The 83,422-nt window shown below is 67.9% G+C and carries 49 protein-coding genes and 1 tRNA gene; 30 read left to right on the forward strand and 20 right to left on the reverse strand.

All coding sequences use genetic code 11. From position 1 onward, the window contains the following. Positions 1 to 210: RraA family protein (locus tag HOV91_RS14685; RefSeq protein WP_498072314.1), on the forward strand; the 210-nt coding region annotated here is incomplete at its 5' end. Between the two features lie 54 nt (positions 211 to 264). Here the strand turns inward: HOV91_RS14685 and HOV91_RS14690 are convergent. Continuing rightward, on the reverse strand, positions 265 to 483 hold the full coding sequence (locus HOV91_RS14690) for an RNA-binding S4 domain-containing protein (protein WP_174185940.1): 219 nt from the start codon (positions 481 to 483) through the stop codon (positions 265 to 267). A gap of 303 nt (positions 484 to 786) precedes the next feature. Between HOV91_RS14690 and lysX the strand changes: the two genes are divergently transcribed. Further along, complete coding sequence (lysX, locus tag HOV91_RS14695; RefSeq protein ID WP_174185941.1) at positions 787 to 4,110, forward strand: bifunctional lysylphosphatidylglycerol synthetase/lysine--tRNA ligase LysX; 3,324 nt, start codon at positions 787 to 789, stop codon at positions 4,108 to 4,110. Between the two features lie 99 nt (positions 4,111 to 4,209). Further along, positions 4,210 to 4,419 carry a hypothetical protein gene (locus tag HOV91_RS14700; RefSeq protein ID WP_043717604.1) on the forward strand — a complete coding sequence of 70 codons (210 nt, stop codon included), beginning with the start codon at positions 4,210 to 4,212 and terminating at the stop codon, positions 4,417 to 4,419. A gap of 174 nt (positions 4,420 to 4,593) precedes the next feature. Here HOV91_RS14700 and HOV91_RS14705 read toward each other — a convergent pair whose 3' ends face one another. Beyond that, positions 4,594 to 5,172 (reverse strand): Uma2 family endonuclease, encoded by a 579-nt coding sequence (locus tag HOV91_RS14705; RefSeq protein ID WP_174185942.1) that lies wholly within the window; start codon positions 5,170 to 5,172, stop codon positions 4,594 to 4,596. A gap of 87 nt (positions 5,173 to 5,259) precedes the next feature. On the opposite strand from HOV91_RS14705, the gene HOV91_RS14710 reads away from it, so the two are divergent. Beyond that, positions 5,260 to 5,874, forward strand: coding sequence for a histidine phosphatase family protein (locus HOV91_RS14710; RefSeq protein ID WP_174185943.1), 615 nt, complete (start codon positions 5,260 to 5,262; stop codon positions 5,872 to 5,874). Positions 5,875 to 5,986: 112 nt separating this feature from the next. Continuing rightward, positions 5,987 to 6,298, forward strand: a complete 312-nt coding sequence (locus HOV91_RS14715; RefSeq protein ID WP_174185944.1) for a hypothetical protein — start codon at positions 5,987 to 5,989, stop codon at positions 6,296 to 6,298. 69 nt (positions 6,299 to 6,367) lie between these two features. Here HOV91_RS14715 and HOV91_RS14720 read toward each other — a convergent pair whose 3' ends face one another. The 4 genes from HOV91_RS14720 to HOV91_RS14735 form a co-directional block, all read right to left on the reverse strand. Further along, positions 6,368 to 7,267 (reverse strand): cutinase family protein, encoded by a 900-nt coding sequence (locus HOV91_RS14720; RefSeq protein ID WP_174185984.1) that lies wholly within the window; start codon positions 7,265 to 7,267, stop codon positions 6,368 to 6,370. Positions 7,268 to 7,598: 331 nt separating this feature from the next. After that, entirely contained in the window at positions 7,599 to 9,068 is a 1,470-nt protein-coding gene (locus HOV91_RS14725; protein ID WP_174185945.1) for a glutamate synthase subunit beta, read from the reverse strand. Next, positions 9,061 to 13,713, reverse strand: a complete 4,653-nt coding sequence (gene gltB, locus HOV91_RS14730; protein ID WP_174185946.1) for a glutamate synthase large subunit — start codon at positions 13,711 to 13,713, stop codon at positions 9,061 to 9,063. Before gltB ends, HOV91_RS14725 begins: the two co-directional genes overlap by 8 nt. A gap of 742 nt (positions 13,714 to 14,455) precedes the next feature. Then, entirely contained in the window at positions 14,456 to 15,031 is a 576-nt protein-coding gene (locus tag HOV91_RS14735; protein WP_174185947.1) for a chorismate mutase, read from the reverse strand. 225 nt (positions 15,032 to 15,256) lie between these two features. Here HOV91_RS14735 and HOV91_RS14740 point away from each other — a divergent pair, with 225 nt between their 5' ends. Together HOV91_RS14740 and HOV91_RS14745 are read left to right on the forward strand one after the other, a co-directional pair. Further along, positions 15,257 to 16,942, forward strand: coding sequence for a DUF4407 domain-containing protein (locus tag HOV91_RS14740; protein WP_174185948.1), 1,686 nt, complete (start codon positions 15,257 to 15,259; stop codon positions 16,940 to 16,942). A 108-nt stretch (positions 16,943 to 17,050) separates the two neighbouring features. Continuing rightward, positions 17,051 to 18,601, forward strand: coding sequence for an adenylate/guanylate cyclase domain-containing protein (locus HOV91_RS14745; RefSeq protein ID WP_174185949.1), 1,551 nt, complete (start codon positions 17,051 to 17,053; stop codon positions 18,599 to 18,601). Positions 18,602 to 18,660: 59 nt separating this feature from the next. Here HOV91_RS14745 and HOV91_RS14750 read toward each other — a convergent pair whose 3' ends face one another. Continuing rightward, the gene (locus HOV91_RS14750) at positions 18,661 to 20,199 is read right to left on the reverse strand and encodes an MFS transporter (protein WP_174185950.1); all 1,539 of its coding nucleotides are present in this window, start codon (positions 20,197 to 20,199) and stop codon (positions 18,661 to 18,663) included. Between the two features lie 87 nt (positions 20,200 to 20,286). Between HOV91_RS14750 and HOV91_RS14755 the strand changes: the two genes are divergently transcribed. The 6 genes from HOV91_RS14755 (at position 20,287) to add (ending at position 26,180) form a co-directional block, all read left to right on the forward strand. Then, positions 20,287 to 20,826 (forward strand): TetR/AcrR family transcriptional regulator, encoded by a 540-nt coding sequence (locus HOV91_RS14755; protein ID WP_174185951.1) that lies wholly within the window; start codon positions 20,287 to 20,289, stop codon positions 20,824 to 20,826. A 16-nt stretch (positions 20,827 to 20,842) separates the two neighbouring features. Further along, positions 20,843 to 21,715, forward strand: coding sequence for a hypothetical protein (locus HOV91_RS14760; protein WP_312884617.1), 873 nt, complete (start codon positions 20,843 to 20,845; stop codon positions 21,713 to 21,715). Continuing rightward, positions 21,712 to 22,791 (forward strand): DUF4129 domain-containing protein, encoded by a 1,080-nt coding sequence (locus HOV91_RS14765; RefSeq protein ID WP_174185952.1) that lies wholly within the window; start codon positions 21,712 to 21,714, stop codon positions 22,789 to 22,791. The genes HOV91_RS14760 and HOV91_RS14765 overlap by 4 nt, the downstream gene beginning before the upstream one ends. Before the next feature lie 67 nt (positions 22,792 to 22,858). Then, positions 22,859 to 23,836, forward strand: a complete 978-nt coding sequence (locus HOV91_RS14770) for an AAA family ATPase (RefSeq protein ID WP_174185953.1) — start codon at positions 22,859 to 22,861, stop codon at positions 23,834 to 23,836. A gap of 3 nt (positions 23,837 to 23,839) precedes the next feature. Further along, positions 23,840 to 25,135 (forward strand): DUF58 domain-containing protein, encoded by a 1,296-nt coding sequence (locus HOV91_RS14775; protein ID WP_174185954.1) that lies wholly within the window; start codon positions 23,840 to 23,842, stop codon positions 25,133 to 25,135. Positions 25,136 to 25,160: 25 nt separating this feature from the next. Next, entirely contained in the window at positions 25,161 to 26,180 is a 1,020-nt protein-coding gene (gene add, locus HOV91_RS14780) for an adenosine deaminase (RefSeq protein ID WP_174185955.1), read from the forward strand. Here the strand turns inward: add and HOV91_RS14785 are convergent. Then, positions 26,159 to 26,965: an RDD family protein gene (locus HOV91_RS14785; RefSeq protein ID WP_174185956.1), complete on the reverse strand. Its 807-nt coding sequence runs from the start codon at positions 26,963 to 26,965 to the stop codon at positions 26,159 to 26,161. The genes add and HOV91_RS14785 overlap by 22 nt on opposite strands. Before the next feature lie 43 nt (positions 26,966 to 27,008). Between HOV91_RS14785 and HOV91_RS14790 the strand changes: the two genes are divergently transcribed. Then, a complete protein-coding gene (locus HOV91_RS14790) occupies positions 27,009 to 28,025 on the forward strand; it encodes a stage II sporulation protein M (RefSeq protein ID WP_174185957.1) in 1,017 nt (338 codons plus the stop codon). An 809-nt stretch (positions 28,026 to 28,834) separates the two neighbouring features. On the opposite strand, the gene HOV91_RS14795 is transcribed toward HOV91_RS14790, so the two are convergent. After that, entirely contained in the window at positions 28,835 to 30,244 is a 1,410-nt protein-coding gene (locus HOV91_RS14795) for a hypothetical protein (RefSeq protein WP_174185958.1), read from the reverse strand. Positions 30,245 to 30,352: 108 nt separating this feature from the next. On the opposite strand from HOV91_RS14795, the gene HOV91_RS14800 reads away from it, so the two are divergent. Beyond that, positions 30,353 to 30,991, forward strand: coding sequence for a class I SAM-dependent methyltransferase (locus tag HOV91_RS14800; RefSeq protein WP_174185959.1), 639 nt, complete (start codon positions 30,353 to 30,355; stop codon positions 30,989 to 30,991). On the opposite strand, the gene HOV91_RS14805 is transcribed toward HOV91_RS14800, so the two are convergent. The 4 genes from HOV91_RS14805 to HOV91_RS14820 are packed head-to-tail and all read right to left on the reverse strand — an operon-like array spanning position 30,992 to position 35,247. Next, positions 30,992 to 31,759, reverse strand: a complete 768-nt coding sequence (locus HOV91_RS14805) for an SDR family NAD(P)-dependent oxidoreductase (RefSeq protein WP_174185960.1) — start codon at positions 31,757 to 31,759, stop codon at positions 30,992 to 30,994. It abuts the gene before it with no gap. A gap of 31 nt (positions 31,760 to 31,790) precedes the next feature. After that, positions 31,791 to 32,765, reverse strand: coding sequence for a Rossmann-fold NAD(P)-binding domain-containing protein (locus tag HOV91_RS14810; protein ID WP_174185961.1), 975 nt, complete (start codon positions 32,763 to 32,765; stop codon positions 31,791 to 31,793). Beyond that, the gene (locus tag HOV91_RS14815) at positions 32,762 to 34,201 is read right to left on the reverse strand and encodes a pyridoxal phosphate-dependent aminotransferase (protein WP_174185962.1); all 1,440 of its coding nucleotides are present in this window, start codon (positions 34,199 to 34,201) and stop codon (positions 32,762 to 32,764) included. The genes HOV91_RS14810 and HOV91_RS14815 overlap by 4 nt, the downstream gene beginning before the upstream one ends. Then, on the reverse strand, positions 34,198 to 35,247 hold the full coding sequence (locus HOV91_RS14820; protein WP_174185963.1) for a helix-turn-helix transcriptional regulator: 1,050 nt from the start codon (positions 35,245 to 35,247) through the stop codon (positions 34,198 to 34,200). The genes HOV91_RS14815 and HOV91_RS14820 overlap by 4 nt, the downstream gene beginning before the upstream one ends. Before the next feature lie 658 nt (positions 35,248 to 35,905). On the opposite strand from HOV91_RS14820, the gene HOV91_RS14825 reads away from it, so the two are divergent. The 5 genes from HOV91_RS14825 to HOV91_RS14845 all read left to right on the forward strand — a co-directional run bounded on the left by HOV91_RS14825 (position 35,906) and on the right by HOV91_RS14845 (position 65,607). Next, on the forward strand, positions 35,906 to 36,238 hold the full coding sequence (locus HOV91_RS14825) for a hypothetical protein (RefSeq protein ID WP_174185964.1): 333 nt from the start codon (positions 35,906 to 35,908) through the stop codon (positions 36,236 to 36,238). Between the two features lie 197 nt (positions 36,239 to 36,435). Beyond that, positions 36,436 to 37,044, forward strand: coding sequence for a hypothetical protein (locus HOV91_RS14830; protein ID WP_174185965.1), 609 nt, complete (start codon positions 36,436 to 36,438; stop codon positions 37,042 to 37,044). A gap of 121 nt (positions 37,045 to 37,165) precedes the next feature. Continuing rightward, on the forward strand, positions 37,166 to 38,863 hold the full coding sequence (locus tag HOV91_RS14835) for a hypothetical protein (RefSeq protein WP_174185966.1): 1,698 nt from the start codon (positions 37,166 to 37,168) through the stop codon (positions 38,861 to 38,863). Next, positions 38,863 to 64,128 (forward strand): alpha/beta fold hydrolase, encoded by a 25,266-nt coding sequence (locus HOV91_RS14840; protein ID WP_174185967.1) that lies wholly within the window; start codon positions 38,863 to 38,865, stop codon positions 64,126 to 64,128. The genes HOV91_RS14835 and HOV91_RS14840 overlap by 1 nt, the downstream gene beginning before the upstream one ends. A gap of 93 nt (positions 64,129 to 64,221) precedes the next feature. After that, a complete protein-coding gene (locus HOV91_RS14845; protein WP_174185968.1) occupies positions 64,222 to 65,607 on the forward strand; it encodes a hypothetical protein in 1,386 nt (461 codons plus the stop codon). Between the two features lie 99 nt (positions 65,608 to 65,706). Here the strand turns inward: HOV91_RS14845 and HOV91_RS14850 are convergent. Beyond that, a tRNA-Leu gene (locus tag HOV91_RS14850) sits at positions 65,707 to 65,789 on the reverse strand. Between the two features lie 225 nt (positions 65,790 to 66,014). Here HOV91_RS14850 and HOV91_RS14855 point away from each other — a divergent pair. The 8 genes from HOV91_RS14855 to HOV91_RS14890 all read left to right on the forward strand — a co-directional run bounded on the left by HOV91_RS14855 (position 66,015) and on the right by HOV91_RS14890 (position 76,477). Further along, positions 66,015 to 67,409 carry an FHA domain-containing protein gene (locus tag HOV91_RS14855; RefSeq protein WP_174185969.1) on the forward strand — a complete coding sequence of 465 codons (1,395 nt, stop codon included), beginning with the start codon at positions 66,015 to 66,017 and terminating at the stop codon, positions 67,407 to 67,409. A 196-nt stretch (positions 67,410 to 67,605) separates the two neighbouring features. Next, complete coding sequence (locus tag HOV91_RS14860; RefSeq protein ID WP_014980860.1) at positions 67,606 to 68,073, forward strand: FHA domain-containing protein FhaB/FipA; 468 nt, start codon at positions 67,606 to 67,608, stop codon at positions 68,071 to 68,073. Continuing rightward, complete coding sequence (locus HOV91_RS14865; protein WP_174185970.1) at positions 68,070 to 69,563, forward strand: PP2C family protein-serine/threonine phosphatase; 1,494 nt, start codon at positions 68,070 to 68,072, stop codon at positions 69,561 to 69,563. The genes HOV91_RS14860 and HOV91_RS14865 overlap by 4 nt, the downstream gene beginning before the upstream one ends. Then, positions 69,563 to 71,047 (forward strand): FtsW/RodA/SpoVE family cell cycle protein, encoded by a 1,485-nt coding sequence (locus tag HOV91_RS14870; RefSeq protein WP_174185971.1) that lies wholly within the window; start codon positions 69,563 to 69,565, stop codon positions 71,045 to 71,047. Before HOV91_RS14865 ends, HOV91_RS14870 begins: the two co-directional genes overlap by 1 nt. Then, positions 71,044 to 72,510 (forward strand): peptidoglycan D,D-transpeptidase FtsI family protein, encoded by a 1,467-nt coding sequence (locus HOV91_RS14875; RefSeq protein ID WP_174185972.1) that lies wholly within the window; start codon positions 71,044 to 71,046, stop codon positions 72,508 to 72,510. Before HOV91_RS14870 ends, HOV91_RS14875 begins: the two co-directional genes overlap by 4 nt. Positions 72,511 to 72,547: 37 nt before the next feature. Beyond that, positions 72,548 to 74,062 (forward strand): protein kinase domain-containing protein, encoded by a 1,515-nt coding sequence (locus tag HOV91_RS14880; protein ID WP_174185973.1) that lies wholly within the window; start codon positions 72,548 to 72,550, stop codon positions 74,060 to 74,062. Beyond that, a complete protein-coding gene (gene pknB / locus HOV91_RS14885; RefSeq protein WP_174185974.1) occupies positions 74,059 to 75,960 on the forward strand; it encodes a Stk1 family PASTA domain-containing Ser/Thr kinase in 1,902 nt (633 codons plus the stop codon). The genes HOV91_RS14880 and pknB overlap by 4 nt, the downstream gene beginning before the upstream one ends. Before the next feature lie 97 nt (positions 75,961 to 76,057). Further along, positions 76,058 to 76,477 carry a CBS domain-containing protein gene (locus tag HOV91_RS14890; protein WP_174185975.1) on the forward strand — a complete coding sequence of 140 codons (420 nt, stop codon included), beginning with the start codon at positions 76,058 to 76,060 and terminating at the stop codon, positions 76,475 to 76,477. 261 nt (positions 76,478 to 76,738) lie between these two features. On the opposite strand, the gene HOV91_RS14895 is transcribed toward HOV91_RS14890, so the two are convergent. Together HOV91_RS14895 and HOV91_RS14900 are read right to left on the reverse strand one after the other, a co-directional pair. Beyond that, positions 76,739 to 77,419 (reverse strand): RibD family protein, encoded by a 681-nt coding sequence (locus tag HOV91_RS14895; protein WP_174185976.1) that lies wholly within the window; start codon positions 77,417 to 77,419, stop codon positions 76,739 to 76,741. Further along, complete coding sequence (locus tag HOV91_RS14900) at positions 77,416 to 78,060, reverse strand: aminodeoxychorismate/anthranilate synthase component II (protein ID WP_174185977.1); 645 nt, start codon at positions 78,058 to 78,060, stop codon at positions 77,416 to 77,418. The genes HOV91_RS14895 and HOV91_RS14900 overlap by 4 nt, the downstream gene beginning before the upstream one ends. Positions 78,061 to 78,156: 96 nt before the next feature. On the opposite strand from HOV91_RS14900, the gene crgA reads away from it, so the two are divergent. Beyond that, a complete protein-coding gene (gene crgA, locus HOV91_RS14905) occupies positions 78,157 to 78,420 on the forward strand; it encodes a cell division protein CrgA (protein ID WP_174185978.1) in 264 nt (87 codons plus the stop codon). 89 nt (positions 78,421 to 78,509) lie between these two features. After that, entirely contained in the window at positions 78,510 to 78,995 is a 486-nt protein-coding gene (locus tag HOV91_RS14910; protein WP_174185979.1) for a PH domain-containing protein, read from the forward strand. A 61-nt stretch (positions 78,996 to 79,056) separates the two neighbouring features. Here HOV91_RS14910 and HOV91_RS14915 read toward each other — a convergent pair whose 3' ends face one another. The 4 genes from HOV91_RS14915 to HOV91_RS14930 all read right to left on the reverse strand — a co-directional run bounded on the left by HOV91_RS14915 (position 79,057) and on the right by HOV91_RS14930 (position 82,642). After that, the gene (locus HOV91_RS14915) at positions 79,057 to 79,929 is read right to left on the reverse strand and encodes a rhomboid family intramembrane serine protease (protein WP_174185980.1); all 873 of its coding nucleotides are present in this window, start codon (positions 79,927 to 79,929) and stop codon (positions 79,057 to 79,059) included. Between the two features lie 4 nt (positions 79,930 to 79,933). Further along, a complete protein-coding gene (locus HOV91_RS14920) occupies positions 79,934 to 80,461 on the reverse strand; it encodes a peptidylprolyl isomerase (protein ID WP_043717504.1) in 528 nt (175 codons plus the stop codon). A gap of 334 nt (positions 80,462 to 80,795) precedes the next feature. Further along, positions 80,796 to 81,644: an ABC transporter permease gene (locus HOV91_RS14925; RefSeq protein WP_174185982.1), complete on the reverse strand. Its 849-nt coding sequence runs from the start codon at positions 81,642 to 81,644 to the stop codon at positions 80,796 to 80,798. Then, the gene (locus tag HOV91_RS14930; RefSeq protein WP_174185983.1) at positions 81,641 to 82,642 is read right to left on the reverse strand and encodes an ATP-binding cassette domain-containing protein; all 1,002 of its coding nucleotides are present in this window, start codon (positions 82,640 to 82,642) and stop codon (positions 81,641 to 81,643) included. Before HOV91_RS14930 ends, HOV91_RS14925 begins: the two co-directional genes overlap by 4 nt. Positions 82,643 to 83,422 lie beyond the last annotated feature (780 nt).

Consider the following 83,422-nt stretch of genomic DNA (forward strand, 5'->3'; position numbering starts at 1 on the left):
GGCGTGGTCGTCAACGGCGCGGTCCGTGACTCCGCCATCTTGCGCACCCTGGACATCGGCATCAAGGCGCTGGGTACCAATCCGCGCAAGAGCACCCAGACCGGCAGCGGCGACCGCGACGTGCCGGTGGAGTTCGGCGGGGTCACTTTCGTGCCCGGCGACATGCTCTACAGCGACCACGACGGCATCGTCGTCCGCGCCGAGGACTGAGCCCGTTCGGCGGCGGGCCCGGAACGTTTCGGCCGCCGCCTGCTCGGGGGTGGGTCAGGCGGACACGATGACCTTGTGACCGGCCAGGGCGACCACGTCACCGACGTGCAGTTGTCGTCCGCGCCGCAGCTCGACTTCGTCGTTCACCCGCACCAACCCGGCGGCGATCACCGTTTTCGCCTCCGAACCGGATTCGATCAGGTTGGCCAGCTTCAGAAACTGGCCGAGCCGAATAACGTCCTCATCGATCGGTACTTCGACTGGTTCCGACATGAGATAAATACTTACAGCCCCATCCGAACTCGCCGAACACCACCCCGTGCCACCAGCGATCATCGAGCAACGCGAACTGACCTTCTGCCATCGCGCGGAAATCCGTTTCGTCCGCGGCGCACATCGAATTCCCGCCGCCGCCGTCGGCCTCTCGGCCCAGGTCAGCGCAGAATCACGAAAGTACGCCTTCGGCTCCACCCGCCGACGAACCCGCCGTGCGGAACTCCCGGCCGGACAAACACCGCACAAACACGCGCACCGCAGGCTTGGCAAATCCGACACACCTACGTACACACTGGTTCCGTGACCTCCACGCAAGCCCAGCAACATCGAGACACCGCACCACCCGCGGATAAACCGACTCCGCCGGTTCCCCACCGGGGTCACGGACGGCTTTCGGAAGTGCCGCATATCGCGGGATCGGTGCTCGGTGTATTCGCGGTGCTGTGCTTCCTCTGGAGCCTTTCGCCCGGACTGCGTTTCCTGACCCACGTACCGCGCCGCTATATCGACACCTATTACTTCGACGCGCCGGACACGAACCTGATGTGGGCACTGGTCGTCGGCCTGACGGCGGGCGCGATCGCCAGCCGGAAGCGAATCGCCTGGTGGTTGCTGATCGGCTATCTCGCGATCTACGCCGTGGTCAACGGCGTCACCTTCGCCGAGCGGGGCAGTATCCACGCGCTGGTGGCCATGGTGCTGCATCTGGCCGCGATCGGCGTGCTCATCGCGGCATGGCCCGAGTTCTACACCAGGGTGCGCCGCGGCGCGGGGTGGAAAGCGCTCGGTGTGCTGGCCGGTGGTCTGGCGATCGGCGCGCTGGTCGGCTGGGGACTGGTGGAACTGTTCCCAGGCAGCCTGCCGCACGGCGTGCAGCGACCGGCCTGGGCGGTCTACCGGGTGACCGCGGCGGTGCTGGCGGACAACGAGCACTTCGACGGGCATCCGCCGCCGCTGGTCAATTTCCTGCTCGGTCTGTTCGGCGCGGTCGCGCTCTTGGCCGCGGTGGTCGTTCTGCTGCGCTCGCAGCGGGCGGCGAACGCCATGACCGGGACCGACGAGTCGGCGATCCGCGGATTGCTGGAGCGCTCGGACGTGGAGGACTCGCTCGGCTACTTCGCCACCCGCCGGGACAAGGCGGTGGTGTTCGCGCCCAGCGGCAAGGCCGCGGTGACGTATCGGGTGGAGCTGGGTGTCAGTCTGGCCAGCGGTGACCCGATCGGTATCCGGGAGGCATGGCCGCAGGCGATCGATGCCTGGCTGCGGCAGGCCGACCGGTTCGGCTGGGCGCCCGCGGTGATGGGCGCGAGCGAGCTCGGTGCGACGGCCTACCGGCGCGCGGGCCTGTCCGCGCTGCGCCTCGGCGACGAAGCCATCCTGGACACCAGGAACTTCTCGCTGGCGGGGCCGGAGATGAAACCGGTGCGCCAGGCCGCCAATCGGCTGCGCAAGCACGGGGTCACGGTCCGCATTCGCAGGCACCGCGATATCCCCGCCGAAGAGTTCACCCGGATCATCGCCCGCGCCGACACCTGGCGCGACACCGAGACCGAGCGCGGGTTCTCCATGGCGCTGGGCCGATTGGGCGATGCGCTGGACGGGGACTGCGTGCTGGTCGAAGCGGTCAACCCGCAGGGCCGGGTGCTCGGCATGCTGTCGCTGGTCCCGTGGGGGCGCACCGGCGTCTCGCTGGAGCTGATGCGCCGCGATCCCGGCGGTCCCAACGGCGTGATGGAGCTGATGATCTCTCAGCTCGCGCTGAACTCCGAGCTGTACGGCATCACCAAGGTGTCGTTGAACTTCGCCGTGTTCCGTTCGGTATTCGAGGAGGGCGGCCGGATCGGGGCCGGTCCCGTGCTGCGTTTGTGGCGCGGCGTGCTGCTGTTCTTCTCGCGCTGGTGGCAGCTCGAGGCGCTGTATCGCTCGAACGTGAAGTACCAACCGCACTGGGCGCCCCGGTTCTTCCTGTTCGAGGAGCGCAGGCAGTTGCCGCGCGTCGCGGTGGCCAGCGCGCTGGCGGAAGGCTTTCTGCCGCGGATCGGCAAGGAGCCGGGCACCGCGACGCACACCGGCGTGCACACCGCCGTGCCCGCGACCGTGGCGGGCCTGCACGCCGACGGCAGCCCGCCCGACATCATCGAGATCGAAGGCGAGCAGCAACTGCCGCGCCGACCCGAGCAGGTGCGCGTGCGTATGGACAAACTGGCGCGCCTCGCCGACTCCGGCATCGATCCCTACCCGGTCGCCTATCCGCCGACGCATACCGTCGCCGACGCGCGGCGTTCCCCGCGCGGCACCACGGTCCGGGTCTGCGGCCGGCTGCTGCGCATCCGCGACTACGGCGGGGTGATCTTCGCGGTGGTCCGCGACTGGACCGACGACATCCAGCTGGTCATCGATCGCGACCGGGTCGGCGCGCAGCGCAGCGCCGAGTTCGGCGAGTTCTTCGATCTCGGCGACCTGATCGAGGTGAGCGGACAGATCGGCGCCAGCAGGCGTGGTGAGCTCTCGCTGCTCGCGGCGGACTGGCGGATGCTCGGCAAGTGCCTGCACCCGCTGCCGGACAAGTGGAAAGGGCTGGCCGACCCCGAGGCCAGGGTGCGGCAGCGCTACGTCGACATGGCGATCAACCCGGAGGCTCGCGAGGTGCTGGCCAAGCGCAGCGCGGTGGTGCGCTCGCTGCGGGACTCGCTGAACTCCCTGGGTTATCTCGAGGTCGAGACGCCGATCCTGCAACAGGTGCACGGTGGCGCCAACGCGACGCCGTTCGTCACCCATATCAACGCCTACGACCTCGACCTGTACCTGCGGATCGCGCCGGAGCTGTACCTGAAGCGGCTGTGTGTCGGCGGGATGGAGAAGGTGTTCGAGATCGGGCGGACCTTCCGCAACGAGGGCGTCGACTTCAGCCACAACCCCGAGTTCACCATTCTCGAGGCATACGAGGCGCACAGCGACTACGAGCGCATGATGCACACCTGCCGCAGGCTGATCCAGAACGCCGCGATCGCGGCCAACGGCGCGATGGTGGCGTTGCGGCCCAACGGAAACGGGTCGTTCGACGAGGTGGACATCTCCGGCGAGTGGCGGGTGCGGACGGTGCACGGCGCGGTGTCGGAGGCGGTCGGCGCGGAGATCACCCCGGAGACCGGCGTCGAGGAGCTGCGCGAACTGTGCGAGAAGGCCGAGGTGCCTTACCAGCACGGCTGGGACGCGGGCCAGGTGGTGCTGGAGATGTACGAGCACCTGGTCGAGTCCCGCACCGAGGAGCCGACGTTCTACATCGACTTCCCGACCTCGGTGTCGCCGCTGACCAGGCAGCATCGCAGAATTCCCGGCGTGACCGAGCGCTGGGACCTGGTCGCCTGGGGTGTCGAACTCGGCACGGCCTACAGCGAACTCACCGACCCGGTGGAGCAGCGGCGCCGACTCACCGAGCAGTCGTTGCTCGCGGCCAACGGCGACCCGGAGGCGATGGAACTCGACGAGGACTTCCTGCAGGCGCTCGAGCACGCGATGCCGCCTACGGGCGGACTCGGAATGGGTGTGGACCGGATCGTCATGCTGATCACTGGGCGCAGCATTCGCGAGACTTTGCCGTTCCCTTTGGTGAAACCCCGCTGACCGGGCCTTCGAACGGAACAGTTCTCATCGAGCTAATCGGACGGCTACCCTTGGAGATTCGGCTCCGGGAGGAGGCCGATACACCTTAAGGGGTTGGTTATGTACCTTGACCTGCTGACGAACGCGAGCCTGCTGGACCACACCGTGTGGGCCAGCCCGGACACCTGGAACTCCGCGCTCGACTTGGCCGCCAAGAAGAAGAAGAGCAGCAAGGGCGGGTTGATCATCGGCGCGATCTGCTGCCTGCTGGTGGTCGCCCTGATCATCGGCGGCATCTACCTGCTGACCAAGCGCAAGAAGAGCCAGTAGCGGCGGACGTCGACGGCCCGTTCACATGCCGCGAACCGGGCCGTCGTTTCCCGTTGTATACAGCGCCGTGCGAGCCGGAAAAGGGAAGCCGACGCGCCCGGCCGCGGCCGAGCGATCCGCCGAGTTTTCGCGGTTCCGCCGAAGTACTCGACCGATCGAGCCGAGCGACCGGATCTAAAGCCGATCGATCTCGGTGAGGTCGATGTCTATATCGAACGGCACGGTCAGCTTCAGGCGATCGTGATGAATCCCGGTGAGCGCGTAAGCGTTCGTCGCCGGGTCCAGTTCGTAGACGTAGACAACCGGGCGGCCGTCTACGTTCTCGACCCGCCAGAAGTGAGCGATGCCCGCGCGGGCGTACAGCTGCGGTTTGCGCTCCCGATCACGCGTACGCGATTCGGCGGATACCACCTCGGCTGCCAAGACGACGTCCTCGGCCTGGTACGTCGTCAGCCCAGGGCCGCCGACGCTTTCGGCGTGGATCACGATGATGTCCGGTTCCGGGCGCTGATCCCGCCCGAGAGTCACGGTCATCTCCCGTCTCACCCGCCATTGCGACGGAGCGAGGCGGCGAAGAGCGGAGTCGAGCAGCGTGATGACCAGCATATGGAACTGCGCCTGCGGACTCACGAAGACAAGACTCCCGTCGATCAGCTCGGTGTGCGGGGGAAGGTCGGGCAGGCGATCGAGATCCTCGGCGACGAACCCGCCCGGCGGCGGGCGCAGCCACTGCGGAAACGGCTCGACGGTCATGCTCCGAGTATGTCACCTCGAGTGTGCCGGTCGTAGCTCCATGGGGCCGGATCGGACAGGTCAGGACCATGCGGCAGAGTAGGGCGGGTGCAGTTGATTCTCGTTCGCCATGCTCAGCCGGTCCGGGTGCTCAGCTCGGCCGGGCCCGCCGATCCGGAGTTGGCCCCGGTGGGGTTGGAGCAAGCCGAGCGGGTGCCCGCGGCGCTCGGTCATCATCGGGTTTCCCGGGTGGTGAGCAGCCCGCAGCGACGGGCCCGGGAAACGGCGGCGCCGACCGCCGCGAAGCTCGGCCTCGGCGTCGAGATCGTCGACGATCTCGCCGAATACGACCGCGATCTGCCCGCTTACATCCCGATCGAGGATGCCAAGGTCGAGTTCCGCGACGCCTATGACCGGATCAAGGCGGGGCATCTCCCGGTACAGATCGACGGCGAGTCGTTCAAAGCCAGGGTGCACGCCGCCGTCGCCGATATCGTCGCGGCCACCGATCCGGCCGACACGGTGGTGGCGTTCGCGCACGGCGGTGTGGTCAACGTGCTGTTGCAAGAGGTACTCGGCTTGGAGCGGCCACTGACCTTTCCCATCGACTACTGCTCGATCACCCGAATCCTGTTCTCCCGCACCGGACGGCGTACCGCTGCCACGGTCAACGAGAACGGCCACGTCTGGGACCTGTTGCCGCGCAATATCGGTACGCGCTGAGATTCACAGCCGATTGCCAGGAGCGTCGCACCGCTGTCCCAGTGACGGAATCTTCGATGGGACCGGTGGGCCACTGCGAACAGTGGCTCACGGTTCGAGAGAAAGGAATTCCGTGTCGCTCTCCAAAACCGTCACGCCGCTGCGGCGTCTCACCCGGGTGGCCGTGGCCGGGGCGTTGATCGCCGTCCCGCTCGCTGCCCTCGTGGCGACCGCGTCCGCCGAGACCCCCGCCGATCAGGCGGAGGTCCAGGTGGTGGACGCACCGCAGCAGGGTGCCGACATCAACGAACGGCCCCGTCATTTCGAACGCCACCACGAACGGCATGACGGCCCGGGCCGTGGGCCGGACGACCGCCCGTGGCGAGATGGCCCGCAGCAGCAGTTCAAGTTCAAGCATGTCCTGCCGCCGACCGGCTCCAGCTAGCCGTTCCGCCACAACGAAAAGGCCCACCTCCGATTATTCGGAGGTGGGCCTCTTGGCTTGGGCGGTGGCTCAGGCCATGCCCGCGATCCAGTTGTGCATCCAGGAGATGGCGGTCTGGCCGCCGCCCACCGGGTAGCTGCCGTACAGGGTGTGCGCCTGCGACTTGTAGAAGCGCTCCAGGTCCTTGGCCCGCTGCTGGTTGGCGGAGTCGGTCAGCTGCGCCTGCAAGACCGGAACGCCGCCGGAGGTCATCAGGTCGCCGATGATGTTGCCCGCCTCGATCTGGTAGCGCCACATGTTGGCGGGGTTGGCGTCCGACGCCTGGGCGAGGAACCCGGCGAACCGCGTGACGAAGTCGTCGGTCGCCGTCGCGCAGTAGAGGTCGTCGAGCGCGCAGATGGTGCGGGTGCGGTCGCTGACCCAGCCGAAGCCGCCGACCCGGGGGCCGCCCGCGCCCGCGCCGGGAGCGGCCGGGCCGATCTGGATGTCGGTGGGCGACCGGCGGGGATCGGAGATCAGGCCGACACCGGAGATCCGATCGGCAGGTACGACACTGAGACCGGTGCCGATCTCGGCGGCGAGGTCGCCCGCGGCGTCCGCGCCCTGGCTGTAGCCGATCAGCGCGATCTTGGTCGCGCCGCACTGCTGCGCCATGCTCGCGATCAAGCCGCGCGCGTTGTCGACGGCCTCCTTCTTGGAGTTGCCGTAAACCTCGCCCTCCCAGGGGAAGGCGGTCGCGGCATAGGTCACATAGTCCACTTCCGCGGAAGCGGGCAGGCCCCGGGTGACGCCGGCGAGCATGCCGGGCTGCGGGGTTTTGTCCCGGCCGGTTTCCCAAGTGCCCGGGATCGCCACCACGTACAGGCTTGGGCATCCGGGAGCGGCGTTCGCCGACCCACTACCGAAAACCAAGCCGGACATCACGGTCGCGGATGCGCCCAGAGCCGCGACGACCTTCTTCCACTGCATACCGCTCCAAACCTCGCCCTCGTCGAACTTCCCGCCGAGTTGCCGCGTCAATGCTGAACTCATCGGATGTCGTTCCAGTGCACGCCGGGTGAACAAAAGTCGCCCGACCGGTATGACGTGCACTCGACAACCGCAGCCCAAGATCAGCAGCACGCCGGAGATCACAATAGAGCCACGAACGCCGCAATGCCATTCGAACGCCGTAGTGTGTCGGATTCCCGTTGCCGCACCCGCTGATCTGTGGTCCGGAGAGCCCATCGATCGCGAAGAAGGCGCCTGTGGACGAGTTGTCCACAGGCGCCTTCGTTTCCGCTCCGGTAAGAGAGGGGATCTAGCGCTGAGCCACCATGGTGGGCGTGATCGGCGCCGGAAGCGCGGTCTCGCCTTCCAGGTACCGGTCGACGCCCGCGGCCGCGGCGCGGCCCTCGGCGATGGCCCAGACGATGAGCGATTGGCCGCGGCCCATGTCACCCGCGACGAAGACGCCGGGGACGTTGGTCGCCCAGTTCTTGTCGCGCTGCACGTTGCCGCGCTGGTCGTAACCGACGCCGAGATCGGTGAGCAGGCCGGGCTTCTCGGGACCGACGAAGCCCATGGCCAGCAGCACCAAGTCGGCTTCGAGGGTGAAGTCGGTGCCCTCGACCTTCTCGAAGCGGCCGTTGACCATCTTGACCTCGTGCGCGTCCAGGCCGGTCACCTTGCCGTCCGCGCCGACGAAGCGCTCGGTGTTCACCGAGAACACCCGTTCGCCGCCCTCCTCGTGCGCCGAGGAAACCCGGTACATCAGTGGGTAGGTCGGCCACGGGGTCGAGTCGGCCCGCTCTTCGGGCGGACGCGGCATGATCTCGAACTGGTGCACGCTGGCCGCGCCCTGCCGGTGCGAGGTGCCCAAGCAGTCCGCGCCGGTGTCGCCACCGCCGATGATGACGACCTTCTTGCCCTTGGCGTGGATGGGCGGCAGCCCCTCCTCGTCGGTGACGTCGTCGCCGTGCTGCACCCGGTTGGCCCAGGGCAGGAACTCCATCGCCTGGTGGATGCCGTCCAGGTCGCGACCCGGGATGGGCAGGTCACGCGCCAGGGTGGCGCCACCGGCGAGCACGATCGCGTCGAACTGCTCGCGCAACTGCTCGGCCGTGATGTCGACGCCCACGTTCACGCCGGTCTTGAAGATGGTGCCTTCGGCCTCCATCTGCGCCAGGCGGCGGTCGATGAAGCGCTTCTCCATCTTGAATTCCGGGATGCCGTAGCGCAGCAGGCCGCCGATGCGGTCGGCCCGCTCGAACACGGTCACGGTGTGCCCGGCGCGGGTCAGCTGCTGCGCCGCGGCCAGGCCGGCCGGGCCGGAGCCCACGACGGCGATCTTCTTGCCGGTGAGGCGGGTCGGGTAGACCGGGGTCACCCAGCCCTCGTCGAAGGCGTTCTCGATGATCTCGACCTCGACCTGCTTGATCGTGACCGGATCCTGGTTGATGCCGAGCACGCAGGACGCCTCGCACGGCGCGGGGCACAACCGGCCGGTGAACTCCGGGAAGTTGTTGGTCGCGTGCAGCCGGTCGATGCCTTCCCGCCAGCGGTCCTTGTAGACCAGGTCGTTCCACTCGGGAATCAGGTTCCCCAGCGGACAGCCGTTGTGGCAGAACGGGATACCGCAGTCCATGCACCGGCTGGCCTGGGTGCGCAAGGTCTCGTGGGAGAAGTTCTCCTCGTAGACCTCTTTCCAGTCCATCAGGCGCAGCGGCACCGGCCGCCGCTTGGGCAGTTCCCGTGCGGTGTGCTTCAGAAAACCCTGGGGGTCAGCCACGTGCGGCCTCCATAATCGCCTCGTCCACGTCCTTGCCGCTCTTCTCAGCTTCGGAGATGGCGAGCAAAACCTTCTTGTATTCGCGCGGCATGACCTTCACGAAGTGGTTCACCTGCTGCGACCAATCGCTCAGGATGCGATCGGCGACCGGGGAACCCGTCTGGTCACGGTGCTGGGTGATGATGTCGTGCAGCCAGGTGAAGTCGTCACCGGCCAGCTGCTCGACGGCGTCGGCCTGTTCGGGGTTGAGCCGCGAGGCGAAGGTGCCGTTCGGGTCGAAGACGAACGCCACACCGCCGGACATACCGGCGCCGAAGTTGCGCCCGGTCTCGCCGAGGATGACCACCCGGCCACCGGTCATGTACTCGCAACCGTGGTCGCCCACGCCCTCGACCACCGCGGTGGCGCCGGAGTTGCGAACGGCGAACCGCTCGCCGACCACACCGCTGAGGAACACCTGGCCGCTGGTGGCGCCGAACAGGATCACGTTGCCCGCGATGATGTTCTGCTCGGCGACGAACTCGCCGGGCGCGTCCAGCGACGGGCGCACCACGAGCCGTCCGCCGGAAAGACCCTTGCCGACATAGTCGTTCGCGTCACCCTGCACGCGCAGCGTGATGCCCGCGGGTACGAAGGCGCCGAAGCTGTTGCCCGCCGACCCGGTGAAGGTGATGTCGATGGTGTCGTCGGGCAGGCCGGCGCCGCCGTAGAGCTTGGTCACCTCGTGGCCGAGCATGGTGCCGACGGTGCGGTTCACGTTCGTGATCTTGGTCTCGAACTTCACCGCCTGACCCCGCTCCAGCGCGTCCCTGCTCTGCACGATCAGCTGCTGGTCCAGCGCCTTGTCCAGGCCGTGGTCCTGGGACTTGGTGCAGCGGCGGTCCTGGTACATGAACGCCGTCTCGACGTCGTCCAGGATCGGGGACAGGTCGAGCTTGCTGGCCTTCCAGTGCTGCTTGGCCCGCGAGGTGTCGAGCAGGTCGACCCGGCCGATGGCCTCGTCCAGCGTGCGGAAGCCCAGCTGGGCCAGCAGCTCCCTGACCTCCTCGGCGATGAACAGGAAGAAGTTCTCGACGAATTCCGGCTTGCCGGTGAAGCGCTCGCGCAGCACCGGGTTCTGCGTCGCGACGCCGACCGGGCAGGTGTCCAGGTGGCACACGCGCATCATGATGCAGCCCGAGACCACCAGCGGAGCGGTGGCGAAACCGTACTCCTCGGCGCCGAGCAGCGCGGCGATCATCACGTCGCGGCCGGTCTTCATCTGGCCGTCGACCTGTACGACGATGCGGTCGCGCAACCCGTTGAGCAGCAGCGTCTGCTGGGTCTCGGCCAGGCCGAGCTCCCAGGGACCGCCCGCGTGCTTGAGCGAGGTCAACGGCGAGGCGCCGGTGCCGCCGTCGTGACCGGAGATCAGCACGACGTCGGCGTGCGCCTTGGAGACGCCCGCCGCGACGGTGCCGACGCCGGGCTCGGCGACCAGCTTGACGTGGATGCGCGCCTGCGGGTTGGCGTTCTTCAGGTCGTGGATCAGCTGCGCCAGATCCTCGATCGAGTAGATGTCGTGGTGCGGCGGCGGCGAGATCAGGCCGACGCCCGGCGTCGAGTGCCGCACCTCGGCGACCCACGGGTACACCTTGTGCGCCGGAAGCTGACCGCCCTCACCGGGCTTCGCGCCCTGGGCCATCTTGATCTGGATGTCGGTGCAGTTGGTCAGGTAATGCGCGGTCACGCCGAAGCGCCCGGAGGCCACCTGCTTGATCGCGCTGCGCCGCCAGTCGCCGTTCTCCTCCGGCTCGAAGCGCGCCGGGGACTCGCCGCCCTCACCCGAGTTCGACCGGCCGCCGAGCCGGTTCATCGCGATCGCCAGGGTCTCGTGCGCCTCGGCCGAGATGGAGCCGTAGCTCATCGCGCCGGTGGAGAACCGCTTCACGATCTCCGCGGCCGACTCGACCTCCTCGATCGGGATCGGGTTGCGCGCCCGGTGCTTGAACTTGAACAGACCGCGCAGCGAGGCCAGCCGCTCGGACTGGTCGTCGACCAGCTTGGTGTACTCCTTGAAGATCGAGTACTGGCCGGACCGGGTGGCGTGCTGCAGCTTGAACACCGTGTCCGGGTTGAACAGGTGGTATTCGCCCTCGCGCCGCCACTGGTACTCACCGCCGACCTCGAGCTCGCGGTGCGCGCGCTCGTTGCGGTTCTCCAGGAACGCGATCCGGTGCCGCTGCGCGACGTCCTCGGCGATCTCGTCCAAGCCGATGCCGTCCAGGTGCGAGCGCAGGCCGGTGAAGTACTCGTCCACCAGATCCTGCGACAGGCCGATCACCTGGAAGAGCTGGGCGCCGTTGTAGGAGGCCAAGGTGGAGATGCCCATCTTGGACATCACCTTCAGCACGCCCTTGCCCGCGGCCTTGTTGTAGTTCGCGACCGCCTTGCGGTAGTCGGCGGCCAGGTCGCCGGTGCTGCCCGGCATCTCGAGCGCGCCGCGCTCGAGCATGTCCTCGATGGTCTCGAAGGCCATGTAGGGGTTGATCGCGGCGGCGCCGAAGCCGACCAGGGTGGCCATGTGGTGCACCTCGCGGGCGTCACCGGCCTCCACGACCAGGCCGACCATGGTGCGGGTGCGCTCGCGCACCAGGTGGTGGTGCACCGAGGAGGTGAGCAGCAGCGACGGGATCGGCGCCAGCTTCTCGTTGGACTCGCGGTCGGACAGCACGATGATCCGCGCGCCGCCGTCGATGGCGGCCGAAACCTGGGTGTTGATCGCCTCCAGCGCCTTGCGCAGGCCCTTGCCGCCCTTCTTCACCGGGTACAGGCCGCGCACGACCACCGAGCGCAGCTCGGGGTGGGATCCGTCGTCGTTGATGTGCACGAGCTTGGCCAGCTCGTCGTTGTCCAGGATCGGCTGCTCGAGCGCGATCATGTTGCAGGACTCCGGGCCCGGGTGCAGCAGGTCGGCCTCGGGACCGATGTTGCGCTTGAGGCTGGTGACCACCTCTTCCCGGATCGCGTCCAGCGGCGGGTTGGTGACCTGCGCGAACAGCTGGGAGAAGTAGTCGAACAGCAGGCGCGGACGGGCCGACAGCACCGCGATCGGGGTGTCGGTGCCCATCGAGCCGAGCGCTTCGCCGCCGGTCTTGGCCATCGGCGAGATCAGCAGGTTGAGTTCCTCGGTGGTGTATCCGAAGATCTGCTGACGGATCAGCACGCGGTCGTGCGACATGTGCACGTGCGGGCGGTCGGGCAGGTCGGCGAGGCGGGAGACACCCGCGTCCAGCCACTCCTGGTACGGCTGCTCCGCGGCGAGCTGGGACTTGACCTCGTCGTCGCCGACGATGCGGCCCTGGGCGGTGTCCACCAGGAACATGCGGCCCGGCTGCAGACGCGCCTTCTTGACCACCTTGGACGGGTCGATGTCCAGCACGCCGACCTCGGAGGCCATCACGACCAGGCCGTCGTCGGTCACCCAGATGCGGCTGGGCCGCAGGCCGTTCCGGTCGAGCACGGCGCCGACGACGGTGCCGTCGGTGAAGCACACCGACGCGGGGCCGTCCCACGGCTCCATCAGCATCGAGTGGTACTCGTAGAAGGCCCGCTGCCGCGGGTCCATGGTCTCGTTGCGTTCCCAGGCCTCGGGAATCATCATCAGCACGGCGTGGGGCAAGCTGCGGCCGCCGAGGTGCAGCAGTTCCAGCACCTCGTCGAACCGGGCGGTGTCGCTCGCCCCCGGGGTACAGACGGGGAAGATCTTCTCCAGCCGGTTCTTGCCCGCGGAGTCGACGCCGAAGACGTCGCTGCGCAGCAGCGCCTCGCGAGCGCGCATCCAGTTCTCGTTGCCGGTGACGGTGTTGATCTCACCGTTGTGCGCCACCCGGCGGAACGGGTGCGCCAGCGGCCAGGAGGGGAAGGTGTTGGTGGAGAAGCGGGAGTGCACGATGCCCAGCGCGCTTTCCACCCGGGAGTCCTGCAGGTCCAGGTAGAACGCGCGCAGCTGCGGCGTAGTGAACATGCCCTTGTAGACGAAGGTCTGCCCGGACAGGCTCGGGAAGTAGACCGACTCCCTGCCGACCGCGCCCTCACCCGCACCGGCCGACCCCAGCTCGCGCTCGACCCGCTTGCGCACCACGTAGGCGCGACGCTCCAGATCCATCTCCGACAGCGGATCGGAAGCGTTCTTCGGGGAGGCGATGAAGATCTGCCGGAAGGTCGGCATGGCGTCGCGCGCCAGCGCGCCGAGCGACGACTCGTCGATCGGCACCTCGCGCCAGCCCAGGACCTCGAGGCCCTCTTCCTTGACGATCTTCTCCACGCCGTAGGCCGCGCGCGCGGCTTCGCGGCGGGCCTGCGGAAGGAAGGCGATGCCGGTGGCGTAAGAACCCTCCGGCGGCAACTCGAAGTCCACGATGGCGCGGAAGAAGCGGTCCGGAACCTGGATCAGGATGCCGGCGCCGTCACCGCTGTTGGGCTCGGCGCCCGCGGCGCCACGGTGCTCCAGGTTCAACAGAGCCGTAATAGCCTTGTCGACGATGTCGCGGCTGCGGCGGCCGTGCATGTCGACGACGAACGCGACGCCGCAGGCGTCGTGCTCGTTCGCCGGGTCGTAGAGCCCGATGGGTCCAGGTGACCGGTGGCCAGGAAGTTGCGTCATGCCTCTGCCTTCAAGAAAGTCGGCCTTCGAAGAAAAAACGGCCTTTCGTCGAACGCCTCCGTACAAAGACTGCGCCCGTACGTTCCGAAGCCAGCCGCGCTGATGGTCTTCGGCGTGCAGTCAGGTCTGCAGTTGTCTCCACCCGCTTCTGTGACGTAGTGGGTGCCCTTCGGTAACGGATCCCTAACAAGATCCTTACCTCCGAGCGGGTGCCCGCCCGCTACGCTGAGCACCTGGCTAGGGGCTGCCCGAGCGGGCGAGGTAGCCGAACGTTCTGTGTTCGGCGTAAGAGCAAACGATAAGTCAGGTCCAGGGCCCGGCCAACTTAGGTTGCGCTAATAACCAGGTTTAGCTGGGCTTCTGCATTCGGTCCTCCACGTGTGCGCGTTGTCCAGTGTAAAGCAGCGAGTGCCGTGCGATCGATCCCCGTGGCACCCGGTGCCAGCTGGGAAAACCGACGCGCGACACCGCACCGAGACCTTCCTCACCAGGCCGGTAAACCGCCCTCACCTGCGTCGAGATGGATTTCCCCCGTTCGCTTCCCGGCAAACCAAGCGGCAGCGGCTAACTCGGCGAAAGGGTGCGTGAGATATTTCCGACACGGGCGTGACAAGCCATGAATGTGATCCGACCGTCCGGCCTCTTTTGTCCGATGTGTCGTTCAGCACATTCTCAGCAAATCTCGGGAAGTGGTGTTGGACACATCTGTCCGCCACCCTGCGGCCGACGGGCCGGACCGGGCCTACGCCGGGCAGAGCGACACAGCTGCCCGCACCAGCGCCGCTCGGTGCAGTGGGTCGCCGCGACCGGCGGTGAACACGCCGAACACGCTGCGCGCCAATCGTTCCGCGCAATCCGGCGCGGACAGCTCCGCTCGTCGGCCGGCCAACTGGTCGAGGATCTCGACGTTCACCCGGTCGATCACCGGGCGCACGGACGCGAGCCCCGCCGGTGCGGTGGGCGCGGCCGCCGGGTCGAACCGCCACCGCAGCATCAGGCCCCGCTGCACCGTCTTGTGCGCCTCGATCTGGCCGAGGAAAACCTGCCGCACCCAGTTCTCCGGCAGGTCACGACCGCTGCCGAGACGCGCCATCGCGTCGTAGACCTCGGCCTCCCTGACCGGGTCGTCGATGGCGGGCTCGATGCCGTGCTCGCCCGCGGCCGCCCACTTCGCCGCGGCCACGGCGTCGGCGGTGTCCAAGCGCTCGACCACCAGTGCGACCAGCCGGTCCAACGACCCGTCGGCCGGGGACGCGCTCGCGCTAACCGGCCACATCGGCAACGCCGCCACGAGGAGCGCCAACACGAATCCACGCACGCCGAAACCTCCTCGAATCGTTCGCACCGAAACGAATCACCGCGCCAGCGTAGGCCCGTCCGCCCGTCGCGTCGGGCGCGACCGCGGCGGCCCTGTGAGCCTGGACACATCGAGCCGTCTCTGCTCGCTGCCGGGCCGGGCGGCCTGTCACGCTGTCACAACGAATCCGTGACAGTTTCGTCGCGCCCGTGAAAAGCGCCTGGGACGTGGAGGATGTGCATTCCGATGACCGTCACCGGCTTGTTCACCTGGCTCGGCGGAGGCCGTAACGGCGGGATCACCGATCGTCACGAACGCGCCGGATACGCCGTCACGGGCGCCGTCGTGCTGTTGTCCGCGACGATCTCCGGCGTGGTCGGCGCCCTCGCCGCACAGTCCGCCTGGCCGTGGCCTGCCGCGGTGGCGGTCGGAATCGTGGTCGCGGCGCTGACCGGCGCACTCGCCAGGGCGCTTGCGACGGCGCGGCCGAGCGGTGGGCCCGACCGGCTCGGGCTGATCGGCCGCGTCGCGCTCGCCGTGCTGGCCGGTGGGTTGATCGCCGAACTCGCGGCGGTCGTGCTGTTCAGCGGGTCCGTCGATCGGCTGCTGGACGAGCAGGCGCAACGCTCGCTCGATTCGGCGCCGCGGGTCGTCGCGGCGCAGGCGGAACTGGACCGGGCGAAAGCCGACCGGGCCGTGCTCGAACAGGCGATCGGCATGGCCCAGAACGACATCGATCACGCCTTGGTGATCGCCCGCTGCGAATTCAACCCGACCCCGGAGTGCCCGCGGACCAGGATCACCGGCGTGCCCGGCCGCGGGCCGGAGGCGCAGACGGCCAACGCCATGCTCGACGACGCCCGCAGGCATCTCGCCACCGCGCAGGGCCGGGTGGACGCCGCCGACCGCCGGATCGACGCCGGCCAGGACGCGCTGACGGCCGCGCGTGCCGCCGCCTTCGACGATGCCGACCGCGGCCTCGGCGCGCGCTGGCAGGCGATGAACGACTACACCGTGCGCGAGGCGCTGCCGCTGCGCGTTCTCACCATCGTGGCGTTCGTCGCACTCGCCCTGCTGCCACTGGTGCTGCGCTGGTGGCGTGGGGAGACGTCGTTCGACCGGCACAACGCGGCGCGCACCGTGCACGATCGCGCCGAGCGCTCGGCCGACGCGGCCATCGCGGTCAAGCAGGCCGAGGTGCGCGCCGAGGCCGAGACCCTGCGCGCCGAGCAGCAGCTCACCGCCGCCCGCCTCGCCGTCGAGGCGGATACGGCCATCGACCGGGAGCGGCAGCGCACTCGCATCATCGCGGCCATCGGCGGCATCGAGATCGGTATCACCGAACCGCCGCGCCGCACCGAACTTCCCGCCGCGGCGGACGATCGAAAGGACAGCGCCATGCCACACGAGGTGACGCCGAACCTACCCGCCCCCGTGACCGTGAGCTCGCCCGCCGCCACACCGGCGGCGCCGCACAGCGGGGGCGGTCTCGAGTTGCCGCTGATCGGCACGGTGCCGTTCACCGACACCGCGGCGCGTTTCATCCGGCCGCTGGTCCCGTCGTTCGTGGCCAACGCGATCGACACCGCGACGCATCCGCTGCGCACCGCGCGGCAGGCGTTCGAGGAGGTCGAGGAGATCACCTTCACGCTGCGCCGTACGCGCAAGGTCACCGTCGACGGGCACGCGCCGCAGGCCGTCGCCTATCAGCCGCAGCCAGGCGCGCCGGAGATCGCGCACGCCCAGCACATCGCCTCCACCGTGGTCGACGCCCCATATACCGCGCCGCACACCCCGCGCTACTCCTCCCTCCCGCCGACCGGCGCGGCGGGCTACGGCCTGCCCACCGGCGCCCGCCGGGACGAACTGCCCACTGCCCACCACCCCGAACTGCCCGGGTCCGACCGCCGCGAACTGCCACCGGGGCGCTGAGCGGCTGCCTATCGCCGACCGCGAACACGGCTCCGCTGCGGGCGCCGGGGCGGCTCGATGCGAAGTCGACCTGCGGCGGTGCGGCGTTTGGCGGCCTACGCTGCACCCATGCAACACAGGGAGGTGACGCTCGCCGCGGCGCCGTGGGGGTCGCGACTGCTCGGGTCGGCCGAGGAGTCGTCGGGGATGCGGCGCATCCGCGTCCAGTTGTTGATCACCGTGCCCACCCTGCTGGGAAATCTGACGGGCATGGTCGTCTCGATCGTCCTGGTCGGCTTCGTGTTGCCGGGACCGTCGGTGTTCACCCGCGATCTGCTGCTGCTCGACGTGCTCGCCGCGCCGCTCTACGCGACCTGCGCGCTGCTGATCGGGCTGTGGTGGGGCACGGCCCGCGGACTGCGCGCGCTGCGGTGGGCCACCGATCCGGAACGCGTGCCGACCGAGCAGGAGCAGGCCGCGGCCACGGAGATCCCGCGCAGGCTGGTGCGCGACCAAGCGCTGCTGTGGTTCGGTGGACTCGTCCTGTTGACCACGTTCTACGGCCTGGCCGAACCGCGGCTGATTCCGAAGGTGGCTTTCGGCATCGCGATCAGCGCCATCGTGGTGTGCGCGAACAGCTATCTGATCATCGAGTTCGCCCTGCGGCCCGTCACCGCCCGGGTGCTGGAAGCGGCTGCTTCCGGCCGCAGGCGCGGCATCGGCGTCTTCGGGCGCTCGCTGGTGGGGTGGATGGTCGGCTCGGGCGTCCCGGTAGCCGGGATGATGGTGCTCGCGGTGTCGGCGCTGGTGATGGACGACGTGACCAAGGCCCGGCTCGCGGTCTGCGTGCTGTCCCTCGGCGGCGCGACGTTGATTTTCGGTCTGCTGCTGATGACGCAGACCTTGGCCGCCACGGTGGCCCCGATCCTCGGCGTGCGCCGCGCGATGCGTCAGGTGGAGGAGGGCGACCTCGATGTCGCGCTGGCCGTCTACGACGGCACCGAATTGGGTGAGTTGCAGAGCGGTTTCAACCACATGGTGGAAGGGCTGCGCGAGCGCGAGCAGATCAGGGACCTGTTCGGCAGGCATGTGGGGCGAGAGGTCGCGGCGGCGGCGCTGGCCGGCGACGCGGCGCTCGGCGGCGTGGAGACCGACGCGGCGGCGTTGTTCATCGACATCGTCGGCTCGACCACGATGGCCGCGACCATCCCGGCGCCGGAGATGGTCGCCATCCTGAACCGGTTCTTCGGCATCGTGGTGGACGAGGTGGAGCGCCACGGCGGGCTGGTCAACAAGTTCGAGGGCGACGCAGCCCTCGCCGTCTTCGGTACGCCCGCGCGCCTGTCCGACGCGGCGGGTGCGGCGCTGGCCACCGCCCGCGCGATCCGCGCCCGCCTCGACGCCGCGGGCGGCGATTTCGTGGCCGCCATCGGCGTAGCGGCGGGGCGGGTGGTCGCGGGCAATGTCGGCGCTCATCAACGTTACGAGTTCACCGTGATCGGCGACGCGGTCAACGAGGCCGCCCGCCTGTGCGAGCTCGCCAAGCAGGAGGGCCTGTTGCTCGCCTCCGGCGCGACCATCGCGGCGGCTGCCGACGCCGAGGCCCGGCATTGGCAGGTCGGCGAATCCGTCACCCTGCGCGGCCGCCTCACACCGACCCGGCTCGCGCGCCCCGCATGAGGTTCTCCGGCGGGGCGCCCGATCCCTCGCGGCGGCTGCCCCGGCCACCGGCACGGCGATCACGCGCGGCCACCGCGCAACCGGAACGCCACGACCGCAGCGACCAACAGAATCGACGTGGTGCCGATCGCCGCGAAGTGGATGCCGGAGACGAACGAATCCCGCACCGAAGCGAGGAACGCGGTTCCGGCGGCCTCCGGCAGTTCCTGTGCGAAAGCCGTGGCGGCGCCGAGGGATTCCGAGGCGGCGCCCGCCTGATCGCCCGGGACCTGGCTCAGGTCGAGGCCGTTGCGGAAGATCGCCATGACCACACTGCCGAGTATCGCGACGCCGAGCGCGATACCGGTCTCGTACGCGGTCTCCGACACCGCGGCGGCCGCACCCGCGCGTTCCACGGGCGCCGAGCCGACCACCAGGTCCGACGACACGGTCAGCGCGACCCCGACGCCCGCACCGATGAACAGGAAGCCGAGCACGAACGGCGCCGTGCTGGTGGCCGCGTCCGGACTCAGCCATCCGAACAGCGTCGCGCCCACCGCCGCCGTGGTCAGCGCGCCGCCGAGCACCGTGCCCGGCCGCAGCCGCCGCAGCAGCCAGGCCGCGCCGAGCGAGGCGATCATGCCGGCCAGCAGCCCCGGCAGCAGCAGCAAGCCCGCCTGCATCGGCGAGCGTCCGAGCACCAGCTGTAGGTACTGCGAGCCGAAGAACAGCACACCGGCCAGCGCGAACACCGCGAGCAGGTTGGTCAGCACCGCGGTACGGAACTTGGGCAGCGCGAACAGCGCCAGATCGAGCATCGGCTGCGCGAGCCGTCGCTGCCTGCGCACGAACCACACGCCCGCCAGCACGCCGAGCGCGCCGAGCAGGACCGGTCGCGGCCCCGGGCCGTGCGCGGCGCATTCCTTCACCGCGTACACCACGGGCACCAGCGCGAGCATCGACAGCGCGGCGCTGGGCAGGTCGAAGCGACCGGGCCGCGGATCGCGCGACTCCGGGATCAGCACGGGCCCGAGCCCGATCAGCACCAGCATGACCGGCAGGTTCACCAGGAACACCGAACCCCACCAGAAATGCTCGAGCAGCCAGCCGCCCAGCAGCGGTCCCGCCGCCGCGCTGCCCCCCGCCATCGCGCTCCACACCGCGATGGCCACGGTGCGCTGCCGCGGGTCGAGGAACATGGACCTGATCAGGGCCAGCGTGGCGGGCATCAGCGTGGCTCCAGCGACGCCCTGCAGCACGCGCGCCGCGATCAGCATTTCCGGCGTCACCGACCAGGCCGCGCACGCGGAAGCGACGCCGAAGCCGGCCGCGCCGAGCAGCAGCAGTCTGCGCCGCCCGATCCGGTCGCCCAGGTTGCCCATGACGACGAGCAACCCGGCCAGCACGAACGAGTAGACGTCGATGATCCACAGCAGCTGCGGCGTGGTGGGCGCGAGGTCGGCGCTGATCGCGGGCACGGCCAGGTCCAGCACCGTCGCGTCGACGGCGAGCAGCAGCAGGGCGAGCGCGAGCACCGACAAGCCCGCCCAGTCGCGAGCTCCAGCGCGGGGTGGGGTGGCGGGCGATGGTGCGTCGGTCTGCGCGGTCTCGGTGGTCATGGCCTTCTCGACTTCCGTCGGTCGGATTTTCTTACCGTCCAGACGGTATAGTACTCACCTTACCGTCCAGACGGTATAGTCGCTGCGGTGACGGCAGACACCCGCGACCGAATCCTGGACGCGCTCGAGACCTTGCTCCTGGAAAAAGGCATGTCGCAGGTGACGCTGGAGAACGTCGCGGCCACCGCGGGCGTCTCCAAGGGCGGCCTGCTCTATCACTTCAAGAGCAAGGACGCGCTGCTCGCGGGCCTGGTTCGCCGACTGGCCGACCGCGCGGGCAAACAGCTGGACGCCGCGGTCGCGAAGGGCGACTCGGTCGCCGAGTGGTACCTGCAGACGCCGAACCCCGGCAACGCGGCGGACGCGGTCGAACTCGAGCTCTACCGGTCCATGCTCGCGACCATGCGCACCATCGACGCCACCCCGGAGCCCGACGAGGTGCAGCAGGCGCTGGCCGAGCTGATGAACACGTGGTCGGACGGGCTGGACGAGGAGGTCGCCGATCCGGTCCGGGCCGACATCATCCGGCTGGTCGGCGACGGGGTCTATCTGCGCGCCCTGCTCGGCCTTCCACCCATCGATCCGGCCCGCTACCGGCAGGTGGTGGACCGCCTGCTGCGGCGCTGACGGTTAGACTCGGCCCGTGCTGCCAGCCGCCGAACCGGCCGGCGCCGTCGGGGCGGGAACAGATCCGGTACCGGGGTCTCCTGGAACGACGGTGCCGATCCGACCGCTGAGTTTCCGTGAACTGCTCGATGTGCCGTTCGCGCTGATCCAGGCGAACATCCGCGCCCTGGCCGGGGTGAGCGCGACGGGTTTGCTCATCGCCGAGGCCGTGGTGATCGCGGTGACCGCGGGCGTCTCGGAGCTGACCGACGGCTCGGACCCGGGCACCGCCTGGGCGGCGATCTTGTCGACCGCGGGCTGTGCGTGGCTGCTGCGGTTCGCGATTCGCGGCACGACCGTGGCGCTGGGCGTCGCGACCGTCGGCGGCGCACCGATCGGCGTGCCGACGGCGCTGCGCCGGTTCGGGGCCGTGTTCGGCCCGCTGCTGGTGTTCCAGCTGTTGTTCACGCTGGTTGGCTTGGGCGTGCTCGCGGTCGGCGGCGTGCTGATCGTGACGCTTCCGCTCGCGGCGATCTGGCTGGGCTGGCTGCGCGCCCGCCGCTGGGTCGCGGTGCCGGTGCTGTTCGTCGAGCGCGCCACGCACCGCGACGGCGTCGCCCGCGCGAAACTGCTCGCGCAGGGCTCGGAGTGGCCGGCCACCGGGCTGTGGATCGCCCAGAGGGCCCTGTTCGGGCTGCTCGCGGTCCCGCTGCTGGCCGTTCCGCTGTTCGTCTCGGACTTCTCCGGCACGCACAAGTGGCCGGTGATCGTGCTGACCACCTCGGCGGTGCTGTTGCTCACGGCCTTCGGCGAGGTGGTCGAGGCTTCGTCGCGCGTGGTCTGCTATATCGACCGCCGATGCCGCAGAGAGGGATTGGACATTCACGTCCCCCGGCGGGAGGCGCGATGAGCGATCCCCAACCGCCGCGAGGTCCGGTCGAGGTGACGCTGAGCAAGGGTTTCGCCACGACGAGCGAGCCTGCGCCCGGCACACCACGACTCGGCGCCGCCGCCGACCACCGCGCCGCCGCCGAAGCGGCCGCGCGCCACCGCGATTTCGACCGTGCCCTGCGGGAACGATTCCGCGCCGTGCTGCGCGGCCTGGAGCAGGGCGGCGTGCTCGAGGTCCGGCGATCGCGTACCGCGCGGGAAACCGCCGACGACGTGACGACCGCGCTGCCGCTCGAGGTCGCCACCGAGATCCAACCCGCCGCGCACAGTTTCGACGAGGTGGTCTACGGCGGCCGCCGCGCCACCGAGGACGAATATCGCAGGCTGGAGTACGCCGACCGGTTCTCCGCGTCCGCACCGCCGCCGGTACCGGAACCCACCGAGATCGAGGCGGTGGAGAAGGCGCCACGCACCAGGCGCGCGCTGCCACCGTTGCCGAAACTGCTGCGCGGCCCCAGGTTCTGGGCGATCCTCGCCGCGGCGGCCGCGTTGCTGCTGCTGCTCTACGGCGCCCTGCAATCCTGTGGTGCGCCGACCGCGCCCACCCCGCCGCCGCAACCGCCACCGGATCTGCCCGATGTGCCTCCGCCGAGCGGCCCGAACTTCGGGCCGGGCGACGACGCGATCTGGGATCGGCTGCCCGCGCCGGTCTTCTACGGCGGCGTGCAGTTCCTGATCGCCGCCGCGCTGGTGGTGTGGTGGCGGGCCCGCAGGCGCGGCGCTCTGGTGCGCGAGCCGCGCCCGGTCGAGGTGGCGGCGAACGAACTGCTGGCCGGGCAGGCCGCCCTGTACCGCCGTTCGAAGGACCACGACCACGTCGCGGGCAAGCTGCGCGCGGCCACGCTGCGCCGCGTCCGCACTCCCCTCGGCATCACGGCGGACACGCCGCAGGACCGGATCGTCGCCGCGATCGCCGCGCGCATCGGAACCGATCCCGCGCTGATCGGCGCCGCGTTGTTCGGCCCGGTGCCGGATTCCGGGAGCCTCCAGGTGGTCGCCGCGCAGCTCGAATGGATCGAATCGGAGGTCGGATGAGACGCCCTCGCCCCACCCATGTCCGGCCCACGGCGGGCGGGAACTCCCGCGAACCACAGGAGAGGCAATGACCAGCACCGACACCACCCCGACGGCGGAGCAGGCGGGCGCCGCGTTCCACGCCCTGCGCGCCGAGATCGGCAAAGCGGTGGTCGGCAACGACTCCGCGGTCATGTACCTGGTGCTTGCCCTGCTGTGCCGGGGCCACGTGCTGCTCGAAGGCGTGCCGGGAGTGGCCAAGACGCTGCTGGTGCGGGCGCTGGCCACGGCGCTGGACCTGGACCACGCGCGCGTGCAGTTCACCCCGGACCTGATGCCCGGTGATGTCACCGGCTCGCAGATCTACGATCCGCACTCCGCGGAGTTCACCTTCCGGCACGGTCCGGTGTTCACCAACCTGCTGCTCGCCGACGAGATCAACCGGACGCCGCCGAAAACTCAGTCGGCGCTGCTGGAATCGATGGAGGAGCGGCAGGTCTCGGTGGACGGGAAGCCGCAGCCGCTGCCCGATCCGTTCGTCGTGGTCGCCACCCAGAATCCGATCGAGCAGGAGGGCACCTATCCGCTGCCGGAGGCGCAACTGGACCGGTTCCTGTTCAAGGTGGACATCCACCTGCCCGGCCGCGACGACGAGTTCCGCATTCTGCAACGCCACGCCGCTGGCTTCGATCCCCGCGACCTGACCGGCGCGGGCTTGCGTCCCGTGGCCGGTCCCGAGCACATCACCGCTGCCCGCGCGGCGATCGCGCAGACCACGATCAGCCCCGAGGTGCTCGCCTACACCGTCGACGTGTGCCGGGCCACCCGCACCTCGCCCGCCGTGCAGCACGGCGCCTCGACCCGTGGCGCGACCGCGCTGATGGCGGCCTCGCGCGCGTTCGCCTGGCTCAACGGACGCGGATTCGTCACCCCGGACGACGTGAAAGCCGTCGCGGTCGCCGTGCTGCGGCACCGTCTGCACCTGCGTCCGGAAGCGGAGCTGGACGGCGTGACCACCGAGGGCGTGCTGTCGTCGCTGCTGCTGTCGGTTCCGGTCCCGGTGTAGGCGATGGTCGTCACCGGCCGGCTGGCCGCCGCGGCAGGGGTGGCGGCCCTGTTCGTCACCCTGGTCCTGCCGTCCCTGCTCGGCGTTGTGGTGCTGACGGCTGTCCTGGCGACCGGACTGCTCATCGATCTCTTCGCGGCCGGGCGGGCGGGCGACCTGACGCTTTCCCGTGAGCCCATGACCACCGTGCGGCTCGGGCGCAGCGCCGAGGTGGAACTCCTCGCGGTCAACACCGGAACCAGGGTGCTGCGGGGCACGGTGTGGGACGACTGGCCCGACAGCGCACGCGCGGAACATCGCGCGCACCAGCTGGATCTCGCCCCGGGCACCAAGGTCCGGCTGCGCACCACCCTCACGCCCACCTACCGCGGCGATCGGGTCGCGGGGCAGGTCACGGTGCGGCTGCTCGGCCCGCTCGGACTGGCGGGCAGGCAGACCAGGCGCAGCGTGCCCGCACGGATCCGCGCACTGCCTGCGTTTCGTGCCGAACGGCTGCTGCGGTCGAAAGTCAAACGATTGCAACATCTCGACGGACGCAACTTGGCCGACCTGCGCGGGCAGGGCACCGAATTCGACTCCTTCCGCGAGTACGTCGCCGGGGACGACGTGCGCGCCATCGACTGGCGCGCCACCGCCCGCGCCACCGACGTCCTGGTCCGCACTTGGCGCCCGGAGCGCAACCGCCACATGCTGATGCTGTTGGACACCGGACGGGTCAGCGCGGGGAGGGTCGGTGACGGCACACGCTTGGACGCGAGTATCGAAGCGGCCCTGCTGCTCGGCGGTCTGGCGGCCGCCGCCGGTGACTCGGTCGACCTGCTCGCCTTCGACCGGCTGCCGCGCGCCGAGGTCCGTGGCACCGGCGGGAAAGGGTTGCAGCTGAAACTGATGCACGCCATGGCGGGCATCACCCCGGCCCTGGTCGACACCGACAGTTCCGGACTGGTGCGGGCGGCCATTCGGCGCACCCGCCGTCGCAGCCTGGTCGTCTGGTTCACCAGCCTGGACGGCGCCGCGGTCGAGGAGAACCTGTTGCCCGTGCTGCCGGTTCTCGCGCAGCGGCACCGGGTGCTCATCGTCTCGGTGACCGATCCCGATGTCGCCGCGGCCGCCGTCCGGCGCGCTGCCCTGCCCGACCTCTACGCCGCGGCCGCGGCCGAATCCGTGCTGGCCGAGCGGGCGCTGGTGCAGGAATCGCTGCGCCGCACCGGGATCGCGGTCGTGGCGGCGGCCCCGGATCGATTGCCGGAAGCCCTGGCGGACGAATACCTGGAACTCAAGCAGTCCGGCGCCCTCTGAGGCCGCGCAGGAGGATCATGTGCACATGGCCTCGGATCTCGCCGCCTTCGTCCGCGGATTGCCCAAAGCGGAACTGCACCTGCATCTGGAAGGGACCTTGGAGCCGGAGCTGAAGTTCCGGCTCGCCCGGCGCAACGGCATCGAACTGCCGGAGAAGAGCGTGGACGAGGTCAAGCAGACCTATCGATTCCACGACCTGACGTCGTTCCTCCGGGTCTACTACCCCGCGATGCGTGTCTTACAGCGCCCGGAGGACTTCCACGACCTGGCATTCGACTATCTGCGCCGGGCACACCGACAAGGCGTGCGCCATGTCGAGCTGTTCTTCGATCCGCAGGCGCACACCGGGCGCGGGGTTCCGTTCGCCACGGTGATCAGCGGGTACCGGTCGGCGATCGCACGGGCGCGGCGGGAGCTGGGGATCTCCGCCGAGCTGATCCTGTGCTTCCTGCGTGACCACTCGGCGGAGTACGCCATGGCGACGCTGCTGGAAGCGCTGCCCTACAAGAGCTGGATCGTCGGCGTCGGGCTCGACTCCGACGAGCGCGGCAACCCGCCGAGCAAATTCGCCGCCGTCTTCCAGCGCGCCCGCGCCGAAGGGTTCCTGCTGACCATGCACTGCGACATCGACCAGCCGGATTCGATCGAGCACATCCGCCAGGCACTGGAGGACATCGCCGTCGACCGCCTCGATCACGGCACGAACATCGTGGAGGACGACCGCCTGGTGGAACTGGCGAAGTCCGGGGGGATCGCGCTGACCTGCTGTCCGGTGTCGAACTCGTTCGTCACCGCGCAGATGAAGTCCGCGGAGATCGTCGGTCTGCTCGACCGCGGCTTGACCGTGACGGTCAACAGTGACGACCCGGCGTACTTCGGCGCATACCTGGCCGACAACTACTTGGCACTCGCCCAGCAGGCGGACCTCGGGATCGAGCGGCTGGCCGAACTGGCCAGGAACTCCTTCCGCGCCTCCTGGATCACGCCCGCTCGCCAGGACGCCTTCGTCCGCGAGGTCGACGACTACGTCGCCGCGTACGGCTGACCGGCGCGCGGCAGCGGCGGGAACACCGGGAACACCGGCGGCGGGAGCACCCGGCGCTGACGTTCGGCGATGACCGCGCCGAGGATCTGCAGCGGCGGGCAGGCGGCGGGCGGCGTGACCCGCAGTCGACCGCACACCTCGGTCACGAGTGCCGTGCCCAGCTGGTGTTGCGCCGCGGGCGTCAGCGTGCGGAAGCGTGTCAGGTACTGCCGCACCGCCAACGCGAGATCCTCCGGCAGCCCGGCGAGGTCCAGCTGAGCGCTCCACGCGGTCAGCCAGGGTGGCGCGATCGCCAGCGCGGGCGGCGGCAGCGGTCGTTGCGCGTGCACGACCACGGTGCCCGCGAGCACGTCACCGATCCGACGCGCATGCGGCGAGCACATCGAGGTGAGCACCGCGATGGCGCCGAACCCGCCGAGCATCCAGAAATCGACGATCGCGCCCGCCAGGCCGCGGGTGAGCGCGTGCCGGAAGTCGATCGGCCCGCCGTCCTCGCGGACCACGCGCAGCCCGAGCATCAGTTTGCCCAGTGTGCGTCCCCGCCAAGCGGTCTCACAGGCCACCGGATAGCCGACCAGCACGGTCACGATGGTGACCAGCATCACCACGTCCAGCCAGGCGGAGTCGACGCCCGCGGGCAGCAGCAGCGTGACGATCGCGAACAGCAGCACGAACCCGAGCGTGCACTGGGCCAGCACGTCGATCAGGAACGCGCTGGCCCTCGTGGGGATCCGGGCGATCGGCAGTTCGAGGGCCACTGCTTCGCCGGTGGTGAACTCAGCCATGTCGATAGCATTCTTGCGACCGGCGGGAGTGGGAGGCAACCGAATGGACGTGGACGCATACAGCCTGGCGCACCGCAGGGCGTGGGACCGGCTGGACTACCTGTCCAAACGGAGCAAGCTGACCGGCGCGGAGGCGGACGAACTCGTCCTGCTCTACCGCCGCACCTCGCAGCAGTTGGCGCGGCTGCAGTCGCACAGCCCGGACCCGGAGCTGATCGCCGGTCTGAGCGCCCTGCTGGCGCGTGCGCGCGGCCGGGTGCTCGGCACGCGAGCCGATACCTGGCAGGAGATCGGCCGGTTCTTCAGCCACCGCTTCCCGGCGGCGCTGTATCGCTCGTGGCCGTGGTGGGTCGGTGTGGCCGCGGTATTCCTGGTCGTCTCGACGGGCCTGGCCGTCTGGGTGGATCGGTTCGAATCGGCCCGCGAAGTACTCGGGATACCGCGCGACACAGCCGGTCTCACCGCGCCGGGCGGCGCGTTCGAGACCTACTACTCGGAGCATCCACAGGGAGCTTTCGCCGCGCAGGTGTGGACGAACAACGCCTGGGTGGCAGCGATCGCGTTGTTCACCGGTGTCCTCATCCTGCCCGCGGTGTACCTGCTGTTCATGAACGCGCTCAACCTGGGCGTCACCGCGGGGTTGATGGCCGAGGCGGGGCGGCTGGATTCGTTCTTCGGCTTCATCCTTCCGCACGGCACGCTGGAGCTGACCGCGGTGTTCGTCGCGGGCGGCGCGGGCCTGAAACTCGGCTGGACCCTGATCGATCCCGGCCGGCTCAGCCGGGTGGAGGCGGTGGCCAGGCAGGGGCGGGCGACCGCGACCGTGGCGCTCGGCCTGGTCGGGGTATTGCTGGTGTGTGGGTTGATCGAAGGATTCGTGACGCCGAGCCCGCTGCCCGCACCGATCCGCATCGCGATCGGGTTCACTGCCGAGGCGTTGTTCCTGGTGTACGTGTTCGGCGTCGGCCGCCGCGCCGTCACGCCGCAACCGGACCGGGGTGGTGCGACGACGAGTGACGAACTATCCACTGTGACGCAGCCAACATTCAGCACACGCTGAGCGACGGAGTCGGGACAATCGACAGCTACGAGGCGTCAGATCGGTTCGGAAGTCCCCCAATTGAGTTCCGCTGGCCGCAGCGAGTCCGGCTCGAGCTGCGGCCAGCGTTACCGTCAACTCTACACAATCGTTATCCCTACGCAACCCTCCCCGTCGAGGTCAAGCGTATAAAGCAGCACCCCAGCAAACCCTGGTGAGGCCGGGCTTTCACCCCGCGCCAGCTAACTGGTTGCGCCTCGTTCCATCGCCGTTTCGATGACTCGGTGCCACCTCCGCGACAACCCCGAAATGCTCGCCCGGAATCAGCTCCGCAATGACGCCGGAACTCTTCCCCGGCGTTAGCCGAGCCGGAAGATAGACTCCTCCATGGTTACCGACATAGGCTCCCACCTGCACGTTCATTTGCACGGAATCCCAGTTGCCGATACTCCGTGAAAGAAAAAGACCACAAGTTTGTTTACTCGGTAATAAACCGGGTAAGGACATAGTGGCGCGCGAGGAAGACCGGCCAGTTCCCCGGCAGGCTCCGGATTAACCGGGTGCGAAAATGGAGCCGGTTCGACCGGTTCGTCCGCTGGATTCAGCACCTCGGCCGCAACCGTAACGAGGTATGTGATCTTCGCCTCACTCCGGCGGCTACCCGCCGGAACCTCGCGAAATCCACGCTGCGGCACCCTGGTTGGAGAGACGCGCGTCACAGTTGGACCGCCGTCCGCGGCTCTTCGGTTGCCCCTGTGCACATCGCCGGAACGACGATCCGCCGACGAAAGGTTCGAGGGTGACCGGCATCACCTTTCGCGGCGCCGTGGTCAGCCCACGCGAAGTATTCCGGTGATCGTGCCTTGCAGCAGGTGGCCGTCTTGGGTGATCAGCGGCGCGGTCTGGAGTGGATCGTGGACCACCGTGCCGGGGAGCGGGTGCGAGGCGGTTACCGCGCCCGTTTCCGGGTCCAAGACGGTGAACGCGTATCCGTCGAGGGGCGTGGTGTGGTCGGCGCCGACGCGGGCGACCGTGTACAGCTGCCCGTCGGCGGTGGACAGGCGCGGTACGGCCGCACTGCGAATCGTGTTCTCCCACCGCACGCGGCATCCGTCGCCGGTGACATCGAGGCGCGTCATCCCACCGGTGAACGGCGCGCTCGCCGGGACCGCGGGTCCCGCGCCCTCGGGCAGCGCCGGGTACGGGTATCCGTAGGTGCTCGCCACGAAGACCGACCGGCCGATCCCCACCGGTGAATTCTCGCTGCCCGGGCCGCCGGCGCCCAGCACCGGGGACGCACACACCAATTCGCCGGTCCCCGAGCGGAATATCAGGGCGTGCACCGGTCCGTTGGCGTTGTCCACGATGGTCAGATACTCCGCACCGGTCGTCGGCCCGAAGTAGGTGGGCGTGGAGCCGGTGCCCCAACTGAGCTGCCCCGGCTTGCGGGCCGGACCCCGGTCGTAGGCCGCGCGCCACACGATCTCCGGAACGCCGGACGCGGCGACGCGCAGTTCGTACAGCGCGTGCGTCGTCGCCACCGCGACGTGCCCGCTCGGCGCCGCCGAGATGCTGTTGGCCACGTTCTCGCCTGCGGGCAGCGCCAGAGCCGTCACCCAACCGGTGGCGGTGACGAACCCGACCACGCCCGCACCGGTCGCGAACCACACGTTGCCCGACCAGTCCGGAACGAGTCCGGTCACGTCGTCTTCCTGCGGGAGCACCGAGCCGAGATCGGCGACGTCTTCGCTGATCAATCGCCAGGCGCCCGCCGCGTCGCGCTCGTGCCGTATCCGGAGCAGCCGGTCGGTGCCGTCCACGACCACCAAGCGGTCGGCCTGGTCGAGATAGGCGTAGACGCCGCCGAGCAGGCTGCCTTTGGTCAGCGGCAGCGCGGCGAGCGAACCCGCCACCGGCCCGGGAGCCGCGGGATCGAGCAGATGCACCGTCGGGGTCTGTCCCGCGATCGCGGTGCACAGGGCGACCACGAGACGGTCCGATCCTTCCAACAGCGTCGGGCACGCGGAGGCCAGCGGGTACGCCGCTACGGCGCGGCCGCCTGGCCCGGCGAGCGCGGTCGCGTCCGAGGACCCTGCGTCGCCGTGCATGGTCGCGGTCCCGGGCGGCCCGAGGAAAGGGTTCGGCGGTGCGAGCGGACCCCACGGCGCGGCGGCCGATACGGGGTGGCCGGGTAGCAGAGCCAGCGCGCAGGCGGCGAGAGCGAGCATCGGCCGGCGCATCGCGACCCTCCTTCGGTAGGCAACGGCGGTATCCGAACGGACACCGGGGGAACAATATTCGGACATTCGCGGCGTCGTCCGGTACGGCCGGGCCGATACGATGACGCCATGAACTCCGTTCGGGCCCGCCTGCTGTCCACCCTCGCCGGTCAGCTCGGCAATCCGCACGGCGTGCTCGGCAAAGGCGTCGCCTTCCTGCTCAATCGCGGTAACAGGGCGGCCATCGCCGGGGCGGTCGAGGCCGCGGGCGTCGCGCCGGGCGGCGTCGCCGCCGACATCGGATTCGGCGGAGGCGCGGGGCTTTCCCTGCTGCTCGATCGGGTCGGCGGGGACGGTGTGGTGCACGGCGTCGAGATCTCCGCCGACATGTTGGCGCGGGCCCGCTCGGGTCACGCGCGCGACCTCGATTCCGGTCGCCTGCGCCTGTCGGAGGGCTCGCTCACCGCGCTGCCGCTCGCGCAGGACAGCCTCGACGCGGTGATCACGGTCAACACCGTCTACTTCGTGCCGGATCTGACCGCGGCCTGCGCCGAGCTGACCCGGGTGGTCCGGCCGGGCGGCCGGTTGGTGATCGGTCTCGGCGATCCGGACGCGATGGCGAGACTGCCGTTCACGTCCTACGGCTTCACGCTGCGTCCGGTGCCGGAGGTGATCGCGGCGCTGGAACAGGCGGGTTGCGATGTCGAGCACCGGCGGTTGGCGAACAAGCCGATCCCGCATCACCTGCTGGTCGCGACCCCTCGCTGACTACATCAGCGCGCCGCCGTCCACCCGGATCTCGGTGCCGGTCATGTAGCGCCCGTCGTCGGAGGCGACCATGGCGACCACCCCGGCGATGTCCTTTGGACTGCCCAGCGCGCCGCCGTTGAGCCAACCGGTCATCCGGGAGAACAGCTGCGGATCGAACCCCTCGGGCTGATCCAGGATGGACTTCGTCGTGATGCCGCTGGTGATGCCCGCTGGAACGATGTTCACCGCACGCAAACCCTGCTTGGCGTACTCCAGGGCGATGGCGTGGGTGAAGGCGTTCACGCCGCCCTTGGACGCGGCGTAGGAGGCGAGGTAGGGCGCCGCGCTGAAGGCCGCGGTCGAGGAGATGTTCACCACCACTCCGTGTCCGGTGTCCAGCAGGGCGGGCAGCGCGGCCTGGGTCATCAGGAATGTCCCGGTGAGGTTCACCCTGATCACCTGGTCCCACACTTCGAGCGGCATCTCGTGCGTGCGGGCGGGCCGCAGGATGCCCGCCGCGTTGACCAGCACGTCCAACCCGCCGAGGAACTCCAGTGCCTCCCCGGTCGCCGTGCGCACGGACTCCGGATCGGCCGTGTCGACCCGGACGGTTCGCAGGCGTTCGGCGCCGTCGCCCGCCTTCGCCGCGGTGGCCGCCAGGCCCGCCGTGTCGATATCGGCGGCGACCAGCTGCGCCCCTTCGTCCAGCAACCGCAAGGCGATGCCCTGCCCGATGCCGGAGCCCGCTCCCGTCACCACCACGCGGCGGCCGTCAAATCTGCGCATGCCAAAAATTAGAACACGTTCTCATCGAGCGTCAAGACACTTCGGCCGCTTCCCGGCCGATCCGCAGCACCATGGCGGCCGCTGCCGCGCTGTACGCCTGACTGGCCGCCGCCGGACGGCTGGCCGGGTAGTTGGAGCGATGCGTGACCACCACGCCGCCCGGCAGCGTGACGGTCCGGTCCGCGACGGTGGCGACGCAGTTGCCACCCGCCTTGGCCGCGAGATCCACCACCACGGTTCCCGAGCCGAGCAACTCCAGCGCCTCCCGCCCGAGCAGGCGTGGCGCCCGCGATCCGCGGTGCACCGCGGTGCAGACGACGAGGTCGGGCGGCGTCGTGGCCAGCCACTCCAGCAGCGCCGCGTTGTCGTCCCCGTTCGGCACGAAATGTCCCGCGCCCGCCTCCGACGCGGCGGCCCGCTGCTCGATGCGGTTACCGACCGCCGTCGGCTTCTCGTCGTCGAACGTGCGCGCCGCCGCGATCGCGGCGAGCCCGGCCACTCCGCACCCCAGCACGAGGGCACGCACCGGACCTGTGCGACGCGGCGCGGTCAGCAGCCGCCTGCCTTCGGCGTAACCCACCGCGCCCGCGATCCTGCTCATGGCGGACAGCGCGTCGTATTCGGTGGTCGCGGCCTCCCGCGGCACCCAGTCGAAGGCGACCGACTCGATGCCGCGACCGCACAACCGGTCGATCTCGTCGCGGCGACAGTGCGGATCCTGGAAGCCGACCAGCATCGTCCCCGCTCGCAGCGGCATCGAATCCAAGGCGTACGCAGGCGGTTTCACCCACACCACGATGTCGGCGCGCTCGAAGACCGCCACGCGATCCGCGACGACGTCCGCCCCGGACGCGGTGTAAGCCGCGTCGGCGAAACCCGCCCCCTGCCCGGCAGCTTCCTCCACGACGACGTGAAGGCCCGCCGTGGAAAGCGTGTGCACGCCCTCGGGAGTGAGCGCCACCCGGACCTCCCGTGGTGCCGTCTCGCGCAGCACCCCGACGATCACCGCGCGGCCTCCGGTTCAACGGTCAGAGCGGTCAGGCCGCGGGCGGCGAGTGCATCGCGGTAGGTGAGTCCGTCGACGATGTCCCGGATCAATTGCTCCACCCGGTCGAACAGCTCCTCGAGCAGAGCGGGCGATTCGTGTCGCGGCGCTTTGCGCGGGGCGAGGACGTTCAGCCGGATGCCGGGGCGCAGCGAACCGGTCCGGTCCAGCGCGACGCTGTCGACGCCTGCCGCGGCGAGCACCAGGTCCTCCACCTGCGCACTGGTGCGCACGCCCGCCCGGTCCAGGAGCGCGCGATCGAACACGACCGAGACGAACATTCCTTCCGGGCTGCCCAGCGGCCGCAGCACATCGGCGCCCAGCCGGGCGTTGATCGCGGCGATGTGGCCGCACGCCCGATCGATCTGCGCGCGCATCAGCGTGTGGTTGTGCTCGAAGTAGTCCTCGGGGGTGTGCTCCAGGATCGCGCGGGCCAGGTGGGTGGTCTCGCGCTGGAAGGAGATGGTGAGCCGTTCCCGGATCCGATCCAGCCACGCGATGTCGCCGGTGCATGCCGCGCCCATCTTGCACGGACCGAAGGCGTTGTAGCCCTTCGAGTTACCCGTGAGGGTCAGCACCACGTCGTAGAGCCGCCGGACGCCCTGCTCGGTCTCCACGTGCAGCGCGGCGATGGGAATGTGCGAGATCACCAGCCGGTCGAAGGCCATGTCGCAGATGACGGGCACACCGCAGTCCAGCAGCACCCGCCCGATCTGCGCCAGCTCGGCAGCGGTGTAGTCGGCGACCACCGGGTTGCCCGGCAGCGTGAGCAGCACGCCACACAGCTCACCCGTCGCACGCAGCTCGTCGAGGCAGCGAGCCAGCCGCACCGGGTCGATCTTGAAGGCGTCGTCCGGAGCCACCGGGCACGACACGATCCGCAAGCCGAATTTCTCGACGTGGATGCTGGAGCTCTTGTAGAACCCCTCCGGGCACACGATGACCCCGCCGGGTCTGGCCAGGGTGGCGACGGCCTCCTCGAGCAGCATGGTGCTGGAATACGGGCAGACGATCACCTCCTCCGCGCGCACCCGGACCCCCGGCACCCCTTCCACCGGATGCGACAGACGGTCGAAAAGCCTGCGGGCCGCCAGCTCGCGCAGGATCAGCGGCTGCCGCTTGTCGTACAGCCGCCCGTCGAGATATTCGGCCGGCGGCGCGATGTGCAGGCTCTCCCGCCACGCTCGGTCCAGGGCCGCGACGGCGTGCGCGTCCGGCGCGCGGCCCGTTTCCCCGTGATAGGCGTCGATGACGCCGGTGTAGCGACGACCACCGGTCCCCGCGAACCACGCGTCCCGGGGAAGGCGCCCGCGCACTTCCCGTTTCCTGGCCTCCGAGCGGTTGGTCAGCGTCGCCAGGTCGGCGAGCGGATCGGTGAGCACCTGGCTCCGGGTCACGGCACCTCGCCTTCTGAAGAGTCCCCCGGTGTCGACATGGCCTTCCACCTCTCCTGCAGTGCGGCGCGGAACAGACTGCGGCAGTTGCCTTCGGCGAGGCGCTCGTACTCCGCCAGCGGCGGTTGCGCGACGATCTGGTCGACCACGATGGCCGTCCCCGCGCGTCTGAGGTCGTAGAGTTTCTCGAACCGCCGGACCGCGAACGCGACGTCGTGCTTCAGCACCGAGAAACGCGTCGCGACCCTGGCCTGGCGCGAGTAGTCGTATTCGCCCACCGCGACGTAGCGGTCGTCCACCACGAGCATGCTTTGCGCGTTGCGCGCGTACTCGCGCTTGACCAGCACGCTCTCCACACCCGAGCGGGCCTGCTTCCACAGTTTGTCGTCATAGGGCCAGACGTCCGAGATGTCGTCCAGCACATACATCCGCCGCACATCGATCTTCGGCGGGTGGGCCTTGTCCGCGAGGCGCAGGATCGCCGCGTGATAGTCGTCGCCTACGTCACCGCCGATCGTGCCCAGGTCGGCCGTGTGGATCGCGCGCACCGACGTGGTGGCCTGCTCCAGGATCGTCAGCCAGTCGGTGACGGTGTTCCATTCCCATACCGTGGCGCTGCGCGAAGGAATTTGCGCGAGGATCTCCTCGGCCCGCTCCAGCTGCCGATCGGCGATCAGGCGCAACGGCTCGATCTCCGCTCGCGCGCCGGAGGCGTCGATCAGGCTCTGCGCGATATCCAGTGCGCGCGCGACCGATTGGGGGTCTTTGCCGAGCAGGACGTTGAACCGCATCCGCAGGTCGTAGTAGGCGCTGCTGGCCGGATCGGTCGCGGGATCGGCACTGCCGTCGGTCGGCAGTTCCGCGCCGAGGGCCAGGCTCAACCGTTCCCGCAGCGCGAGCGGCGGAACGCGGCTGCCGTTCTCGATCTGCTGAATGAGGCTGCGGGAGCATCCGGCTCGGGTGGCCAGCGCCGCCTGGGTGTATCCGCGTTCCAGGCGTAGCCTGCGGATCAGGTTGCCGACCTGCTCGTCCGAGCCCGAGTCAGCCATGCCGTGCCTCCCATCCTGCATCTTGCATACGCCTGCTCGCGGAGTATCACGATGCGACATTCTAATCATCAAGTGTCAAGCGGTGTCCGATGAAACGCGTTCGCCGAATTTCGTTGTCAACGCGAGATCCGTTCGAGCGGCGAGCGATTCCGAGCCGCGCGAGGCAACACTGCCACATGCGCTCAGAAAGGCGCTTCGCTGGCTCCACTCACCAGTGAGAAACGATAATCGCGCGGGGCCCTGCCATATGCTGAACTACATGATTATTTCGGAGCATAGAAGCACAACAAGTATCATCACGAAGCGTTAAAGCTTCGTTGACAGCATGAGGTGGCCATACTTAGCCTGGATATCGAAGTCACCGTAATTCCGCGTCGGCGCAAGGGTTTCCCCTGCCGGCCTCGGTGGCCCGATAACTCTAGGAGGTGCCCACACGGATACCTCCTCGTGGCGCGGGCCGGGCCGCGCAGGCACAGCCTCCGGCCAGGTGTGACCATCCCACTATCACTCGCGCCGATCCCCCGAAGCATTCGGGCACTCAGCAATTCAGGCACGGACGAAGCCACCGCGTTCGGGCCGTGACCGAGCACGGTCACCGCACCCCGGCGAGCGGGCGGGTCCGCGTCGACCCGAAGAACAGAGTGAATGAGAGCGGATCATGGCACTCGACATCACCGATTCGATCATCACCAGCGACATCACCCCGGAAAGCGCTCGGCGGCTTTCCTTTTCCTCCGGCGCGGCCTGGGAACTCAGCTGGCTGCCCACCGTAACCCTGACTCGCGCACAGGCCGTGAGCGGGATGGTGCTCGACGAAATGCTCAGCGATCCCGGCACGCTCACCAACGACCTCGCACTCGAGCTGGCGGCGATCCGCGCCGCCGAGCTGGGCATCAGCCTGCGCGATGTGCTGCTGCGGCTGTTCGTCCGCATCGCCGAGCGCGACGACGCAGGCGCCTGCCGCGCGCACACGCCCCTCCCGGCCGCCTGAGCGGATCGGCACGGCGTCGGCCGACCGGTTCGCCGACGACTCAGGCCGTGGTCGGGCACTTGCGTGCGGCAACCGAGCGGCGAACGATTGACTGTGCGCCGGCCGCGGTCGCGGGCCGTGCGGTGTCACACCCTCGGTGGACCACGATGTGACGGCCCGGCGGCACCGCGGAGTGATCTCCGCCTCAGGAGGAACCGATGTTCATCCAAGTCATTCAAGGCAAGGCCGCCGACCCGGCCCGACTGCGTCAGTGCATGGATCGGTGGAACGAGGAACTGCAGCCGGGAGCCGTCGGCTATCTCGGCACGACGAGCGGGCTGTGCGACGACGGGACCTTCCTCGCACTGGCCCGATTCGAATCCGAGGCCGCCGCTCGACGCAACAGCGAGCGCCCGGAACAGCGCGCCTGGTGGGAAGAGACCGAGAAGTGCTTCGAAGGACCGGTCACGTTCATGGACTGCGACGATGTCACGCAGTGGATGGGCGGCGGCTCCGATCGCGCCGGATTCGTACAGGTGATGGCGGGCCACACCCATGACGCGGGCCGGATTCGCGAGATCCTGACCCAGGCCGGCGACCGGCTGCACGAAGTTCGCCCGGAGATCCTCGGTGGCACGCTGGGGACCTACGGCGACGACGGATTCGTCGAGGCGGTGTACTTCACCTCCGAAGCCGAGGCACGCGAACACGAGAAGATGGAGATCCCCGACGATCTGCGGTCGCTGTTCGAGGAGGAGAACCGGCTGATGGACGAGGTCGCCTACTTCGACCTGCACAAGCCGACGCTGACTTCGCCACAGCGGTAACCGCCGCGCGCAATAGTCGCCCTTCCCAGCGAGGGGAAGGCATGCCCCCGAATCAGGGGGGTCCGGTAGGACAATGTCTTCTCTCGGTGTCGTCGACGCAGGGTGAAGGGTTTGCCGCGGTATGGCTCAATCGTTGCGGGTGGATACGGACCTGCTGCGAGCGCTGACCCCGGAACTCGCCGGCATCGCCGACGCGGCACAGCAGGAACTCGCGCGCCTGAAAGACCGACTCGCCAGTGAGGGCAAGTGCTGGGGCGAGGACGAGCCGGGCCGGGTCTTCGGCGACAGCTACGAGCCCGCGGCTGAGAAGGGGATCACCGGATTCGAGAACCTGGTCCACAATCTGCGCGGAATGAGCGGCAGCGTCGCCGACGCCGGCGACGCCCTGCGGGACCAGGACCAGAACATCGGCTCCCAGCTTCGCGATCAGGACCCGTTCGGCTCCGACCCCGTCGTCGGCCCTTCGTTCGACCAACCGCGATGGCAGAGCCCGAAGCCGTTGCGGCCCGTCTCCCCGTCGAATGTCGCCGGGCCGGATTCCGCTCCCAGCGCCACCGCGCCCGACCGGACTGTCGACCCCGGCGCCGCACAGCCATCGGATCAACCCGGCTATCAGCCGGGCAGCAGCCCCGTCGTGCCGAATCAGCCGTACCCCGGCGGCTACGGCCCGAACGACAGCCCTCACCTGCCCGAGCAACAGCCGTCTCGCGGCCCCGACCCGACGCCTTCGGTCCCCGATCGGCCCGCGCCGACCGCGCGAGACGCCGCGCCGGCCGCGCGGACGCCCACGTCACCCGCCTCGGCCCCACCGCCTGCCGCCACACCTCCCGCGGCGAACCCACCGGCAGCCTCAGCGAGCCCCAAAGGGGGCGCACCCGACCCGGCGGCGAGACGCCCGCCGGCAAGCAGATTCTCCAGGCCGCCCGCCGATTCGCCGTGGATGCGGAACGCCCCTGGTACGCCGTGGTCGCGGAGCGCACCCGGGGGCTCGCCGAACCAGGTCTTTCCGCCGCGTCGCCGAGGTCCCGAGCCCGGCGCGGGGACTCCCGGGAAACCCGGCAAGGACCCGAAACAGCGCAAGCCGAAGCCCGTGGCGACGGGTGCGAAGCGATCCCGTGTGCGGACCGACCCTGATGCCATGGCAGCCGTGGACGCCCTCGCCGCGCGCCGTAACCTGCGCATGGCCGGATTCGCCAACTCCGGCGTCGCGAAACACACCATCGATGACATCGCGGCGGCCGTGGACGACATCCTCCGCAAGTACCCGTTCATCCGGCTGGCCGGAATCGACATCACCGACCTCCGCGACGGCGGCGTGTCCCGCGTGGTGTGGGCTCGCAAGATCGACTCGGAAGACGATCCGGTCACCGGCGGCTGGATCCTGCTGGACCGGGTGACAACCGCGAATCCCGTTCTGCTAGCCGAAAAGATCGCCGCCGCGACCCGGTCGGGCGAACGCGTGGCCGGGGCCCAGGAGCGGCCGATGTATTCGACCATCGTGCGCGATCTCGGCCGGATACTCGAGGCGGAATCCGGTCCCCGTGTCCGGCAGTCGGCGCACCGGTCGTTGATCATGGAGTACCGGCGCATCAGCGGGCCGTGGGATCGCGGGGACACCTTGGCGGGGGTCGTTCGCGGTTACCGGGAATGGCGTGGCCAACTGATCCGCGCCTGCTTCCCGGGTGACCGTTTCGATCCCGTGGCGGCGGTGGTGGAAGCGTTCACCGAGGTCGAGCTGCATGGCGAGGGCGCATGCGGACCGGCGAAGGTGCTGCACCGACTGGTCGTCGAACACGCACGCGGGCAATCGAGCGCTTAGTGTCGGTGCAGATCCCGGACTACTTCCCCCAGTGGCTGACCGACCTGGTACTGGGGCATTTCCCAGAGGGCGATCCGGATGCGATGCGGCGCAGCGCCGATGCCTGGTCGGACGCGGCGAACGCGCTGGTCCCGGTGCTGCATCGGCTCCGAGCGGCCGCGGAGCAGTTGCAGACAGCGGTCGAGGGCGCGACCGGCGCGGCGATGCAGGAGCAGTACCGCAAGATCATCGCCCACACCCAGGCGCAGATCGAGTTCAACAACGCCATGGCCAAGCAGTTGTACGACAACGCCACGGCCATCGAGTACCAGCAATACGTCATCATCGGCATCGCGGGAGCGCTGCTGGCCCAGGTGATCATCGATATGGCTATGCCGCCGCCGGGCAGCATCGTCAAGGCGATCGCCGACCGTGCCGAGGCCAGAGCGGGGATGGAACTGGCCAAACGGGACTTGGTGCTGGCCATGCTGGGAAAGGCGGCGCGGTTCGTCGCCGAGCATCCCCGGTTGATGCTGGCCACGAAAGGCGTGTTCTTCGGAACGGCGGTCGGCGGCGGGGTCCCCTATGTCGCGCAGCGTGTGCAGATGGCGCAAGGCCACCGGCAGACGGTGGATTGGCAGAAGGTCGGGATCGGAGCAGCCGCGGGCGCCGTCGGTGGCTTGGTCGGTGTCGAGGTCGGTCGTCGTATCGCGCCCGCGGCGATCCGGGCCGGTGGGCGAGTGCTCGGCACCGTGGCCGCGGGCGGCGTTGGCGGTATGGCCGGTGGTCTGGCGGGCGGTCTGACCGCATACGGCCTGACCGGCGGCGAACTGCGCGGCAAGGACCTCGCGGCGATGGTGTGGACCGGGTTCGGCTCCGGCATGGCCGGGTCGATCGGAGCAGGGGTGCGAGCCGCGCGGGTCGGCGCGTACACCGGTCTGCCTCCGCGAGCGGCGGTCCCGGATTCGGGCCTATCCCCTGACAGCGCCGGGCCACTGGCCAGGATCTCCGCTTCCGGTGATGGTCAGCCGCCGCAGACGGCGAGTCCCGAGCGCATTCCTCTTTCCAGCGACGGAGTGAGCCCGGCGCAAGCGAGGCGGCCCGACGGGGTCGGCGACGGTTCCGTGGACCGACCGGACGGCCTGACTCCCGAACTGATGGCGGAGGGCGAGCAGATCTTCCGCGATCTGTTCGACAGGGCGACGGGATCGGAGCGTAACGACCTCGCGAGATTCCTGGGAGGCGACGGACCCGGAGGGCTCCCCGACGGAAGCGGCGGAACCTTACTGCCCGGGAACGCGCCGAACCACCCGTCCGGGGGACCATCGCATCCTTCGTCCCCTGGACGCGGCGGGACCTTCCCCGCGTGGGGAGAAACCGCCGTCGCGCGTACCTCGTCCGCCGTGGCCACGCGTCCCGAAGGCGGTTCGGCCACACCGATGCCGACCCGTCAGTTCCAGATCAGCGATCCTCAGGTGCGTCCGGACCAGCAGGGCGTCACCGTGATCACCGAAGGGACGGGCACCCAACCGGACATCCTCACGTACGGCACCGAGGTGCTCGCCGACGGAAGCAGTCCCTACTCGAGTCCCTTCATGATCCAGGCCGGGCCGGATGGAAGCCTGTACATGGTGTCGCCGGAACAGGCGGTCGGCGGCGCCCAGGACATGACGGCACCACCGCCTGCGGGCAAAACGCCGGACGAGGGAGCCACTGCCCCCAAGGAACAACCGCTCCTCGACATCGATGCGGAGTTCGCCCGCATGGCAGCGGAATTCGCGGCGACCGCGGAGAAGCCGGCGGCCGGTGATCCCGTCGCCGCGCCGGATGCGCGGAAACAAGCCGTGGACGTCACGCCGCAGACTCACGATGCGAGCAATCCACTCGTTTCGCCGAGCACACCGAAACAAGAGGCCACGCCACCCGCCGCGTCCGCGCATCCCGTAGCCGACGCGGGCAACGCGGTCCCGCAGGCGAACTCACCGCGACCGGTCCCGGATGCGGGGCCGTCACCGACGCGCCCTGCAACCGTGACGAACAGTTCCGGCACACCCCCTGTCCCGCCGAAGCCGGGTACCGATCCATCATCGCCGTCGACCGCTTCCGGGCCGGGCGCGCGCAACTCCGTCGCGCACCCACCGCCGTCCCCGGATAACCCGAAACCTCCCGGCGACACCGTGGCCGATCCTGCGCTACACACCCGGCCACCAGGGGAACCTTCCGCGCAAGCTACGGCGGGCAGACCACCCTCTGGCGCGTCCCCGCTGAACGCCATCCCATACGCCGCACCAGCGGCGTTGTGGGGCCACACACCGGATGGCGCTGCGGCGCAGACGAGCCCGCCGACTCCACCCACCGGATCCCCGACGAACAACCTCGGAGAAACCCCACAGCCCGCCGCGACACCACCGGCTCCCATCGCCGCAACCGGCCGCCCGGGTACCGACGAACCCGACGCCGATCCAGAGGAGTTCCCCACACCACCGGGAACCATCGTGGACGACCCCCGAGAGCACAACGTCCAGAAAGACCCGCGGGAGCACAGCGTCTGGCAAGACCCGCGCGACCACAGCGTCCAGAAGAAACCGGCTGGGGATTACGTCACCATCCCCGGCGTCTCCTACCCGCTGGAAGACGAACCACCCGCCGACGCCGTACCTGTCATACCGCGCACACCCGCTCTGACTCCCCTACCTGCCGATTCCGTCGGCTTGGGCCGAGCCTTCCAGAACCCCGACAACCCCGACTCCGCGTCGCCACGCCCTCCGGACATCACCAATCCCCTGTCGGATCGCCATGTCGCCGCGCCGGAAACCGGCCTGGACGCCGGGCTCGACAAGCCGCCCGCCGCACCCGCCCTGCCCTCGCGGTACGCCACCGAACCGAACCCGGAGACCCCTGGCGCTCCGCAGAAGCCCGCCGGCCCGCAGTTGAACCCGCACTCTCTCGACTACCACCAGGACCCCAGCCGCCTACCCGCCATAGGCGGAGTTCCGCACCTCCAACCCGTTCCCCAACCGAGCGGGAAGACGGAGCATAAGCGCCTCATCGCCCAGATGGGCGCCGGCGACAAACCCCGACGACGCAAGAAACAACCCCCACCCGAGCCGGAGCCGACGCCACCACAGCCGACGCCCGATCCTCCAGTGCCCACACCCACACCGCGGCCGAAGCCGCGCAAGCGCGGCCAGCCATCCGTACCACTGGTTCGCGAAGAGTTGGTGGTGCGCGAGGCAGGCGAAGCCGTCGGTGCGGTCGGTGCCGAAGGAGAACGTGTCCGCCCCGCCGCCAAGACCCGGCAATGGGTGCGGTCACTGCCGCAGAAGCTCCCCTGGCTCACCGACGACCAGATCGACACCGCCGAACTGCTGCTCTCGGAGATGGTGGCCAATTCGCTGCGGTGGACTCAAGGCAAGGTGGCGGTTATCGCCACGGCGACGGACACCGAAGACACCCGCAAGACCCGTTTCACCGTCACCGACGAGAGTGAGGTCGTCCCGGAGCGAACCGGCATGCCTTCCTGGGACGCCGAGCGCGGCCGCGGCGGCGAGTTCGTTGCCATGCTGTCGGACGCCAACGGCACGATCGTGCACGAGAACAGCAAATCCACCTGGTTCGAACTGCATCGGCCGCTGGGTGAGGAACCGGGTTCCAGCGAGGCGAATCCCACCCCCAGCGGTGGACGCCCCGGCGCTCCGACCGCCGCACCCATTCCAGTCGAAAGCGAAAGCGCGCCGGTCCCGTCGACCGGCGCGCATGCGCCGGACACGGAGCAACCCGGGCAACCGGCGCTCGCACCCGACAACTCGGCGCAAAAGTCGCCGAATCCGGTGTCCGAAACTGTCCGGTCACCGGAAGAACAGCGATTCGTGGAGTGGTATCGAGCCCGGCTCGCCGATGACTCGGAGCTGCCAGGGCAGGGGCTTGCGGAGTACGTGGAGATGCATCACCTGGAGACGGCCCAGGTGCGACGGTGGCTCACGGGCGCGGGACTCGATGTGAGCAGCACGGTGGAAAGCACCGGAGTGTTTCCACGTGCCGGGGATGCCGCCAAGACCGTATGGCTATCGGACGTCCGCCGGTATCTGGGGGTGGCCGCCGAGCGGATGGACGAATTGGTTTCCGCACCGCCGGGGACATGGCAGGCCGCCGAGCAGGGGGCATCGGACTTGGAAATACCGCAGATTCGCGCCTTGCTGCGCAGAGTTCCCGGCGCTCGGGCGACTTACGTCGACGTAGCACAGTACTACCCTGAATTGCTGTCCCGGTTCGGAACTCCGATATATCCCGAAGGATATTCCAGAATCGGCGCGTACACTCGACACCTTCGCGAATCCAACGGTCTGAGCCAGGAACAGTTCGCCCAACGGATCAGGAAATCGAAGAGCACCGTCGAAGTTTGGGAGCGCGGGACCAGACTGCCTCGGAAGAAGATCGTCGACGTCATCTTCGAAGAGTTGCACGTACGATCCGATGTAACGTTCGACGAGGTAGCGGAAAATTTTCCGCACCTTCCCAAGTCGGCGCTGACACTGCCGATGCCCGCTACCACCGAATCGTTCGGCGAATATTTGCGATACTTCCGGCGAGTGAATCACCTCGACATACCGGCCGCAGCCCGCATCTTCGGTTTGTCCGCAGAGACCGTCGCGTCCTACGAAGACGCCGTGACAACCGTTGACGAGCTCAAGATGTTGCGGATCTACGACCAAGCCCTGCATCGGGCGAGTTCGTGGAACGACCTGGCCGAGGCATGGGGTTACCGCTACCGCATGGATCCGATCGCGGAAACATGGCCCAACGCCGCCGATTATCAGTCGGTGCACGATTGGATGAAGGCTGTACGACTGCATCGGAGAATGTCTCAGGAGGAATTCGGCAGACATATCGGGAAGACACGGAAAGGCATCCTGAAAAGAGAGACGGGCGGCAGGCCGACGGTTAAATCTCTCCGAGAGCTCCGGGACGAACTGGAGATGCCGAACGATACACTCGTCGCGGCGTTGCTGCGTTTCTATTCGCACGGCGACCCACCCGTGCCGGGCGATGACGCGGATCGTCCGTTCTGGGATCTGCTTGCCACCCGGGTCGGATCCGACGAAGAGAAGCTGATCACAAGCCAGATCTTCGAAGAATACATATGGATCGCGGAGAAAGTGGCACGCCAATGGCGGATCCCCGGCGTCGACTTCGGCGACCGTGTGGCCGACGCGGTAGAGGCGATTCTCCGCGCGACTCCCAATTTTCTGCCGCCCGCGCAGAAGTATGCGTCGTTCGCGGAGGCACACGGGCGTTTCGCGATGATGAAGGCGCACTTCGATCGGCTGTATCCGACTTCGGACCGGCGAGCACTGGACCTGCTGATCAAGGTCGATACCTACCGGAAACGGCGGTACCAGGAAACCTCGATGATGCCCACCGATGTCGAGGCGGCTCAGGCTCTGGGTGTCGACGCCTCCGAGCTCTCGGCAGCACGGCAGAGACAACCGACATCATTCGACGCCCCGATCAACGACGAGTCCGGAACAGACCTCTACGAGATCGTTCCGGACGAGCGAACCCCGGGTCCGAAGACGAGGAACACCGACGCCACCCTCGCGACCATCGACCAGAAGTTCGCGAACAAAGTTCGCGCAGCGCTGGCGGTTCTGCCGGACTCCACCACCGCCGAACGCCTGGTCGAACTCGTGCTACTGCAGGGCGCCTCGTTGGACGAGGCCGTCGCAGAGTTGAACATCGACGCCGCCACCGCACGTGATATGTACGCACAGGTCGCCGATTTGCTGCGAACCGTATTGGACCCACCTGGGTCGGCGGACAACGAGCCCGAAGCAGTCCCTACCACCACCGACGAGACCACTGCCGGCGCGCCACCGGAGCAGCCCGGAGCAAGCGGCACTCCCGGACCCACACGTCGGCGCCGATCCGGTCCAGGCACACCACACCGCCACGCGCATAAACCGCACCAGCGCTTCCCCGGTGGCCTCGGGCCCGCCGAATTCGACCCATTCGTGCGGTTCCACCACACCCCAGCGAGAGGCGCGACCGGTCCGGAGGGACGCGGCGGGAAGCACGCAGCCGTACCGGGATCCGATCCGGCCGAGAGCCGTGACACCGCACCCGAACCAGGATTCCGCCCCACCGACGCCGCTCCCCCCTTGCCCAGTCGAGCGGAGTACGACGGTGCGGAGATGAAATTTCGTCCCGAATCGGACGAGTTCTGGCGGCGTCGAGTCGAGGTCGTCATCCTCGGCCAGGACGATGACGGCACCTTCACCGACCCGGATGGCAATCCCTTCTCGACCGGCCGCGGCGACCGCGCATTTCTGCTGCTCCGCAACGGAAAATTAGTCGCTACATCGGATCCCAGCGCTGAGCATCCGCACCTGTACAACGCTTACCTGTCCAAGCACGCCGATGCGGACGAGCGCCGTGCCGCCGAGAAGATCCACGGGCCGAGCATCATCGCCGGAGCCGGATACTGGCGGCTGCCCAAAGGTAAGCCGGAGCTGATCGGCGCTTTCTCCGGCTTGATCTGGGATCACGCGACGGAGACATCTAAATTCTGGGTGCAGTTGCGGTACCACCTGAGCCGCCGAATCGACCTCTCGACCGTACATTGGGAGTTCGGCAAAGAGAACCTCGGCAGGGCATGGTGGGAATCGCCGGAGAACGGCGGCGAATACGCGGCGGCGAATCTGATTCCGGAACCCGGTTTCACCGGAGACCGCGGCCCTCTCGCCAAGGCGGTGTCCGCGCACCTCCGCGGCGGCGGTGACGACTTCTGGTTCGACGTCGAACACGTTCGGTTCCCCTATACCGGCGGGATGTCGATGGATGTTCTCGTCCATCCGGTACTCGGTGAGCCCGCGCGGGCGACCATCGACGTGACCCCAGCCGGTACCACGGCCACGGCGCACTATCGCGACTTCGATCCCGGGCCGGAGCCGGAACGGACCTACCCCGCCTTCCGCGCGGCGCACGACGTTTTGACACGATGGCTGACCGCTTCGGGCTTCACCTGGGAAAAGGGCACCGAGGCAGGCAGAGCGAATATCGACGACGCTTCGAAGTCGGCAAACCGGCCCAGCCACGGCGCGGCCGGAGCAATTCCGGACCCAGAAGTACCTTTCTACGAGGATGTCGATCCCCGCGCCGCCCTGGGCCTACCACCCGATCCGAAAATGAACCGGCGCTTCGGACGCAGAGCAGGACCAGATCCCCGCGTCTTCCATCACGACGAGAACGATCCGCTGGGCCGCCCTTACGGGCAAGGCGTACCACCTCCCCCGCCCGCCGCGGGCGAACCGTCGGGCACCGCACCGGCCGACGCGAGCGAGGGCGCCGCGCTCGCGGGAAACGACGAGCCGCGTGTGCGACAAACACCCGAAACTGCCGTGCCGGAGAATGATTTCTCGGCGCGGCAGTTGCTCGCGGCTGTCGACCCCGCACTGCTCGAATTGGTGAGCGAGGGCCTCGCGGCCGAACGCGCTGCCGCCATCCTCGATACCGGTGTGGCTGCGGCACCGGCGGACCTAGCCCGCTTCCGAAGACTTGACGACATGCTCGGGCACCTCGACGAGCTCCGCGCGGCGCGGGAACAAACGGGGGGAACCGTCCTGTCGGATCGGCTCCGTCTGCTGGTTCATCATTTTCACGCCACCGCGGAATGGCTCGCGGCCTTGATGGATGCGGACCGCGCCACCAACGGACAGGTGCATCCCGACCTCGATGAGCAGACGCGGCTCGCGGCAGAGTCGGTGGACCGCTACCGAGCGGCCGACGAACGGGTCGAGCAAGTCGTGGCCGCATTGCGCGATGCGCCGACGGTCGCGGAGCCGAGCCTCGGCTTCTTCGGCCTGCTGGCCACTGTCGATCTGAACTCCGTCAGGTTGGTGCGCGAAGGCGTCGCGGCCGAACACGATGCCGCCGCCCCGGACACCGGTGCCCCGGCGGCGCGTGCCGAGGTGGCACGTTATCGACAGCTGCGCGACATGCTCGGCCACCTCGACGAGTTGGTGGCCGCTATGCAGCAGACGAGTACGACCGTCCCCCGTGAACGCCTGACACTGCTGGTCCACCACTTCAATGCGGCGAAGGAGTGGGTTGCCGCGTTGACGGACGCGAGAAACGTTGCCGATGGGCAGGTCTATCCGGACCTACCTAGGAAAATCCAGGCGGCAACCGAAGCCGTTGACCGCTATCGATCGGCCGACGCACGCGTCACAAAGGTCCAGGCCGCGCTCGACGCGACCGAGCCGGGTGATATCGAGTCCGGCCGTCGCGGTCCGGCGGTGGCCGACGGAGCCTCCGCCGGCGGGCGATCCGAGACCGGGAATCGCTCTGCGAACGAATTACCCGCCGTGCTTTCGGCGCAGGACGGTCCGCCGCAGACCGATGTACCCCGAGAACGACTGGACGCGTACATCCAACTCGGACGACTTCAGTCCGGTACGCCCGAGCACGAGCGCTTGGCCGCCGAGATAGCTCGACTCGACGCACTGGCCCACCGTTGGCTCACCCTGGAACTCAGCGTGCTCGCCTTGGAACATCATTTGGCCGCACCGGATCTCTCCCCCGCAGTTGTAACCGACCTGACCCGTCGACGCGACCAACTGCGTGCCGAGGTCGATCGCGCAGGCCGCGCACTGGCCCCGAGGCACACCGATCCGGCGGCTCTGCGTGGGACGCCTCCGCAGGCGCGTTCCGACTCGATGATGCAGCCAGACGAGGCGAGGCTGGCGTTCCAGGTGGTCAACGACCGCTACGGACGACAAGTCCTCACCATTCCCCCCGATGTCCGGGATGGAGCTCTCATCCACTCCCGAGGAGACCTCGCGCGCGCGGTGGGTGAGGACAACCTGCATCAACTCACCTCACTGACCGAAGTTTTCGACCTCGTCGACCAGATGCCGACCAAAGCGACGGCGATCGTGCGGTTGCTGTATGTCGCCAATACCGACGGGGTGCTGGTGCTCACCAAGGACAGCGGTGGTCCGGTTATCCAGATCAACCCCGCTGTGGCCCAATTGAAGGCGATCGATCGCGCCGCGGGGGCAACGCGTTTCGACGGATTCGTCCGCAAAGCTTGGGTTGCCCTGTTCGACGAGAACGGTGTATTGATTCCCCCTCCGGAGTCGAGACCGGGCGGTGACATCGCTCCGTCACCCGGACCGAGCACACCGAGTCCGGCGACAAGTCCGCCGCAGCACCCCCTTCCCGCCGAACCCCAGCAAGGTGGCGTACCTGACCCTCGCCTCGCGTCGCCGCAGGTGAACACACCCGAGCCAGCCGATCCGCCGCGGGGAGCACAAGCGCACGTGCCAGCGCCACCCCAGCAGGTTGTGTGGCCGCAGGCGCCCACCGACCCTCTCGCGTCAGAAGAAGCAGCACAACCCCAGCAAGTGGAATGGGCGGAGTCAGGACAAGCACAGCCCGAACCTTCAACCTTTCCGGAGGATTCAGGCCAGCCGGTCGGCTCGCCCAATTGGCGGGATCATTACGAAGTCGATCTGATCTCGGCAGCCGGTGTGAGCGACCGTGGCGGGCAAACCGTCGGTCACAATTCCGCCGTGCTGATCGGCACGCCGTCCCCCGAGACCGGCACCGCGAAATCCGTGCCCGCGGCGACCACAGGAGACGACCGATCCGCTCCGGCGCAGGCAAACCCAGGAGCCGGCCCGGCCATACCGGGGCATGGCAAGCCGGGTGCCACACCATGGGCAGGAGCCCAGAACGCCGAGCAGGGTCCTTCGTCGAGCACACCGTGGAGTTCGAGCACCCCCGGACAATCCACCTCTGCTCCCGCTGACCCTCGAATCCAACGGAGCAGCGCCCGCGACCACGACCCGTTCGCGCCGACCCGCTTCGGCGCCGCCGGCTGGAACCGGCGAACCCGCCGCATGAACTCGGTCCTGGCCGTCCAACGCAACAACGACATCCCGGACGATCCAGTGCACGGCGTTCGCAACAGACAGCGCAAAGTGCCCGACGCATCCCCCTCGACCAACGAGCCACGAACCGTCCACGACACTCCCGAGCATCGGTCGCCGCTCTCTGCTTCTGCGTCTGTCGGCGGGGAGGCCGACCTGCCACCTATACCGGATCTGCACACCTCCTCCCACTGGGAGTTGCGGACCTGGGCGACCATGCTGTACGTCGAGGACGCGGAGGCGCTGATCGCCGAGATGCATGCCAGAAGCACCGCGCACTTGGCGGCTTTCGATCGGGGTGAGCCACCACCCGCAGCGGAGATGATCGGCGCGGCACGGGCACTGAACGTGCTGGTGTGGGAGCAGAGCCGCCGCGTCTGGGAGGACATCCCGCTCCAAGGTCTCGGGGACTACCCGACACTGTTCGCGGTCGGGCGAGCGATGGCCGCCCGGCTCTCGGAAGCCGAAGAGTTGCACGCCGCGGCGAGCACCGTGTTCGACGTCGCGGGGTCCCTGCCCAGACAGGCACCCGGTGACCTACCGACGCGATGGACGAACGCCGGCGACGAACTGAACTTTCTGCACACCCTTCCACAGCACGTCGGACGCATGGCCTCCTACATGCGAGGTGCGGTGGCACAAATACCATGGTCGAAAGAAGAAGCCTATCGAGCCCGAGATCTCGCACCGAGAGTCGAACACATCGGACGCGCCGCCAGCGCCTTGGCGCAGATATCCGGCCTCTCCCATCATTTCGAAGAGGTCCGGAGAACCGACGGAACGGATTGGTCGGAGTACATCGATGAGTATCTCGTTGCGAGGCTGGGAACCGAATTCCACCCGAGTTTGATCCGAGCCCTCCGGTCACTTCCGTCGGAAGCAATGGCATTCACCAACGCTCGAGACAGCTCGGATGAGACTTTCGCCGCCGCGGCAGCAGCCTATCTCCCCGATTTGACCATGGTGGCCGAGCACTATCTGACCCTCAGCCGCAACGGTTCGTATGCGTTCGAGCTGTTGCGCCGAGCAGATGAAGCGTTCAATGCAACGGCAGCGCGCCTGGTCGATTCACAACCTGCGTACGGCGCTGCGCGAACGATAGGGCGGCTCTACAAAGACATTGCCGAGCTCCGCGAGGAGCGAGATGACTACGAGGTCATACTCGCATGCAATCGTGCTTTCGCCCACTTCCAGGACCCGGCATTCACCGAATCCATCGATCAGCTTCTGCGAGAACTTCACTCCATCGCCGCGGCAGGTGATGGGAACCTTTCCGATGCGCCGCCGACGTCCGGCAACGGATCGCCGAATCCGTCCGCCGCGAAGGCGGAGTCAGCGCCGCGCCAGAGCACTCCGTGGAGCGGTGATCGCCTCCCGGCGACCACATCCGACGTCGGCAAGGCAGCGACCGAGCAGGCAAACCCGGACGATCTCGAATCGGCGGTCACAGTCGATCCCACTGTTCAGGCCACCAGAACTCCCGGAACAACTCCTTGGGATCGAGCCGCACCGAAGGCAGCCGAAGCCGGCGATGACGCCGCCCCTGTGCCGACACCCGGCGGACCGACGGTATCCGGCAGCGTGGTGGTCGAGACCGTCCACCTCCCCGGTGGCACCGCCCCGTACACGACGGGCGGTGTATTGACAGGCGCCGACCCTGGAAGCCGTCCCGACTCCCTTGTGTTGCGTGTGCTCGAAGCCCGATCAGCGTCACATGACGACTTGCGGGATGAATACGGAATCCCGAGGGTGATCGATATCGAGACCGGAGGTATCACGGTGCGGTGCAACATCGCGTATCGGGATATCGATGGCGGCCCGGTCCGCGCGTATATCAATCACAAGGAACCACAGCTGGAGCACCGCCAGTTCCACATATTCCAGAGAATGGTCTATGCCGCCCTGCTGGATCGGTTCCCGGACAGAGTGATCGAACTGGACGAGAACTTCGATGGCCGCGCACCCCACGACCATCGAATACTCGAGCCGAACGACGTGAACCCGCCGGAGCAGGAGCACCCGCAGAACGGCGCGGAGACGGACACCGCAATTCGCCGGGCGGCAACCGGACTCGGAACTACGGCGATGTCCGGTGCACTACTCCACCACAACCATCCGGAGGTCATAGAACCGCCGGACCAACTGTCATCCCGCGCTGCCCCGGTCTCGCGTGGAAGACCGAACGACGCGGCGTTGGAAGCGTGGCACCGCTACCTCGATGCTGAGCAGGCTGCCGATGGGCGCGTGCAAGAACTGCTCGTGGAGGCCGAGCGGCGCACCCCTGACGCCGCAGAGCGTGCCTACACCAGGCGATTCGCCGAGAATGAGCGTCGTATGGGCGCCCTCGCCACCGAATTGGGTATGCCGCTGGATCGACTCCGCAGGTTGATGGTCGAAGAACTGCGGCAGATTTTCGACGGCGAAATCGTGACTCGGACCAAGGCGGAATCGCTGCGAGGCATTCTCGAAACCGGCAGGTTCAAAACCGAATTCGACTTCGTCGGGAAGCGTGGGATGGGACGCGCCCTGTTGGCAGGTCGCGCGACCCTCGAGCAGGCTTTGTTCGGATACCCACCCGACCTTCCGGCGGAATCGCGGCCGATCTACGGGTTCATCCGCACCGCGCCGTCCTACCGGGTGACCGCGGGCGACGCCCTCGCCCAGTACGGCGACATCGACATCGTCTTCAAACCCACCGTGGCAGAACGGACAACGGCCAATGTCGGCGACACCAAATCGGTCGCGGCGATCCCAAGCGAAGTCACCGACCCCCACCCCGAGTCGTTCGCCGCCACTCCGACTGGTCACAAAACACTCGGCTATATCGGACTGGAGGGCATCGACCGCGACTACGCCGGGGACCGATTCACCGCCAACAGCTACGTCGAGGCGCAGGTACACGGTGCCACGGTCGCCGACATCGATTACGTCGTGTTCCACGCGTCTCCCCCGGACCAGCAACTGCAAGAGCTACTGGACGGGGCCGGTATCCCCTGGTCGCACTTCTTCCGTCGACCGAGCGAGCCGTCGAGGACGCTGCAGGCATCCGAATTGTCTCGCACGGCCGAGCAGACGGCCGAAACATTCGAACCAGAGACCCCGAATCGTTCGCCCCGGCCGACGCGGCCCACACCCCTGATCGGGACCATGGGCGTCCCCGACCCCGAAGAACCCATCGACGGCGTCGGCAGAGCATGGGACCGCGGCCGCACACCGGGACCGAGACACAAATGGGTAGAGCAGCTCGGCGAACTGAACGCTACCGGCGGGGGTTGGCCTCGCGGAGGCGAACGATCACCGGCCCGGCAGGACGGCGGCAGCGCGCTGGAGCCGCGACAGATCGGCAAGGATATCGTCGCCGCTGACCCGGGCACGGCACGCACAAGTGCCCTGCGACCAGCCGATGCCGGCGCATCTTCCCCCGACGACCACCTGAGCCCCAGCCCGGGCGCCGGCGAGGCACTGGCAGCGGTCAAGGCAGCGGCCGAGGCGGCTCTGCACGCGGCCGCCAGAGGGGACGAGCGCCAGCTGAGACAGCTGCGGCGTACCATCCGGCGACTCGGCAACTCCGACTACGAGCGGTATCTCGAGCTGCGCTTCCTGCAGGGTCTGCCGGTTGCCGAGGCCACGGCCGCGATCAGCGCGGACCGTACAGCCGATGCCGCCAAGTCTCTTCGGCGCCGCGCCGTGCACGCCTTCGCCAAGATCCTCCCGATCATCCCCCCAGAGTTGCTGCGAATCCTCGACGCAGCTGCGCCCGATACGAGCCTTACGGAGCATGCCGACCGGATCGGGTGGGAGAACGCGGTGCGTCTGAGGTTGCGCGCGGCGATCCTGTCGGGTGGGCTGGCCGAGGGCCGCTCGCTGCCCGGAGCACAGCTCTTCGCCGAGCATCTTGGCCTAGCGTGGAAAGGCCCCGTGGGTGACGCATATCGTCAGCTCGCCGACGAAGGTTACCTGGTGATCAAGCATGCGGTCGGAGTGACGATAGCGAGCCACGATCAATGGCCCAGCGCACCAGCGTTCGACATCGGGTGGCTGATCGCTCCCACAGAGTTGCTGAAGATCTTCACGGCGGAGTCGTCGATCGGCGAGCAGGTGAATGCAACAGGGAGCGCTTGGCGCATGGTTTCGTCTGCTTTGCAGCACGCCATCCTGTCGGGCCGGCTGCCTGAGGGCTGGTTGCTGCCCACTGCTCGGGAACTAGCCCAATATCTGCCGATGTCGGCGGGCTCCGTGGCACGGGCCTATGGACAGCTGAGCGCCGAAGGGTACTTGGTCAGCAACACCAGGCTGGGCACCGCGGTGGCGAGTCGAGCCGAGTGGCCAACCCCGACACCTGCGCGAACAACACCGCCGAGAGGCCATGGTCTGTCCGATCTCGAGCTACGAGTGCTCGAGCTGGCCGCGGATGGCCTCTCTACGAGAGAGATCGCAGAAGCCGCGAGGGTAACCCGGGCGAAGGTGAATTACAGCTTCGAACGCCTGCGGGTCAAGCTCGGCCTCAGCGGTGGTCCTGCGGAGATTGCGGCAGTAGCCAAGCAAAGACGAATCATCGATGACGCCGATCATCTCGGGGAATATCGTGAGAGCCCCGAGATTCGGACACCGACGACCGATGTCGTACCGGAGGACGCGGCCCACCCACGCGGCGGCTCCGAACCACGGCGAGCCACTGCCCACACAGGGTTGATCGGGCACACGAGCGTCCCGACCTGGAACGACATCGGTGGCGCCGGTGCATTCTTCGACGGTGGCCCCTCGAATCTCGGAAAACCGCGCCAAGTGCGCAAACGGCTTCGCGAGCTCAGCGAACTCCACATAGATGGGGGTGGTTGGGTCCCGGGTCGGCACTACCGTCTCGATCCAGACGAGGCTGCCGTTGTCGCGGTACGAGATCTTCCGGCGGATCGTGGATATCTGAATCCGGATCTCACCCTGGAACTCCTCCCCTTCTACGAACCCAATGGTCTGCGCACGGAGGAGGACCTGGAGGCGGTCGCGACGGCCGTCGGGGACATGATGCGCGAGCGGGGCTGGCGAGATCCGAGTCAGATCGAAGCCGCGACCGAATTGGTGCGCGCCGCTGGGCGCAACGCGATGACATACATGGAGCGCTACACCCGCTCGCTGCAACGGTCCGGTATCGAGTGGTGGGACGAACAGACGGCCCTGCAGAACATGAAGGCCCGGCTCACACTGCGAATGGCTACGCAGGCCGAGTCCCGATCGCTGTACGTGTCATTGGATGTGGACCAATACCGTCCCGAGCGATTCCCCGACATCACGATGCTCAGGTGGCACGCGCCGCTGTTCAGCGATGTCCAGATCGGCGCCGAGGTGCGGGAACTGCTCGACTCGGCCACCGTGTCGGGTGTCGAGCAGTGGGGTGAGGTCTGGGCCCGATTCGATGAGCCGCGGCCGGAACCGAGCGGCGAGAGCGTCGTCGAGCCGCCGCCCCGGGGAGATCTCGAAGCGAAGGCTCGCATCGTTCGGAAACTGTACGACGACCACCACATTCGCTTCCTGGGGTGGGAGGACTCGGTTGTCACGGTGCAGTCCGTCGAATCCGTCGACCGTGCGCTGCGAGACCTGATCGCGGAGTATGGCGGCCGATTCGCACTGCGCGACTTCGGGTTCGACGACGAAACCGAGGGCTTCGGCGTTACTCGGAGTTTCGGCAGCACAACTCCTGACACCAAGGACTACTACTCGTCGATCAGGCTCAATAGAAAAATCTTCACCGACCCGGATTTCGAGCAGTCCTGGGCGGATCAGGTTGCCGACCACCGCTGGGCGGAGTCGGCCGAGGACATGATCTACGAGTTGACGCACCACGAGTTCATCCACGTCGTAGCGGAGGAAGGCAACTGGGAGCTCCATGACCTCGCACCGGCACTGTTGCGGGCGGCCTATGAGCTCTATCGAGAACATGACCTGATAGCGGCCGAGGTCGGGTACACCGAATGGCTGGCCCTGTTACCCCACTACTCCCTGCTGCCGTTCTCGCACCCCGTGACGGATACGTTCGACCCGATCGAAGGCGTGGCGGAAGGAACCAGGACCGGTGCGGTCGTGTCGTCCTTACCGTTGACTCATCCGGCGCGAGTACTGCATTGGTCGACGGCGACCCGCGACGGATCGTCGCCGGCGGAGTTCTTGGCGCGATGGGCACAGCGACACACATCCGGTGATCCGGACATATCGCTGCTTCTGCGGGACTTCCGGGACGTGACCGGCCGCGACGACATCGCGATACCAACCCGTCTCCGTTCGGAGGACACGCCGATCGATATCCTCGTGGCCGCGACCGGCGGGCAGCCGCGGTATTTCGCCGATGCCGGTGAGATCGAAGCGCTGTTAAGGGCATGGGACCAGTCGTCGGGCGATCGAGGCGACGGTATCTCGGTGCTTGTCGTCCCGGCGGGAGAAGCTCCCTACCTGCTGGTTCGCCGTGTTTCTTCGGACGGGCGCACGCGTATCGAGCTGCGGAACCCGGCTGCGGGCGTGCTGCGGGCCGATCACGTGCCTTCCACGGAATCGCCGAGACCGCCCGGTGTGCGGGGAATATTCTTCGACGAGACCGGCACGGCGATCAACGCCCCGCTCGCGGAAGCCGACGACGACCGCGCCGCGCCGCCGACGACCGCGGCCGAGAGCCGGCACTCCGACCCCCGAATCGACCCCGCCATAGCAGCTGGCCTCGCCCCCGAACGCTTTCGGCACCCCGCCAACAGACGCAGGTCCGCGATCATTCGCCATGACGCTCACCTCGCATTCCACCGCAATCCGGAAAACGGCCGGAACTGGGACGAACCCGAACCCCCAGCACAAGACCGGCATACTTCGGACCGCGCTGAGACAGCGCGTCCGGCCAACGCCGACGGCCATCCGCCGAACAGCGTTACTCCGGCCCCGACGGCTTCCGTTCTCGAACCTTCCCCGAGTATCCGTCGCGCGCTCGAGACTGCCGAGAGCGAGGCGGACGAGATACTCGCCGAAGCCTTGTATCAGGCCCGGAAGCTGGGCGTCGACACCACAACGCTGCACCGAAAGTCACCTGCGGAGATCGAGCGAGCGATCGAGGGTCTCCAGGACCGGCAACGTCGGCGATTCGAGGCGGTGCTGCGCAGGCTCGTCGCCGACGACGTGCTGGCACGTGTGCTGGCCGATCAGGAACCAGCGCGACTGCTTCGGCGGCATTACGAAAGGTTGGAGCCGCATATCGAAGCGGCCCGAGCGTACGTGACCGACGTGCGTAGGGCGTTGTCGATACTGGCCGCTCGCGACGTCCTAGCGGCCGAAGGAGCCACCCCATTCGTCGACGACGACGGGAAAGTGGTCGAAGGAATCGGCGTGGCACCGGGAAAACGCGTCGTGGTCGCCGCACCGTTCCGAGACCAGCGACGCCTCCTGGACCTACAGGTTCCGGGCTTCCGCGAATCAGCGGCACAGCATGGGATAACGATCGAATACCGGCACGTTCGGATCGACGAGCACGGCCGGCTGACCGTCGAACCGATCTCCGGCATCCAGGCCGAGCCCGACCCCGAGATCCGCCTCTACCACAAGCGCGCGTATATCACCTGGCTGAACAGCCTCACCGATGAGCGCAGCTTCGCCGAGAAAGTCCAGGACGCGTACGACTCGGGTGAGTTCATGCGCGAACTCCTCAAAGGCGACTCGGGAGACCGAACGATGTCCGAGTCGGTCTGGCTGGTCACCTACCGAAACGGTTACCAGTTGATCGAGAAGACGGTCCGCGATGTGCTACAGGCCGATGCCGAAGAGCTGGGCGCACGAACTCTGTCGGATGTCGGTGCGCGTACGCCCGGTCTGCTGCGCCACGCCGAACGGGTACTTCTCGTGGAATACTTGCCCGGTTCAGACGCGGACTCGGCGATGGGACCGCCGTCGAAGGATGCGTGGAATCACTTTTTCCATACCCCGAGCGCGATGCGTCTCGGGTTGGGCGACATGCTCATTCGGCCATGGGACCGGCACGAGGGCAAGAACTGGCGGCTCCAGCACGGCTTTCTCGTCCGGCCGATCGACAACAGCAATGCGTACCAGTACAACAGCCTGCCGGGGGGCTTCACCCTTCATTACGGAGCCAGGGACGACAACGGCGACATCGTGTGGCGGCAGCACCACATCTCGCGTGCGGAACTCGCGGCCGACCGGCGGCGAATAGAAGCTTCGGAACGGGAATACCACAGGCTCGGTCGCCGGTGGTGGTATCGCGTAGTGCTCTACAACTTCGCGCAGATCGAGAAAAACGCGGAAGACGACTCAGCGCGTTCCAGGATCGAACCTGCCGAGGCGATGAAACTGTTGGAAAAGACTCGCGACCGCTTGGCCGACAAGCTCCGCATCACCGGCCCGCACGACGCGAAAACCCAGCATGACTGGCGTGTGGCAATCGAACGGCAGTATGAGCAGACACGTGCTCTGGACAGCACCCGATTCGACATACCCGCGATGCGCGAAGACCTCGTGGTCCTCTACAAACTGGTCGAACTGCATCTGCACCAGCAACTGAACGAAGTGAGCGCCGACGAGCTCGACGACAAGTGGGTGAGCGATAGCGAAGCCGAGGGGACACGGCCGACGCTGATCGACGCCTACTTGGACGGTCTCGCGCGACGGTTGGCCGATCTGGAGGATGAAACGCGGTATCCCGCCCCGAACGGTGAGACCGACGCGGAGTGGCAGGCGCGCTTCGAGCGCGAGATCCGGAACACGACGAGTTCGGTGACGCTGCCGGACACCGCCCTCGGTACCGCGGCCGACTCGCTGCGGGCGTGCATCCCCTACCTCGTCCGCCTCGCCGACGCGCTCGGCCACGAGCACACCCAACCCGTCGCCGACGACGCGGACACCTGGCTCGACCTGGAAACCGGCATCACCGCACAACTGCTCGAGGTCGCCCCGCATGACATCGACGCCGCACCCACCGCCGATGAACTCGGACCCGCCGACCCCCTCCGGGGCATCGTCGACACCGTCCGAGACCCCGACCACCCAGCCGATGCCGCGGCGATCGTCGTGGACAACGGCGAGGACGCCCACGCCTACCTCGTCACCACCATCGAGGGAAACGTTTTCGTCATCGACTCCCTCATACCGAGCCCCGGCATTCGACCCTACGAACGATGGAGCCCCAGCTACCACCACGTCGAAAAGGCATTCGTCGGCTACTTCACCCGCGAAAACGGCTCCCTCACACCACTGCACGAACCCATGCCGGACCATATCGACCGGCAGCACCCACAACACCCGATCAAGGGAGCGCCCCGTTCTCCCGATGCCCCGGACCACGGGTCGGCCGAAACTCGGGAAGAATCGGCAGTGGCCGACGCCCGGCCGGCTGCGAAATCGACGGCAACAGACAGCGAGCAGGTGATCGGTGTCGACGGGCGCGATGCCGACCCCGATGCGGTGCCAGCGCTGGATCTCGTATCGCTGACGAGCACGCAGCTGATCGAGCTGCTGCGGGGCGGCCAGGTTACCAGCGTGCAATTGACTCAGCTGTGTCTCCACCGCATCGAAGCGCTTTCGGCGTTGAACGCGGTGATCGGCATCAATCCGCGGGCGCTCGAGGAGGCTGCCCGCGCGGATGAACTGCGGCGGACCGGCGCCGCGCACGGCCCACTGTTGGGGGTGCCGGTCCTGATCAAGGGCAACATCGATATCGCGGGCATGCCGACCACCGCGGGCTCGGTGGCTCTGGCGGACTCGTACCCCGCCGCGGACGCCACGCTGGTGACGCAATTGCGTGCGGCGGGCGCGGTGATCCTCGGCCACGGCAATCTCACCGAGTTCGCGTTCTATCTGGGCACGTTGCCTGCTGGATACAGCTCCTATGGCGGTCAGACCCAGAATCCGATCGACTCGTCTCTGATACCGGGAGGCTCCAGCTCAGGATCTGCGGTCGGTGTCGCGGCCGGGCTCGTGCCGCTCGCCGTCGGCACTCAGACAACCGGGTCGGTTGTGGGTCCGGCCAACTGGAATTCGATTGTCGGACTCAAACCCACTGTCGGTGCGGTGTCCCGCACGGGCGTCGTACCCATCGCAAGCACCCGTGACACGCCAGGCGCGATCAGTCCGGACGTCACCGGCGCCGCGATGTTGTTGACGGCGCTCGTCGGCGTCGATCCGCAAGACCCTGCCACCGCACACAATCCCTTGGCGGACCATGACTTCACTGCGGATCTGAATCCGGACGCACTCCGCGGTGCCCGGATCGGCGTCATGACGTTGGGAATCCCGTCAGAGGATTCCGCACAGCGCCCCTTGTGGGAAGCGGCGCTGGATACGCTGAAGGCCCAGGGCGCCACCCTGATCACCGTCGACCTGGACACCTCACACAGCTTCCAAGACGACGACCCGCCCTGGTCGCGGGTGTTCTCCTACGAATTCAAGCGAGACCTGAACGCATACCTTTCGCGGTTGCCCGCCAACGCACCGATGAAGAACCTGGCCGACATCATCGCCTACAACAACGCACACGCCGACAAAGCGCTGAAGTACGGCCAAGACCGCGCCCTCGCCGCCCAAGCGATGGACCTCGACGCGAACAGCATCGACACGGCGAAATACCGGGCAGACCTCCAGTTGGACATCGCAGAAAGCAAAACCCGGATCGACGCGGTGATGGCCGAGCACAACCTCACCGCTTTGGTGTCCGTCTACGACTACGGAACGATCATGGGGGACAAGGCCGGATACCCGGCCATCCTCGTCCCGGCGGGCCGCACTCCGGCCGACCCGGACCATCCAGCCGGAGAGCACGTCAATGTGAGCTTCCGGGGCACGGCATGGAGCGAACCCACGCTGATCGGCTACGCCTACGCATTCGAACAAGCCCACGCGGTGCAGCGGCCGCGGCCGCAGTTCGCGGATCAGCTGTACCGCCAGGCCACAGCAGAGAATGCGGAAACGGCCAGCGTGTCCGAAGCCCGCGGCACGGTCCCGAACGAGGCCGCTGACAACGGCGCGGACGATCCGGTGGCGCAACGGATCAGTGACCTTGAGGCGCGATTTGTCGAGTTGAACCGGATGACCGTGCGGCGCTTCCTGGAGGGCGAAGCGATCAGCGCGGATAGGTTGAATCGGGCCTATGGCCAGATCGAGGCCGAGCTGGCCCGTCTGAGAAGTACCGGCGCGGTGAGCGACGACGTGCCGGTGGTCGTCGGCTCGGATCGCCGGCTTGCGCTGGACTCGGTGTTCGAACCCGAGCGCGCATACCAGCATGCCTATCGTTACGCCATGGGCGCGCTGCTCAGGTATCCCGCGGTCCGCGCGAGCCTGGTGCCGACCGAGACGCACGACCCGCTGGCCGAGATACGACGGGCGATCGACCGCGTCGTCGAAATCGCCGCTGATACCGGCCGCGGTGCAGAAGTCGAGGAAATCGAGGTCCTGGCCACCATTTTCGAATGGACCGAGCAAGCCGACGCAGGCGGACGACCGATCGCCCTCGAGAAGAACCAGGCCGGTTCGCCGGACCGCGCTGTTGCCTCGATGACCGCGACGGGACGAACACCCGACTCCGCCGACACCGCGGGCGCGGCTCCGGAGAACGCATCGGTGGCTCCCGTACAGCAAGATCGGCAAACCGATTCGATCGAAATGCGACGCGACCGGAGCAGTTGGTCCGGCCACCAGGCCGCACTGCCGGACGGCGCCGTCCGCGCGGTCCCCGAACCCGAGGAAACCGCCGACCTGGGCCTTGTTTCGAAGCTCTACGCCGCGCGGATGCCGGACGGCAGGACCGTTCACTTCCGCCTACTCGGCAACCCGCACGGCTACCCGATCCTGCTCTCGCCCGGCACGCCCGTCGGGGTCGACGGCCCGCTGCCGGATCCTCGGGTGCTCTATAACCGCGGTTTCGCGGTTGTTGTCGTGGAAAGACCCGGTTATGGCGACTCGGATCCGCTGCCTGGACGCACGGTAGCCGATTGCGCCCGCGACATCATCTACATCGCGACCGAACTCTTCGCGTTCGACCACTATTCCGTGCTCGGGCGATCCGGCGGTGGATCGGTGGCCATCGCGGTCGGCGCGCTGGACCCCGACCATGTAGACCGGGTCGTCTCCCTCGTGGGTACCGCTCCGCGGCTCGATGACATGGGTGAGTGGATGGCAGGCATGGCCGATGCGAACCAGCGGATCTATGCCCGGCCGGACCTCGAAGCCATGGCCGCGACGCTCACCGAGATGGCCGAGAACATCGCCCGGGACGGGGAGTGGTTGCTCCGCTACAACCAGGATGCCTTCACCAGGGTGGACCACATGTGGGTGGGCACACACCGCAAAGAGGTCGCACGGGGTTATCAGCGCGCGTTGCGGAACTATTCGCGAGCATGGGCGGACGACGCCATTCAGCTGACCTCGAACTGGGGCATCCAGTTCGACCAGTACCGCGTCCCGGTCGACATCGTGCACGGCGCTGCCGACCAATTCTCACCTGTCGACCACAGCCGCAATAACGCCAGGCTCATCCCGACATCGAAGCTATATCTCTTCCGCGGCGTCTCCCACATGATGGGCATGGACGCGTTGCCCGTCATCGCGAGCCACTTCCGCGCCGAACGGGACGCGTTCTATCGCGCCCGAGGCGACGACCATCGCATCCAGGCGATCCAGCGCGCCGAATCCGATCCACTGCCGTTTCCGCGGTGGATGTACTGGTCGCGCGATCGGTGGGACGCGCAACCGGATTATGAGGACGACGGTCCGGTGCTGGATCTTCCGCCCCAACGGGCCCGCGGCCTGGACGGGTTGGCTTTCGATCCGCCGCCCGCGGTAGCCGATCCATTCGGCGGAGTGCCGCGCGGTGTACCGCCCGGTGCAGTGGCGCATGCCGCGGACCCGAACAGCCGAGAGCGCGGCGCCTTCGTGGGAACCACTCACGCCCCGGCGCCGGTAGTCGCGGTGCAGTCCGGGAATCAGGTGACGCCTTCGGAAGACGCGAACCCCGCCGCACCGGTGGCGGACTCGGCATACTGGGCCGAGGTAGACGCCGCCATCGAGCGAGTGGTGGCGATCAACCCCGCGTTCGAATACCTCCGTAAGATGCCGAAGCCTGCCGAGGGGGCGCCATTCGGGGCGGAGTGGGTCAGCAATCGCCGGGAATGGTTCCACGCGTTTTTCCACGAAGATATCGAGACGCTGCGGAACATAGAACTCACCGAGAAGGATCTGCTCGAACTGGCACGGCTGATCAAGCGTGCGCCGCTCTACATGACGCTCATGTTGGTCAACGTGACCGGTTCGTCGATCGATCAGCTGGTGCATGAGCACAAGGTCGATTGGCGCACAATCTTCTTCACGCAGGAGAAGATCACCCGCGACGGTGAGACCATTCCCGTTTGGAAGTTCCGGACCCTGCGGGTGGGTGTGCCGGAAAAGGCCAGCGACCGAAACGTCATCAACGAAATCACGCCGTGGGCAAGGCTGCAGCGCACCACCTCGATGGACGAGCTGCCGCAGCTTGCGTTGATCGCCGCCGGCGTCATGCAGTACTTCTCCGGCAGACCGATGCTGAACCCCGACATCGAGCTCATGGACGACGCCCGCAGGCGCGGGGTGATCACCGAGGAAGAATACGCGTTCTGGCTCGGCTATCCGAAGGACGATCTGTGGTCGGCTGCGTTCTTCCCAGGGTGCCGATGGCTCGAAGCCCAGGGAGACGACTACCTGAAGGCTCGGGTCCTGTGTGCGTTCATCTGGTCGAGGATGGGCTCACGCGCGGCCGAGGAATACCTGATGGAGGTCATCGACAGATACCTGTTCAGCACGGTCCTGCGGGAAGGCGCCGAGTTCGTCCTCGGCACGACGACGGAGATAGTGGAGAGCATCACCGGTTTGATCCCTGGACGAGCCGGGCAGAAGCTCCTGGAAACCGGGCAGCATGTCTTCGGCGGCGTCACCGGCAGGATCGGAAACGCGATCCGCGGCGTGGCCGGTCGGGCCGCGGACCTCGTATACCCGGCACCCGAGGACCGCACCGGCGCCCCCGGCAACGAGAACCCGGCGCCCGAAGCGCGGAACCCAGAACGCAATACCGAGGCGAGAACACCCGATCTCGATCTCGACGGGCCGCTGTATGTAGCGGACTTCCCGGACGACCTCGATGAACCGCTCTATGTGGTGACATCCGAGGAAGAAGAGGAGATGGACGGCTCAGACGAGCCTATCTATGCCGTGTCGCTCGACGCGAACCCGTCCGTGTATCCGGCGCTGCCGGATCTACTACCCGTCGAGGAATACCGGCATCTCGGTGGCGATCAGGGTGTGGTGCTGCCACGAGCGACGGCGGTGGCGCTGCACGACGCCGCGGTCGAGCATGGTGAGCGGATGTCGGGCTCCTACAACGATGTCTATCTGCTCGGAGATTTCGTGATCCGCGTTCCGAAGGAAGGTCCGGATCGGCTGGACTTCGTGCTCTGGCCGAAGGAGTACCAAACCTTGCACGCCCTGGCGCAGGCCGGTGTGGAAGGGGTGCCGCGGGTGCTGCACGTGGAGCTGGACGAACAGGGCGACGTGCTGTTCCAGATTCAGCGACGGATTCACGGCGCACCTGGGGCCGACCTCCACTCTCCGGAGGTCTCCGCGGCACTTGTGGCAATGAGCCGGCAGTTGGCTGAGGTTCCCGTGCCACAAGAACTGCTGCCGCTACCGGCCTGGTATCCGGAATCGGGCGACTCGGCAGGGTTCTTCCGGATGCTCATGAAACACATCGAGCAGATCTATCAGCGCTATCGCTCGATCGAGCCGTATCGAACCATATTCGATCGCGTCGGGTTGGGTGAGTCCCTGAGCGCCGTGCTCGAGCCGGAATTACAGTACGTTCGTTCCCAGCCATTTTTGGTCATCCACGGCGATCTGACCAGTGCCAATGTCTTGAAGACCGCTCGAGGTCGGGAAATCGTGGACTTCGAGCTGGCTCTCTACGGTCCCAAGGATTACGAAGCGGCGGTGCTGGCGCACCGAAGTCCCGGCGTTGCGCGCACACTCGACCCGTACCCGGCTCATTTGGAGCCTTGGCTCCATCTGCTCGACGTGAACCGAGTCCTCATCGACACCATCCGCTTGGTGGACGCGGCGAACTCACCGAATCCCGGCTTTTTCCGGCTGTTCGAGTTGTCCTGGAATGTGTCCAAGTCGCTTGCTCGTGCGCCACGGCACAGCCCGGATCGGCAGGTTCTGTCGGTCGACGAGATACTCCGGCTCGCCAGCGCCATGAGATGGGAGGCCGCGATCGATCGCGATGAGGATCTCTACATGGTCGCCAACCCGGACGAACCACCTCTTACCGAGACGCCGGACGCCCGGTCGTCGGACTGACAACCCAACAGAGGGCGGCGAGCGTGGGAAACCTGTTAGAACATTTCTCGTCGGAGTTCATCGGGCGTGAGATATGCCCGAGAAGGAGGAGAGTTGGCGGACGAAGCGAGTGAACTCACCGCCGACCATCCCCTCGCTCGCGCCTTGGCGGCGCACGGTCCCACGGGTTGGCAGCGCGTGGACGCGGCTTTCGCGGTCACTGTGGCGGGTGAGATCTGCCACGTCGTGTACTCGGTCGGAGCAGCAGTCGTAGCGGTCGACCTACCGGAGTCTGTGATGGTGATCATCCGGGAGCAGCGTGCCGCGGCGGCGCGAACCAGTTCCGGGCCGTGGTGGCGATTGCTGGTCGCGATGACCAGCTCCGGCGAGATCGAGGTCGCGTACGACTACGGCGACGAGCCCTTCCCGGACGGTCAACTGTTCGTGCCTGAGGCATACAGCGCCGACCTCGAGGCGTATCCGCGCGAGAAGCTGCCGGTGTGGCTGGCCGCGTACATCGGTCATGGCGACCGGCAGCGGCGCACCCCGCAGCAGGCGGCGGCACAGGCTCGCGCCGACCGCGCCGAACAGGTCTGGGCCGTGCTCGCCGAGAACGAGTTCCCGCCGTTCCCGCAGATGTGGGCCAGGTGGACGACGATCGCCGCGGCTTTCGTGGCCGCGAAGTCGGACTGGGGTCCACGAATGCTGCCCTGGGTCGGGATCTTCGAGGGCACCGCACGCGGCGGGTCGACGTTGCACGCGCTTCCAGCCGGGCGAGCCGTGTTGTCCGGTGGCGTATGGAACGCGCCCAGCTTGGACGCTGTGTACAACGCGGGCGCACCGATGCCCGAGCTGTACGGCGGTGCGCCGGAATGGGTGGCTGACCCGGTGTTGAACCCGCGGGCGGCTTCGGGGCTGCTGTCGTTCTGTTACTGGTGGGAGGCGGGACGGTGGTACCGCGGGCAGTCGCCGTCCGCACAAGAGTGCGCGCCCGCGGTGCCCGGTATGTGGACACGCGAGACCGCGATGAAGATCGTGGCTGGGGCGCTCCCGGACAGCCTGGGCAACGACACGCCGGAGGCGGTAGAAGTATTGTTGTCCGCCGCCGAGGCGGGCAGGGTGACGCGAGCGGCGCTGGTCGACGTCTTCGGCGATGACGGCCGCTGCGACATCGACGGCGCGCTCTATCAATTCTCGGTGGCCGGACTGCTGTCCACGATGCCCGAGCCGCTGCCTGCCGAGCAGGCGATCAGCCGGGTACGGGACTACATCACCGGACGGCAGTTGGACACGACCGGCTATCCGCTGTCCCAGCTGACCGCCGAGCGCCTTCGCTTCGGCTGGCGAGTGCACGTGCCCGCGGACGCGCGTTCCCGCCGGGTGATCTTCTACGTCGCCGACGACGGCGAGTTCGCACCCTCCTCGTCCGCGACGGACCAGGTGGAATTCGTCGCCGCGTTCGAACAGCGCTTCATCGACCGCCACGGTCCGGTGGCCTGAGTCGCCGACTCCGGCTTCTCGGGCCGGGAAGGCCTCGATCCGGGTCACAACAGGAAAGCCGCGTGCCAGTAGGATCTGACACGCGGCTTCCGCGATCTGTGGGCGAAGGGGGACTTGAACCCCCACGTCCCGAAGGACACTGGCACCTGAAGCCAGCGCGTCTGCCATTCCGCCACTCGCCCGAGCGACTGGGAGACAGTATCACGGCCTCGCGCCGGATACGAAATCGCCATTTCAGAGGCCTGACCGGGGGGCTGAACAGGCCCGGGAACCCAGGGCCGTCGCCAAGAGTTACAGGTGTGGACGATCGTGGATATCATGCAATGAACGTGGTCGATAAACGACACGCCATACACGCGTGTCGTTGTTACGAATCAGGAAGAGACGCTCACCGAAGGGAGGCCGAGATGGGCATCGTTTCGCGATTCGAGCGTCGTCTGCAAGGCGCCGTCGGTGACGTGTTCGCCAGAGTATTCGGCGGCAGTGTCGTACCCCAGGAGGTGGAGGCGGCGCTGCAGCGCGAGGCCGCCGATCATGTCCAGGACCTGGGCGGCGGGCATCTGCTGGCACCCAACAGCTATGTGATCACGATCAACACTTCCGATCACCAGCAGTTGGATGCCGACCACGACCTCACCACCCGCGCGTTCGCCAAACACCTACAGGACTACATCCGCGAGCAAGGCTGGCAGACCTACGGCGACGTACACGTGGCGTTCGAGGCATCCCCTACGCTGCACACCGGACAGTTCAGGGCGAGTGGCCGCGTCGATCCCGACGTCGGACACAGAGCCGGCGCGGCTCGCGGCCCCGAATCACCGCCACAACGACCTGCACACCCGCAACCAGGAGCTGGCCCCATGACGCAGAACTCAGGCTACGACCCGAGCCGTGAGCCCGCGGAGTCCGATCCACGCAACCGCGGGTACGCTCCACCGCCTGCCGGTCGCGGCGGTGCGCAGAACGGCGCGTACCGCGACGATTACGGCCGCGGCGGGGCGTACGGGGCGGATTACCAGGCTCCGGACGCGCAGCAGGGTTACGGCGACTACCAGAACGGCTACGACTACCAGCAGGGCGGTCAGGGCTACGGGCAGCAGGGTTACGCCGACTCGGGCTACGGCCAGCAGCCCGGCTACGGTGAGCCGGGCTACGGCCAGCAGGCGGGCTACGGTGACCGCGGCTACGGCCAGCAAGGCTACGGCGACCCGGGTTATGGCCAGCAGGGCTACGCCGAGCCGGGGTACGGCCAGCCGGGCTACAGCGATCCCGGTTACGGCCAGCAAGGCTACGCCGACCAGGGCTACGCGCAGCCGGCCTACGGTCAGCCCGGATACGGGCAGTCGGGCTACACCGATCCGAACTACGGCGATCAGAACTACGCCGACCAACCCGGCTACGCCCAGGACGACCAGGGTGGCTACGGCCAGGCGTACTCCCAGCAGCCGGGCTACGGCGCGCCGCAGGGCTACGCGGGCGGGCAAGGCTACGGCGCCGCGCCGCAGGCCGGTTCGGGCTATTCGGCGACCCTCCAGCTGGACGACGGCAGCGGCCGGACTTACCAGCTGCGGGAAGGCAGCAACATCATCGGCCGCGGCCAGGACGCGCACTTCCGGTTGCCCGACACGGGCGTGTCGCGCAGGCACATCGAGGTGCGCTGGGACGGCCAGACCGCGATGTTGTCCGACCTCGGCTCCACCAACGGCACCCTGGTGAACGGCTCCCCGGTGCAGGATTGGCAGCTCGCCGACGGCGATGTCATCCGTGCCGGGCACTCCGAGATCCTGATCCGTATCGTCTGATCCCGTAAGCTCGCGGTGCAGGTCACGACATGGCTCTCGAGGGATTCGTCGGTCTTATCGTGATCGAAATCGACCGACGGCCCTATGATGCTGCCAACACACGCGCGGCGCCGACACCGGGGCCGGCAAGACCAGCAGGCTGGTGGGGGTGGTCGAACCGCACCTACGTACACGGTCGAACAGGAGGTGGAGCGCCGTGCAGGGACTCATCCTGCAATTGACCCGTGCGGGGTTCCTGCTGCTGTTGTGGTTGTTCGTGTGGGCTGTGCTGCGCACGTTGCGCAGCGACATCTACGCGGCATCCGGCATTCGGATCCAGCCCAGGGCCGCTCGCGGTTCCGCGGTGCTGCCATCCTTCAGCCGGGGCCAGAAGGGCGCCAAATTTCTTGTGGTGACTCAGGGTTCACTCGCCGGCACCCGCATCTCGCTCGGCACCCAACCGGTGCTGATCGGGCGTGCGGACGATTCCACGCTGGTACTCACCGATGATTACGCCTCGACCAGACATGCGCGACTGTCGCCGCGTGGTGACGACTGGTACGTGGAAGACCTCGGCTCGACGAACGGCACATACCTCGATCGCGCGAAAGTCACCACCGCGGTCCGAGTTCCGCTCGGCACGCCCGTCCGTGTCGGCAAGACAGTGATCGAGCTGCGATCGTGACACTTGTTCTCCGCTACGCAGCGCGCAGCGACCGCGGTCTCGTCCGAGGCAACAACGAAGACTCCGTGTACGCGGGCGCCCGGCTGCTCGCACTCGCCGACGGCATGGGTGGCCATGCCGCGGGAGAAGTCGCGTCCCAGTTGATGATCGCCGCGCTCGCCCATCTCGACGACGACGAACCCGGCGACGATCTGCTCGGCAAGCTCGACGCGGCGACCCGAGAAGGCAACGCGGCCATCGCCGATCAGGTCGAGGAGGAGCCCGAGCTCGACGGCATGGGCACCACGCTCACCGCAATCCTGTTCGCGGGCAAGAAACTCGGCCTCGTGCACATCGGCGACTCGCGCGCCTATCTGTTGCGCGGCGGCGAGCTCACCCAGATCACCCGGGACGACACGTTCGTGCAGTCGCTGGTCGATGAGGGCAGGATCACACCGGAGCAGGCGCACACGCATCCGCAGCGTTCGCTGATCATGCGCGCGCTCACCGGCAACGAGATCGAGCCGACGCTGATCATGCGCGAATCCCGCGCGGGCGACCGCTACCTGCTGTGCTCCGACGGCCTCTCCGACGTGGTCAGCGACGAGACCATCGCGAACACGATGCGCGAGGGCAGCACCGACGAGTGCGCCGACCGGCTCATCGAGCTGGCGTTGCGCAGCGGCGGTCCCGACAACGTGACCGTCGTGGTGGCCGACGTCATCGATCTGGACTACGGCCAGAGCCACCCGATCGTGGCGGGCGCCGCGTCCGGCGTGGACGAGGACACCCCGCCGCCCAACACCGCCGCGGGCCGGGCCTCGGCCCTGCGTCCGCCGCGCGCCGCGCCGCGCCGGGCCGCCGCCGCGCCCGAGCCGCCCGCCAAGAAGTCACACCGGCTGCGCTGGATCGTGCTCGCGCTGGCGCTCGTCGTCGCCGTCTGCGTGGGGCTCGTCGTCGGCTACAAGATGATCCGCAGCAACTACTACGTCGGCGCGGACGACGGTTCGGTGGTGATCCTGCGCGGGCTGCCCGGGTCGATCCTCGGCTACTCCATCCACGACGTGAACCTGGTCGGGTGTGTCACCCGCAACGGTGAACTCACCCTGTCCGAGCCCGGCCAGGACGTGCCGTCCTCGTGCAAGCCGCTGAAGGTCAGCGATCTGAAGCAGACCGGCCGCGATCAGGTGGACAAGGGGTTGCCGCCGGGTTCGCTGGACAAGGCCAGAGACTCGATGACCTACCTCGCCCAGCGCGAACTGCTGCCGCCGTGCCCGGTCAAGGAATCGGCGCCGCAGCCCGGGGTCGTCCCGTCTCCCGAGCCCGCACCACCCGCGCCCAACGGCGCTGCGCCGCCACCGGCCACCGGTGCGCCCGCACCGGCGCCGGAGCAGGGCGATGCCAGGGGCACCGAGATCAAGACGCCGACGAAGTCGGAGGCTCCTGCCCCGCCGTCGAGCACATCGCCGACCCCCCAGACCACGGGGGAGAGCTGCCGGGTGACGGACTGATGTCCGCGCCGGCACCGCCGTCGGCTGGAGCTTTCCCCAGTCCCCCTGGCGGCTTCGCTCCCGCGCCACCGCCGAGCACCAGACGAAACGTCGAACTGTTGCTGCTCGCCGCGGCGGCGGTGATCACCACCGTGTCCCTCTTCCTGGTCGAGGCCAGTCAGGAACAGTCGATCACCTGGGACATCGCCAAGTACGGTCTGGCCTATCTGGCGCTGTTCGCGATCGCGCACCTGGCCGTGCGGCGGTTCGCCCCCTTCGCCGATCCGCTGCTGCTGCCCATCGTCGCGCTGCTCAACGGCCTCGGCCTCGTGCTCATCCACCGCCTCGATCTGGCCGACCAGCAGACCGCCGCCTACAACTCGTGGGCGACCCCTTCCCCCGACGCCACCCAGCAGATCCTGTGGACCGCGCTGGGCACGCTGGTGTTCATCACGCTGCTGATCGCCCTGCGCGACTACCGCACGCTGGCCCGCTACAGCTACACCCTCGGCCTGATCGGACTTGTCGCGCTGGCCATCCCGGCGCTGCTGCCCAGCGCGTTCTCCGAGACCAACGGCGCGAAGATCTGGATCCGGCTGCCCGGCTTCAGCGTCCAGCCCGGCGAGTTCGCGAAGATCCTGCTGATCATCTTCTTCGCCTCGGTGCTGGTCGCCAAGCGCGAGCTGTTCACCGCCGCCGGGCGGCACGTACTCGGCATGGAGTTCCCGCGCGGCCGCGACCTCGGTCCGATCCTGGCCGTCTGGATCGTCTGCATCGGCGTGCTGGTGTTCGAGAAGGATCTCGGCACCTCGCTGCTGATCTTCAGCACCGTGCTGGTGATGCTCTACATCGCCACCGAACGGGTCGGCTGGCTGGTCATCGGCGGCGGACTGCTCGCCCTCGGATTCGTTTTCGCCTACCAGTTGTTCGGCCACGTGCGGGTCAGGGTAGAGACCTGGCTGCACCCGTTCGACGACTACAACAACACCGGCTATCAGATCTCCCAGTCGCTGTTCGGCCTGGCCACCGGCGGCCTCGCCGGGACCGGCCTCGGCAGCGGACGGCCCAATCAGGTGCCCTTCGCCAAGACCGACTTCATCGTCACCACCATCGGCGAAGAACTGGGGCTGATCGGGCTCGCCGCGGTGCTGGTGCTTTTCCTGGTGTTCGTGGTACGCGGGTTGCGCACCGCGCTCGCGGTGCGCGACAGCTTCGGCAAGCTGCTCGCGGCCGGCCTGTCGTTCACCATCGCGATCCAGCTGTTCGTGGTGGTCGGCGGGGTGACAAAGCTGATTCCGCTGACCGGTCTCACCACCCCGTTCATGTCCTACGGCGGCTCTTCACTGTTGGCCAACTACGCGTTGCTCGCGTTGCTGATCAAGATCTCCGACGCCGCCCGCGCGCCCGCCCCGGTGCGTAAGAAGGAGCCGGCGCCGCTCGCCGACGCGCAGACCGAGATGCTGCGCCGCGACGCGGGACGACCGGAGGCAGGGCCCCTGACATGAACACTCCACTACGCCGAGTCGCCGTCGCGGTGATGGTGATGGTCGTCGCGCTGCTGGCGAATGCCACCTACGTGCAGGTGATCAAAGCCGACGACCTGCGCTCGGATCCACGCAACTCCCGCGTGCTGCTGGACGAGTACTCCCGTCAACGCGGGCAGATCTCGGCGGGCGGTGCCGTGCTGGCCGGTTCGATCGCGACCGACGACCGCTACAAGTACCTGCGCACCTATCCCACCGAGCCGGAGGCGTACGCGCCCGCGACCGGTTTCTACTCGATGCAGTACGGCAGCACCGGCTTGGAGCGCGCCGAGGACTCGGTGCTCAACGGCTCCGACAGCCAGTTGTTCGGCAGCCGCCTCGTCGACCTGATCTCCGGCCGGGATCCCCGCGGCGGCAACGTGGTCACCACGCTCGACCCGATGATGCAGCAGGTCGCCTACGACCAGATGACCAGCAAGGGCTACACCGGATCGGTGGTGGCGATCGAGCCGAGCACCGGCAAGATTCTCACCATGGTGTCCACGCCGAGCTACGACCCGAACCTGCTGTCCGGGCACGACGGCGCGCGCGGCACCCAGGCGTGGGAAACCCTGAGTGCGGATCCGCGCCATCCCATGTTGAATCGCGCCATCTCGCAGACCTATCCGCCCGGGTCCACGTTCAAGGTCGTGGTCACCGCCGCCGCGCTGGCCAACGGCCTGGCCACGCCCGACGACCAGTTCACCGCCGCGCCGAACATCACCCCGCCCGGCACCAGCGTTCCGATGGAGAACTACAACGGCTCCACGTGCGGTCCCAACCCGACCGCCTCGTTGTTCGAGGCGTTCCGGCGCTCGTGCAACACCGCGTTCGCCGAACTCGGGCTGAAGGTGGGCGCCGCGAAGCTCAAGGACGAGGCGGCCGCGTTCGGTGTCGGCCCGCGCCGCGGGATCCCGATGCCGGTGGCGGAGAGCACCGTCGGCCCGATCTCCGACCAGGCGGCGCTGGCCCAGAGCAGCATCGGGCAGCGTGACGTTGCACTGACCCCGCTGCAGAACGCGGTCGTCGCCGCGACCATCGCCAACGGCGGCGTCCGGATGGAGCCCTACCTGGTCGACCAGTTGCAGGGCCCGGACCTGAGCGAGCTGACCAAGACCAAGCCGGTCTCGGTCGGCCAGGCCGTCAGCGCCGAGGTAGCGTCGACCCTGACCAACCTGATGATCGCGTCGGAGAGCAATACCGCCGGAGGTGGCCAGACCCCTTATCAGATCGCGTCCAAGACCGGCACCGCGGAGCACGGGGCCAACCCGCGCAGCACGCCGCCGCACGCTTGGTATATCGCGTTCGCCCCCGCGCAGAACCCGAAGATCGCCATCGCGGTGATCGTGGAGAACGGCGGGGACCGGGCGCTTGCCGCGACCGGTGGCTCGGTGGCCGCGCCGGTGGCTCGCGCGGTCCTGAACGCCGGTCTTCGAGGGGGCTGAACGATATGGATGTGCGAGTGAAGGTACGGGGACCTCGATGCTGAACAACGGTGCGATGATCGCCGACCGGTACCGGCTGCAGCGGTTGATCGCGACCGGCGGCATGGGCCAGGTCTGGGAAGCGTTGGACACCAGGCTCGACCGCAGGGTCGCGGTCAAGGTGCTGAAGTCGGAGTTCTCCGCCGACCCGACGTTCCGGCATCGATTCCGCACCGAGGCGAAGACCACCGCCCAGCTGAATCACCCCGGCATCGCGGGGATCTACGACTACGGCGAGACCATCGACCCGCAGGGCAGCGAGATCGCCTACCTGGTCATGGAGTTCGTCCAGGGCGAGCCGTTGAACACCGTGCTCAACCGGCTCGGCAGGCTGTCGGTGGCGCAAGGCCTCGACCTGCTCGAGCAGACCGGGCGCGCGCTGGACGTGGCGCACCGCGCGGGCGTCGTGCACCGCGACGTGAAACCGGGCAACATCCTGGTCACCCCGACCGGACAGGTGAAGATCACCGACTTCGGCATCGCCAAGGCGGTGGACGCCTCCCCGGTCACCAAGACCGGCATGGTGATGGGCACCGCCCAGTACATCGCCCCTGAGCAGGCGGTCGGCGAGGACGCCACCGCGGCCAGCGACGTCTACTCGCTCGCGGTGGTCGGCTACGAGGCGCTGGCCGGACAGCGGCCGTTCACCGGCGACGGCGCGATCACCGTCGCCATGAAGCACGTGCGCGAGACGCCGCCCCCGATGCCGGCCGATCTGCCCGGCAACGTGCGCGAACTGATCGAGATCACGATGGAGAAGGATCCCGCGCGCCGCTACGCCAGCGGCGGCGAGTTCGCCGACGCGGTCGCCGCGGTACGCGCGGGTCGTCGTCCTCCGCCGCCGAGCGGCGCCCACGCCGCCGCGCCCCTGACCGGCGCCACCCGGGTGCTCCCGCCAGGGCCGACCGCCGTGATCCCCTCCACGCCGAGCGACTTCGACGGTGCGACGGTGCGCTACTCGACGCCGGCGGCCGGCGCGGTGGGCGCGGCGAATCGCGCGGGCACGGTTGCCGCTCCGGCCACGATGCTGAGCCGTGGCACGGCGGGCGATCAGCCGCCCGCCGACGGCAGCCGGTTCACCTCGACCCAGAAATGGCTGGCGGGTCTGGGCATCGGCGCCGTGCTGCTCGGCGCGCTCACGATCTTCCTGCTGTTCGGCGGGGACACCAACCCGGATTCGACGCCGTCGCCGACGACGACGATCGCGCCGAACCCCAAGCCCGTCCCGCCGGTGGTCAGCACGACCACCCCCAAGCCCGCGCCTCCGCCGGTGGACACCGAGACCTACGAACCGCCCACTACCGAGCCGAAGACCACGACACCGGAGCCGACGACGACCACCCCGCCGCCCACCACCACGGCACCGAGCACGACGAAGCCGACGCCCACCGCGACCACCACCACCCGGCCGCGCGTCCCGACCCTCGACCTACCATTCCCGGAGATTCCCGGTGCCCGTGGGCCTTCGGCCACCCGCAGCGGACCCGCTACTTCTTCGCAAGGACTGCCATGACGACCCCGAAGAATCTCTCGTCTCGCTACGAGCTGGGCGAGATCATCGGGTTCGGCGGTATGTCCGAGGTGCACAAGGCCCGCGATATCCGGCTGAGCCGGGACGTGGCGATCAAGGTGCTGCGGGCGGACCTGGCCCGCGACCCCACCTTCTACCTCCGGTTCAAGCGCGAAGCGCAGAACGCCGCCGCGCTCAACCACCCGGCGATCGTCGCGGTCTACGACACCGGCGAGGCCGAGGTGGACGGCGGCCCGCTGCCGTACATCGTGATGGAGTACGTGGACGGCGACACGCTGCGCGACATCGTGCGCGGCAAGGGACCCCTGCCGCCGCGGCGCGCGATGGAGATCATCGCCGACGTCTGCGCCGCCTTGGATTTCAGCCACAAGGCCGGGATCGTGCACCGCGATATGAAGCCCGCGAACATCATGATCAACCGGGCGGGCGCGGTGAAGGTGATGGACTTCGGCATCGCGCGCGCGATCGCCGACAGCTCCAACCCGATGACGCAGACCGCCGCGGTGATCGGCACCGCGCAGTACCTCTCGCCCGAACAGGCGCGCGGCGAGACGGTGGACGCCCGCTCGGACGTCTACTCCGTCGGCTGCGTGCTGTTCGAAATCCTCACCGGCGAGCCGCCTTTCACGGGTGACTCGCCGGTCGCCGTCGCCTACCAGCACGTCCGGGAAGACCCGCGGCTGCCCTCGCACGTGCACTCCGGGGTTCCACGCGAGCTGGACTCGGTCGTGCTCAAGGCGATGAGCAAGAATCCGGCAAACCGCTACCAGACCGCCGCCGAGATGCGCGCGGACCTGATCCGGGTGCTCGGCGGCCAGAAGCCCATCGCGCCGATGGTGATGACCGACGAGGACCGCACCACCTTCATGAGCGCGGACGAACCCGGGCCGCGCACCTACCGCACCGTCGAGCGCGACGACGACACCGCCGAGCAGGATCCGGCCGAGCCGAACAGTCAGCGCCGGACCGCCTACATCGCGCTCGGCGCCGTCGCGGCCGTCGCCGTGGTGTTCGCGCTGTTCTGGGTGCTGCTCGGGCCGGGAAGCCGACCGGACCAGGTCGCCGTTCCCGACCTGTCCAACAAGTCCTCCCAGCAGGCTCAGGACGCGTTGCAGAAGCTCGGCTTCACGGTGGCGATCCAGCAGAAGCCCGACAGCAAGGTAGCCACCGGCAATGTGATCGCGACCCAGCCCCTCGGCGGCTCGCGGATCGATGAGGGCAGCACCGTCACGGTCCAGGTGTCCTCCGGGCCCGCGCAGGTCCAGGTGCCGAAGCTCACGGGACTGACCCAGGAGCAGGCCGAGCAGGTGTTGAACTCCAAGGGCCTGCGGATCAACCCGAACATCGAGCGCAAGCCGTCGAGCACCGCCGAGAAGGACCAGGTGATCGAGCAGAACCCGTCACCGGGTTCGAAGGTCGACGTCGACTGGGAAGTCGTCGTCACGATCGGCACCGGCCCGGAGGCGGTCCGCGTCCCCTACGTCGTCGGTCAGATGATCGACGTGGCGCAGCCGAACGTCGAGGGCAACGGCTTCAAGGTGGTCGTCCAGGAGGTGCAGTCCGCCAAGCCCAAAGGTGAAGTGGTCGCTTCCAGCCCGGCGGGCGGCAGCAGCGCGGAAAAGGGTTCCACGGTCACCATCCAGGTGTCCGCGGGTGATCTGAAGATGCCGTCGCTGATCGGTCTCACCGTTTCGCAGGCGGTGGAGAAGCTGCGCTCGGAAGGGTGGACCGGCAGCACCAGCCAGATCAGCCAGTCGCCCCAGGGCACCTTCGACGCGGGCAATGTCGGCCGTATCCTCAGCCAGCAGCCGTCCGCGGGCAGTTCTCTGCAGAAGAACGGCGCCATCCTGGTCGGCGTGGGGGTGCTGGGTCCGCCGTGACCGGCGGTCCGGCGAAAACGAGACCATCCGGTGTGAATTGCGGGAGAATGATGCTGCTCCATCCCAATCAGCGCAGCTGAGCACGAGGAGGTAGCTCATGACCACTGCCAGGGACATCATGAAACCCGGCGTTCAGTGGATCCCGAAGGACACGACCATCGAGCAGGCCGCACGAACCATGGCCGAACTCAACGTCGGGTCCCTGATCATCTCGGACGAGAACGAGCGGATGTGCGGCATCGTCACCGACCGCGACATCGTGGTGAAGTGCATCGCCCAGGGCAAGACCCCGTCGGAATGCCGGGTCGATGAACTGTGCGAAGCGACGCCACGGTGGGTCGACGCCAACGCCGACATCGAAGAGGTGCTCGACGAGATGGAAAGCAACCGGGTCAAGCGAATGCCGGTGATCGAGAACAAGCGACTGGTCGGCATGATCAGTGAGGCGGACCTGGCCAGGCACCTGGACGACAATCAGCTCGGCGAGTTCGTGACCGCCGTCTACGGACGTCCTTAGGTCTCGAACCGGCGCGGAAGCCGTGCGCATCACGCCTTCCGCGTCCACGTGAGCACTTCGACATCACGCTGCCGGGCCGTTCGGGCTTCCGCTCGGCGGTGAACCCGAAGGGCCCGCCACCGGCCGGACCGGTCGGTGCGTCGGCGGCCGGGTCGAGGTGCCGGACGAGTTCGGGCCGCGGACGGCCGACGGTCGTCCGCGGTTCGCCCATCCCCGCACGCCGTGGCGCACACGTCGATCGTCGACGTATGGGCACCGGCGTCAGATCGGTTCGGCCTTCGGGAGATAACGCAACACCGCGACGTCGCCGACTTGCGTCACGCCGGTGAGCCGCATTCTGCGGTGGGGCGCGCCCGGAAAGTCGGCAGGGTCGACAAAGCGAGGTGCCGCGGCGTCGCCCACCAAGATGGGGGCCACGGCGAGGTGCAGTTCATCGGCCAGATCGGCAGCGAGGAACGCGGTATGGATGCGGGTGCCGCCCTCCACCATGAGACGGCCGACCCCGCGCGAGCCCAGATCGTCCAGCAGCGCGCCGAAGTCCACTTCGGCGCCCAGATTCACCACCTCGGCCAACCCGGTGAGCCGGGTGGCGAGTTTCGCCGCGCCCGGCTCGGCGGTGTAGACCAGCTTGTCGCCGCCGTGGTGCCAGAACCGTAGTCCGGGATCCAGGTCGCCGCTCGCCGAGACCGTCACCTTCAGCGGATACTCCGGCTTGCCCGCCGCGACCCGGTCGGCCCTGCGATCGGGGCTGTCGACGAGCAGCCGCGGATTGTCGCTGCGCAGCGTCTGCGCTCCCACCAGGATGGCGTCGGAGTCCGCACGAACCTGGTCTACCCGATCGAAGTCCGCCGCGTCGGACAGACGCAGCCGCTCGGGGCTCGCGTCATCGATGTACCCGTCGACGCTCACCGCCACCGACAGCAGCACGTGCGGACGGGTCACTGCAACACCAGCGCGGCGACCTCCGCCTCCAGCGTCTGCACCAAACCCTCGGCGGGACGCTCTCCGCACACGCCGAGCCAGTTCGCCAGCATCCGATGCCCACCCTGAGTCAGCACCGATTCCGGATGGAACTGCACGCCGTGGATGGGCAGCGTGCGATGACGCATGGCCATCACGATCCCGCTCTCCGTGCGCCCGAGCACCTCGATCTCCTCCGGCAGAGTGTCCTCGAGCACGGTGAGCGAGTGGTATCGCGTGGCGGTGAACGGGTCGGGCAGACCGGCCAGCACGCCCGCGCCGATGTGGAAGACTTCGCTCGTCTTCCCGTGCAACAACTCGGGCGCCCTGGTGACGGTGGCGCCGAACGCCTCGCCGATCGCCTGGTGGCCGAGGCACACCCCGAGCAGCGGAACATCGTGCTCGGCACACGCGCGCACCAGCGGGATGCTGGCGCCCGCACGATCCGGGGTACCAGGGCCTGGACTGATCAGGATGCCGTCGAAGTCGCGCACGACCGCGCCGACGTCGGCCAGGTTCGCGTCGTCGTTGCGCCAGACGACGGCATCCACACCCAGCTGACCGAGGTACTGCACCAGGTTGAAGACGAAGCTGTCGTAATTGTCGACGACCAGAACACGCATGGCATCGAGATTACGTCCCGGCACGGCACCGCGTCGCATCCATTACCTGTTGGGATAGCCTAGAGACCACGACCTACCGCCGAATACGAGGACGTCATGCCCAAGTCGAAGGTCCGTAAGAAGACCGACTACACGATCAACCCCGCCAGCCGGACGCCGGTGAAGGTTCAGGCTGGGCCGTCTCCGGTCTGGTACGTCGCCATCATGCTCGGGTTCATGCTCGCCGGGCTGGTGTGGCTGCTCGTCTACTACCTGGCGGCGGAGCAGATCAGCTGGATGAACGACCTCAACGCGTGGAACTTCCTGATCGGCTTCGGCCTGATGGTGGTCGGCCTGATCATGACGATGCGCTGGCGCTGAGCGCGGCGGCGACACGGATTACAGACGTGTCATTCATGCACACCTGTGGATGAGCCTGTGGACAACTCGAGGAGCGATTGGGGAGTGCTGTGAGTTCGGAGCCCGCGGTCCCCGGCCCATGGCAGCGCGACGAGCCGAGTCAGGCCTGGACCACGCCGACCGCCGCGCTCGTCGCGGTCACGGTAGGCGGCATCGTGCTGGCCATTGCCGCGATCGTCACCACGGAGGCGGCCAGTCGCCTGCTCGTCGGGCTGGCGGCCGTCGGCCTGCTCGGCCTCGCCGGGCTCGGATTCCGGCAACGCCCGCGGCTGTCCGTCGTCGCCGGTGACCGGCCCCGCTTGGTGGTGCGCACGCTGACCGGAGCGGACGAGTACACCCCGGGTCAGATCGTCCGCGCCCGCGTGGTGAGCTACCGACGCCTCGGGCGCAAGATGCCCATGCTGGAACTCGATGTCGAACGGGACGGCGCGGAGCGGCTGCTGATCTTCGGCCGCTGGGATCTGGGCGTGAACCCGGAGATCGTGTACCGCGAACTGGTCGACGCCCTTCGGCTCACCGAGGACAAGACCGGCTGATCCGCGCCCGGGTGGTCGGCCCATCCGGACGCGGATGTTTCACGTGAAGCGAATGCCGGTGTCAGGCAGCGGAAGTGATCGCACCAGCCGACACCAGTGCAAGCGCAGCGATCGCGATCAGCGCCACAGATACCCAACCGACCGTCCGTGCCGCCTCCGGCGTTTTCACCCGCAGCCAACCGGGCAGGAACAGGATGCCGAGCGTCGCGAGCGTGCCCGCGGCCAGACCACCGAGATGCCCCCAGAGCGAGATGCCGGGCAGCGAGAAACTGATGAACACGTTGATGCCGATCAAGATGAGCATCTGATTCGGGTTCTGCCGCAACCGGATGAGAATGACCGTGATAGCGCCGAACATGCCGTACACCGCCCCGGAGGCGCCCGCCGTGAGACTGTTCTGCGCGAACACCATGACCCCGGCGGACCCGCCGAGCAGCGAGACCAGGTACACCGAAAGGTACCGCAATCGCCCGAGTACCAGCTCTGCGTCCCGGCCCACCACGTACAGGGCGAACATGTTGAGCAGCAAATGGATCGGGCCGTAGTGCAGGAACCCGGAGCCGAGCACGCGCCACCATTCGCCGGCCGCGACTGCCGGTGCCCACAGCACCCAGTCCAGGAACAGCGCGGAGCCCCGCTGGTTGTCCATCAGGCTCTCGGCCTGCGCCGCGGTGATCGCGTAGATCACCACGTTGATCGCGATCAGCACGTAGGTCACATAGGGCGCGGCCGTCCTGGCCGCCGCTGCGCCCGAGATTGTCCGCACCGGCGCGACGCTGCGCTGATCCGCGCGCAGACAGTCCACACAATGCTGGCCGACGGCCGCGGGACGCAGACACTCCGCACAGGACGGCCGCCCGCACCGCGTGCAGGCCAGGCCGGTCGGGCGATTCGGATGGCGGACGCACGTGGGTGCGGGCGGCTGGGGATTCATAGTCTCATTCGATCGTGATCTTGGTGATGACGACGGGCTCGAGCGGCCGGTCGTTGCGATCGGTCCTGGTGGTCGCGATCGCATCGACGACCTTGCGGGAATCCGGGTCCACCACTTCACCGAAGATCGTGTGCTTGCGGTTGAGGTGCGGCTGGGGGCGAACGGTGATGAAGAACTGCGAGCCGTTGGTACCCGGTCCCGCGTTGGCCATCGCCAGCAGGTAGCCCCGGTCGAAGCGCAGCTCCGGGTGGAACTCGTCACCGAATTCGTAGCCGGGGCCGCCGCGACCGGTACCGGTGGGATCGCCACCCTGGATCATGAAGCCGGCCATCACACGATGGAACAGGGCGCCGTCATAGAACGGGCCGGTATTGCCGCCGCTGGCGTTCGCGGTGGTGTACGGCGCCGAACCGTCGGCGAGACCCAGGAAATTGCGGACGGTCTTGGGCGCGTGGTTACCGAAGAGCGAGAGCTTGATATCGCCGTGATTCGTGTGCAGCGTTGCCACGGATGTCTGGTTCGGTGAGGTCACGCCGCCCATCGTGCCACGGTCGGCGACGTGGCCGCGGAACTGGGCCGCACGGCACTGTGAGCTGGGACTCCTGCGCGAATCGCCGGGCTGTGCATAGAGTGGTCCCATGACCTCGGGGCGCCTGCATGTCTCTTCGCGTTCACGTAACCGGCTCATCGTCGCGGCCGCCGTCGCACTGGCGGGTGGCGTAGCCTATTTGATCCGCAGCCGCAGGCCGCAACAGCCCGAGCCAGCCCCTGCACCGCCGCGCATCGGATACTCCCGCAACGGCTCCGCGCCGACCCCTTTGGCAGAAGCCGGTGCGGAGCACGAGCACTGACCCGGGCGTCGCCGGTCAGCGGCTGACGGTCTTCTTGTACTGACGCAGAGCCAGCGGCACGAATACCACCATGATCACCACCACCCAGGCCAGGGAGGTGATGACGGGGTGCTGCAGCGACCAAGCGTTCGGCGTGGGCGCCATCGGGCTGGTGTTACCGAACAGGTCGCGGGTCGCCTGGGTGAGTGCGGATACCGGGTTCCATTCCGCGATCACCCGCAGCACGGTGGGCAGCTTGTCACTGGGGACGAAGGTGTTGGCGATGAAGGTGAGCGGGAAGATCACCATGAAGCTGGCGTTGTTGAACACCTCCGGCGCGCGCACCAGCAGACCCACCACGGCCATGATCCAGGACACCGCGTAGGCGAACAGCAGGAGCAGGATGTAGGCCAGCACCGCGTCCAGGAACGATCCGCGGATCCGCCAGCCGACGGCCAGACCGGTCAACGACATGACGGTCAGGCTGACCACGTTGATCACGACGTCACTGATCGTGCGGCCGACCAGCACCGCCGACGAGGCCATCGGCAGTGAGCGGAAGCGATCGATGATGCCCTTCTGCATGTCCTCGGCCAGGCCCGCGCCGGTGAAGGTGGCGCCGAACACCACGGTCTGCGCGAAGATGCCCGCGATGAGGAACTCGCGGTAGCCGCCGGACAGGCCGGGCACGTCGATGGCCGCGCCGAAGACGTAGGCGAACAGCAGCACGAACATGATCGGCGAAAGGGTGGAGAAGATCAGGACGTCGGGTACTCGCTTGATCTTGATGACGTTGCGCTTCGCGATGGTCACGCTGTCGCTGACCACGATGGACAGTCGTTCACCCAGCGAGGGCCGTGCCAGAGCCGGAGCCGTCGCGGTCATCGGATCGTTCCTTCCGTAGCTTCCATCTTGTCGTTCGACTTGTCACCCTCGGCGGTCGTCACCGCTTCGTGACCGGTGAGGGTGAGGAAGACGTCGTCCAGCGACGGGCGCCGCAGGCCGACATCGTGGATCTGCACGTTGTGCTCGGCCAGCCGTCCGACCGCCTCGACCAGCGCCTGCGATCCGTCGGCGACCGGCACGATGATCCGGCGCAATCCCGGCTCCAGGTGGATCTCGCCGTCGGCCAGACTCTTCAGCGCGGCCTCGGCCGTCCCCAGATTCTCCGCGCGATCCACGGTCAGCTCGATGCGATCGCCGCCCACCATGGTCTTGAGTTCGTCGGCGGTGCCCTTGGCGATCACCTTGCCGTGGTCGATCACCGCGATGGAGTCGGCGAGCCGGTCGGCCTCCTCCATGTACTGCGTGGTGAGCAGCAACGTGGTCCCGCCCGCCACCAGCTCCTCGATGACGTCCCAGAGATCCAGGCGCGCACGGGGATCCAGCCCGGTGGTCGGCTCGTCGAGAAACAGCACGGGAGGATTCGCCACCAGAGCGCCGGCCAGGTCCAGGCGCCGCCGCATGCCGCCGGAGTAGCCCTTGACCGGCCGGTCGGCGGCGTCGGTGAGCCGGAATCGTTCGAGCAATTCGCGCGCGCGTTCCTTACTCCGCTGCACGCCCATGTGATAAAGACGTCCCACCATTTCCAGATTCTCGAAACCGGTGAGGTATTCGTCGACCGCGGCGTACTGGCCCGATGCCCCGATGTGCGAGCGCAACGTCTGCGGATCGCGCAGCACGTCGATTCCCGCGACCGTCGCGTGTCCGGCATCCGGTACCAGCAGAGTGGTGAGTACCCGGACGGTGGTGGTCTTACCTGCGCCGTTGGGTCCGAGCAGGGCGGTGACGGTTCCTTCCGGGACCCGCAGATCGAGTCCGTCGAGGGCCACCAGCTGGCCATATCTTTTGACCAGACCCTCGGCGACTATTGCGTCGGGCATGATTCTCCTGAGGTTGATGAGTTCTCTGTGGTCGGCGTGCGGCGCCGGAGGTTCCGGGCGCCGATCAATTCGCTGGATCGGGTGACCGGCCGATACCCGAGTCAGTATTGTCCCGGCCACCGACAAATTCATCCGATTTGTTCCGGGCGCCAGGCAACGATCGGGAAAACCGCATCACGCGAGAAGGCCGCATTCCGATCCAGTGGTGCTCGGGGGTACCGGATCGGAATGCGACCGGTTCGATGATCCCGCGTGCCCGGGCTGTGGAGCGTGCGTAGCGGACTACCCGAATCGAGTGCGACCCGTACTCGGATAGCGGAAGTCCGAGCGCGCGACGGCGCGATGAGCGGGTGCGTTCCGCCTGTGCTGTCGAGTCCGTGGGCACGAACGTATGTTCGCATCGGGGTACGACAAGTTCCGCTGCCGCGCTCGGGACGCGGCACGCCGCACGCCACCCCGGAGCAGCCGACACGCCCGGAGCCCGCGCTGAATTCGCTCTGCGGCGACCGGTCGGCATTTTCTGCGACACTAGGCGCCGCAGCAGGTCATGTCGTCATATCAGCGCGGAAAGGCTTGCTCGCCAACGGTTTTGGCTAACGCCCGGCCAACCGTCCGGTCCGGCGCAGGCAGCCGAACGCCCGGTGGTGCCGACTGCCGTCGGTCCGGAAATTAATCGTGCCCGAAAAATCTTGGAAAGTGGTAGTCCCCCCGCACACACAATCGCAGATCATCGAGTAGCATCGTTCACGTCGGCCCCTCCCCCCCGGGCCGACCCTACGC

Source organism: Nocardia barduliensis (genome assembly GCF_013315795.1).
GTDB lineage: Bacteria > Actinomycetota > Actinomycetes > Mycobacteriales > Mycobacteriaceae > Nocardia > Nocardia barduliensis.

What these genes read in the sequence shown, in the direction of transcription:
- HOV91_RS14775 (WP_174185954.1), top strand. Translation starts at nt 23,840, where the DNA reads ATGGTCGTCACCGGCCGGCTGGCCGCCGCGGCAGGGGTGGCGGCCCTG.
- HOV91_RS14770 (WP_174185953.1), top strand. Translation starts at nt 22,859, where the DNA reads ATGACCAGCACCGACACCACCCCGACGGCGGAGCAGGCGGGCGCCGCG.
- HOV91_RS14795 (WP_174185958.1), bottom strand. Translation starts at nt 30,244, where the DNA reads ATGCGCCGGCCGATGCTCGCTCTCGCCGCCTGCGCGCTGGCTCTGCTA.
- HOV91_RS14825 (WP_174185964.1), top strand. Translation starts at nt 35,906, where the DNA reads ATGGCACTCGACATCACCGATTCGATCATCACCAGCGACATCACCCCG.
- HOV91_RS14800 (WP_174185959.1), top strand. Translation starts at nt 30,353, where the DNA reads ATGAACTCCGTTCGGGCCCGCCTGCTGTCCACCCTCGCCGGTCAGCTC.
- HOV91_RS14690 (WP_174185940.1), bottom strand. Translation starts at nt 483, where the DNA reads ATGTCGGAACCAGTCGAAGTACCGATCGATGAGGACGTTATTCGGCTC.
- pknB (WP_174185974.1), top strand. Translation starts at nt 74,059, where the DNA reads ATGACGACCCCGAAGAATCTCTCGTCTCGCTACGAGCTGGGCGAGATC.
- HOV91_RS14740 (WP_174185948.1), top strand. Translation starts at nt 15,257, where the DNA reads ATGACCGTCACCGGCTTGTTCACCTGGCTCGGCGGAGGCCGTAACGGC.
- HOV91_RS14750 (WP_174185950.1), bottom strand. Translation starts at nt 20,199, where the DNA reads ATGACCACCGAGACCGCGCAGACCGACGCACCATCGCCCGCCACCCCA.
- HOV91_RS14915 (WP_174185980.1), bottom strand. Translation starts at nt 79,929, where the DNA reads ATGAATCCCCAGCCGCCCGCACCCACGTGCGTCCGCCATCCGAATCGC.
- HOV91_RS14805 (WP_174185960.1), bottom strand. Translation starts at nt 31,759, where the DNA reads ATGCGCAGATTTGACGGCCGCCGCGTGGTGGTGACGGGAGCGGGCTCC.
- HOV91_RS14880 (WP_174185973.1), top strand. Translation starts at nt 72,548, where the DNA reads ATGCTGAACAACGGTGCGATGATCGCCGACCGGTACCGGCTGCAGCGG.
- HOV91_RS14790 (WP_174185957.1), top strand. Translation starts at nt 27,009, where the DNA reads ATGGACGTGGACGCATACAGCCTGGCGCACCGCAGGGCGTGGGACCGG.
- HOV91_RS14705 (WP_174185942.1), bottom strand. Translation starts at nt 5,172, where the DNA reads ATGACCGTCGAGCCGTTTCCGCAGTGGCTGCGCCCGCCGCCGGGCGGG.
- HOV91_RS14830 (WP_174185965.1), top strand. Translation starts at nt 36,436, where the DNA reads ATGTTCATCCAAGTCATTCAAGGCAAGGCCGCCGACCCGGCCCGACTG.
- HOV91_RS14765 (WP_174185952.1), top strand. Translation starts at nt 21,712, where the DNA reads ATGAGCGATCCCCAACCGCCGCGAGGTCCGGTCGAGGTGACGCTGAGC.
- gltB (WP_174185946.1), bottom strand. Translation starts at nt 13,713, where the DNA reads ATGACGCAACTTCCTGGCCACCGGTCACCTGGACCCATCGGGCTCTAC.
- HOV91_RS14930 (WP_174185983.1), bottom strand. Translation starts at nt 82,642, where the DNA reads ATGCCCGACGCAATAGTCGCCGAGGGTCTGGTCAAAAGATATGGCCAG.
- crgA (WP_174185978.1), top strand. Translation starts at nt 78,157, where the DNA reads ATGCCCAAGTCGAAGGTCCGTAAGAAGACCGACTACACGATCAACCCC.
- HOV91_RS14820 (WP_174185963.1), bottom strand. Translation starts at nt 35,247, where the DNA reads ATGGCTGACTCGGGCTCGGACGAGCAGGTCGGCAACCTGATCCGCAGG.
- HOV91_RS14700 (WP_043717604.1), top strand. Translation starts at nt 4,210, where the DNA reads ATGTACCTTGACCTGCTGACGAACGCGAGCCTGCTGGACCACACCGTG.
- HOV91_RS14875 (WP_174185972.1), top strand. Translation starts at nt 71,044, where the DNA reads ATGAACACTCCACTACGCCGAGTCGCCGTCGCGGTGATGGTGATGGTC.
- HOV91_RS14785 (WP_174185956.1), bottom strand. Translation starts at nt 26,965, where the DNA reads ATGGCTGAGTTCACCACCGGCGAAGCAGTGGCCCTCGAACTGCCGATC.
- HOV91_RS14900 (WP_174185977.1), bottom strand. Translation starts at nt 78,060, where the DNA reads ATGCGTGTTCTGGTCGTCGACAATTACGACAGCTTCGTCTTCAACCTG.
- HOV91_RS14855 (WP_174185969.1), top strand. Translation starts at nt 66,015, where the DNA reads ATGGGCATCGTTTCGCGATTCGAGCGTCGTCTGCAAGGCGCCGTCGGT.
- HOV91_RS14925 (WP_174185982.1), bottom strand. Translation starts at nt 81,644, where the DNA reads ATGACCGCGACGGCTCCGGCTCTGGCACGGCCCTCGCTGGGTGAACGA.
- HOV91_RS14835 (WP_174185966.1), top strand. Translation starts at nt 37,166, where the DNA reads ATGGCTCAATCGTTGCGGGTGGATACGGACCTGCTGCGAGCGCTGACC.
- HOV91_RS14870 (WP_174185971.1), top strand. Translation starts at nt 69,563, where the DNA reads ATGTCCGCGCCGGCACCGCCGTCGGCTGGAGCTTTCCCCAGTCCCCCT.
- HOV91_RS14890 (WP_174185975.1), top strand. Translation starts at nt 76,058, where the DNA reads ATGACCACTGCCAGGGACATCATGAAACCCGGCGTTCAGTGGATCCCG.
- HOV91_RS14745 (WP_174185949.1), top strand. Translation starts at nt 17,051, where the DNA reads ATGCAACACAGGGAGGTGACGCTCGCCGCGGCGCCGTGGGGGTCGCGA.
- add (WP_174185955.1), top strand. Translation starts at nt 25,161, where the DNA reads ATGGCCTCGGATCTCGCCGCCTTCGTCCGCGGATTGCCCAAAGCGGAA.
- HOV91_RS14720 (WP_174185984.1), bottom strand. Translation starts at nt 7,267, where the DNA reads ATGCAGTGGAAGAAGGTCGTCGCGGCTCTGGGCGCATCCGCGACCGTG.